This is a genomic window from Gordonia ajococcus (assembly GCF_012974285.1).
GTDB classification, from domain to species: domain Bacteria; phylum Actinomycetota; class Actinomycetes; order Mycobacteriales; family Mycobacteriaceae; genus Gordonia; species Gordonia amicalis.
On record NZ_CP052884.1, the window covers coordinates 288358 to 403064 of the forward strand.

The following is a 114707-nucleotide window of genomic DNA, read 5'->3' on the forward strand; positions in this document are numbered from 1 at the left end:
CGTCAACTCCTCGGGCTACGTCCGGCGCGCGGGTACTGCGGCCATCGACCGCATCGCCGGCGTCGTCGGGCAGGTCGCCGCGAAGTCGGGCAATCCGCAGGCCGGGCAGTGGGCCGATCAGCTGTTCGCGACCGGACGCGACGTGCCGGGCGGGGCCCCGCGGGCGGCGAACTTCGTCGACGGCTACGAGACCCTCCTGTTCATCGCGGGGCACTACTACGACCGCATCGTCGGCAACCCCGCATGGCGCTCCGACCACTTCGAGGTACAGCGCACCCAGGTCAACCTGCACGCCGAGCTCGCCGAGATCGCCGCCGACGTGATCGCCCTGCGAGCCGTCCGCATCGACCTCGACCGCGCGAAACGCAACGGCGGTTTCGATCGCACCTTCGCGGCCCAGATCGACCAGCGCGAGACCACGCTCCGGCCGGTGTGGACCGAACTCATCGATCGTGTGCAGGCGCTCGGCGAGGTCGCCCACGTCGTCGAGTCGGCGGCCGACGAACTCCAGGTGCTCGCCGAATACAACAAGGCGATGACCCTGGACGACCGCATCGACGCGCTGATCGCGCGGTCGGGTGATCGGGAGATCTCGGTCGACAACGCCAAGCGTCTCACCGAACAGGTGCGCAGCGGCGAAGAGCAGCTTCGGATCTACCGAGATGTGTTACAGGGCAACATCGCCCGGATATCCCCGGCCGTGCCGCGGGAGCTACCGGCCCGCTACGAGCCGTCGTGACCAGGCCTTGAGGTAGTCCTTCTCCTCGGAGCTGAGGCGTCGAAGCGTGTGTTTCTCGACGTCGACGACCGCCATCTGCGTGCTCGCCACGCACGCCGGCCGGCTGTCCGGGTCGGCGGTCGCGCCCCGGATCTCATAGCCGATGGTGAAGTCGACCGACCGAAAGTTCTTGATCCACATACCGATTAGCAGCGGCGAGTCGTCGTGTCGGAGTTGGGCCTGATATCGGATGTCGACGTGGACTATCATCGCGCTGGTGATCAGAGGGGCGTACTCCTCGCCGGCGCTGAGAAGCCATGCGATGCGGGCCTCCTCCATGAGAGTCACCATGCGCGCGTGATTGATGTGTCCGAAGGCGTCCATGTCCGACCACCGGACCGGGATGTCGGCGACGAACGCGTACCCGTTGTCGTTCAGATCCCCGTCGTCGGGCTTGTCTTTCGGTGAGTTCTGCCCGCTCGGAGGTTTGTGCATCGTCGACTTTCGCTCGGGGACACCGTTTGTGTGGTGGTTGGTATCGGATCGGCCACTTTCGCGACGTCTCGACCTGCCGACCGGCAGGTAGTCTGACAGTCTAGATGTCGCCACGCGTCCAGATCGGTCGGCGCGGAGCACATGCATGGCGAACGAGGACTTCCGGTGCGGTCGGGGTTTGCCGGGTAGGGAGTTTGACATGAGATCGAGGCGCTTGATCGCGGGTCTTGCCAGTCTGGTGATGACGGCTGCGTTGACCCCCGTGGTGGCCCATGCAGCACCGCGGGCAGTCGAACCGAAACCTGTCGCCCGCATCGCCAAGGCCGTGAAGATGAGTGCCCTGCGCACCGACATCTGGGTGTTCTCGCCGGCCATGAACGACCGCATACGCGTGTCCGTGCTGACTCCCGCGGGTGCCACCTCTCCGCGGTCGACGGTGTACATGCTCGACGGCGCCGGTAACTACAAGGACGTCAGCGACTGGATCACCAAGGGACGTGCCGGCCGGTTCTTCGCCGACAAGAACGTCAACGTGGTGCTCCCCGCCGGGGCATCGGGGACCTTCTACACCGACTGGAAGCAGCGGGACGCGAAGCTCGGCAAACCGATGTGGGAGACGTTCCTGACCAAGGAGCTGCCACCGCTCGTCGACGAGAGGTTCAACGGCAACGGGCGTAACGCGATCATCGGCCTGTCCATGGGCGGGCAGGCAGCGTTCGCGCTCACCGTGCGGAACCCGGCGATGTACACCGGTGTCGCATCCCTCAGTGGTTGTCCGCCTGTGTCGGGCCCGTTCAACGAGGCGTATGTGCGCTCGACGGTCGGCCGGGACGGCGGCGACGCGACCAACATGTGGGGGCCCTTCGGCTCCGCCGGGTGGCGTGCGCACGATCCGAACCACCATCTGGACAAACTCCGCGGGAAGAACATCTTCATCGCCGCGGGTTCCGGTGCGGTCGGTCCGCTCGACCTGCAGCGCCGGATCGAACCCGAAGAAGGGTCTCGCGACGTCGTGACGGCGTCGTCGTCGGCTCTCGAGCTCGGCGCCTACCGTTGTTCGCTGGAGTTCGCGGTGACCCTGCGCGCCGCGGGCATCCCGTACACCGACGGCTTCCGCCTCATCGGCACCCACACCTGGGGTTACTGGGAACGCGACCTGGCCGTGGCGTGGCCGACGATCGCACGCGGTCTCTAGGCCCGCGGGCCGTCCCAGTTCTCGGCGAACCGCAGGAAGACGTCGTCCTCCTCGGCGTTGGTGACCGTCACCCGAACGCCGTCACCGTCGAACGGTCGGATCACCACACCGGCGTCGATGCCGGCACGCGCGAAGTCCATCGCCGCGGCACCCAGATCGAGCCAGACGAAGTTGGCCTGTGAGTCGGGTACCCGGTAGCCGGCGGCACGCAGACGTTCGGTGACGCGAGCACGTTCGGCGACCACGGCGTCGGTGCGGGCGAGGAGTTCGTCCCCGGCCTCGAGGCTCGCGATCGCGGCGGTCTGGGCGAGGCTGTTCACCGAGAACGGCACGTGGACCTTTCCCAGCGCGGTGATGACCTCGGGGTCGGCGATCGCGTAACCGATGCGGAGGCCGGCGAGGCCGTACGCCTTGGAGAAGGTGCGCAGGATCACCAGGTTGGGGAACTCCCGACGGAGTTCGAGTGCGTCGTAGGCCTGGTTCTCCGGCAGGCGCAGGTACTCGAAGTACGCCTCGTCGAGCACGACGAGGACATCCGACGGCACGTTCTGCAGGAACGTGCGGAGGTCGGCCTCCCCGACGACCGTGCCGGTGGGGTTGTTGGGGTTGCACACGAAGATGAGGCGGGTGCGTTCGGTGACAGCTGCGGCCATCGCCTCGAGGTCGTAGGTCAGGTCGTCGGTGAGCGGCACCTGAACCGGCGTCGCACCCGCGACGCGAGTGGCGAGGGGATATGTCTCGAACGAGCGCCACCCGAACACCACCTCGTCGCCGGGTCCGCTGGTGATGAGGATCAGGTTCTGGCAGAGGATGACCGATCCGCAGCCCACCCGGACCTCGTCCTCGGTGACGCCCAGCTTCTTGGACAGCGCGGCGGTGAGTTCGACGATCCCGTTGTCGGGATAGCGGTTGACTCCCGCCACCGCCGCGGCGATGGCCTCGATGACGCTGGGCAGAGGACCCTCGGGGACCTCGTTGCTCGCGAGCTTGACGGACCCGGGAAACGTCTTGCCCGGTACGTACACAGGAAGGTCGTCGAGATCGGGTCGGATTCGCAGGCTCACCAGACCAATGTAGGCCGCACCGCGGAACGGGCAAAAACCGGCTCTGACCAAACGGTTTGCTTGTGGACGCGAAGGGTGTGTAACCTTTCGTCCGGCAGTTCGAAAGGACTCCGCCAAGGAGGCGTGCCAGAGCGGCCGAATGGGACTCACTGCTAATGAGTTGTCTCGCTAAAACGGGACCGGAGGTTCAAATCCTCTCGCCTCCGCCACCGCAGTCGGCCGACGGCGGTACAACTGAATAACACGCGCCCGTAGCTCAACGGATAGAGCATCTGACTACGGATCAGAAGGTTTGGGGTTCGAATCCCTACGGGCGCACAGAGAATCCCCAGGTCGATATGGCCTGGGGATTTCTACATGTGGGCGATGGTAGGTGTCCACTCCGCTGACCCGACCGCCCATGGGCTAGGCACCTCACCCCGGCTGGGACTGCCTATCGTGCGGGCCGAACACCTTCGATGACATCGATGAAGACCGGCAACGGCATTCCCGCCAGCAGCGGGGTGCCGTTGATCCAGAACGCCGGCGTCGGGGGTATGAACAGACTCTTCGCGAGGCGGAGGTCGGACTCGATGTCGAGGTCGAAAGTGCCACCGCGCATATCGCTTCCGAACCGTTCGAGATCGGTGACCCCCGCTCGCCGGGCGAACGCCGTGAGTGACTCTTCGGTGAATTCGGGTTGCCGGTCTGCCGGGGCGCCCTCCATCACCACCCGTACGAATTCCCAGAACCGGTCCTGAGCGGCGGCCGCTCGGCCGGCACGCGCCGCGAGCCAGGATTGCGGCCCCGCCATCGGGGCGTCGCGCCACTCGACGCGGAGTATCCCGGTATCGACGTAGCGGTCGACCAGTGCCGGCTGGATCTCCCGGGTGAACACGATGCAGTACTCGCAGCGGAAGTCCTCGAAGACCACCATGGTGACGGGAGCGTCGGCGGCCCCGAAGACGAGCGGGTCGTCGTCGGTACGTCGGGGGACATCCCCGGCCGGACCCAGGTTGGTGTTCATCATCATCGTCGCCGCCGGTGCGGTGACCTCAGGGGCCGACGGTTCCTCCCAGGGTCGCGTCAGCGCCGCGGTGACCAGCGTTGCCACGAGCACGGCACCCAGCGCCACGGCCCATCGCGAGCGTCGGGTCGTGCGTCGTCGTGGTCGCCCACCGTCGGGGCCCGGGGTTCGGGTCGAATCGCCAGAAGAACTCACGTGCCCACTATGCCCGACAATCAACTAAGTTCCATAGTCGATTACTATCTGGCTTAGTAATCGACTCGAAGCGGAGGCATTGTTGACCGAGAAGCGTTCACCCGTGACGTTCTGGCTGGTGGCGGGCGTCATCGTCGCAACAGCCATCGCCCTGATCGCCTTTGTGGTGGTCATAGACTCCGACGACCCGCAACCTCCTGCGCGGGCCGGTACCGACAGCACCGGTGACTACCTCTACGACATCGGCCTCGAACGACGCGACCCACAGGATCCGCTGGCGTTGGGTCGGGTGGATGCTCCGGTCACCTTGATCGTGTTCACCGACTACCAGTGTCCGTTCTGCGCCAAGTGGTCGCACGACACGCTGCCCACGATGATCGAGCGTGCCGAGGCAGGAGAGCTGCGCATCGAGTTCCGTGACGTCAACGTCTTCGGCGAGGCGTCCACACGGGCCGCCCGGGCCGCGTATGCGGCTGCGCTGCAAGGGCGTTTCCTCGACTATCACCACGCCTTGTATCCGGAGGGTCGGCCGCGGAAGGGTGACGGGCTGTCCACGGAGGGCTTGATCGCGACGTCGGCGGAGCTGGGACTCGACGTCGACCGCTTCCGGTCGGACATGGAGTCTGCGGCGACCCGGAAGGCAATCGCGGAGAACGAAGAACTGGGGGCCGCCGCCGGCGCCTACTCGACCCCGTCGTTCATTCTCGGCGGACAGCCCATCGCGGGTGCCCAGCCGACCCAGGTGTTCGTCGACGCGCTCGACGAACTGACCACCGCGGAAGGCAACTAGCGTGGATGTGGGCTTGATCGCCGCCTTCGCCGGCGGCGTGCTCGCATTGCTGAGCCCCTGTGGCGCACTGCTGCTCCCGGCGTTCTTCGCATCCTCGGTGGGCGCGCGCGGGCGACTGGTCGTGCATGCCGCGATCTTCTACGCCGGACTCCTGATCACACTGTTGCCGGTGGGGATGGGTGTCGGAGCGCTGGCGTCGAGACTCACCGAGCACCGATCGACGATCATCGCCGTCGCCGCACTTCTCATCGTGATGCTGGGTGTGCTGCAGCTCTTCGGTCGAGGCTTCGACCTGGGCCGGTTGGTTCCGGGTATGTCCCGGGTACAGCAGCAGTCGATGGCACGCACCGGGCTGGTGAAGACGTTGTTGCTCGGTGCGGTCAGCGGGGTCACCGGGTTCTGCACCGGACCGATCCTCGGTGCCGTGATCACGATGGCCGCGTCCCGCGGAATCGGCGGGGCCGCACTGCTGCTCGCGGTGTACGCACTGGGGATGGTGGTGCCGCTGTTGATCCTCGCCGTGCTGTGGACACGAATCGGGGAGGCGGGGCGCGCACGACTTCGTGGACGCGAGGTGTCGCTCGGACGTCTGCGGTTGCACACCACCCACCTGATCGCCGGTGGCCTGCTGATCGCCGTCGGCGTCGTGTTCTGGCTCACCAATGGGTTCGTCGGGGCCCCGGAGCCGATCGGGATCGACGCCCAGGGCTGGCTACAGAACGCGGCGGGCATGCTGGCCACACCGATCGTCGACATCATCGCGATCGCGGTGCTGGCCACGGTGGTGCTCACCTGGTGGTGGCGTCGATCGAGTAGGGCGCGCGTGGTCGGTCGGCCCGACGCAACGGGCCTCGACGACGAACATCCGTCCGCACGATCAGTCGCGGCTGAGGAGGCCTGACCGACGACGGCCCGCACGCAGGTGGCTCACCGGATGCAGGCGTTGGCGGCCATCAGGTAGGAGGCGTAGATGCTTGCGGTGACCAGTGCCGAGAACACCATGAACGCGACGATCGCCGCAGTAGGGACCGCGCCCCGACGTGATCCGTCGGCGACCGCCACGAGCTGTCCGATCCGGTCGGGTCCACCGGCGTGCAGTGCACCCGGGACGTGGGTGCGGTGCCCGCCGAGTTTCAGGAGCGCAGTGGCGAGCGCCGGGGTGCTGACGGCGTGGCGGGCCGCGTTGTCGGCCGCGATCTCGAGATAGTGGGGCACCGCCTCGACGATCGAGTCGAGCAACGGCGACCATCGCAGTGGGGCACCGAGTGCGCCGACGACGAGTGCGATCAGGTGATGTCGCTGGCGCAGATGGGCGCTTTCGTGTTCCAGCACCGCCCTCAGCTCCACGCCGTCGAGGAGCTGGACGGCACCGCGAGAGATGATGATCCCGCCACGGCGACGGGGTAGCGCGAACACGACGGGCGTGGCGTCGTCGAGGACCCGGACGCGATGGCCGGCGATCTCCCCGGGGGTGGTCACGGCGGCGAAAGCGGCTGCGGTGGCGCGCGTGCTCATGGTCGAGCGGTACACATACCGGGCGCCCACCCAGCTTGCGGTGAGAACGATGACCACCGGTGCGAGGAGAAACAAGACGGTCGGTAGCGCCGTCTCGACGGTGCCGGTCGACCACGGGCTCGCGCTGGCAAGGCAGCGCTGGCACACCTCGGCCGCTCCGGACGGCAGGATCTGGGGGCCGCGGAGCACCCAGGCGAACATCGGTCCGATCGCGAGTAACGCGCCGGCCCACAGCGCGGCGCAGGCCATCAGCAGGCCGGTTGCCACACGCGGCGCCCGGGACAACGCGGGCGCGGCGCGACGTAGAGCGCGCGGACCCAGCCAACCTGCAGCGACGAACGCGGCCACCACCACCGCCACGGTGACCAGCATCAGCTCTGCTCCGGGGGGTCGTCGGCATGTTCGGTGACGTATCTGCGCAGCACCTCGATGTCGGTCGGCGAGAGCGCCTCGACGAAGTGCAGCATCGACGACGCGCGGTCTCCGCTGGTGGTCAGCGCATGCTGCATCAGCTGAGCCGCGTACTGGTCGCGGTCGTGCACCGCCCGGTGGCGCACCGATCCGCGCCGACGGCTGGCGGAGGTCATCCGCTTGCGCTCGAGATTACGCAGCACCGTCGCGATCGTGGTGTACGCGGGCTCACCGGGCAGCTTCTCGATGATCTCGCGAATGGATTGCGGGCCATCGGCCCAGAGGATGTTCATGACCTGCTGTTCGAGCGCACCCAGACGCGCGGGTTCGGGCGCCGGACGGTCGGCGGCACCGGAGCGTTTCGTGCTCATCGCGGCACGGCCGCAACCGGGTCGGACCCAGGAGCGTCGAACCTGATCCGGCACCCCTTCTGTTGCGCACGGAGTCGCTCGGTCAGCGCCACCGCCGACAATCCCACTGCCGCGACCGCCATCACGGGTTGCATGGGCGCGAACCAGGTCATCGCCCCCGAGGAGCCCAACGTCAGCACGACGAGTTTGTTGCAGACCGGACAGCCCACGGCGAACCAGGTCAAGAAGCCACCGGCCATCCCGAGACGCCCGGGACGGTCCGCGTCGGTCGCCGTTCCTGGGCTGCGAACGTAACTGGCCACCAGCAGTCCACCGAGGACCGCGCTGAGAACGAGCACCGGCGCGTTCCACCACTCGGGACCGATCGACCGGACGAAGACGGGGTTGGGGATGAGCGCTGTGGCGAGGGCGATGACCACGCCGATCACCGCGCCGGCGATCACCGCCACCACCATGTGCCGCACCGACCAGGCGGAGAGGCCCTGCTTCAGGATCGACGGCGCCTCGCGCAGGTAGCGCTGCATCGGCATCAGGAATCGCACATCGGCCAGTATGCCTCATCCTCGACTAGGCGTCGTAGTAGCCGACTAGACCCGATAGTCGACGGATCTGCCAGGTCGGACCGGCCCGGCTAACTCAGCACCACCAACTGCTGCGTCGCCCGCGTCATCGCCACATACCGGTCCACGGCGCCTTCGATCCCCTCGCCGAAGGACTCCGGATCGACGAGCACGACGAGATCGAACTCGAGCCCTTTGGCAAGGGTCGGGGTCAGCGACCGAACCCGGTCGGCATCGGCGACATCCGGAGCGCCGATGACGCAGACCAGTCCTTCGTCGTGCGCGGACAACCATTCGTCGACGATTCCGGCGAGTTCCGAGCGATCGCCGTGCCGGACGGGAATCCCCGTGCGGCGCACCGAGGTCGGGACGTTGGCGTCGGGCAGCGCGGTGCGGATGACCGGTTCCGCCTCGGTCATGATCTCCTCGGGGGTGCGGTAATTGATCGTCAACCCCGACATGGTGACGCCGTCGAAGCCGACCCGCTGCAATCTCTCCGACCACGACTCGGTGAATCCGTGGCGGGCCTGGGCGCGATCGCCGACCACCGTGAAGCTCTTCGACGGGCACCGGTGCAGGAGCATCTGCCACTGGGCATCGGTCAGTTCCTGCGCCTCGTCGACGACGATGTGCGCGAACGGACCGGCCAACCGGTCCGGGGTGTCGGTGTCGGCGACGACCCCGTCGTCGAGCGCGTTGCGCAGGTCCTCACCCCGGAGCATGGTCATGAGTCCCTCGCCGTCGTCGTGCACCTGCGCCGCGATGAGGTCCTCGACCACCTGGCTCATCCGCTCGTGCTCGGCGTCGACCGTCGCCCGCCGACGGCGTCTCCGCATGGCGGCTTCGGGGTCGCCGATCCGGCGTCGCGCCGCGTCGAGCAGCGGGAGGTCGGCGTCGGTCCACGCGTCCGGGCGATCGCGCTGCAGGGCACTCACCTGCTCGGGCGTCAGCCACGGCGCGCACCGGCGCAGGTACGCCGGCACCGACCAGAGGTCGCCGACGATTTCCGCCGGCCGCAGAACCGGCCATGCGCGGTTGAACGCGGACGTGAGCTCCGGGTTGGACGCGAGAGCACAACGCAGTGCTCCGAACGGGACGTCATCGTCATGCCGGGCAGCGATGATCGACACGAGTTCCTCCCACACCTCGTCGCGACCGTCGTTGTGCGGCGTCCCCGGCTCGGGCACATCGAATGCCTCCGCCCAGTCCGCTGCGGTGAGAGTGACCTCAGCCCAGGGGGTTTCGACGACGAGCGGCGTCGTCGGTGGTTGTTCGTAGAACGCCACGGCCGGCTCGATCGCCCCGACCATGCCCGCCGACGACTTCAGCCGTGCGACGTGAGCATCGGATTCCGTTGTCGCCGAAGCTCCTTCGACGACCAGATCGGACAGCGTGCACGTCTGTACGCTGCCCTCCCCGAGACTCGGCAACACGTCGGCGACGTAGGCGAGGTACGGGCGGTGCGGACCGACGACGAGGAGTCCGCCGCGATTCCCGGCGAGTCGGGGATCGGCGTACACGAGATACGCGGCCCGATGCAGCGCCACCACCGTCTTGCCCGTTCCGGGACCACCGTCGACGACCAGGGCCCCATGGGAACCGGCGCGGATGATCTCGTCCTGATCGGCAGCGATCGTACCCAGCACATCCCGCATCCGCGGCGAACGGACGGCCGCGAGATCGGCGATGAACGCCGACTGGTCGTCGAGTGCGGCGTGCCGGTCGAGGACCGCCGGGTCGTCGACGAACACCTCATCCCAGTAGTCGGTGATGCGGCCTCGGGTCCATCGGTAGCGGCGTCGGCTCACCAGGCCCGCGGGCTCACGCAGCGTGGCGGCGAAGAACGGAGCTGCCAGCGGGGTACGCCAGTCGACGAGCAACGTCGCACCGTCGGACCCCGTCAGGCCGAGGCGACCGATGTAGAGGACCTCGCCGTCGGTGCCGACGATACGACCCAGGCATGCCTCGAGGCTGAAGCGTTGCAGAGCGCGTACGCGGGAGAGCGTCTGGTGGATCTCCAGATCGCGATCCAGTGCTCGTCGTCCACCACCGCCTTCGGACCGTCGGAGGGCCTCGATCCGGGCGGTGGCGTCGTCGATGCTCTCGGTGAGACTCGCGGCGAGCATGGCCAGGTGGCGCTCGTCGTCCGCGATGAGTACGGGGTCGGCTTTGGCGGACAGCCTCCTCGGGAGGTCGAAGACGCTGCTGGGTTCGGGGACGAGCGGGGCGGGCGACACGGACAAAGCGGCTCCGATTGGGCGATGCGGGTGAGACTCTCGGCAGGTGGGAAGGCGATTCTGCACCCGGTGAGGGGGCTTGCCGCAAGGCCCCCTCCAGCGCTTATGGTGAAGAGGGCAGAACGATCGGCCCAGGCCCGGCTGTCACATGCCCATCTGCTGCACGCCTCCCATCTGTTGCACACCGTTGTCAGATATGTGAGAGTGTCTTCAGTTCACCTGGTGAACGATTTCGGTGGGGTCTGTCAGGGGGCTGCCGCCCCCGTGAACTGGGGGTAGGGGCGGCAGCACGGCCGGACCGGGACCCCATTCGTTCAATCGATTCCACAACGGGTTGCCCACCGCGCGACCAGCATTTCCGGACCGCGCGGGCTCACCGGCACAGAGACCCGCCGTAAGGTCGAAGACAGACAACACTTCGACCGGAGGCCGACGATGGGACAGCCGTACGGCGGACCGAACCGCGACGCCCGCGACCCGCGGGATCGTGGCAGCGATCCGTATGGGCACACACCCGGGCCGCAGCTGTACCCGCCGCTCGGATACGCCCCGGACGGCACCGCCCTGTTCCGGCCCGGCCAGCCCACCAACACCGAGCTGCGCATCGCCGAGCAGGCCGAGCGGGAAGAGGCGCGTGCCGCCGCCCGATCCGCGGCCGTATCGGACGACGAGTCACGCATCACGAAGGTCTCCACCTCGACGCTCATCGTGTGTCTCGGACTCGTCGTGCTGGTGGCCGTCGCGATAGTCGGGTTCAGCGGGATTTTTCGGAACGAACCCACCGAACTGCCCCTCGCCGACCCGCCGACCACCATCGACGTTCCGCTTCCGCGCACATTCGAACCACCGCAACTGACTCCCGACGATCCCGGCCGGCCCGTGCCCGGCGGACCCGACGAACGCGTCAATCCCCTGGACAAACCGGTGACCTACGACGTCGCCATCGACGGTCAGGCCACCATCCTCTACGTCGACGCGATGGGTCTGAGGTCGGAGTTCGCGCCATCCAATCCTTGGAGTGTCCAGTTCACCGGTGGGGACAATCCGTTGCGTCTCCTGGTGATCGCCGGGACCGGGAGCGGCGCCAAGTGTTCGATCAACGTCGACGGCAAAGTGGTGGTGGAGGACACGGTGACGGCGTCGTCGGCCCGACGCACCGCCTCGTGTATCGCGTGACCGGCGGAGATTCGCGCCGCCACGTCGTCCATCTGGTCGAGTGACCAGCACGTCCGATGTGTGATCGGCGGGTCGGCTCGCTACCGTAGTCGTGTGAGTTCTCCGCAGACAGCCCCCGAGGGTGAGCAGTCGTCCGCCGCCACGGACGAGTTCAAGACCGTGCTGACGTGGCGTGGCGAGGACACCGACCGACTCGAACAGGTCCGCCTGGTCGTCTCCGGCGCACGCGTGAAGGCCTATGGCCGGATCATCGCCGCCGCGACCGACGACCACGAGCCGTTCTCCGCGTCGTACGAGTTACAGACCACCGACACCGGCATCACCAGACGTCTCACGGTGCACCTCATCTGCGGCGACACGGGGGAGACCCAGTTCGGAATCACCCGCGACAACGAGGGCACCTGGCTCATCCGTCGCCCTGACGGAGAGATCATCCAATCGGACTTCGAGGGTGCCAAGGACGTCGACCTCGCGCTGTCGCCCATGTTCAACGCGCTCCCGTTGCGCCGCATGGGGATCACGCCGGCCGACGGCACCGTCGAGGTACCCGTCATGTACATGTACCTGCCCAGCGGTGAGGTGAAGCCGGCCACGATGTCCTACACCGCCACCGCGGACGGCGTCGACCTGGTGTCGCCGCTGGCCACCACGACCATCACCCTCGACGACAACGGCTTCGTCGCCGACTACCCGGGACTCGCCCGCCGGGTCTAGCCCACTCAGACCTTGCGGTAGGCCTAGCTGTACTGACCCGGGACGTTAGGTACGGGGTTCGGCGAGTCGGCGTGACATAGGGAAGACCTCCGAGTGAGGTGTGGAGCTGTCTAAGAACCGCTCCTCAACCCGGAGGTCTTCATGTCTCACCGTAATTCACCGTTGTCCCCGACTGGCCGGCTGCGTCTGGCTCGGTGTGTTGTCGAGGATGGGTGGCCGCTGCGGCGTGCCGCGGACCGTTTCAATGTCTCGGTGACCACGGCCAAACGGTGGGCCGACCGCTACCGCGACCACGGGCCCGCAGGGATGGTTGACCGCTCAAGCCGGCCCCGCTCATGCCCGCATCGCACCACCCGTCGCCGGGAACGCCGGGTGGTGGGGTTACGCGTGTCGCGCCGTTGGGGACCAGCTCGGATCGGGTTCCACCTGGGGTTGAACGTGTCCACAGTCCACCGCATCCTCACCCGGTACCAGTGTGTGCGGTTGTCGTGGACCGACCCGGCCACCGGAGCACCGGTGCGTGCACGACGACGTGAGGTTCGCCGGTATGAACGCGAAGCTGCCGGGGACTTGATCCACGTCGACATCAAGAAGCTGGGCAGGATCCCGACGGTGGTGGGCACCGCGTGCACGGCCGCGCCCGAGGCGGCCGCAATTCCAGTGCCCATCGCGATCCGTCCCGGCCCCGCACCGTGCATGGCCGCCCCAACCTGGGATACGCCTACCTGCACCACGCCGTCGATGATCACTCCCGATACGCCTATTCGGAGATCCTCGCTGATGAGAAGAAGGAAACCGCGACCGCGTTCATGACCCGTGCCTTGGCCCACTTTGCCTCGATCGGCGTCACGACCACACGGGTGATGACCGACAACGGGTCCTGTTACCGGTCCAGAATGTTCCGGAAACGATTGGCCGACAACGGGATCAAACACAAATGGACACGACCGTACCGGCCGCAAACCAACGGCAAGGTGGAACGATTCAACCGCACACTGCAAGAGGAATGGGCCTACGCCCGCCCCTACAACAGCGAGACCGAACGCGTGGCCGCCTTCGACGAGTTCCTGCGCATCTACAATCACGAACGCGGCCACACCGCACTCAGAGGCGACTCACCCGCCGACCGCGTACCCAACCTGGCGGGTCAGTACACCTAGCCCACCCACACCCGGCCCTGATGCGCCTGGCGGCGGAGTTCCTCCTGCCAACCCGGCTCGCCGATCGTCACTCCACTGATGGGCTCCGGGCTACCGTCGTGCAGTCGTTCGTACGCGGTGCGTGCTCGATGTCCGTCGTCGACCAGGACCTCGGCCGTCCCGTGATCACGCAACTCGTCGCGCGCGGCGATCAGACGGTCGATGGTCTCGCTGAGAACGTTGAGGACGGCGATGCTGTTGGCCTCGATCATCGCCCGCTGCAGCGCGGGTGCCGTTCCGGCGACCCGGGTGCCGTCGCGGAAGCTGCCGGCGGCCAGGCGTAGGGCGAGGTCGCTCTCGCCGGCGCCCACCGCGGCGGTCGCGGCCGCCGTCAGATGCGGCATGTGGGAGATCGCGGCGACGGCACGGTCGTGCGCATCGGGAGCCACGGGCACCACCAGCGACCCCGCCAGCCGTGCGATCGACGCAACGGCCAGCCAGTCGTCGGCGACGGTGTGATCGGTCGTGGTGACCGCCCACATCGCATCCCGGAACAGTGTCGGATCGGTTGCCGGCCACCCGGACCGACTGGTCCCCGCCATCGGATGCCCGCCGACGTAGCGCGCGCCGGGGTGTGCCCGCGCGATCACCTTCTCCACTTCCTGCTTGACGCTGATCACGTCGGTCAGCAGAGCGCCGGGTGCGTGTTCGGCGATGTCCGACACGATGGGTTCGATGGTCGTCACCGGGGTCGCCAGGACGATGACGGCTTCCGTCTCGGCCGCACGGCGCAAGGTGGCGACGAGATCCGTCGACGCCTGGTATCCGTCGGAGGTTGCTGCGTCGACGGTCGCCGACGACCGGTTGTAACCGAACGTCTCGTGCCCGGCGTCGTGCAGAACCCGCAACAGCGAGCCGCCGATCAGACCCAGGCCAAGCACGCACACCGGCGTCGAGGGCGCAGAACGCGAGGACGACGAGTCAGCAGTCACGCTGACAACGTTCCCATACCTCGATCTCCGCTCGTTCCGGGACTTGGGACTGCAGCTGATAGAGGCTACGGTTTGCTGCATGGCCGGTGCCGGATATGGGAAGTCGGGTTCGAACACGCAGGACGTGGAAGAGGACATCGACGGTTTCGCTGTTGCGGTGGTGCGCGACGAGAGCGGATGGAAAGTCACTGCGCTCAAGCCGTCGGCGCTCTCTGATCTCGAGGACGCCGAGCGACAACTTCGCGAGCTCCGTTCGGCCGGCGCCGTGTTCGGGCTGCTCGACGTCGACGACGAGTTCTTCGTCATCGTCCGGCCCGCGCCGTCGGGTGCGCGGCTGCTGCTCTCCGACGCGACCGCGGCGGTCGACTACGACGTCGCGGCCGACGTCCTCGACGCCCTGAACCTCGACGTGCCCGACATCGACCCGGACGAGCTCGACACCGTCGAACCGTGGGAAGAGGGCGACCTGGCGGTCCTGGCCGACCTGGGCCTGCCCGACGCGGTCATGAGCGTCATCGTCGGCGACACCGACCTCTACGCGGATGAACAGCTCGGCATGATCGCCGCCCGGCTCGGCTTCGCCGATGAACTGGGCAAGGTTCTCGACTCACTCGGCCACTGACCGGCGCCGGCGCACGATGAGTGCCCCCGCCTGGGAGAACATGGTGCGCGCGGCACTCGACGCCGCCTCGTCGTCGGGAACCGACGACGTCCCGATCGGTGCCGTGGTCTTCGACCCCGAGGGCGTCGAACTGGCGCGCGCGGCCAATCGTCGGGAAGCAGACGGCGATCCGACGGCGCACGCCGAGGTGCTCGCCCTGCGTGCCGCAGCCCGCGCCTTCGGTGACGGTTGGCGACTCCCCGGCTGCACGATCGCGGTGACGGTCGAACCGTGCACGATGTGTGCCGGCGCCATCACGCTGTCCCGCGTCGACGCGCTGGTGTTCGGCGCGTGGGAACCCAAGACCGGGGCCGTCGGGTCCCTGTGGGACGTCGTGCGAGACCCGCGACTCACCCACCGCCCCCAGGTGAAAGGCGGCGTCCTCGAGGCCGAGTGCCGCGCGCTGATGGTCGATTTCTTCGCGACACGGAGAGCGCGCTGAACACCACTCTCAGGGATGTGAGACGAAAAGATCGGTGAGATCGCAGGGTCGCGACCGGTGGTCGGTACCGCGCTGCTCTGGCAGATTGGAGATCGAGTCCCGACCCGATCCTCGAGGAGTAGCCATGTCCGACCCGGCCGACAAGGTCACCGCAGCATTCGACACCGCCAAGGCCAAGATCAACGAACTGGCCGAGAGTGGCAAGGTGCAGGAGGCACTGGGCACCGCCCGCGACAAGATCGACGAACTGGTCGAGAGCAAGCAGGTCCAGGATGCGCTGGGCACCGCGAAGGACAAGCTGGGCGAGCTCGCCGAGAACGAGAAGGTCCAGGAGGTCGTCACCACCGCCAAGGACAAGATCACCGAGGTGGCCCAGAAGTTCAACAGTCGTTGATCTGACGTCTGACCTGGAGTTCTGCACGGAGTCGCCGGTCTGTGGCACCGTGGAACGCAGGAGTCAGCTCCTGCATGGCGACGCTCGCGTCGAGCCACCGGCGCGGGTAGATCGCCGAGTTCTTCCACCTCGGCCGGCATCCGGCCGTGCCGAACCTCATCGAGGAGGCTTCATGGGAACCACTGACGACGCCAAGAACAAAGCCGAAGAGTTGAAGGGCCGCGGCAAGGAAGCCGCCGGCAGCCTCACCGACGATCAGGATCTGAAGAACGAGGGCAAGGGCGATCAGGCCCAGGCCCAGGGGAAGCAGAAGATCACCGAGGCCGCCGACGCCGTGAAGGGCAAGGTCGACGACGTCAAGGACAAGCTGACCGGCCACTGATTGCCCGCTGTACCCGGTTTGATCGCTCTGACCAGCTGATTTAAGACTCGCCGCCCCGCTGCGGTACAGTCTTTCGCGGTGGCGTGTCCGAGCGGCCGAAGGTGCAGCACTCGAAATGCTGTGTGCGGTAACCCCGTACCGAGGGTTCAAATCCCTCCGCCACCGCCAGAGATGGCCCCCGTCGTGTAGACGGGGGCCATCTTGCTTCTCGGATGCTGCTTCGTCAGCTGCCGGCGATGTCGTCCCGCAGCGTACGGAGGGCCTCTTCGGTCTCGGCGGCACGGTCGGCGCCGACTGCGGATTCCCACCGGACCCGGATCCGTTCGAACGCCGAGCTCCCGATCGCGATCGCCTCCCGGCCCCGGGTGGTGATCCTCAGGCTCTTGCGGCGCGCGTCGTCTGTGTCGGCAGCACGTTCGACGTAACCCAGGCCTTCGAGGGTCGTGATGGTCTTGGCGGCGGCCTGACGGGAGACGCCGAGGCGACGGGCCAGGGAGGCGGCGGTGCCCGCCCCGTCGTCGATGGCCTCCATGGCGAGCTCATTCGAGACCGTGAGCCCGGCGTGGCCGGCCGCGGTCAGCTCCTCGATGACCTCGCGCGTCATCGCATCGAAGGTCTCGACCAGCATTCGCGCGAACTGCGCACCATGGGAAACGTCCACGTCGGGAGATTACTGCTCACCCACCCTATTGACAACCCGGTTGTCAGGTTCTAGGTTATTGACAACCCGGTTGCCAATAAAACGGCTTGTCATGAGTGTGAATACCCGAAGTGTGGCCAGGGCCACGATCCCCGGCGTGGAACACCACGTAGCGCACGTGAACGGAACGACGCTGCACCATGTTTCGGCGGGAAGCGGTGGCTCGCCCATCCTCCTGGTTCATGGCTTCCCGGAATCATGGTGGACGTTCCACCGACTGATTCCGTTGCTGGCGAGGCGTCACCGGGTGTTCGCCGTCGATCTCCGTGGCTTCGGCGACTCCGCGGTCGCGGATGACGACCACGACAGCGCGACGGCGTCGGATGATCTGCGCCAACTCATCCGGCACCTCGATGTGGGCCCGATGCATGTTCTGGGACAGGATATTTCGGGTGGAGCGGTCTACCGGTTGGCAACGGAACATCCCGGTCTCGTGCGCAGTCTGATCGCGGTCGAGATGGGTCTGGCCGGGTTCGGCCTGGAGGGGCTCGGGGACGTGACCCGAGGCGGTTCGTGGCACATCGGTACGTTGGCCGCGCCGGGCATCGCCGACGTGCTCTTCGGCGGGCGCGAACGGGAAGTGCTGGAGCAGTGGGCGTTCCCGACGATGACAACCGTGCCGGGGGCGGTTGACGAAACGGACATCGCCGAGTTCGTGCGGGTCTTCGCCCGAGACGGGGGCTGGCGCGGGGCGGCGGGCCTGTATCGGTCCATGCTCGCCGAGGGAGAAGAGTTCCGCGACCGGGCCTCGGTGCCGTTGACCATGCCGATGCTCGCTGTCGGGACCTCCGGCGGAGCTTTCACCGCTCAGACGCTCGCTCAGATTTCGGGCGGACCTCTGTCCACGATCGAGTTCGAGGCGGTCGGACGTCACGTCGCGCTCGAGGCTCCGGATCGCCTCGCTGCAGCGATCGTCGACTTCCTGGACGGCGTCGACCGGAGTCTCGACGTTGACGCCCGTCATCGGGTCACCGATTCTGAGGTGGTGAGTGAATGGCGGATGCGACCCGACGACTGTGGCGCGTCGCCGGTCCCGGAGAGAGGTCAGGGGAGTCGGTGACCACTGCAGTCGTGGTCGGCGGTGGTCCCAACGGGCTCGCCGCCGCCCTTCACCTCGCCCGGTCCGGAGTGCAGGTTCAGGTGCTGGAGGCCGCGGACACGGTCGGGGGTGGCGCACGGTCCGGGGAGCTGACGGTGCCCGGCCTCATCCACGATCATTGTTCGGCGTTCCATCCTCTCGGGGTGGGGTCGCCGTTCTGGGCCGAGGTCGGACTCGAGAAGTACGGGCTGGTGTGGAAGTGGCCGGAGATCGACTGTGCCCACCCGCTCGACTCCGGTGAAGCCGGACTCCTGTACCAGTCGATCACCGAGACCGCCGCTGGTCTCGGCGTCGACGGGGCCCGCTGGCGGTCGATGTTCGGCGATCTGGCCGAACACTTCGACGACCTGGGTGAAGATCTCCTCGGGCCGATCGTCGGCATCCCCGGACACCCGATCCGGTTGGCCGCCTTCGGTCCTCGAGCCGTACTTCCGGCCACCGTGCTGGCCCGCTGGTTTCGCACCGAACGCGCACGGGCCCTCTACGGGGGGATCGCCGCGCACCTGTTCTCCCGCCTCGACCGGCCGCTGACCGCATCGCTCGGCCTGATGATCGCCGCGAGCGGGCACCGATACGGATGGCCGGTGGCAGAGGGCGGTTCCGGCGCCATCACCGCCGCGGTGTCGGCTGCGCTGCTCGAGGCCGGCGGCAAGATCGAGACCGGAGTCCGGGTCAGCTCCCGCGCCGACATCCCGCCCGCCGACCTCGTCCTCCTGGATCTGTCACCGTCACAGGTGCTTTCGATATACGGCGACGCCATGCCTGCGCGGATTCGCCGCTCCTACCGGAGATACCGCGTCGGCTCGTCCGCATTCAAGGTCGACTTCGCCGTCGACGGTGACATCCCGTGGACCAATCCGGAGTGTGTGCGGGCCGGAACCGTTCACCTCGGCGGCGGCTTCGGCGAGATCGCGTATACGGAGAAGCAACGTGCCGCCGGGGTCATGCCGTCGCGGCCGTTCGTCCTGCTCGGTCAGCAGTACGTCGCCGATCCCACCCGCAGTGCGGGCGGAATCAACCCGATCTATGCCTACGCCCACGTCCCCGGCGGTTTCGACGGCGACGCCACCGACCAGATCGTCTCGCAGATCGAGAGATTCGCGCCGGGCTTTCGTGATCGGATCGTCGCCACGGCGAGTACGGGGACCGAAGCCCTGCACCAGAAGAACGCCAACTTCGGGGCCGGTGACATCATCGGTGGCGCCAACGACGGCCTGCAGATGGTCCTGCGGCCTCGCCTCGCGATCGACCCGTACGCGATCGGTGTTCCGGGCGTGCACATCTGCTCGCAGGCCAGCCCGCCGGGCGCCGGTATCCACGGGCTGTGCGGGTATCACGCCGCCGAGTCGGCGCTGCGCTCACTCCGGTGACGGCCGAATCGCCACCTCCGTGGGAATCCCGCTGGGCAGCTGCGATTCTGGACGTGAGGTGGCGATTCCGGGTGCCGGTCAGTCACACGCGGTGGCAGCGGATGCCGCACGCAACGGAGCGATCTCCTTCTCGATGCGTTCGGTGATCGCCACCCGTCGGTCGAGTGCGTCCTGGCCCACCGGAAGATGCAGGGGCAGTGGATCGTCCGACGACACGATCCGGTGGATGAACGCGGCACCCTTGACCGGGTCGCCGAGCTGGGAATGGTTGGTCTCCTCGGCCCACTCGAGAGTCGCGTGTGCGGGCGTACCGTCGTATGCGGCAACCTGATTCGCCGGCAACTGTAGCGAGCTGGCATCGAGGAAATCGGTGCGGAACACGCCGGGTTCGACGACCGTGCTCTGGATTCCGAACGGCGCTAGTTCACCGGCGAGGGATTCGCTGATACCCGCGACCGCGAACTTGGTCGCCGAATAGAGTGCGACGCCGGGCTCGCCCTCGAAGCCGCCGCGCGACCCGATGTGGACGAGCTTGCCCCGGCCGGCCGCGCGCATCAGTGGTACGACCGCACGGGTGACGTTGAGGAGCCCGAAGACGTTGACGTCGAACACCGACCGCGCCTCGGCATCGGTGATCTCCTCCACGGCGCCGAGGAGGCCGCGTCCGGCATTGTTGACGAGGACGTCGACGGTTCCGAACCGCTCCATCACGGACGCGACTGCGGTCGCGACCTGGCCGATGTCGGTGACGTCGAGAGGTACCGGCAACACATCGGGGTGGTTGCGGACGTCGTCGGGGATGGAGTCGGTGCGTCGTGCGCAGACCGCGACGTGGTCGCCGGCCTGCAGGGCGGCTCGTGTGATCTCGAGGCCCAGTCCGCGGCCCGCTCCGGTGATCATCTAGACAGACATGTTCGTCTACTCACTTCCTGTTGGGGTGGTGGTGAATCGCCGTCGAGGCGATGACATCCATCGTCACGACCCGGCAGCCATCGGTGAAGAGAGAGTTCTTCCTGGGACAAACTGGGCCACCCTCACCCTTTGACGCAGGTCAGACGAGTCCGCAGGATGGGAACATGGCCGATCAACTCGAACCGTCACTCGCCGATTTCCTTCGCGCGGCCCGCGGTCGGCTGTCACCGGACGCCGCCGGGATAGCCGAGGTGGGACGTCGCAGGGTCAACGGCCTGCGTCGTGAGGAACTGGCGATGCTCGCCGGAGTGAGCGTCGACTACTACACGCGGCTGGAACAGGGGCGGAGCAAGAGTGCGTCGCTGGAGGTCCTCGACGCACTCGCCGACGCACTGCAACTCGACGACAGTGAACGCAACCACCTGCACACGATCGCCCGTCGCGAACCGACTCGCCGACGCCGTGCCGACAAGCCGCAGCGTCTCCACGCGTCGACGCTCGAACTGCTCGAGACCTTCGACGCCGCACTGCAACCAGCGTTCGTACTCGGGCGCCGCCTGGATGTGCTGGGCCACAACCGACTCGCCGGACTCCTGGTCGCCGATTTCGAGAACCGGCCTGCGGCAGAACGCAATCAGGCCCGATTCGTCTTTCTCGACCCCCACGCGCGCGACCTGTACGTCGACTGGGACGGCGTCGCCGCGGACACCGCTGCCATGTTGCGCATGGATGCGGGCAAGCATCCCGACGATCCGCGGCTCGGCGCTCTGGTGGGTGAACTGTCCATCCACAGCCCGGAATTCGTCAAGCTGTGGTCGCGCAACCGCGTGCATGAGCGGAGCGTCGGCACCAAGCGGTACCACCATCCGGTGGTGGGTGATCTGACGGTCTCCTACCAAGCCCTGAGCCCGGGCGACGATCCCGAGCAGACGATCTTCGTCTACCGGACCGAGCCGGAGTCCGCGTCCCGGCATGCGCTGCAGCTGTTGTCCCGGATCGCCGACGAACCGTCGGCGGCGACTGCGTCGGAGTCGACGGTCCCGCAGATCCCCGATGGGAACGCCTGAGCGGGCGCCGGGGGCGAGGTCAGCCGATCCCGATCGTGCGTCCCGATGGCGCGGTGCGCAGCGCCGACCCGACGGGAGAGAGTGCCACGGCGATGGTGCCGGTCACCACCAGATGTGACGGGACCTCGGCGTGCAGGGTACGGCGGTGCCGGGACAGGTCGACGATGGTGATGTCCATCATCGAGCCACCAGAACCTGCTCCGGGGAAAGCGATGTCGAGAATCGACGAGTGCAACGGGAGAGCCGCATCGATGGAGACGACGGCGCGCCCATGGGAGACGACCACCGAGGTCATCCGGGTCACCAGCGTCGGATGCCACTGCGACGGGTCGCACGAGGACTGGCACAAGGGGAGTCCCTCGGCGTCGAGGTAGAACGCGACCTTGCGCCTCAGGGATTCCTCACGCAGTGAGACCTCGCCGGCGAGGACGTCGTCGCCGGCGGCACAGAGCTCGGCTCCCCAAGTGGTTGCATCGAAGATCCTGGTCACAACTGACCCCTCTCGGCGAAGGCTGGTGTGCTCACAGTGTGACCGATTTCGGATCGTTCTGCATCGCGACGCGTCGGAAAGATATTGGACAGCAGTCGATTTGAGCATCCGAAGGCGGGGGAAGGCGCGCGCGGGACCCGGCGTCGATTCGACGCGCACGACGATCGGGCACGGGGGCCGCTGATCTCGGCGTGTGCATCCGATCATGACGTACGACTCCCGGTTGCGCACCTCGGACACGCCGCGGCCTGATCGCCCGCGTTCTCCCGTACACGAGGCGCGGCGATGCGCGGTGCGCCAACCGTTACATCGTTCAATGTTACGATCGGCGTCGACGGTCCCGCGACGAAAGGCTGACCCCTGTGACTGAACGTTCCCCCTGGGAGGACGACGACATCAGCGCTTTGCGTGAACTGGCGCGAAGCTTCTGCGAGAAAGAGATCAAGCCGAACACCGAGAAGTTCATCGAGCAGCACCATGTCGATCGCGACCTGTGGCTCAAGGCCGGTGAACTGGGGCTTCTGTGTATGTCCATCCCCGAGCAGTACGGCGGCGGCGGGGGCACGTTCGCGCACGAGGCGGTGCTCATCGAGGAGCAGGCCGGCGTGGCCGACAGCTCATGGGGCGTCAGCCTCCACAACGGCATCGTTGCGCATTACCTCCTCGCGTACGGATCCGAGGAGCAGAAGTCGACGTGGCTCCCCAAGATGGCCAGCGGGGAGGTCGTGGGCGCCATCGCCATGACGGAACCGGGTACCGGCTCCGACCTACAGAACGTCAAGACCAGGGCGATCCGCGACGGTGACGACTACGTCATCGACGGCTCGAAGACCTTCATCACCAACGGCGGCCAGGCCGACCTCATCATCGTCGTCGCCAAGACGGACTCGTCCGAGGGTGCCAAGGGCATCTCCCTGATCCTCGTCGAATCCAGCCGGCAGGGGTTCCGTCGCGGACGGGTCCTCGACAAGATCGGGCAGCGCGGACAGGACACATCGGAGCTGTTCTTCGACGGCGTCCGGGTGCCGACGTCGAACCTGCTCGGTGAGCAGGAAGGTCAGGGGTTCATCCAGCTGATGCAGCAGTTGCCACAGGAGCGGCTGATCATCGCGGTCGCCTCGGTGGCCGGCATGGAGAAGGCCGTCTCCGAGACGATCGCCTACACCAAGGAGCGCGAGGCATTCGGCCGGCCTGTCTTCAGTTTCCAGAACACCAAGTTCAAACTCGCCGAAGCGGCCACCGAGGCACGGATAGCGCGTGTCTTCGTCGACGACTGCATCGTGAAGCACATCGACGGAAAGCTCGACATCCCCACGGTCGCAATGGCGAAATGGTGGACGAGCGACCGGGCGATGGCGGTCGCCGACGAATGCCTCCAGCTGTTCGGCGGCTACGGATACATGAACGAGTACCCGATCGCCCGCCTGTGGGCGGACAACCGCGTGCAGAAGATCTACGCGGGAACCAACGAGATCATGAAGGAGATCATCGCCCGCACCCTGTGAGTCCGGGACCGGTCGCGCCGACGGCAGGCGGCCTCAGGCAGGATCAGTGCGGCCACCATCGGCGCGCCATGTCACTGTCGTCGGGACCTCGTCGTCCCACGGCTGGCGGGTGACGAGATCGGCGACCCGGACGTAGCCCTTCTCGAAGACGCCGATCGCCGGGTCGATCAGGCGGTACTCCTGCGTCTGACGATGAATCGGCTGGGCGTCGAGCAGGACGATCCGCACCTCGCCCGGCTCGAATCGGCAACGGCGCTGGAGTGATTCGATGAGCTGCTCGTTGGAGAGGTGGCCGTCGCCGAAGTTCCAGCCCATCGCGGTGCTGCAGATCCGTTCGCCGTCGGTGAGTACGTACTGTTCCTCGGGGGTTCCACTCATGGCGCGATGTGCGAGCGTGAAGAGTGCGCGGCCGTGACTGTTGGAGGAGCGGAACGCATATCCCATGTAGAGGGGGATCTGGGCGGCTTCGGGACTGCCGTAGAACCGTTCGAGTTGGGCCGCCGGCATCGACGCGATGGCCACGATGCCCGCTTCGATCTTCGCCGACGCCGACGGCTTGATGCACCACAGTCCGGTGTCCCAGTTGCCCGCGTAGTACCGCATGCCGGGCAGGAAGGACACCTTGCGCGGCATCAGGTTCCCGACGACCACCGTCGTCGCCGACACCGCGAACAGTAGTAGCGGCCACGGGGATTCGAGGTCGGTGAGCCCGATGCCCGGGTGGCCGACGAAGATCGCGAGGATGCCGAACATCATGAAGACGTTCCACTCCAGCGGGACTCCCATCGGGATCGACGACAGGATGCCGAAGTGGAAGACGAGCATGATCGCGGCGGCGATCCCGCCGACCCACCCGCCGTGCGAGAAGAACAGCACGATCGGGACGAGTCCTTCGACGGCCGTGGAGAAGTGGGCGATCCAACGGGACCGGCGTCCGGGTCGGAGGTCTTCGGGGAAGTCCTCGAAGAACTTGCGTTTGATCTTCGGCGACCGCCAGATCGGGTTGTTGGACATCATCGTCGCGATGACGAAGGGGAAATGCTTGTTCAGTTTCGACGTCGCCGCGCCGAGCCAGATGCACAGGAACAAGAGTTGGGCGCCGATGATCATGTCGACGCCGCCGAACAGGAACGTCACCGTCAGCGCGCCGTACACCTCGCCGCGTGCGGCCAGGAAGACCGTCTTGTCCCGGAGTCCGATCGCGGCGAGGAGTCCGAGGATCGTCCAGATCTGCCACGCGGGAAGGACGCCGACGGTGGTGTCGAGTTCGGGGACGGCGCCCGAACCGGGGCTGAACAGGGCGATCAGCACGACGACGATCAGCGCGCCGTAGAGCAGGACGTCGACGGGGGTCCTGGCGTCACCCGCGGTCAGTGGGATCCGGGGCCACGGGGGCTGACGGATCGTCCCGGGGCGCAACCAGTAGAGGATCGAGCCGAAGGGCGGGAAGAAGCGGTTGTTCAGCGGGCCGAACCCGCAGCCGAAACCCACCACCTCGAAGAGCGTCGTGTAGAGCACGACCTTCTGGAAGACGATCGGCTCGTTGTACCAGGCGGTGACGTCGAGGAAGCCGTCGATGCCCGGCGTCGTGATGACGATCGCCCAGCCGATCAGGATGAAGGCGAGGATCTTGCCGACATAGAACAGGTGCAGTGCCACCGGGGTCCCGAACCCGACCTCGGCCCAGTGCCGCGCCATCGGTCGGATCTTCTCCGCGCGCGTGCCCTGGCTCCAGGTCGGGAAGTCGATGTCGGGAGTGGTCTGTTTCAGGAATCCCATCGTTGCCGAACGTAACAAACCAAGCGATTGCTTGGGGCGAGATCGGTGGTGTGGCCTGGCTGTGGCCGACATCCTCGCGTGGTAGATGCCAGTCGCGAACAGGCCACGTAAGCGTCGCCGAGTGGTTCACTGGAAGCATGATGTTCGTCGCCGGGGCCGTCTTCGTGGTGGTGGTCGTGGTGGCTCTCGTCCTGCTGATGTCGTTGGCCGTCGGCGCGTTCTCGGCGATGTTCACCGGGATGAGAGACGACCGCGCGCGGCGTCGAGCCGAGCGGAACGACTCCCCGGTCGAGGCGTCGCACGTCGCTGTTCGACCGTCGACCGATGCACTGGGCGAACTCGCCGACGAGCTGCGGTTGGCCCAGGCCACGCGGTGGGCGTCGTGTCAGTCGGTACAGCGCCGAATCGAGGGGCAGTGGACCCGCAGCCCGGCGGGTGGCGCGAACGACTACCTCGTCCTTGCTCTCGATCTCTGGCACAACCGGAGTCCGGGCAACTCCGATCCGGACGAGGCGGGCCAGGCGGAACCTCGCGACCGGCTCGGGGACTGGACCGAACTCGCACAACTCAACAAGGATCGCATCGGGAAGATCGTCTGGACCACGGCGCTCGTCGCCGACAGCGTCAGCCGTTATCCGGCGTGGAAGCTGGACTTCTTCGACCGGCATTCCGTGCGCGTCGACCTGGTCGGAGAGGCCACCGCGATCACGACCGCAGCGGCCGGGCTGCGCGACCAGCTGGCCATCCTCGGTGACGCGCCCGCGGGACATCTCGGCGTCGACGACGAGGTGATCGCGACGTTCGCGGAGAAGTCGAGGCTGCTGTCCGGTCGGCTTGACGGCCTCGTCGCGCGGGTCGAGGCATTCGCCGAGTACGAGCAGATCGTCGCCCGCATCCAACAGCGTCAGGACAAGCAGTCCTGGCTCGAGCGGGTCAGTGCCATAGACGAATTCGAGCACGTGGTCGACGCGGAACGGGACCGCGCGGAGAGTGACCGCGTGCGCAACCTCGCCGACGAGTCCGGTGTTCTGGCCGCGATCTACCTGGACGAGATCGCGCCGCTGGCGAAGTCGCTGAAACAAAGTGATGCCGCGTAGCGCGTCACCTGCTCCCTGAGGAGTGCCCGGAGCTTGCGGAGCGCACGTCACGAAGGGGCCAGCATCACCTGGAACAGCACTTCCGCGCGGATCTCGAAACCCAGTTGCTCGTACAGGCGGATGGCGTTCACGTTGGTCGCGTCCGCGTGAAGTATCGGGGTGGCGCCACGCTGTCGAATGCCGTGGGCGAGGGCGAGAACCAGTCGTGACGCAAGTCCTTCGCCGCGGTGCGCGGGATCGGTGCAGACCGCGCTGATCTCGGTGTAACCCGGTAGGGCGAGTCGTTCGCCACCCATCGCGACGAGCCGCCCACCGCGCCGGATGCCGAGGTAGGTGCCCATCTCAATGGTGCGCGGACGGAACGGTCCGGGACGTGTGCGCCGGACGAGGTCGATCATCTCCGGTACGTCGCCCGCGGCCAGGGGGACCGCCTCGGCGTCGGGTTCCGCGGACACGCCTGCGTCGATCATCTGCACCCCGGGTCGACGCATGGTCGTCTGCCATTCCGCCGGTGGGGCGTCGGCGACGACGGGGATGAAGAGAGAACCGCCGGGGCCGACCAGTCGGGCGGCGTCGGCCCAGTCGCCGGGGGTCGGGTCGTCCGGCAGGGCCGCCATCGGGCAGACATCGGGGTGGTACCGCAGCGCGGTGCCGACACGTTCGGCGAACCGCGCATGGGGGCCGGTGAGGGCAGCACGTGCCGGGTTGCCGAGCTGCCGGTGGCCGGAACGCTCTGTACCGCTCATGGATTCGTCGACGCTTCCGACCACACGACGACGATACCCGGCCGTGCGCCGACCACGATGACCGCGAGCGCTCGGGATGTAAACGCACACGCGGGAACCGGACTCGCCGGACATCCGGCTGCTCGCCGCCTTACGATCGGAGCGACCGAACAGTGCTGGTCACGACGATCTGCCGTGCGTCGACGGCGAGATCCAGGGCCGAAGGAGCCGCGCTTGACCACGAGTGACAGTTCCCCCGGCGCTGACCGGGAAGCGGCCCGAGACCTCGCGTTGATGCTCGTGCTGACGTTCGCGACCGGCGTCGTCGACGCCGGCGGTTTCCTCGGTCTCGACACCGTGTTCCTGGGGAACATGACCGGGAACGTCCTGATCCTCGGGATGGGTGCTGCCGGCGCCGACGGACTGCCGGTGTTCTCCGTGGCGCTCGCCCTCGTCGCGTTCATCCTCGGCGCCGGGTTGGCGAGCCTGTTCCTACGGTCGGATCGGCGTGGGTGGAGTCCGCGGTTGACCGCTGTGCTTGCGGTGTCGGCGTCGCTGGTCGCCGGTACCGCGGTCATCATCTGGGCACAGTCGACGGAGCATGTGGCAGCGATGTTCGCCGTCGGGATGACCGCGTGCGCGATGGGCATGCAGGCTGCGGCCGCACGCAGTATCGGTGTCGCTGACGTGACGACCGTCGTCGTGACGTCGACGATCACCGCATGGGCGATCGACATGTTCGCACGGCCCGGTCGCGCGACGATCGTGAACCGTCGATCCGCGGCCATCGTGTCAATCCTGTTGGGCGCCTTGGTCGGAGCGCTGCTGGTCAAGGTCGCGCTGTGGTCGGTGTTCGCGGTCGCCGCGGTCATCAGCGCGGTCGTCGTGGTGTGCGGATACGTGCTTGCGTCGGCAGGTGCTGGTGAGCAGGCGGGCGTCTGATCAGGTTGCGTTCTGTCCCGGGTCGCGGGCATAAACGCAACCTGATCCCGGCGGAGTGCCTCCGCAGGTGGGCTGATCCGAACTCTCGGAAGTCAGGACGCGGAGTGATCGACCACCGCGATCGGGTGTCGCGCCGCGTGATGGGCGGCGCGGGTCACCGAGGTGGTCCAGACCGGGAAGGCGGTACCGGCGCGCGGTCGGGTGATCACCAAAAGTGACGCCTGCGGCACGGCTTCGGCGAGCGAGCGATGGGGATCGCCGTTGACGAGCTGAACGTTGACGGGGCAGTCCGGGTACTGCCGCCGCCACGGGTCCAGGAGGGTGTCGGCGCGCGCGTACGCATCGGAGATCTGTTCTGGCGCAGCGTCGTCGGGTATCGCGCAGATGATGGTCACCCGCTGGCCGATGTCGCGTGCCCGCTCGAAGGCGGTCTTGATGGCCTGATCCGACGGCGCGTCGACGTCGACCGCCACGACGACCGGGCCGTCGAAGCACACATTGCCGAAAGGCACGGTGACGACGGGGCATTTCGACCGTGCGGTGAGAATCGCACTGACGCTTCCGGAGGTGAGTCGTTCCAGCCAGTTCGCGCGGTGGTGCCCCAGGACCAGCAGGTCCACGTGCTCCGACACCTGCAGCAGCAACGGGACCGGGAGCTCTGGCCTGACGAGCGTGTCCACCCGTAGCTGCAAATGGTCGGCGCGAAGGGAATTCGCGACCGCGTCCGCCCGGGCGAGCGCGGCATCGCGAATGTTCTCGATGTCGAACTCGGCCAGGCCCTGTGCGGCGCCCGCAGGAGCGTATCCGTGGACGAGCAGCAGCCGCCCGCCGCGACGGACGGCAGCCGCCGCACCCCATCGTGCGGCGGCTTCCGACTCCTGGCTGTGGTCGAGCCCGACCGCGATCGTCTTCATCGCGGACTGGTGTCCTCTGTGGTCAGTGCGGCCGCGGCGGCCTCGGCCCGGCGCTCCTCATCGCTGCTCATCGTCTTGAGGGCGACCTCCTTGATGAAACAGATGGCGACGAGGCTGAGCGCCGCCATGATTCCGGCGACCAGGAAGATGCGGGCCGTGCCATCACCGTACGCGCCGCGGACGATATCGGCGATCGGGCCGGGCAACTCGTTCAGGTTCGACAAGCCGGCCTGCGAGCCGCCGGTCTGCCCGGCGTTGATGCCGACTGCACTCAGCCCCTGCGCGATGAGGTCGGAGACATGGCTGGACAGGACCGCACCCAGCACCGACACACCCGACGCGCCGCCGAGCGAACGGAAGAACGTGACGGTCGAGGTGGCCGCACCCAGGTTCGCGGGGCTGACGTTGTTCTGGACCGCCAGCACCAGGTTCTGCATCGTCATACCCATACCGATACCGAGGACGAACAGGTACACACCCAGAATCCTCATGTCGGTGTGCGCGTCGATCGTGGCCAGCAGTCCGAAGCCGACCGTCATCAGCGCCGCACCGGCGACGAGGTAGACCTTCCAGCGTCCGAAGCGGGTGATCATCTGTCCGGAGATGGTCGCCGAGACCATCGAGCCGATGATCATCGGGAGTGTGAGCAGGCCCGCCGCGGTCGGCGAGTAGCCGCGGGCGACCTGGAAGTACTGACCCAGGAACACCGCACCACCGAAGAGGGCGACACCGACGGCGACGCTTGCCAGCGTGGCCAGCGTCGTCGTGCGATCGCGGAACAGATGCAACGGGATGATGGGGCTGCTCACCCGCGACTCGACGAACACCGCGGCCGCCAGCAGCACCAGCCCCAGCGCGACGAGTGCGTAGGACGCCGCCGACGCCCAGTCGAAGCTCTTCCCGGCGAGGGTCACCCAGATCAGCAGAATGCTGACACCCGCGGCGATGAGGACAGCGCCGCCGTAGTCGATGCTGACCTTCTTGCGGATCACGGGGAGGTTCAGCGTGCGCTGGATGACCAGCAGTGCCGCGACGGCGAGCGGCACGCAGACGTAGAAGGTCCAGCGCCAGCCGAGCCAACTGGTGTCGACTATCAGCCCGCCGATCAGCGGACCTGCAACCGTGGCGACCGACATCACCGCGGCCATCGAACCCTGGTAGCGACCGCGCTCACGCGGGCTGAACATGGTTGCCACCACGATGACGACCAACGCCTGCAAACCGCCCAGACCCAGACCCTGGATCACACGGAACCCGATGAGCATGTCGACGGACTGCGAGGTCCCGGCGAGGACGGATCCGATGGTGAACAGGGCCAGTGACATCTGCACCAGCAGCTTCTTGCTCACCAGATCCGCGAACTTGCCCCAGATCGGGGTGGTGGCGGTCGACGCCAGGAGGGTCGCGACGACCACCCAGGTGTACTGGTTCTGTGTGCCGTGCAGATCGGTGATGATCGTCGGCAGTGCATTGGAGACGATGGTCGAGGACAGGAAGGCGACGAACATCCCCAGCAGGAGGCCGACCAGTGCCTCGATTCGCTGGCGATGGGTCATCGGGATGTCCTCGACCTCCACCGGCCCGGCGGCGGGTGCGCTCATACTCTGATACCTCCGCGGTACGCGTCCGCGTGCTGCCGGCGATGTTCGCGCACGTGGACGGCAAATTGTTGAAAGCTGCAACTAAAGGCAGACGTGAAGGTTGTAACACGCAACTAAGCGGGATTGTTCCTGCTGTGTTCGACGCCTCAGTCGCGGGGCATTTGTTCTGACGACGAGGATCGCCGACTCCGAGCGGGTCGGTTCGACGCTCCTCGACGCGAGCGCGCAGGTCGACGATTACGCGTTGGGCGGCGCGGTGTGGGTACTGGCGTCGTCGAGCCGATCGGCGAGAGGCATCACCGAGGACTGGACCGAATCCGACCGGGCATCGGCGGTCGGGAGCGGGGCTACCAGGAGATCTCGATCTCGATCTCGGATTCCTTCTCGCCGCGCTCGAACTCGACCTTGAGCTTGACCTGCGGGGGGACGTCGATTCGCACGGTCTTGTTGTTGGCGACGAACGACACCTCATTGTGCCGGGCGATCGCATCGGCGAGGTCGCGAAGCCGCTGGGCCGCTTCTTCGCGGGTCAGCGTGGTCTTGGTCTTGTGCTCGAACAGTTCGTCGCCCATGCGTTTCATCTGAGCCGATGACACGCCGGCGGTCAAGGTTCAGAGGTTCAAAAGACGGGAATCTCCAGCGGTCGCGGCGATCTCCCGACCACTGGCGGCGTCGGTGCGTTCGTACTGTGCGGCTGCAGCCCGGGTGCTCTGCTCGAGGTCCGCGAGCTTCTGCAACAGGTCTCTGGTGAATCGGTCCGAGCGGTCCACGAACTCGTCGAAGCCCGCGGACGCCATGGTCGACCAGCCGCGACCGCACGAGGCCACCGCCGCATCGCTGCTCTTGAGATGGGTCTCCGCAAGGTCGGCGGTCGTCGTGATGGTTCGGGCGGAGTGCCACAGAACTTCGGGATCGACCTCTGACTCGTGAGCAGACATACCGGCACCCCCGTGCGTTGAAGTATGTTTCTGGTGCAGGTAGCAGGCTACCCGCAGAGCCGGTCGGGGGTTACGTGATGCGTGCGGGATGGGTTGCGGTGGTACTCGCGGCCGTTCTGTGTGGAGGGGGGTGCTCCGCGGTGGACGAAGCGACGTTCGGACCGTCGGACGACGTGTCCGCGGCGAGAGTGGCGGAGTTGAACGGGCAGCTTCGCGGGCTACCGAGCCTGGAAGCGACCCTGGATGATTTCCGCGCCATGCGGGAGGCGATCGTCGAGCAGGTCGAGGTGATCGCGCCCGGCGTGAGGTTCGAATCGACCAATCCGCCGGACAACCTGTTCCCGGACTACCGGAACCCCTGCTCGGGCGAGTGGCTGGAGACCGACGGCAGGACCGTCCAGCTCGACCGTCGGACATCCCCGGTGCCGATCAGCGAAGAGCAGTGGCCCCGAGCCGTGGAGATCGTGCGTTCTGCCGCTGCCGCGGCGGGGTTGACGAACGAGACGTGGACACGAAATCAGCCGGGTGACCGAGAGGTCCGGTTCTCCGACGACGAGAACGGTTCCGTCAAGTTCGGCACCTTCGAGGCAGCGCTACTGTCGATCCGGACGCCGTGCAGGCTCCCCGCCGGCCCCGCGGAAGCGGTGACTCCGCCGGCCGCGGACGGATCGAACGCCTCGTCGCCGGGCTGACTCCACGGATCTTGCCCGAATCGACGCCTGGGACACCGGCGCGCTCGACACGATGGCCGACTCCCTCGCGAAACGCGTGACGACCGTCGGCGAGATCGAGGGTGCGCTACGGACAGCCGGCGAGCTGCCGGGCTGGTTCGGCGATGCGGCCGACGCCGCCCGACAGCTGTACGCGGTCACGGTCGATGACCTCCGCGACGAAGCCGCAGTCCTCGGTGCGGCCCGGCAGCTCGCCGTCGAGACCTCCTCGGCGGTCAAACACCTCCAAGGCCGACTCGCCGGTCTACGGGTGCAGGCCGCGGATGCGTCGATGACCATCCACGACGACGGGTCCGTGACCGCCGCACCGACACCCGACCCGGAGGACGACGAAGCGCGGGAGGACCTGCGGAAGGCACTGGAGACCGCGGTGAAGGCACTCATCACCCAGGCAACCGATGTCGACGCCGATGCCGCGCGGGTGTTCGACGCCATCCGCGACGGCAAGATCACCGCGAACGATGCCGGGAGCATGGAAGAGGCGACGAAGGCGGGGGCTGGACAGGGCGGGCTCACCCCTCTCGAACCGCCGGCGGGCAAGTCGCCCGACGAGGTGAATGCCTACTGGGACGCGCTGGCTCCCGAGCAACAGCAGGAGCTGTTACGCGACCGACCGGATCTGCTGGGCAACGTCGACGGCATCCCGTCGCCGATCAGACATGCTGCGAACGTCGCCCGGCTCGACGACGTGCTGAGACAGCTCGAGGATCGTCGGGATCAGCTCACGAGGCAGATCAGGTTCGGCGGCCTCTTCACCAACGAGGACGCCGAACTCGAACAGGTCGGGAAGAAGATCCGGGATGTGCAGACGCTGCAGGAGTTGATGGCCGACAACGAGTGGAGCCCGTCGAATCTGAATGGTCGGATGCTGCTGGTGATGGACATGTTCTCCGGGGAGCAGGGCAAGGCGGCGATCTCCATCGGCAATCCCGATGATGCCGACCATGTCTCGGTCACGACGCCGGGACTGAACACGAACATCCGGAACAGCTTCGGATCCATGCTGGGTGAGTCGGCAGCTCTGCGCGACGAAACGCTCGACGAGCTCCAGCGCGCCGGACGCGGACACGAGAGGGTCGCCACCGTCTCGTGGCTCGATTTCGAACCGCCGGACTCCGACGGCAGCCGTCCGTCCGGATGGTCGTGGCTGGAAGTGGCGCAACAGGATCGGGCGAGCGACGGTGCGCCGGAACTGGCGAACTTCTACCGTGCGATCGATGCGACGTCGAACAAGGCGGACCCGCACATCGTCGCACTCGGGCACTCCTACGGGTCGCTGACGCAAGGACTGGCGCTGCAGACCCCCGGCGGACATCCGGTCGACGATGCCGTTTTCTACGGCTCTCCGGGATTCGAGGCGAACGACGAACCCGAGCTGGGGCTCGAGGACGGTCACGGGTTCGTCATGCAGGGCGAGAGCGACAGCATCTCGTACGGTCAGTCCCTCGGGCCCGTCGGCCCCAACGGTCCGCGGCCAACCTCGACCGACCTCGTGCAACTCGAAGTCGACGATCGAACCACCGCCGACGGTGTGGAGCGGCAAGGCGCGTTCGGGCATGCCGACTATCCCCGCGACGGGAACAACGGTGAGCTACGCGTGTCCGGCTATCTGATGGCCCGGATACTGGCCGGCCTATCCGCCGAATGACCGCAGCGGACGCAGGAACTCGCCGCTGACCTGCACGGCGGGCGCCGACGACCCGCCGCCGACGACGAGCGTCGCGAAGGCGAGGTCGCCGACGATACCGGCGAACCACCCGTGTGGGTTCTTGTTGTCACCGTACTCGGCGGTGCCGGTCTTGCCGCCCAGGTCGGGGATGTCCTGCAACGCGGTGGCGGTACCGCGGGTCACGGTGTCGCGCATCATGCTTCGCAGTGCACGGACCACGTCGTCGGGAATCTGTTCGGGTTCGGTGTCGCCGGTGGTGCGCTGTCCCTCGACCAGCGTGGGCGTGACGGTCTCACCCCGCGCGAGACTCGCTTCGGCCAGCGCCAGACCGAACGGGCTGACGGTCACCGTGCCCTGACCGATTCCGTTCTCCACGCGCAGGGCAGGGGTGTCGGCCACGGGCACTCGTCCGGTGACGGTGGTCAGGCCCGGGACCGTGTAGTCGGGGCCGATGCCGAATCGGCGGGCCATCGTGGTCAACCCGTCGGCGGGGAGTCTGTTCGCGAGAGCTCCCATGGTCGTGTTGCACGAGCGGGAGAAAGCTGTTGGCAGCGCGACGGTTCCGAGGTCGAAGTCGTCCTCGTTGGGGATGGTTCGTCCCTCGATCGTCGTGCGCCCGGGACAGGGAACCTGCGACGTCGGCTGCACCACCCCGGCGGCCAATGCCGCTGCGGTGGTGATGGTCTTGAAGGTCGATCCCGGCGGGTACAAGCCGGTGAGGGAGACCGCGCCGGACCTGTCGGCGGCGTCGTTCTGGGCGACGGCGACGATCCCGCCGGTCGACGGGGAGATGGCGACGATCATCGCGGGACGTCGTTCACCGTCGACGGCGCGTTGTGCCCGGGTCTGGATGTCTCGGTCGATGGAGGTGCGTATCGGCGGCGTGGTGCCCGGTTGCGCGGAGTCCACGAGATGCGTTGGAGTGCCGTCGTTGTCGACGATCTGGATCGACCAGCCGGCCGTGGCGTCGATCGCGCCACGCCAGATGTCCTCGAGTCCCGACATCGCGGGCGAATGGAGGTCCCTGGTGGCACTGAGGAGCGCACCCTGCTCGGTGTTCGTCACGCCGGCGGTCGACTCGACGCTGCGCCGGACACGTTCGAGATCTGCTTCACGCAGCCTGATCACGGTCTGACGCGGGGCGTTGTTGCCGTCGAAGAGCTTGCGGATCCCGGCCGCCGTCATCGACGGTTCGACCGGTCGCAGCGCACGGGCCAACGTCTCGGCCGAAGCGAGTTGTGCCCGTTCGAGACTGATCAACGTCACCGGCTGCCACGTCATCAGCGGGCGCGCATTGGTATCGAGAACCGGTGTGCGGTAGGCGCGGTCGTCGCTGTACGAGAAGGACTGTCCCGCGCGGAGTTGCCGGTGCATGACCGATGGTTGCCACCGGACGCGCCAGCCCGAATCCGTCTCGGCGAGAACGACCGACGTCTGGTAGGCCGTATTGGTGTTTCGGATCTGCCACTGATGGTCGAGCGTTCCGGTGACCTTCTTGTCGTCGACGAGGTCGGCGGCGACCGACAGTTTCGGGGTGGAGCCCATACCGTCGAAGATCGACCGGATCGTCGTGCGAGCCGTCGTCGGGTCGTCGGTGAGCCCGGCGGCCGCGTCGACATCTCCTCGCTGCAGTGCGTCCGCGAACGACTGCAACGTGTCCTCCGGCGAGTCCTTCGACAGGAAACACCCCGACAACGTGCCGACCAGCACCGCGAGAACACTCAGGATCACCAACAACCGACGCATGTGGCCAGACAACCGACCCGAGCCTCCCCACGCAAGGTCACGACGCGCGATGACGCCATAGCGAAACGCTATCGGGGCAGGTTGCCGCGCTACTCAGCGGGAGTGCGGAGCTCCGTGACGACCGTCCGGGCGACCTCACCGATGGCCCGGTCCACGTGCGGCAGTGCGGGCTCAGACCGTGCACTCGACGTGAAGACCGCGACGGCGACCGGCAACTCACCGGGGAACTCGACGACGCCGATCTCGTTGCGGATCGCGACCAGGGTGCCCGTCTTGCCCGCAACGGTGACCCGTCGGAACGGAAATCCAGACGCGAGGCGCGAGGTGAACACTTGACGACGCATGGTGTCCCTGATGAACGCACACATCTCGTTCGACGCCGCGTGGTCGGTCCAGACCGCGGACAGCAGCGTCGTGCAGTCCCGAGGCGTGGACGAACTGGAGTACGCGGCGTCGTAGGCGCTGACCGACGTGTCGTCATCCGGGTCTGCGAGCGCGGCGAAAGCCTCTGCCACCGTGCTTGTCCCGGTTTCCCGCTGGAGACGCTGGTGTAGCTCTGCGACTCCGCCGACGATCCGGGTGTTCGCGACACCGAGCGTTGCAAGGTCCTCGCGTACGCGGTCGAGTCCGATCTCGTCGAGGATGACGTCGGCGGCGACGTTGTCGGAGACGGTCATCATCGAGGTGGCGAGGTCTCGCCGGCTCAGTGTGATCGGATCGCGCAACGCGGCCAGTCCGGTCGGACCCTGTGCCCATTGTGTCGGGTCGACCGTCACCGACGAGGTCAGGTCGATGTCACCGCGATCTGCGCTGCGGCACAACGAGATCAGTAGAGCGAGCTTGTACACCGAGGCCAGGACGACCGGAGCGTCGGCGTCGAAGGAGTATCCGATCCGTGGGGAGCCGATCGTCGTCGCATGTATCCAGCCGGAACAGCCGGCGTCGGCGAGGGTCTCCGTGACGTCGCGGTCGACCCGCTTCCGCACGTGTAGGGGCAGCTCAGCTGGTTCTGGGTTCACCCGGCGGCCTTGCTGATCTTCCACAGTGCTGCCGTTGACACGTCCGCGACCTCGGCGAGTGCGGATTCCCGGTAGACGACCCGGAGTCGCAGCGCCGTGGCGTCGCGCCCGATGGGGAGACACCGAACGCCGTCGAGCGACGCGAGACGTTCCGGGTCAACGGTCAGGCCGACGGCTCCGCCACCGGCGACCGCGGCCACCAGGTGCTCGGAGGACGAGACGGCCAGGATTCTTGGATCGAGTCCGGACTCGCGGAGGCGGTCGATCAGCTGGTCATGAGCCGGCGGATTCGCGGCGCGCGGCGGGTGGCAGAAGTCCAGGCCCGCAAGGTGGCGCAACCGGGGACGTGCTGCGGTGGTGACCGGATGACGGGCCGGCACGACGACGTGGCGTCGGAACACGACGACCGGGCCGGTGGTGAGAGTGCCGGTGACGCAGGGCGCGTCGACGATGGCCAGGTCGAGCGTGCCCGCCGACACCTGCTCGATCAGACTCACCGCCGCGGCACTCACCATCTCCTGACCGGACGACACGTCGCCGAGGCGTTGTGCGACAGCGGCGACGGCCGCGCTCCCCGCGAGAGGTACTGCACCCCAACGCAGTACCTCAGAACCCTCGTGAAGGCGTCGGGCTTCGCCCAGGAACCGCGCCGCGTCGTCGATGAGGAGTCGTGCCCGGGGTAACAGGTCGCGACCGGCGTCGGTGAGTTCCGCACCGCGGGAGGTGCGCCGGATGAGCTGAACCCCGAGTTCCCTCTCCAGGCGGCGCAGCCCCTGCGACACCGGTGGCTGCGTCATCTCCAACCGGGCGGCCGCGTCCCCGAAGTGGCCCTCCTCGGCGACGGCGACGAAGAACCGCAGGTGCCTGACGAGATCCACGGCTTCCAGGATGGCACGGCATCGTCGACCTGCTCCACAAACCCACCACGGATGGAGATTTCCACCCCCTCGCAGGGGGGTGGAAATGCTGAAAAGGGGTGGGTTTGCGGGTCAGCGCAGGAACGTCGCGGCCGTGTCGGCGAGGTCGAGCAGCGGTTGCGGGAAGATGCCGAGCACGACGGTGGCCAGCGTGCAGACCGCGATGCCTGTGGTGGTGAGGATGCTGGGCTTCACGACGTGCGGTGCCTCGCCGGCGGGGACGTCGTCGAAGAACATGGCGACGATGATGCGGATGTAGACGTAGGCGGCGATCGCGCTGCTGATCACACCGATCACCACCAGAACGCCGCTACCGCTGCCGGCGGCCGCGGCGAAGACGTCGAACTTGGCGATGAAGCCGCTCGTCAGCGGGATGCCGGCGAAGGACAGCAGGTAGACCGCGAACATGGCGCCGACCAAGGGATACCGTCGGCCCAGACCCGACCACTGGGTGAGATCGGTCGCCTCACGCCCGGACAGATGAGGATTGCGGACGGTCGCGGCGGTGCCGTGGACCGCGGCCGTGCGCGCCGACGTGCTCGTGTCCGCGTCGGGTTCGCGGATCACCGCCACGGTCGCGAAGGCGCCGAGGGTCGTGAAGGCGTAGGCGGCCAGATAGAAGAGCGTCGCGCCGAGCCCGGCATCGTCGAAGGCGATCAGGCCGAGCAAGATGAACCCGGTGTGTGCGATCGACGAGTAGGCGAGCATCCGCTTGATGTCGTTCTGGGTCACGGCCATCACCGAGGCGATGACCATCGACGCGATCGCCACCGCCCACAGTGCGGGCTCCCACTGATCGCGTAGCGCCCCGAAACCGACGTAGAAGACACGGAGGAGCGCACCGAACGCGGCGACCTTGGTGGCCGATGCCATGAATGCGGTGACCGGGGTCGGGGCTCCCTGATACACATCTGGAATCCACGAATGGAACGGCACCGCACCGACTTTGAACAACAACCCGACCGCGAGCATCGCCAGACCGATCAGCGCCAGCGTCGTGTCGCCACCGGTACCGGCGACGTCGGTGATCGACGCACCGATCGTCGACAGGTTCAACGAGCCGGTCGCCCCGTAGACGAATGCTGCACCGAACAGGAAGAAGGCCGACGAGAAGGCGCCCAGCAGGAAGTACTTCAGAGATGCTTCCTGCGAGATCAGCCGACGACGCCGAGCCAGCCCGCACAACAGGTAGAGCGGCAGCGAGAAGACCTCCAGCGCGATGAACATGGTGAGCAGATCACCGCACGCCGGGAACAGCATCATGCCGCCGACCGCCAGCAGTGCCAGCGGGAACACCTCGGTCGTCACCGCCCCGGCACGAGTCGCCTCGAACTCGGCGTCGGTGTTCGGGACCGAGGCGCCGGACGGGGTGAACATGTCCGCGTCGACGCCCCCGCCGTTGAATCCTGCTCTGCCGGACTGATCGTCGGTGACCGCGGCGCCGGCCAGGGTACGCATGGTGACCGGCGCGACGACCCGCTCGAGCCGACGTTCGGCGATGAACCCGACCGCGATGATCGCGATGATCAGCAGGAGTCCCTGCAGATACAGGGTCGGGCGGTCCAGAACGACGGCCCCCGACATCGCGAACTGTCCGTTCGAGCCGTCCGCTGTCTGTGCGGCCGTCACGGTGGCGAGCGCAGCGAGCGCGACGACGAGTCCGCCCAGCGAAAGCCCGAGTTGCAGTGGGTACCTCAGCCTGCGCGGAGCGAAGGCCTCTACCAGGACCCCGATGACACCTGCGCCGAACACGATCAACATGGGCGACAGGGCCGCGTACTCGACGCTCGGGGTCTCGATCGCGGCCAGCGGCGTCGAACTCAGCGCAACGACGGACGGACTCATCGGTGGGCCTCCGCATCGGTGGTGGGGCCCTCAGGCCGGTCGCGGGCCGGGATCGGGACCGGGTCCGCCACCGCGGGTGCGGGATCGGTGACCCCGACCGTGGTGAGCGTGCTCTGCACCGCGGGATCGATCAGGTCGATCATCGGCTTGGGATAGACCCCCAGGGCGATGAGCAGCGCGAGGAGCGGTACGACGACGGCCAGCTCGCGGCCGGCGAGGTCGCGTATCGACGACACCCGCACGTCGTCGGGCTTCGGGGGGCCGCCCATCATGCGCTGATAGGTCCACAGGATGTAGATCGCGGAGAGCACCAGCGCGGATGATGCGAGGACCGCCGCCACCGGGTAGCGCGTGAATGTGCCGATGAGGACCAGGAACTCGCTGATGAACGGGGCGAGGCCGGGTAGCGACAGGGTTGCCAGGCCCGCGACGAGGAAGGTGCCGGCGAGGACGGGGGCGACCTTCTGGACCCCGCCGTAGTCGGCGATCAGCCGACTGCCGCGGCGCGACACCAGGAACCCGGCGATGAGGAACAGGGCGGCGGTGGAGAGTCCGTGGTTGACCATGTACAGCGCCGAACCGGTCTGTCCCTGATCGGTCATCACGAAGATGCCCAGGATGATGAAACCGAAGTGCGAGATGGAGGTGTAGGCGATCAGGCGCATGACGTCGGTCTGGCCGATGGCCAGGATCGCACCGTAGACGATGCTGACGACCGCGAGTCCGCAGATCAGCGGCGCGAAGTACCGGCTCGCATCCGGGAACAGTTGCAGGCAGAACCGCAGCATCGCGAAGGTCCCGACCTTGTCGATGACGGCCATCATGAGCACCGCCGACGTCGGGGTGGCCGCGACCGCAGCATCGGGAAGCCACGAATGCAGAGGCCACAGCGGGGCCTTCACCGCGAACGCGAACATGAAACCGAGGAACAGCAACTTCGCGAGGCCGGTGGTGTCGTCGATCTGGCCGCTCGACACCGCGGCCACGATGTCGCCGAGCGCGAAAGTCCCGCCGCCATCAGCCCCGACGCTGTTCTGTGCGGAGACGACGTACACGCCGATCACGGCGGCGAGCAGGAGCAGACCGCCGAACAGGTTGTACAACAGGAACTTCACCGCCGCGCCGGAGCGGTTGGGTCCGGTGCCGAAGCCGCCGATGAGGAAGTACATCGGGATGAGCATGGCCTCGAAGAAGATGTAGAAGAGCAGGATGTCCAGCGCGACAAAGCTCATCAGCACCATCGCCTCGGTGGCGAGGAACAGTGCGAGGTAGATGTGCGGACCCTTCTGGGCGCGTCCGCCCGAATGGTCCAGCGACCCGGCGGATTCGGCGTCGTGCCAGCCGGCGAGCAGGAGCAGGGGCAGGAGTGCGGCCGTCAACAGGATCAGGACCAGGCCGATCCCGTCGAGCCCCAACGCGTATCGGGTTCCCAGCGCCGGAATCCAGCTCACGTCTTCGGTGAACTGGTATCGCTCACCGGCCGGATCGAATCCGATCGCGAGGCCGACGGCCACGACGAGGACTCCGAGCGTGATGGCGAAGGCGAACCATCGAGCCGCCGCGGGACGGCTAGCGGGTATCGCGAGAACGAGGGCCGCGCCCACCGCGGGTGCGAACCAGAGGATCGTCAGCCAGGGGATGTTCACAGCACGTTCACCGCCATCACGAGCGCGACGATCAGGGTCGTCCCGGCGAACATCGACAGCGCGTAGGACCGCACATAACCGTTCTGCCACCTGCGTATTCGACGCGACGTGCGGGTCACGGCAACGCCGACGCCACTCGTCAGACCGTCGACGCCGTCGGACTCCACGGCGACCAGGCCGGCGGTGACGCGCTGTCCGGGACGCATCAGCAGCTCTTCGTTGATCGTGTCGCCGTACAGATCATGCCGTGCCGCGACCGTCAGCACCGACACGTCCTCGGGTGCGAGGACGAGCACCGGCCGGGTGGCGTACTGCCGGTAGGCGATCGCGACGCCGACCGCGACGACGACGAGGATGATCGCGGTCATCGCCCACACCGGGATCAGATGATGGGCCGTGTGTTCGCCGACGACCGGTTCCAGCCAGTGCTCGAGCGACCCGCCGATCGCGAGCAGCCCGCCGGAGGCCACCGAACCCAGTGCGATCAGAACCATCGGTCCGGTCATCACCCTGGGCGACTCGTGCGGATGCGGGACAGCGGCATCCGTGCCGTCGTGCCACCGCTTCTCCCCGAAGAACGTCAGGAGCATCACGCGGGTCATGTAGAACGCGGTGATACCCGCCCCGAGAAGCGCTGCACCACCGAGGATCAGCCCCTTCGCGCCGCCTTCCCCGAACGCGGCCTCGATGATGTGGTCCTTGGAGTAGAAGCCCGCGAACGGCGGGACTCCGATGATCGCGAGATAGCCGACGCCGAAGGTGACGAAGGTGATCGGCATGAGCTTGCGGAGTCCGCCGTAGCGTCGCATGTCGGTCTCGTCGTTCATCCCGTGCATCACCGATCCGGCACCGAGGAACAGGCCGGCCTTGAAGAAGCCGTGCGTGAGAAGGTGCAGGATGGCGAACGCATAGCCGGCCGGACCGAGTCCGGCGGCCAGGACCATGTACCCGATCTGGCTCATCGTCGACGCCGCGAGCGCCTTCTTGATGTCGTCCTTGGCGCAGCCGATGATCGCACCGAACAACAGCGTCACCGATCCGACCACCACGACACCGACCTGTGCGACGGGTGCCAGGTCGAAGATCGGACCCGAGCGCACGATCAGATACACGCCGGCGGTCACCATCGTCGCCGCGTGGATCAGCGCGGACACCGGGGTCGGACCTTCCATCGCGTCGCCGAGCCACGACTGCAGCGGTACCTGAGCAGACTTGCCGCACGCCGCGAGCAGGAGCACGAAACCCAGTGCGGTGAGGGTTCCTTCGCCGGCCTGGGGAGCGCCGTCGAAGACCGCGGTGAACGCGACCGATCCGAAGGTGGCGAACATGATCATCAGTGCGACGGCGAGTCCGATGTCGCCGACGCGGTTGACCACGAAGGCCTTCTTCGCCGCGGTCGCCGCGGTCGGCTTGTACTGCCAGAAGCCGATCAGCAGATACGACGCCAGGCCCACACCCTCCCAGCCGAGATACAGGCCGAGATAGTTGTCGGCGAGGACGAGGACGAGCATCGCCGCGAGAAACAGGTTGAGGTAGCCGAAGAATCGTCGGCGGTCGGGGTCGTCGGACATGTAGCCGATCGAGTAGACGTGGATCAGCGACCCGACACCGGTGATCAGGAGGACGAAGCACATGGACAGCTGATCGAGGCGGAAACCGAAGTCCACCTGTAAGTCTCCGACCGGCACCCAGCGGAACAGTGTGTCGGTCACCCCGCGGTCGTCGGCCGGGCGGGACACCATCCCGGCGAACATCACCAGTCCGACCACGAACGACGCGATCGCCGCGGCGGTACCGAGCAGATGACCCCAGCGATCGGTGGCACGACCGCCGAGGAGAAGGATCACCGCACCGGCGAGCGGGAGCGCGGGGACCAACCAGAGCAGTGACGCGGTCAGTTCGGCGTTCACCAATCCTCCTCTACCGCTTGAGCAGATCCGCGTCGTCGACCGACGCCGAGCGGCGCGATCGGAAGATGGTCATGATGATGGCGAGCCCGACGACCACCTCGGCTGCGGCGACCACCATCGTGAAGAAGGCGATCACCTGCCCGTCGAAGGACTGGTTCATCCGAGCGAACGTGACGAAGGCGAGATTGGCGGCGTTGAGCATCAGCTCGATGCACATGAACACGACGATCGCGTTGCGTCGCAGCAGGACCCCGGCAGCGCCGATGGTGAACAGCAGTGCCGAGAGGTAGAGGTAGTTCTCCGGGTTCATGCGCGCCCCCGGGGATTCTGGCCCTCGGGATTCTTCGGACCCTTCGAGTTCTTCTGCCGCAACGTGCGTGCGGCCAGGATGGCGTTCACCGAGAGGTCGGAGGGACTCCCGTCGGGGAGTCGCGCCGGGACGTCGACCGCGTTGTGGCGGGCGTAGACACCGGGACTCGGCAGGGGCGTGAGGTTGACGCCGCTACGGAACCGGGCCTGCGACAGCTCTTTCTGGGTCAGGCGCGGACCGAACCGCTCCCGGTGGGCCAAGACCATCGCGCCGAGGGTGGCGGCGATGAGCAGGGCGCCGGTCAGTTCGAAGGCCCACAGATAACGGACGAAGATCAGTTCGGCGATCGCCTCGATGCCGTAGTTGCTGTCAGTATCAAGTGCGCCGGGCGCGGTCGCGCCGGTGGTGACCGCGATGGTTGCGTTGCCGATCCCCGCGATCAGGAGCACACCGAAGCCGAGTCCGACGAGGGACGCGGCCACGCGCTGCCCTCGCAGGGTCTCTTTGAGTGAGTCCGATGAATCGACGCCGATGAGCATGAGCACGAACAGGAACAGCATCATCACCGCGCCGGTGTAGACGACCACCTGCACGACCCCGAGCAACAGTGCGCCCTGGGCCACGTAGAAGACCGCGAGAACGATCATCGTGGTGGCCAGGAAGATCGCCGAATACACGGCCTTGGTGGCGAACACGACACCCAGTGCGCCGACCACCGCGACGACGCCGAGTACCCAGAACTGCACGGCCTCCGCGGTCGAGGTGCGGACCAGTTCGTCGGCGAGAAGCGTCGTCATCGATCCGGGCGTCATGGCCGCGGCTCCCGTGCACCCTCGCGCACAGTCGGAGTCGGCAACGGGGTCAGCCGGCCGTCGGAGGTGATCTCACCCCGGTAGTAGTTCTCCTCGGTCGATCCCGGTGCCATGGCGTGCGGCGGCGGTTCGACGCCCGGTTGCAGCGGCGCCAGCAGCCGGTCCTTCTCGTAGATGAGGTCGGCGCGGTTGTCGTCGGCGAGTTCGTAGTCGTTGGTCATCGTGAGCGCACGCGTCGGACACGCCTCGATGCAGAGTCCGCAGCCGATACACCGCAGATAGTTGATCTGGTAGACCCGCCCGTATCGCTCACCGGGCGAATACCGCTCGTCTGGTGTGTTGTCGGCCCCCTCGACATAGATGGCGTCGGCCGGACACGCCCAGGCGCACAACTCACACCCGATGCACTTCTCCAGTCCGTCGGGGTGCCGATTGAGTTGGTGCCGACCGTGATAGCGAGGTGCGGTCGGTCGTTTCTCCTCGGGATACTGTTCGGTGATGCTCGGCTGGAACATGCCACCGAAGGTGACGCGTAATCCACTGACGGGCTTGAGGAAATCAGGCATCGGTGGTCTCCCTGCTCGGCGTCTGATCGGCGGGAAGGGGCAGATCGGGATCGGTGCGGACCGGCTGCGATCTCGAGTCCGGTGCGGGCATCGGCGGGATCGGGAACCCGCCGGCCATGGCGTCGAATGCTGCCGGACGTTCGGGTTCGGCGGCCGTCTCCGGCACCTCCGGTACCCGCATCATCCGCCAGATCGCATAGGCGATGAGGCCGGTCACCACGAGACCGGCGCCCGCCGAGATGAGGGCCCGGATGAGTTCGGCGTTGTCGCCGCCGACGAAGGCGCGGATGATCGCCACGACCATCACCCAGGCGAGCGAGATCGGGATGAGCACCTTCCAGCCCAGGTTCATGAACTGGTCGTACCGCAACCGCGGCAGGCTGGTTCGGAGCCAGATGAACACGAACAGGAACGCCCAGACCTTGATGGTGAACCAGAGGACGGGCCACCATCCGGAGTTCGCCCAGTCGAAGGCACTCAGCGGCCACGGGGCCTGCCAGCCGCCCAGGAACATCGTGGTGGCGAGGGCCGAGACCGTCACCATGTTGATGTACTCGGCAAGCATGAACATGGCGAACTTCAGCGACGAGTACTCGGTGTGGAAGCCGCCCACCAGCTCGCCCTCGGCCTCGGGCAGGTCGAACGGGGCGCGGTTGGTCTCGCCGACCATCGAGATCGCGTAGATCACGAAGGACGGGAGCAGCAGCAGGAAGTACCAGTGGTGTTCCTGCGCCGCGACGATCCCGGACGTCGACATCGTCCCGGCGTCGAGGAACACCGCCGCGAACGTGAGTCCCATCGCGATCTCGTAGGAGATCACCTGGGCGGTGGACCGCAGCCCGCCGAGCAGTGGATAGGTGGAGCCCGACGACCAGCCGGCTAGCACGATGCCGTAGACGCCGACCGATGTGACGGCGAGGACATAGAGCACCCCGACGGGCAGATCGGTGAGCTGCAAGGGGGTTTCGTGGCCGAACACCGAGACCATCGGTCCGAACGGGATCACCGCGAACGCCATGACCGCCGGTACGACCGCGATGATCGGTGCGAGGAGGTAGATCACCTTGTCCACGCCGGTCGGGATGATGCCCTCCTTCAGCGCGAGTTTCACGCCGTCGGCCAGGCTCTGGAGAATCCCGCGGGGTCCGACGCGGTTGGGTCCGATCCGGGTTTGCATGCGCGCCATGATCTTGCGTTCGAGCAGGATCGCGACCAGCGGGTTGACGACCAGGAAGGCGAACACGGCGACGGCCTTGACGACGATGAGCCAGATGGGGTCGTGGCCGAAATCGGTGAGGTCGGGGTAGTCGATGGCGAGCGTGAGCGTGTTCATCGGACGCCTCCGGCTGTGTTCATCGGGACGCCTCCGGCGACGTCGGCCGCCGAGGCAGGCGACAAGGCGACGAGATCGCCCGCCTGTGCCCGCAGGTCCGCGTGGACACGCGATCCGGGCGAGTAGAGCGGGACCCAGACCACCCGGTCGGGCATGTCGGCGTATTCGACGGGCAGCGCGATCTCCCCGTCGGCGGTGCTGACCCGGACCCGCCCGCCGACCGCGACACCGGCTTCGGCGGCGGTCCTCGCCGACATGCGCGCGACCGGTGGACGCGCGGTCCCGGCGAGGTGCGGTTCACCGTCCTGCAGACGACCGAGATCGAGCAGCATGTGCCAGGTCGCCAGCACGGCCTGACCGGATTCGGGTGCGCGCAGCGGACGTTCATGAGCGACGACGGGCGAGCGGTCACCCGACCACGCCCCGATCCGGCGCAGGTCCAGGTGGATGGTCTGAGGCCCGTCGCAGCGCAGTTCGACGCCGAGACGCCGGGCCAGGGCGTCCAGGACCCGGTGTTCGGGGATGTGCCCCGACTCGGTGAGCGCGGCGGTGAAGCTGCGCGGCCTGCCTTCCCAGTCGACGAAGGTACCTTCCTTCTCGGCCACCGCCGCGACCGGGAACACCACATCGGCGTGCGGCGTCACCGTCGAAAGTCGCTGTTCGAGACTCACGACGAACGGTGCGGCGGTGAGGGCTTCGTTCGCGGCCGCCGGGTCGGGGAGATCCTCGAGGTCGACACCGGCGACGACCAGTGACAGTCCGTGATACCGGGCCGCGTCGAGGATGCCGGTGGTGTCCCGACCGGGATGCGTCGGGATGCCGGGCCCCCAGACAGCCGACACCGATTCGCGTGCACTGCGGTCCGTGATCGGTCGACCGCCCGGCAGCAGCCCGGCCATGGCGCCGACCTCGAGTGCACCGCGTTCGCCGGCCCGTCGGGGAATCCAGGCGATGCGGGCGCCGGTGCGGTCCGCGAGATCGGCAGCCGCCCGCAACCCACCCGGAGCGGCGGCGAGCCGCTCACCGGCGACGATCACCGATCCGGGCTCGCGGAGATGGTCGGCGACCTCGGCCGAGGTGAGGATCTCCGCCTCGGCACCGGGCTTCGTGGCGAACAGTCGCGCGTCGAGCTTCTGTGCTCCGCGGCTCGCGTACGGCGCCACGGTGGCCACCCGCAGCCGGTCGGTCCGCACCGCCCGGCGCAGCCGGAGGAAGACGATCGGGGATTCCTCCTCGGGTTCGACACCGACGAGGAGTACCGCCGGGGCGGCGGACAGGTCGTCGTAGGTGGTCTCGAGCCCGCGCCCCGCGACCCGGCTCGCGAGGAAGGACGCCTCCTCGGTGCTGTGGACGCGTGCACGGAAGTCGATGTCGTCGGACTTCAGGACCGTGCGGGCGAAACGTGAGTAGGCGTAGGCGTCCTCGACGGTGAGACGTCCGCCGGTCAGGACACCCACGTTTCCGATGGTCGCCGAGAGCCCCTCCGCAGCAACACGGATCGCGTCGGCCCACGACGCCTCCCGAAGTTCGCCGTGCCGGTCGCGGATCAGGGGAGAGGTCAGACGGTCGGCCGCGGTCGCATACGCGAACGCCCATCGCCCCTTGTCGCAGTTCCACTCGGAATTGACCTCGGGGTCGTCGCCGGCGAGGCGGCGGAGCACCTGGCCGCGCCGGTGATCGGTGCGCTGGGCGCATCCGCTCGCACAGTGCTCGCAGACGCTCGGTGTCGAGACCAGGTCGAAAGGCCTTGCACGGAACCGGTACTGCGCACCGGTCAGCGCGCCGACCGGGCAGATCTGCACGGTGTTGCCGGAGAAGTACGAGTCGAACGGTTGGTCCTCGTAGATGCTGACCTGTTGCAGCGCACCGCGATCCGCCAGCTCGATGAGCGGGTCGCCCGCGATCTGTATCGAGAACCGCGTGCACCGGGCGCACAGCACACATCGTTCGCGGTCGAGCAGGACCTCGGACGACAGCGGGACCGGCTTGGTGAACGTGCGCTTGACGCCGTCGAACCGGGACTCGCTGCGGCCGGCCGACATGGCCTGGTTCTGCAGTGGGCACTCGCCGCCCTTGTCGCACACCGGGCAGTCGAGCGGATGGTTGATCAGCAGCAGTTCCATCACGCCCCGCTGGGCATCGGCGGCGATCTGGGAACTGAGCTGCGTCCGGACGACCATCCCGTCGGTGGCCGTTGTCGTGCACGACGCCAGCGGCTTTCGCTGACCCTCGACCTCGACGAGGCACTGGCGGCAGGCGCCGACCGGGTCGAGCAGCGGGTGGTCGCAGAAGCGGGGGATGGTGATGCCGATCTGTTCGGCGGCGCGGATCAGCAAGGTGCCCTTCGGAACCCGGACCTCGTGCCCGTCGATGGTGATCCCGACGAGGTCTGCCCCGGTCGTCGGATCGCTACCGTGTGTGAGGGTCATCGGACACCTCCCGTCGGGTTGCCACCCGGCGAGTCGAAGACGGTCGACAGCGAGTGGTCGAATGGACAACCGTGGTCGAGATGAGCGAGGTACTCCTCACGGAAGTACTTCAGCGAGGACACGATCGGGCTGCCCGCGCCGTCGCCGAGCGCGCAGAACGACTTTCCGACGACGCTGTTGGTGACGTCGGCGAGGGTGTCGAGATCGGCGGTGGTGCCGCCCTCGTGCTCGAGCCGGTGAAGTAGTTGCACCAGCCAGTACGTGCCCTCGCGGCACGGTGTGCACTTTCCGCACGACTCGTGCGCGTAGAACTCGGTCCAGCGCAGGACCGCGCCGACGACACATGTCGTCTCGTCGAAGATCTGAAGAGCCTTGGTGCCCAGCATGGAGCCCGCGGCACCGACTCCCTCGTAGTCGAGGGGGACGTCGAGGTGCTCCGGCGTGAGGAGCGGCGTCGACGACCCGCCCGGGGTCCAGAACTTGAGTTCGTGTCCGGCGCGTACGCCGCCGGCGCGTTCGAGGAGCTGCCGCAGGGTGATACCGAGCGGTGCCTCGTACTGGCCCGGATGCGTGACATGGCCGGACAGCGAGTACAGGGTGAAACCGGGGGACTTCTCGGTACCCATCGAGCGGAACCAGTCGACGCCGTTACGCATGATGGACGGCACGCTCGCAATGGATTCCACGTTGTTGACCACGGTCGGACTGGCGTACAGACCGGCGACCGCCGGGAACGGCGGGCGCAGGCGTGGTTGGCCGCGACGGCCTTCGAGCGAGTCGAGGAGAGCCGTCTCCTCACCGCAGATGTAGGCGCCGGCGCCGGCGTGCACGACGAGCTCCAGGTCGAAGCCCGATCCCAGGATGTCGGTGCCGAGATAGCCGGCGGCGTATGCCTCGTCGACCGCGGTGCGAAGCCGCCGCAGAACCGAGGCGACCTCCCCGCGGACGTAGATGAACGCATGATGCGCGCGGATGGCATACGCCGCGATGATCACCCCCTCGATCAGGGTGTGCGGCGTCGCGAGCATGAGCGGCATGTCCTTGCAGGTGCCGGGTTCGGATTCGTCGGCGTTGACCACGAGGTAGTGCGGAATCGACGGTTCGGCGTCGGGAGATTCTTCTTGGGGGATGAACGACCACTTCATCCCGACCGGGAATCCGGCACCCCCGCGTCCCCGGAGGCCGGAGGCCTTGACCATCTCGATGACGTCGGCGGGCGGGGTGTCGAGCGCGGTACGCAGGCCGCGGTAGCCGTTGTGGCGCAGATGATTCGCCAGGGACCAGGACTCGGGCTCGTCCCAGTGGCGGGACAGGACCGGGGTTTCCGGCGGATCGGGTTCGGGTGGTTCGGGGGTTTCGACGCGGCTCCTCGCTGCGCTCGGTGCCGGCTCAACCGGCGGGGGTGGCTTCGTTGCGCTCGGTGCCGGCTCAACCGGCGGGGGTGGCGTTGCGGGCCCGGCGCCGGCGAGCTCGAGTTCGGTCTGGCGGAACGAGCGCACCCTCCCGGTGCCGCGGGCGGGTTCGACGCCGACACCGGCACGGAGGTCCTCGACGAGTTCGATCGTCGACTCCGGTGTCTGGTTGTCGAAGAACTCCCAGTTCACCATCACCACGGGCGCGAAGTCGCAGGCGGCGTTGCATTCGACGTGTTCGACCGTGATGCGGGCGTCCGAGGTGGTGTCCCCGGGCTGGACACCGAGGTGGTCGCAGACCGCGCGGAGGATCTCGTCGCCGCCGAGGGTGGCGCACAACGTGTTGGTGCACACGCCGACGAGGTATTCGCCGGTCGGCGAACGGCGGTACATCGAGTAGAAGGTCGCGACCGAGGCCACCTGTGCCGCAGTCAGATCGAGCTGACCCGCACAGAATTCGATCCCCGCCCGGGTGATGTGACCGTCCTCGGACTGCACCAGGTGGAGCAGGGGCAGAAGCGCCGACCGCGCCTGCGGGTAGCGCGCGATGATCGGCGCCGCCTGCTCGGCGAGGCGTTCGGCGACCTCGGTCGGGTATGCCGACGGGCCATCGAAGGTGATGGTCGGCGCCGGGGTGCACTGTGCGGGCGCGCCGTCTTCGGTCGGCGGGGAGGTGGACAGGTCCACGAATACGGGATCGGTCATCGGTCCACGCCTCCCATCACCGGGTCGATACTGGCCACCGCGGTGATCACGTCGGCGACCATGCCGCCTTCGCACATCGCCGCCACCGCTTGCAGATTCGTGAACGACGGATCGCGGAAGTGGACGCGATAGGGTCGGGTGCCGCCATCGCTGACCAGGTGGACACCGAGTTCACCGCGGGGGGACTCGACCGCGATGTAGCACTGCCCGGCCGGCACCCGCATACCCTCGGTGACCAACTTGAAGTGATGGATCAGCGCCTCCATCGAGGTACCCATGATCCGGGCGATGTGCTCGGGTGAGTTGCCGAGACCGTCGGGGCCGAGCGCGAGATCCGCCGGCCAGGCCAACTTCCGGTCGGCGACCATCACCGGGCCGGGACGGAGCCGCTCGAGACACTGCTCGACGATGCGGATCGACTCGCGCATCTCCTTGACGCGGATGAGATAGCGTCCGTACGAGTCACACGTGTCGGCGGTGATGACGTCGAAGTCGTAGGTCTCGTAGCCGCAGTACGGCTGCGACCTTCGCAGATCGTGTGGATAGCCGGTCGACCGCAAGACCGGTCCGGTGATGCCGAGCGCCATGCAGCCGGTCAGATCCAGGTATCCGACGTTCTGCGTCCGTGCCTTCCAGATGTAGTTGTCGTTCAGCAGATCTCCGAGCTCGTCCAGGCGTCCCGGAAGTTCTGCGAGGACCTTGGCGACCTGTTCGGGTCCATCATGCGGCAGGTCCTGGGCCACCCCGCCGGGGCGGATGTAGGCATGGTTCATGCGCAGACCGGTGATGAGTTCGAAGAGGTCTAGGATCAGTTCGCGCTCCCGGAACCCGAGGAACATGGCGGTGACGGCGCCGAGTTCCATACCCCCGGTCGCCAGTGCCACGAGGTGGCTGCTGATTCGGTTCAATTCCATCAGCATGACGCGGATGACGGTGGCACGCTCCGGGATGTCGTCGGTGATCCCGAGGAGCTTCTCGACGCCGAGGCAGTATGCGGTCTCGTTGAAGAACGGCGACAAGTAGTCCATCCGGGTGACGAACGTGACGCCCTGCATCCAGTTCCGGTACTCGAGATTCTTCTCGATCCCGGTGTGCAGGTACCCGATTCCGCAGCGTGCCTCGGTGACCGTCTCGCCCTCGATCTCCAGGATGAGGCGCAGGACGCCGTGCGTCGACGGGTGCTGGGGTCCCATGTTGACGACGATGCGTTCGTCGCCGGGTTGCTGTTCGGCGCGAGTGCGGACGTCGGAGACGATGGAATCCCAGTCCTGCCCCGAGACGGTGTAGGTGCGCGGCGGTGTCTCCCCGCGTGCGGAGGAGGATCGGGGTTTCGACGATCCGGTGGCTGTGTCGGGCATCAGCTGTACGACCTCCTCCGGTCTGGTGGGTCGACGCGGGTTCCCTTGTACTCGATGGGTACTCCGCCGAGCGGGTAGTCCTTGCGCTGTGGATGTCCCTCCCAGTCATCGGGCATCTCGATGCGCGTCAGCGATCGGTGGCCGTCGAAGACGATGCCGAAGAAGTCGTAGGTCTCGCGTTCGTGCCAGTCGTTGGTGGGGTAGATGTCGCAGAGGCTCGGGATGTGTGGATCGGCGTCGGGCGCCGACACCTCGAGACGCACGCGGCGGTTGTGGGTCAGCGAGGCCAGGGGATAGACGGCGTGCAGTTCACGGTCGGTGTCACCGGGGTAGTGGACTCCGTTGACCCCCAGGCACAGCTCGAACCGCAGCCCGGGTGCGTTGCGGAGGGTGAGTGCGACCGAGGGCAGATGTTCCCGCGCGACGTGGACGGTCATCTCGTCGCGGAAGACGACCACCTTCTCGACGGCGGCGTCGTAGGTGTCGCCGAGTTCGGCTGCCAGGACGTCGGCGATCTCGTCGAAGTAGCTGCCGTAGGGGCGAGTCGAACCGGGCGGCAGGGTGATCGGATCGATCAGTCCTCCGTATCCGGAGGTGTCGCCCGTGCCGGGTGCGCCGAACAGTCCATGGCGGACGCCGATGACCTCGGGGTCGGGTGGCTTGAGGTCTCGGGGATGGGGGTCGGGCATGCCGAGTTCGGTCATCGCAGCAACCCCTTCATCTCGATGGTCGGAGTCGACTGCAACGCAGCACGTTCCGCGGCCCAGATGGCCTCCTCGCGGTTCACCCCGAGCGGCATCTCCTGGATCTTCTCGTGCAGCTTGAGGATTGCGTTCAGCAGCATCTCGGGACGGGGCGGACAACCGGGGAGGTAGATGTCCACGGGTACGACGTGGTCGACACCCTGGACGATCGCGTAGTTGTTGAACATCCCGCCGGACGATGCACAGACCCCCATCGCCAGAACCCATTTCGGTTCGACCATCTGGTCGTAGATCTGCCGGAGGACCGGCGCCATCTTCTGACTCACGCGACCGGCGACGATCATCAGGTCCGCCTGCCGCGGCGATGCGCGGAAGGCCTCCATGCCGAACCGTGCGAGGTCGTACCGGCCCGACGTGGTGGACATCATCTCGATTGCGCAGCAGGCGAGCCCGAAGGTGGCCGGCCACAGCGACCCCTTGCGCATGAAGCCGGCGAGATCCTCGACGGTGCTCAGCAGGAAACCGCTGGGGAGTCGTTCCTCGAGTCCCATGACTGACCTCCTTGCAGACGCTTGACCGGGTGAAAAGTCCTCAGTCCCAGCTCAGTCCGCCGCGGCGCCATTCATAGGCGTAGGCGACCGAGACGTTGACGATGAACAAGAGCATGGCCGCGAGGCCGAACCAGCCGAAGGAGTCGAAGGCGACGGCCCAGGGGTAGAGGAAGACGATCTCGATGTCGAAGATGATGAACAGCATCGCGGTGAGGTAGTACTTGACCGGCACTCGCTGGATCGGGCCGGTGAAGGTGGGGCCGGCGCCTCCGCGACGGGAGGCGGGAGTCAGGAGACTCTGTCCCACCGGTTCGATGCCGCACTCGTACGCCTCGAGTTTGGCGCGGTTGTACCGTTTCGGACCGATCGCGACGCCGATGAAGACGCTGAAAACGGCAAACGCCACGCCGATTGCCCCGAGGATCATGATCGGGACGTAGGCGTTCAAAGCGTGGACTCCTCCTCGCTCCGGTCGGCCGGAAACACCTGGTGGGCGGCTCCGGCTCGGCGATTGTCCTGCCCGTGTCAGGGGTTCGGTCGGAACCTCCGGACGCGGTTGTGAGCTACACCACAAGCCTAGGTGTTCGTCCCGCGGGAGTCACCTGTTTCAGACGTTTCGGCGTTTCTCGACCATCTGGACGAAGGCCTGTGGAAGCCCCAGAGGGTCGACCGGAAGTGGCGCGACGGCATCGGCCCGCGACCATTCGGCGAGCCAGCGGTCGTCGGCGCGGCCGAGCAGCACCAGGACGGGAGGGCTCGGGTCGAGTTCGTCCTTCATCTGCTTGGCGATCCCCATCCCGCCTGCCGGGGAAGCCTCGCCGTCGGCGATCACCGCGTCGACCACGCCGGCGTCGAGCTGGGCGAACACCATTGGAGCCGTGGCGACTTCGATGAAGCTGAGTTCGGGGATGCTCTGGGACGGCCGGGTGCCGAGTGCACCGATGACCTGGGCCCGGGTCTCGCAATCGTCGGAATAGACCAGCACGCGCAGCGACCGGGCAGCCTGGGTGGGGGTCACGCGTGCGATGCTACCGCCGTTCGACGCCGGGTTCGGGTGACTTGGCCCGCGCGTCGGCCGTCGGTGCCGTGCGGGCGGGGGTCCGGAACGGCCGGAGGGGCAGCTCAGTGTTCGGTCGAGAACCCGACGCGCCGCCGGTGGACCTCGAGCGCGAAGGTGACGAGCTGGTCGATGAGGTCGGGGTAGGACACTCCGGTGGCCTCCCACAGCTTCGGGTACATCGAGCCGGGCGTGAACCCCGGGATGGTGTTGACCTCGTTGAGCAGCCACCCTCGCCCGGCTGCCTCGTAGAAGAAGTCCACCCGCGCCATGCCGGTGCATCGCATCGCCGTGAACGTCCGGGCGGCGAGCTCCCTGACCTCGGCGATCGCGTCGTCCGGCAGTACCGCGGGGATGACGAGCCGGGCGGCGCCGGTGACGTACTTGTCCTCGTAGTCGTAGAACTCGCTGCCGGGTTCGATCTCACCGGGCACCGAGGTCTCGGGGGCCGTGTCGCCGAGGACGGCGACCTCGATCTCGCGACCGGTGATGTTCTCCTCGATGATCACCACGTCGTCGTAGCGAAGGGCCAGGTTGATGGCGGAGTCCAACTCGCGCTCGTCGTGCGCCTTGGTGATGCCGACCGACGACCCGAGGTTCGCAGGCTTCACGAACACCGGGAGTCCGAGCTCGTCGACGGCCCGCGAGACGATGGTGTCCGGGTCGTCGACGCCGTCGCGGAACTCGACCCAGCGGCACTGCGGGATGCCGGCCTGCGCAGCGACGATCTTCGCCATCGCCTTGTCCATGCACAGCGCAGACGAGAGCACCCCGGCGCCGACGTACGGCAGCTTGAACAGCTCGAGCATCCCCTGGATGGTGCCGTCCTCGCCGTGCGGACCATGCAGCAGCGGCAGCACGACGGTGATCGCCTCGTCGGCGTGGCCGCGGAGTTCGGCCAGCGGCTCGACGACGGTGCCCGCCACCTCCAGGACGTCGGGGAGCTCGGTGCCGTCGGCGATCGCGGCGATCGCCTTGTCGTTCCGCAGCCAGGTGCCGTCCTTGGCGATGCCGATGGGGACCAGGTCGTATTTCGCCCGGTCGGCGGCGGCGAGCACGTGCGCGGCCGTGACCCGTGACACATCGTGTTCGGCGGAGACCCCGCCGTAGAGGACGACCAGACGCAGGAGCCGCGAAGACATGCATGTCACGATACGGCCCCGGGCCACCGAGTTCTCGGGGTGGAGTGGCCGGTTGTGGATTTCGACACGGCTCCTCGCTCCGCTCGGTGCCGGCTCAACCGGCGGAGGTACGCGCCTGCTCCGCTCGGTGCCGGCTCAACCGGCGGAGGTACGCGCCTGCTCCGCTCGGTGCCGGCTCAACCGGCGGAGGTACGCGCCTGCTCCGCTCGGTGCCGGCTCAACCGGCGGAGGTACGCGCCTGCTCCGCTCGGTGCCGGCTCAACCCCTCTGCCGGCCGAGCCGCGACGACCGAGCGCAGCGAGGACGCCGCGTGTCGAGGTCAGCACCGAGGCGGCTCGGGGAATCGGACACCGCCCGTCGGCTAGCGTGAGGTCGTGCATTTCTTGGCGAGTGAGATCGCGGCTTCGGTCGGTGGCGAGTTGATCGGTGCCGACGTGCAGATCGACGGGGCGAGCATCGACTCGCGCAGCGTCCGGCCGGGGCAGCTGTTCGTGCCGATCGTCGCCGAACGCGACGGCCACGACTTCATCCCGGCGGCCCTCGAAAGCGGCGCGGCGGCCTACTTCACCTCGCAGGACGAGGCCACCCGCGGCACCGCCATCAGGGTCCCGGACACCGCGCTCGCGCTCGCCGACCTCGGTCGCGCGGTCCGCCGCCGCATTCCCGACCGCGTCGTCGGGATCACCGGGTCGGTCGGCAAGACCTCGACCAAGGACCTCCTCGCCGGCGTGCTGCAGACCACCTATCGGACCGCGGCGAGTGAGAAATCCTTCAACAACGAGCTGGGACTCCCGCTGACGCTCGCCGGCGCCGCCGACGACGTCGAGGCCGTCGTCCTCGAGATGGGTGCCCGCGGGATCGGCCACATCGACCTGCTGTGCTCCATCGCGAGGCCGACCGTCGGCGTCATCACCCGCGTGGAAGGCGTGCATCTGGAACTCTTCGGGGACATCGAGTCGGTGGCCCGCGCGAAGGGGGAGCTGGTCGAGTCCCTTCCGGCCGACGGGATCGCCGTTCTGAACGCCGACCACCGTTATGTGGCGGCGATGGCGGACCGCACCTCGGCCCGGGTGTTGCGGTACGGCCTGTCGCCCGATGCCGACGTATACGCCTCGGACATCGTCGTCGACGACGAGCTGCGGGCATCCTTCCGTCTGCACACGCCGTGGGGTTCCACCGACGTGCGACTGGGGGCGCGGGGTGAGCACCAGGTTCCCAATGCGCTCGCGGCGGCCGCCGCCGGGGGCGGCCTCGGAGTGGCGATCGAGGACATCGCGAGTGGTCTGTCGGCAGCTGGATTGTCCGGTCTGCGAATGGAACTCGCCAGGACCTCGGACGGCGCGACGGTGCTGAACGACGCCTACAACGCGAACCCGACGTCGATGTCGGCGGCGCTGAAGTCGCTCGCCGCGCTACCGGCGGGACGACGCGTCGCGGTCCTCGGCACGATGGCCGAACTCGGTGCGGATTCGCCCGGGCAGCACCTCGCGATCGCGCTGGAGGCACGCGAGCTCGGCATCGAGGTCATCGCGGTCGACGAACCGAACTACGGCGACACCGCGCGCCACACCTCCGGCGTCGACGAGGCGGTTGCCGCGCTCGGCGACCTCGCCGGGGGAGATGCGGTGCTGGTCAAGGGGAGTCGCGTCGCCGCTCTGGAGCGGGTGGCCCAAGCACTGCTGCGCTGAGAGCCGCCTCAGCCGTCGCTCACACGTGGTCCCAGGATCCCGACGCCTCGTTCTCGGCGGCGGCACGGGCGCGATACTCGCTCGGGCCGAGCCCGAGTTCGGCTCGGAAGCGGTTGCGCATAGTGGGACTCGACGGGAAGCCGGAGATCCGCGCCACCTCGGAAACCGCCAAGTCGGGACGTGTTCGGAGGAGCTCGCAGGCGGTCTTCAGCCTACGGTCGGCGATGCGCGCGGCCAGCGAGTCCTCGGTGTCCTCGTAGTGCCGGTACAGCTGACGACGGCTGATGTGCAGGTAGCGGGCGATCGTGTTCGGCGTGAACGACGGGTCGCGGTGATGACGCTCGATGAGGTCGGAGACCGCTTCCCGCACGAAGAGCGCGTTGTCGGTGATCTGCCGATTGTCGTAGTCGAGCTGTCCGAGCGCAGCGCGTACCAGTTCGATGGCGGCCATCTCGGTGTCCGGATCTGGCTCGGAGACGCCGACCGCGGTGTCCGACGCGAACTGCAGGATGAACGACGCGGTGGCGCGTGCCAACAGTGTGTGAGAGGCCACCGGCCGGCGTGCTCGTTCGGCGATACGGCGCTGGTTCCCCAGGAGTTCGAGCGGGATCACCAGCCCGGCCGGGTCATTGATCTCGAAGGTCCGCTCGAGATACGGCGACGCGTTGCTGACGAAGGCCAGTTGACCAGGCCCGTACGCGAAGTCGCGCGACCCCTGCCGGATGATGTGCCGGCCCTCCAGGGTGTGCACCCCGATCACGAGGTCCTCGGAGGGCTGCTCGTCGATGAGGCGCGGGTTCCGAGAAACCTGCAGCGGGGTGTGGAGGCTGCAGAATGTGCCGATCATCGACAGCTGACGAACGTACATCAGCGAGTCGAAGGAGTCGGGGTCGTCGGTGTGCACCTCGACGTGCTGCCCGTAGTGGCGCATACCCTCGGGGCCGCTGAGCCGGATCGGTTCGGGTTGGATGATGCTGCGGTGGATGCCGACTCGGCGCTCCCACGTTTCGATCATCTGCGGCGGCAGTGGAGGAGGCGAGCCGTTGTCGCGGAACAACTCGGTCATCGCCGGCTCCCCGGTGCGGGATCGCCCTGGCCGGGACGGGGCGATCGCCGGTGTGTGTGCGTCCGGGTCATACCGACCCACCCGAAGTGCTGCGGTCCCACGCCGGCAGGACCAGCAAGGACGTCAGGAAGAAGCAGATCGCACCGATGAACGTCCCGACATTCGCCAGGATTGCGTCGACGGTCACGCCGGCCTCGGAGATGTAGGAGCCGACGGCCGCTACCCTGAACGCGATGCAGCCCAGGAGATTGATCTGGACCGACCACCAGGAACGAGCTCCGGGATCGAAGAAGCGGTGTGCATGCCGGTATCCGCGGACCGCGAGGAAGCCGCTGAGGAGGAAGGCGATGGACCCGCCCGCATCGGGCGCCCAGACCAGATCGCGTTGTGACACAACGGCGTGTGCGGTCAAGGCGGCGGTGGTGCTCACGTTGAACAGTACCGTGCCGAGCGATTGGGTTGCCGCCGAGAGCCAGTCGGCCCGCACCATGACGCCGTTTCCGTAGTCGACGCGCGTGGTCACGGGGCCGCTCAGCAAGAGCTGCATGAGGCCTGCGGCGGTGAAGAACCAGGCACCGACGAAGTAGCAGACGTTGACGGTCGCCGCCCCTGCCCAGGAGCCGAAACCGGGTGCGGAGCCCAGCGCGAACAACGCCGAACCGATCATGAAGCCCCAGCACTGTTTGTTCAGTGTCGGGATGAAGATCTCGCTGCGCCTGGGGGATGACGCGGCAATGCTCATTTTCTACCTGTCTGTGTATGCGACGATGCGTCCCCGGCCTGGAAGGGGATGCCAGGCCGGGGACAGGAGATCCGAATCGCCGAGGGGCTCGGCGATCAGTGGTGGAAGTGCGACCGATCGCCCTCGACAGGCATCGGGCCCTCGAGACGATCGAGGAACTCGACCTCGGTCTGGATGTCCGCGATCAGGGCGCGGGCGAGGTCGTGGCTGAGGCCGGCACGGACCACGATGCGCTGGACGGTCAGGTCGGCGAGATCGTCGGCCATCGGGTAGGCGGGGACCAGCCAACCCTTCATGCGCAGGCGATCCGACAGGTCGTACAGGTTCCAGTTGTCGGTGTGACCGGACTTCAGGCGCCACGCGAACACCGGGATGGTGTCACCTTTGCTGACGAGTTCGAAGGCGTCGATCTCGGCGATCTGCGACGACAGCCACTGCGCGACGTCGAGCGAACCCTGCTGCACCTGGCGGTAGCCCTCACGGCCGAGACGCAGGAACTGGTAGTACTGCAGCAGCACCTGGGCGCCGGGACGAGAGAAGTTCAGCGCCAGGGTGGGCATGTCGCCACCGAGGTAGCTGCAGTGGAAGACCATGCTCTCCGGCAGTGCCTCGGTGTCGCGCCACACGATCCAGCCGACGCCGGGATAGACGAGACCGAACTTGTGGCCGGAGGTGTTGATCGAGACGACGCGCTCGACGCGGAAGTCCCACTCGAGGTCGGGCTGGCAGAACGGTGCGATCATCGCACCCGACGCGCCGTCGACGTGGATCTTCACGTCCAGGCCGGTGTCGGCCTGGATCTGGTCGAGCTTGGCGGCGATCTGCTTCACCGGCTCGTACATGCCGGTGTAGGTCTGACCCATGATCGCGACGACACCGATGGTGTTCTCGTCGACGTACTTCTCGAGCTCGTGGCCGTCGAGGACCATGTGCTCCGGGCTGATCGGCACCCAGCGCGGCTCGACCTCGAAGTAGTTGCAGAACTTCTCCCAGCACACCTGGACAGCGGTGGAGAGCACCAGGTTCGGCTTCTCGATCGACTTGCCCTCGGCCTTGCGGCGGGCCTGCCAGTGGCGCTTGAGAGCCAGGCCGCCGAGCATGCAGGCCTCCGACGAACCGATGGTCGAGGTGCCGATGGCCTGGTCGACGTCCGGGTTGTGCCACAGGTCGGCGAGGATCTTCCAGCAGCGGTCCTCGATGGCCGCCGTCTGCGGGTACTCGTCCTTGTCGATCATGTTCTTGTCGACGGTCTCGGAGTACAGCTTCTTCGCCTCGCCGTCCATCCAGGTCGAGACGAAGGTCGCGAGGTTCAGGCGGGCGTTGCCGTCGAGCATCGCCTCGTCGTGGACGATCTGGTAGGCGGTCTCCGGCAGCAGCATGTCGTCGGCCAGTGAGAACTTCGGCAGATCGGTGGCCTCACCCGGGCGGGTGAAGACGGTACGCAGATTGAGGTTGTCGCCGATGTTCGTGTTCGTGCGGGCATGTGAAGTCGATTTGCGTGTCATGTATTCCTCCTGGTGTTCAGATGCTAAGGCGCTCAATACCGGAAATGGGGCGGTTGAAGCGATCTACTCGAGGTAGACGACAGTCACGGGGGCTTGCCTGTCACGACCTCCCTAGACTTCCACCGGCGGATACAGACGGTCCATCGTGTACTGGCGGTTTCGGCGGGCGGCCCACGACGAGATGAGCAGGCAGGCCACCGTGATACCGCTGAGGACGCCGATGGCGAGCCACAATCGGTAGTCGATGCCGCCGACCGTGAGTTGTCGGAGGCCCTCCACGGTGTAGGTCATCGGGTCCACGTAGTGGATGTACTGGAACGGTGTGGCCGTGGTCGGCACAGGGTAGATACCGCCCGCGGAGACCAGCTGGATCATCAGGAATGCCAGTGTCACAACACGTCCGACTGCCACGTCGAACACGGCGTTGAACATCTGGATCATCGCCATGAAGGTGGCGACGACGAGCAACAGGTACAAGAATATGGATATCGGGTACTCGGCTCGCAGTCCGACGGCGAAGGTGACCACCGAGTACAGGATGGTCGCCTGGATGAAGCCGATGGCGAACGCGGGTGCGTACGAGGCCAATACGACGCGCAGAGACGAGAAGCCCTGCACGATCGGGCGGGACTGCAAGGGCGTCAACAACATCCACGTGATGATGCCGCCGACGAACAATGCCAGGGACATGAAGAAGGGGGCGAAACCCGTTCCGAAGGTCGGTGCCTCGTGTGTGTAGTCCTCCTGCAACTCGACGGGCTGCGCCAGCGTCGAGGCGATCTCCTTCTTCTGCTCGCTGCTCCAGGACGGGATGGCCTTGACGCCCTCGTCCAGACCCGATGCCAGTTCGGCCGAGCCCGCGGCCAACTGCTCGGTGCCGGCGGCGAGTTGGTCGGCGCCCGCGCTCAGCTCACCGAGACCGGTGCTGAGTTCGGCGGAACCGCTCTTCAATTCGTCGGCGGCGCCGCGTGCGGCGATGATGTCGTTGCGCAAGCCGCCGTCCTCGACCAGGGTGAGACCGAGTCGGAGGGGGCTGTTCGGGTTGCCGAGCTGCTGAGAGAGCAGAGTGGCATCGCTGTTCAGCTGGGTGAGCTGGTTGTTCGCATCCGGTCCGAGACCGTTGGTGCGCAGGAACTGCCGCGCCGGGTTGAGGGCTTCGGCGAGACCACGCATCGCAGGGTCCGAGGAGGCGCCGAGCCGGGCGATGACCGACTCCAGTCCCTTGCTGGCCTGCGATTGCTGATTCGCCGCGGTGGTGAGTTCGTTCGACGCGGCTCCGGCGTTGCGGGCCAGGCGATCTGCGGCCGCGTTCACCTCCGCGGCGGTGAGGCCGGTCTGATCTCCGTTGCCGATCGCCGCGAGCAGCGGGTCGGTCGCGCGGAGCAGTGCGGAGTCGAGTTCGCCGAGACCGCCGGCGAGTTCGGCGGCGCCGTTCTTCGCGGTCACCAGGTTGGTGGCGATCTCCTGAGCACCCGTGTTGGCGGTCTTCAGGCCGGCGGCCAGTTCGTTCGCGCCGTCCGCCGCGGTGGTCAGCTTGCCCGCGACGGTTCCCACGTCGTTGAGGACGATGTCGAAGGTCTGGGCCCCGACCTGTGCACTGACCTTGTTGACGACCTGCTGCGCGGCGTCCTGGCCGATGATCGTCGCCAGGTAGTTGTTGGCGTCGTTGTAGGTGAACACCAGCGGCGCCGAGCGCGGCTTGTCGCTCGTGGGTGACGCGATCGCCGAACTGAAGTCGGCGGGCAGGGTGATCGAGAAGTAGTACTTGCCGTGCGCGACACCGTCGGCCGCCTCGGCAGCGGACACCTCGTGCAGATCGAGCTGCTTGGACTCGATCAGCCCCGCGGCGACCTGGGCGCCGGCGTCGAGCTTCTGTCCCTCGACGACCGCGCCGGTGTCCTCGTTCACGAGGGCGACCGGGATCTTGTCGGCGGCGGCGAACGGATTCCAGAACGCCCACAGGTACATCGCGCCGTACAGGAGCGGCATGAGCATGATGACCACGAGCGCCAGCCGGGGCATCCGTCCCCGGTAGTAGCGCTTGATGTCGCTGCCCGGCGAGAATGCGGCAAACATGTTCTCTACGTCCGATCTTCGTGCTCGAGGCCGACGAACTGGCCATCTGTGAGGTTGTGGACACCGATGACGTCACGGACACCGCCGGCCGGGGACACGGCGTTGATGTCGGCGGTGATCACGGTCTGGGTGCGGCCCAGGTCCACGAGACGGTCCATCAGGTGAAGCTGGTTCTGGCTTCGCGTCAGGTTGTCCACCCCGCCGACGACCAGCAGCGGCGGACGTCGCAGGTTGCCCACCGCGATACGGAAGAGGGCAGCGGTCAGTTCGGGGAGTTCTTCGACGAACGACTCCATCGCCGGCAGGGGGTACGGGCCGAAGACGGGTCGGCAGATGCGCTCGAGGTCTTCCTCGAGCGCGGGCGTGACCCACTTGTACCAAGGTGCCGACCACCGGATCTGCTCGGTGATGACGTCGCTGACGCGAATGGTCTGTTCGATGTCGTCGACCTCGTCGATCCATGCCACGGCAGCGTTCTTGAACAGATGGTGGGCGTCGTTCGAGCGGTCGAAGGCGACCAACTCGCCTTTCGTCGGGCGCATGCGACCCGCCAGCGTGAGCAACAGTGCGGTTCGGCCGCGGCCCTCCGGCCCGGCGAGGACGGTGACTCCGCCGGTGCGGACCCGGAGGTCGACCGGACCGCAGATGTGGCCCCAGGAAGCATCCACGGAGAGTTCGCGGGCTTCGATCAGGGTTGCGTCCGAGGGGGTGCCGCCAGGCTCCGGGGCGTCACGCATCGCTGCCGCCCGATCCGAAGACCACATCGTCCAACTTTCTCTTGGGGGTCGGTACAACCGACTTGCCTGCCGTACCGCCGGAAGGCAGTACGACAGGCAGGGGTTGAATCAGAGGTTCTTGAAGATCCGCTCGGCGTCGCCCTCGGTCAGTGGGTCCGTGCCGTTGATCAGTCCTTCGGACGGCCGGTCGAATACCCGCACATTTTGGATGATTGTGCGACCGTGAACCGCCACTTTGCTGGACATGAAAGGGAACTTAGCCCAGGGATATCCGGCATTTTCAATGCGACTGCGCAGGCTGTCGTGGAGGATCATGGCACGAAATTCACCTGGCGCCCTGTAACGCCGCCGAGGTTCGGATATCACTGCCCCGCCACCTCCTGCGAACAGCACGTTTGGGGTGATCGGGGGAATCCTCATGATGTGACCGGAATCGTATGGGTTGCGCTTTTGTTGCTCACTTTCCCCGGGAAGAGAAAGGCCATCTGTGAGTCATCTCCCAAGACGGCACGATATTAATGTTACTCGCGGGTATCGGTAAACCGGCGGCCAACTTCTCGTCGACTCAACGTCATCAGAGTGCCTCATGGGATCATCGGACGGATATTTATGGCACATATTGAGCACTCGGGAGATTCGTCGCCGAAGGCCGATCGGATTGGGCTGTCAGAATCTCTTTTCATGACAGATCTCACCCATGGGCATGCCGTGGCGCTCGCCACTGTGCCGAATCTCCGGGACCTCGGTGGTTGGTCGGCTGCCGACGGACGCCGGGTGCGCGCCGGCCTGGTGTTCCGGTCCACCGAGCTGCACCGTCTGGCCGGGGATGACCTGGCGAAGTTCGACGAGTTGGGGATCACAGCCGTCTACGACTTCCGTACCGCTGCAGAGCGGGACGCTGCACCCGACCCGGACCTGCCGGGCGTCACCGACACCCACCTCGACGTCCTGGCCGACTCGTCGACCGCCATGCCGGCCCGTCTCAACGAAGTGTTCGCCGACCCGGCGATGGTCGCCCAGGCCAACAAAGCCCTCGGCGGTGGGCAGGCCGAAGCGATGATGGCGGGTACCTATCGGCAGATCGTGAACCTACCGAGTGCCCGTACGTCCTACCGGAAGTTCTTCGAGGCCCTGGCCGAGCCGGCCGGACCCGGGGCGGCACTGTTCCACTGCACGACCGGCAAGGACCGCACCGGCTGGGGCGCCGCGACGTTCCTCACGGTGCTCGGCGTCGGTCGCGACGAGGTGTTCGAGGACTACCTGCTCACCAACGACGAACTGATCCCGGCACTGCATCCGGTCTTCGCGTCATTCGAGAAGGCCGGCGGTGATCCGGACATCCTGTCGGCGATTCTCGGCGTCCGGCGGCAGTACCTCGAGGATGCGTTCGACGAGATGACCGCCGAGTACGGCGACGTCGAGGGCTACTTCCGCGACGGGCTGGGCCTGGATCCCGCTGTCCCGGAGACACTTCGGACGCGTTATCTGGACCAGTGACACCGATGCCGGGCCGGCGCCGCGATCAGATGTGTTTCGCGGCGTTGGTCCGGATGACCTCACGCAGATAGACGGCCAGCCCGGGTGCCTGTTCGTCGTAGTGCGCGGTGAAGCGCGGGTCGGCGACGTACATGTCGGCGAGTCCGACGTGCATCTCGTGCGAGCAGTCGTAGAACCGCCCGATCTGGGCACGGTGTTCCTCGGCGAGCGCGTCGGCTTCGGCAGATCCGAGTGTCAGTCCCTGGAGCATCGCGTCGGCAAGGCGCCGTTCGAGGTCATCGGTCTCGGCCTTGATGTTGCGCCAGTCCTCCTTCGAGAACCGGGCGACGCGTTTCCGGCTCTCCTGCCACGCATCGGTCTCGCCCCACCGTTGTTCGGCCTCCGCGCTGTACTCTTCGCCGCGCCAGTCGTCGCCGAAGATCTCTCGCTGCTCGGCCGCGGACAGTTGGATTCCGCGTTTCTTCGTGGTCATCATCTCCTCCACCGCTACGACCATCCGGTGCAAGCGATCGATCCGGTCGGTGAGCAGCGCGTGCTGCGTCCGGAGCTGATGCAGTTCGTCCGCATCGGGATCGTCGAGCAGGGTCGCTATCCGCTCGAGTGAGAAGCCCAGTTCGCGGTAGGTCAGGACACGGTAGAGCCGTTCGACGTCGACGTCGGCGTCGTCGTAGACGCGGTATCCGGCCGTCGTGCGGCGCGACGGTGTCACCAGCCCGATCTGGTCGTAGTGGTGCAGCGTGCGCACGCTGACCCCGACCATCCCCGCGACGGCGCCCACGGTCAGGCCCGGGGAATCATCGCGCTGCGGGTGACGCTTCTCTTCACTCACATGGGCAACCTTGGGGTCTGACGTCGCGTGAGGGTCAAGCCGTCCGGCGAGTGGGGCGGGTCAGGGCGCGAAACCGATGACGGTGGTGTCCTTCTGACAGGCGGCGAGCACGCCCTGCAACTGCGACGGTCCGCATGTCCAGCCGGAGACCGACTGCTGAGTGCCGCTGACGATCTTGGGGCCGTACTCGCCGCCGATCGACTTCGCCTGGCCGCAATCGACGTCGCCGGCGAGGATCAGAACACGTAGTGCGCCGTCCGGCCCGGGGATGGTGCCGCAGGTGGCGCCGGGGCCGCTGCGGGTGGAGTCGTCCGCGTCGGCGCGCGGTGTGACGGATTCGGCACGGGTCGATGCGGGCTTGCGGCCGGCGACGACGGGGGCCGAGGTCGACGGAGCGTCGGCTGGTTGTTCCGCTGACGCCTGCGCACCGGTCCCGGCGGTGTCGGTGACGTCCTGCTCCTCGCCGCACGCGGACAGCGTGAACAGGGCCAATGACAGGCCGAGAGCGGTGGTGGCGAGCCTGGTCCCGGAGGAGATGGCGCGGCGCGTTCTGCACGACATGGTCCCCACCGTATCGAATCGGCGGAACATCGAACCGCGGCGTCCTCGTGGCGTCCGACGGGCCCGACGATCGCGCCGCCGGTTTGGGCGGAGGGCGCCGACCTGGGAGGATGCACCGGTGAGCAGTACCGGAACCGAAGTCACCGACCCCGCCTACACCGTCGGAACCACCCTCCCCGGCACCCGGGGCCGTACCGGGGTGATCGCCACCGCGCACGGCGAGATCCAGACCCCCGCCTTCATCCCGGTGGGTACCAAGGCGACCGTGAAGACCGTCCTGCCCGAGTCGGTCGCCGCGCTGGGCGCGCAGGCGGTCCTCGCGAATGCCTACCACCTCTACCTGCAGCCGGGTCCCGAGATCATCGATCAGTCCGGCGGGCTCGGTGCCTTCATGAACTGGCGGGGTCCGACCTACACCGACAGCGGCGGATTTCAGGTCATGTCGCTCGGCGCCGGCTTCAAGAAGGTCATCGCCATGGAGGTCAGCAACCCCGACGACGAGCTGACCGCCAACGGCAAGGAACGGCTCTCGCGCGTCGATGACGACGGCGTGACGTTCAAGTCGCACCTCGACGGCTCGGCCCATCGCTTCACTCCCGAGGTGTCGATGCAGATCCAGCACCAGCTCGGTGCAGACATCATCTTCGCCTTCGATGAGCTCACCACCCTGATGAACACCCGTGCGTACCAGGAGAGCTCGCTCGAGCGCACCCGACTCTGGGCCCTCCGCTGCCTGGTCGAGCACAACCGCCTGAGCGTCGAACGCGCGCACCGTCCCCAGCAGTCGTTGTGGGGCGTGATCCAGGGAGCCCAGTACGAGGACCTGCGGCGCAAGGCTTCACGCGATCTCGTCGCCCTGAGTGAGGCCGATCGTGACGCGGGCGGAAAGGGATTCGGCGGCTACGGCATCGGCGGCGCGCTCGAGAAGCACAACCTCGGCACGATCGTCGGCTGGGTCAACGACGAACTGCCGGAGGATGCGCCGAAGCATCTGCTGGGCATCAGCGAGCCCGACGACATCTTCACCGCGATCGAGAACGGCGTCGACACCTTCGACTGCGTGTCGCCCACGCGCGTCGCCCGAAACGGCGCGATCTACTCGCTCGACGGCCGGTACAACGTGACGAATGCCAAGTATCGCAATGACTTCCGGCAGCTCGACCCCGAGATCGACAACTACACTTCGCAGTACAGCCGGGCCTACCTCCACCACCTGTTCAAGGCGAAGGAGGGGCTTGGTCCGACGCTCGCGACCCTGCACAACGTGTCGTTCATCGTCACACTCGTCGACCGTGCACGTCAGGCGATCGAGAACGGCACCTACGTCGAGTACCGGGACGAATTCCTGCGTCGCTACTACGGGTCGATGCGAGATTGACCCTGTCCGCGGGAGCGCGGTGGGTCACGTCGGGGAACCGTGCGTGACAGTTGTTCGTTGTGTTCCCATCGCAAGCAGTTGCGAACCACCCCGAAGACTCGGCACCCTGTAGGGGTATTCGAGTACCAGCGAGAGAGACGATGAGACGCGCAAAGCGCCGAAAACGCCGACGACACCCGTCCGCACCCAGTTCCGAACCGAGTTCGGAACGAGCAGCCCCCTGCGAGATCTTCCCCGACGCCCCGGGCGTCGATCCTGATCGGATGGCGACATGCTGACCGTTCTCGGAATCCTCCTGGGAATCCTGGTGGTCCTCGCGATCACGGCCGTGACCGGCTACTTCGTGGCCCAGGAATTCGGCTTCATGGCGGTCGACCGCTCCCGCCTGAAAGCCCGTGCCGAATCCGGTGACGCCGCCGCGAAACGCGCACTCTCCGTCACCCGGCGCACGTCGTTCATGCTGTCCGGAGCCCAGCTCGGCATCACCGTCACCGGCCTGCTCGTCGGTTACGTCGCCGAACCCCTGATCGGTTCCGGGGTCGGTGACCTGCTGAACAACGTCGGCATCCCGGTGGGTGTCGGTGTCGCGATCGGCACGGTCATCGCGATCCTGTTCTCCACGGTCGTGCAGATGGTGTTCGGCGAGCTGTTTCCCAAGAACCTGGCGATCGCCCGGCCGGAACCGGTCGCGCTGTGGCTCGCCCGGTCGACCACGATCTATCTGACCGTCTTCGGCTGGTTGATCGCGTTGTTCGACAAGGCCTCGAATCTGCTGCTGCGCGCCCTGCGGATCGAGCCGGTCCACGACGTCGAGCACTCGGCGTCGGTCCGCGACCTCGAACACATCGTCGCCGAGTCGCGTGATGCCGGCGAGCTGCCCGAGGACCTGTCCGTGCTGCTCGACCGCGTTCTCGAGTTTCCCACGCGCACAGCCGAACATGCGATGATCCCGCGGCCGCACACCGACCTGGTCGATGCCGGGCTGCCCGCGTCGGAGGTGCTCGATCGGATGAGTACCGGACACACGCGGTACCCGGTGACCGCCGGTACCGACGACGAGGTGCGCGGAGTGGTTCATCTCCACGATCTGCTTGAGTGGTCGTACGCGCTGAAGAAGGAACCCGCCCGGGCCGACCCGTCGGCCACCGCAGGTGATCTGTGCCGCCGGGCCGTCGTGGTCCCGTCGACGCTGCCGCTGCCGGAGGTGCTGGAGAACCTCTCCACCGCAGACGAGGAGATGGCCATCGTCATCGACGAGTACGGCGGTTTCGCCGGCGTGGTGACCGCCGAGGACATCGCCGAGGAACTGGTCGGCGAGATCGACGACGAACACGATCCCGAGAGCATCGCAACGATCGAGGAGACCGCCGACGGCTGGCGCGTCCGGGGCGACGCCCACGTCGACGAGGTCTCCCGCGCGATCGGTTGGGAACTGCCCGAGGGCGATTACGAGACGATCGCCGGACTGGTGATCGCGGAGTTCGTGGGTCTCCCCGCGGTCGGGGAGACGGTGGCGATCAGCATCGACCCCGATCCGGCCGCGCTGTTCGACGACGGTGACGCGCCGCCTCGTGTGGTGCGCGTGCAGGTCCTCGAGGTGGAGAAGCATGTGCCGGCCCTGGTGTCGGTGTCGCGCGGGGCCGAAGTGGGCTCCGACGCAGCAGGATCGGATGCCGGACGGGAGGCCGACAATGGATAACCCGTGGATCGTCGCGGTGATCACCGTCGTGCTCATCGCGGCCAGCGCCTTCTTCGTCGCCGTCGAGTTCGCGTTGATCGCTGCCCGACGCCACCGGCTGGAGGACGAGGCCGCGACGAGCGGCAGCGCCCGGGCGGCCCTCCGCAGCGCGTCGGAGCTGTCCGTGTTGCTCGCGGGTTCGCAGCTCGGCATCACCGTCTGCACACTCGCGTTGGGCTCGGTCACGAAACCTGCTGTGCACCATTGGCTCACGCCGCTGTTCGAGAGCTGGGGCCTGCCCTACTGGTCCGCCGACGTCGTCGGCTTCGTGGTGGCGCTCATCTTCGTGACCTTCCTGCACCTGGTGGTCGGCGAGATGGCGCCGAAGTCGTGGGCGATCGCGCACCCGGAGCGGTCGGCGATCGTGCTGGCCCTGCCGATGCGTGCGTTCATGTGGGTGACGCGGCCGGTCATCGTGCAGCTCAACCATCTCGCGAACTGGTGCCTGCGGCGCGTGGGTGTCGAACCCGTGGATCAGGTCGCCACCGGCCAGGACAGTGACGCGTTGCGCCATCTGGTCGAGCACTCGGCGACGGTCGGGACACTCGACGAGCGCTATCACGCGCACCTGACCAGCGCGCTTGAACTCGAGTCGCTGTCCCTCGCGGACGTCGTCACGCCCAATGACATCCTGGCGGCGGTGCCGCCGACCGCGAGCGCTGACGAGATCCAGACGGTCGGACGGGTTTCCGGCCACCTGCGTCTGCTGGTTCGTGACGCCGACGGTGGCCCGGTGCACGGCGTCGTGCATGTGCGCGACAGCCTGCGCGCCGAGCCGGGTGCCACGGCCGCCGACCTCATGCGCCCGGTGTTGCGGATCGAATCCGCACAACCGGTCTACGAGGCTCTCGCCGCCATGCGTGAGAGGCGGGCCCACCTCGCCCTGGTGACGGACTCGGGGCGGGCCATCGGACTGATCACCCTCAACGACCTGCTGCAGAGGTTGCTGGCGACGACGGCGTAGCACTCAGGCAGTGGAGGCCCACTCTGTCGGGCCCAGCAGCCAGGGTTCGCGGGGGAGAGCCTCGGGGACGAAGCGGGCCGCCAGCGTCGGGAGGTCGACGGCTTCGCCGCGTCCGGCGAGACCCAGCGACTGCGCGAGGTGCGAGAGCACGGTGGCTGCCGAGACTCCGGCCGCCGCCAGGTCGGTGAGGGTGACCGCGCCGTCTCGCTTGGAGAGTCGGACGCCGGCGGGGTTGAGCACCATCGGCACGTGTGCGTAGGTCGGTGGCGTCTCGCCGAGCAGTGTCGCGAGGTAGGCCTGACGCGGAGCCGACGACAGCAGGTCGTCGCCGCGGACCACCTGGTCGACACCCTGCGCGGCGTCGTCGACCACGACGGCCAGGTTGTAGGCTGGAGTGCCGTCGTTGCGCTGGATCACGAAGTCGTCGACCATGCCGGTGAAGGTGCCGTGGAGCAGGTCGGTGACCGTGAACTCGGTGGTGTCGGCCAGGATGCGGATCGCGGGCGGCCGTCCGGCGGCGATCTTCTCGGCGCGCTCGGCGTCGGTCAGATGGCGGCAGGTACCGGGGTAGGCGCCGTGCGGCGCGTGGGGAGCGGACGGCGCCTCGAGGATCTCGCGACGCGTGCAGAAGCATTCGAAGGTTCGACCGGCGTCGCGGAGCCGGGCGATGATGTCGCGGTAGATGTCGCGTCGCGCGGTCTGGTAGACGACCGGGATCTCCCAGTCGATACCGAGCGAGGCGAGGTCGGCGAGTTGCCGGGCGTCGGCGCCGGCGACGGCGCGGTCGAGATCTTCCATGCGGATGAGGAAACGGCGACCCGTCGTATGGGCGAACAACCAGGCCAGCATGGCCGTTCGGAGGTTGCCGACGTGGAGGTCGCCCGACGGGGACGGTGCGTACCGGCCCGCTGCGTGCTGTGTCGACATCGCGTCGAGGTTACCGCCTCGGCTCGACGAGCCGCGATGAGAACCGGCGCCGCCGACGGTCTGCCCCTGCGGTGCGTCCCGACGGGCGCGCCGGACCCGACGGTTGTCCCGGAGTTCCGGGCGGATCGTTGCCAGCGCCCGGAGGTGTGAGGAACAGTGAAGCCATGGATCTTCCGGTCATGCCGCCCGTAGCCCCGATGCTGGCCAAGGCGGTCACCGCCGTACCGCCACAGCCCGACGGCGAGACGGTCTGGTCGTATGAACCCAAGTGGGATGGTTTCCGCGCCCTGATCTTCCGCGACGGCGACGAGGTGGCGATCGGTTCTCGCGGCGGGAAGGACCTCGCCCGCTACTTTCCGGAGATCGTGGCGGCGGCGAAGGCGGAGTTGCCCGACCGGGTCGTCCTGGACGGCGAGATCGGGGTACCCGCACTGATCGGTGACACGCACCGTCTCGACTGGGATTCCCTCGCGCAGCGCATTCATCCCGCCGAGTCGCGGGTCAGCATGCTCGCCGAGAAGACGCCCGCCATCTTCATCGGTTTCGACGCACTCGCCCTGGAGTCGACCGCGGTGAACGGGGAACCGTTCGCGGTCCGTCGAGAGGCGTTGTTGCGCGCGGTCGGGCCCGGTGGACGGGACCGGCGGATGCACGTCAGCCGGGTCACCGCCGATCCCGCCGTTGCCGAGGACTGGTTCTCCGCTTTCGAGGGGGCCGGCCTGGACGGGGTCGTGGCCAAACGGCTCGACGGGGTGTACGTCGAGAACAAACGCGAGATGCTGAAGGTCAAACACAAGCGGACCGCGGACTGCGTGATCTTCGGCTATCGGATTCACAAGTCGGGCAGGGGGATCGGCTCGATGCTTCTCGGGCTCTACGGCGACGACGGCGAGTTGCGCATGGTCGGCGGTGCGGGGGCGTTCTCCGATGCCAAACGTGTTGAGCTGCAGGAGATGTTCGAGCCGATGCGGCTCGACCCGGGGAAGCCGGCGCCGGGTGAACTCACCCGGTGGCGGTCGGAGAAGTCGGGGGAGTGGATCCCTATCCGCCCCGAACTGGTCGCGGAGTTCGCCTACGACCAGATGGAGAACCAGCGCTTCCGGCACACCGTGAAGTTCCTGCGCTGGCGGCCGGACCGAGACCCCCAGAGCTGCGGCTATGACCAGCTCGAGGTTCCGCTCACCTACGACCTGCACGACGTCCTGGAAGGGGAATGACCATGGCATCACGTTCTCCCGCTGAAGAACTCGACGTCGCCGGAGTCGCTGTGCGGCTCAGCAACCCGGACAAGATCTATTTCCCCGAACTCGGCGAGAACGGTGGCCGCAAGCGGGATCTCGTGGGGTACTACCGGACCGTCGCACTCGGCGTCGACGACAGCGGCGACGGACCGCTCATGCGCGCGACCCGAGACCGGCCGACGTTCCTGCAACGATTCCCCGACGGCGTCGAGGGGGAGGAGATCTATCAGAAGCACATCGCCAAGAAGCGTCCGGAACACGTGCAGTCCACGCCGATCGTGTTCCCGTCCAAGCGGACCGGGGACGCCATCCGTCCCACGGTGCCCGCGGATCTGGTGTGGGCGGCCAATCTCGGCACCGTCACCTTCCACACCTGGCCGACCCTGCATCCGGACAACGACCATCCCGATCAGCTCCGCATCGACCTCGACCCGCAACCCGGCACGACGTTCGACGATGTGCGGCGCGTGGCGATCGACGGCTTGCGGCCGCTGCTCGACGAACTCGGCTTCACCGGCTTCGTGAAGACCTCCGGTGGCCGGGGAATTCACGTGTACGTCCCCATCGAACCCCGGTGGGACTTCATCGCCACCAGGCGCTGTGTCATCGCGCTCGCACGTGAACTCGAACGCCGGGACGCGGACCACGTCACCACGTCATGGTGGAAAGAGGAACGGGGGGAACGGATCTTCATCGACTTCAACCAGAACGCCCGTGACCGCACGATGGCCTCGCCCTACTCGGTACGACGCAGTGCGACCGGACGCGTGTCGACGCCGGTGACGTGGGCCGAACTCGAAGACGTCGATCCCGACGACTGCACCATGGCGACGGTCCCGAACCTGCTCGAGGACCGCGGTGATCCGTGGGTCGACATCGCCGATCACCGCCGTGGCATCGAGAAGTTGCTCGAGATGGTGCAGACGGATGACGCAAACGGCCTCGGTGACATGCCTTATCCGCCCAGCTACCCGAAGATGCCGGGCGAGCCGCCACGCGTGCAGCCCAGCAAGAAGGTCGCGGAGCACTGGGACGAGAAGGGCAACCGACGCTCCGACGCGTGAGTCGCTGCAGACGCGTATGACGTTGTGCCCGGTTTCCGGGTTCAACGTCATACGGAAGGTTCTCCGGTCAGCGGCGCAGCGCCTCCGCCGCCCACTCGGCGAAGGTCTGCCACTCGATTTCGGGGAACCGGCGATGCAGCCCGGGGATGTCCACCTCGTACCTGCGGTCACCGAGGAAGGCGAACATCGCGCTCAGGTCGGCTGACGGGATGCGTTCGGGGTCATAGGATTCCGCACTCACGGTGGTGCCCAGCACGTCGCCTACGGCCCGCGCCATCTCGGCGGGCGTCAGCTCGTCGGAGGCGATGTCGATGCGTTCACCGGCATGCGCACCCGGGTCCTGGAACAGCGTCGCCACGAAACGACCGAGGTCGCGACGTGAGAGTTGTTGCAGCGGTTTGTCGGCGGGCATCGCGATCGGCATGACCCCGGCGGCGAGGGCGTCGGCACCGGCGAGCAGGTTGTCGTAGAAGTAGGCCGGCCCCACGATCGTGTGCGGGATGCCGGTGCCGGCGAGCATTTTCTCCACCTCGAACTTGGAGTCGAAGTGAGGGACACCGGTGTCGCGGTCGGCGGAGGCCACCGACGAGAAGACGAGATAGGGGAGCGAGGCCGCGGTCGCCGCCTCGATCAGCGCGGTGCCCTGGGCGACCTCGGCGTCGACGCCGGACTCGAAGGGCGTCGTCAGCGCGAAGGCGCCCGCCGCGCCGGTGAACGCATCGGTGAGGCCTACGCCGCTGACGATGTCACCGACGGCGAGTTCCACGCCGCGATCGGCGAGCACCGCCGCTTTCGACGACACGGCGTCGCGGACGAGTGCGCGCACTGCGACACCGGCCTCGAGCAGCGCGTCGAGCACCGCGCCGCCCTGACCGCCGGTGGCTCCGATGACGACGACGGGAGAGGAATCGGACATGCCCCCGACCCTAGTGCGGTTCGCGTGACCGGCAAGCGGGTTTGGGTGTGGGCGTGCCCGGCGGCTATCATCTCGTCGTTGGAGGATTCGCCTAGTGGCCTATGGCGCTCGCCTGGAACGCGGGTTGGGTTAACAGCCCTCAGGGGTTCGAATCCCCTATCCTCCGCCACCGAAGGTCCGTGGTGCACTCCCGCAAGGGGGTCGCACCGCGGACCTTCGTCGTATCTCCGGTTCGTAACCCGCCAGGACCTGCGCGGATGTGCCCGCCGCGACGTCGCGAAGACCCGGTGTCGCCCAGCCGTGAACCCTCGCTACACTGGACGACGGATCCCGCGCGGCGTGCATCCTGTGAACTCCCCCAGGGCCGGAAGGCAGCAAGGGTCAACGGGCTCTCTCGGGTGCGCGGGGTCCCCTATATCCCCGATTCATTTTTCCAGGTCTGTGTCGTCGGACACCCGCGCCGGCGTCCAGCGCGAGAGGTCCAACGTTGAATTTCCACTCGATGAGTGCCGACCAACTACGTGACACCCAGGCGGACCTGAAGAAGCGCTACGACGAGCTGGCCGCCCTGGGTCTCGAGCTCGATCTCACGCGCGGCAAGCCGGCTCCCGAACAGCTGGATCTGTCCAACGCGCTGCTGTCCCTGCCCGGCGACGACTACCGCGACGGCAACGGCACCGACACCCGCAACTACGGCGGCCTCGTCGGATTGCCCGAGCTGCGCGAGATCTTCGGTGAGCTGCTCGCCGTCGACCCGAAGAACCTGATCGCGTTCGGCAACTCCAGCCTCGAACTCATGCACGACCTCACGGTCTTCGGCCTGCTGCACGGCACCGTCGATTCCGACGAGCCGTGGGGCCGCCAGAAGATCAAGTTCCTGTGCCCGGCCCCCGGATACGACCGGCACTTCGCGATCACCGAGAGCTTCGGCATCGAGATGATCCCGGTGCCGATGCTCCCGGACGGTCCAGATGTCCGGCTCTGCGCCGAGCTCGTCGCCAACGACCCGAGCATCAAGGGTCTGTGGGCGGTGCCCACCTACTCCAACCCGACCGGCGTCACGTTCTCCGAAGAGGTGACACGCGGCCTGCTCGCGATGCCGGCCGCCCCCGACTTCCGTATCTACTGGGACAACGCCTACGCGGTTCACACCCTGGTCGATGCCGCGCCGACGCAGCTGCCTGTCCTCGAGATGGCCGCCGAGGCCGGGCACCCCAATCGCGTGTACGTCCTCGGCTCGACGTCGAAGATCACGTTCGCGGGTGGCGGCGTGTCGTTCTTCGGGTCGTCGGACGAGAACATCGCCTGGTTCAGCAAGTACCTCGGCTTCAAGACCATCGGTCCGGACAAGGTCAACCAGCTGCGTCACCTCAAGTTCTTCGGTGACGCCGACGGCGTGCGCGCCCACATGGCCCGCCACCGCGAGATCCTGGCGCCGAAGTTCAAGCTGGTGCTCGACATCCTCGAGGATCGGCTGGCCGAGTCGAAGGTCGCTTCGTGGTCGGAGCCCGAGGGCGGCTACTTCATCAGCCTCGACGTCGTCGACGGCGCGGCCCGACGCACCATCGAACTGGCGAAACAAGCCGGGATCGCCCTGACCGGTGCCGGATCCGCGTTCCCCTACAAGACCGATCCGCACGACCGGAACATCCGTCTGGCGCCGACCTTCCCGAACACCGACGACCTGCGGGCCGCGATGGACGGGGTCGCGACGTGCGTGCTCCTCGCGTCGGCCGAGACCCTGCTGGCGGAGCGCAACTGAGCCACTCGTCTCGCCGACACGCCGCATCGAAACGCCCACGCAGCGTTAGATAGCTCTCATTCGGCGGTGAGTGAACCGGTATGCGCCGATCCATATGCCACTCTTGTAAATCGTGAATCTGCCCAGGCCGGTTCTTCTCGCATCCGGTTTCGCCATCGTCGGGGTCATCGCTCTGGCACTCCAGGATGTCGTCGTGCCCTGGGGAGCCCAGTTCTGGGGTCTGCTCAACAATCAGATCGACCTGGCCGTGTATCGGCAGGGAGCTCAAGCCGTCACCGAGGGTGCCAGCCTCTACGACGTCAAGATGATCGGCGACCTCGACTACACGTACTCGCCGTTCTCGGCGTTGCTCTTCACACCTCTCGCGTGGATCTCGTTCGACGTGGCGCGATGGCTGTGGACCGCGGGCATCGTGGTCGCCCTCTACCTCGTCGTCATGCTGAGCTTCCGCAGCCTGGGCCGGCCGGTCACGTGGCCGCTGCGCGTGATCGCGATGGCGCTGGTCGCGGTGGCGATGCTGCTCGAACCCGTCCGGACGACCATCTGGTACGGCCAGATCAACGTCTTCCTGATGCTGCTGATCCTGGCGGACCTCACCCGTCCCGACACCAGCAAGACGAAGGGCATCGGCACCGGTATCGCCGCGGGTATCAAACTGACGCCGCTGATCTTCGCCGGTTACTACGCGGTGCAACGCAATTGGCGAGCGTTCTTCGGGGTCATCGGCGGATTCGCCATGACGGTGGCGATCGGCTTCATCGCGCTTCCGCGTGACTCGTGGGCCTACTGGACCGGCAAGCTGTTCCAGTCCGACCGTGTCGGCTCGGCGCAGCTGCGCGGCAATCAGTCGATCCGCGGGATGCTCGCGAACCACCTCGACACCGACGATCCGTCGACTCTCCTGTGGGCCGCACTGGTCGTGATCGCCCTCGTCGCCGGTTTCGCGGTCGCCGCCTACGCTCATCGCCGAGGGCAGGAACTGGTGGCGATCAGCATCGTCGGCATGACCGCATGTGTGGTCTCGCCGATGTCGTGGGGTCACCACTGGGTCTGGTTCGTGCCGATCGTGGTGGCCGGCGTCCACCTGGCTCTCGACACACGACGCACCCAGGTCGAACGTGGCCTGGCGGCGGCGTCCGCCACGGCCGTCGTGCTGCTGGCGTTCGCGTGGCCGACGCATGTTCCGGGGCTCCTGCCCGACGCCTACTACACGGGTCTCTACGTGAAGACGCGGGTCACCTGGCTCAACTGGTTCACCGTCAGCCCGTATCTGTGGGCTTATCTCGGGATTCTGATCGCGACGGTCGTCGCCCTCCGGTTCTTCGGTTCCCGTTCGGCCACCGAGTCCGACCCGGCTGCAGTCATCGCTCCCGGGGTCGCGGTAGCGGTCATCGCCGATGGCGGATTGCCCACCGATCAGGCCGACGGTGGCAGCTCCCGGGCCGTCGAACCGTCCGTGCGAACCCACGCCGACCACGTGGATCTGTCCGACGAGATGGTCGATGACCTGGTCGGAACCGCCGGTGAGCTGATGGGTGATGCACCCGAGACAGGGGCATCGCCCGCAGTGTGAGGCAGGCGCATCCGATGTCACGGGTCGCCGGTACTCTCGACGCGTGGCTCTGTATCGCACCTATCGCCCGGCTACCTTCGCCGACGTCGTGGGGCAGGAGCACGTCACCGATCCGTTGAGCCGTGCCCTCGACTCCGGACGCATCAACCACGCGTACCTCTTCTCTGGTCCGCGCGGCTGTGGCAAGACGTCGTCGGCGCGAATCCTGGCGCGGTCGTTGAACTGTGCCGAAGGCCCTACCTCGCGGCCCTGCGGCACGTGCTCGTCGTGCGTGGCGCTCGCTCCCGGTGGACCAGGCAACCTCGACGTCATCGAACTCGACGCGGCCAGCCACGGCGGCGTCGACGACACCCGCGAGTTGCGTGACCGCGCGTTCTACGCGCCGGCCGAGTCGCGTTATCGCGTGTTCATCGTCGACGAGGCACACATGGTGACCAACGCCGGCTTCAACGCACTGCTCAAGATCGTCGAGGAGCCGCCGGAGCATCTCATCTTCGTGTTCGCGACGACCGAGCCGGAGAAGGTGCTGCCGACGATCCGCTCGCGCACGCACCACTACCCGTTCCGTCTGCTCGCCCCGCCGGTCATGCGCGGTCTGCTGGAGAAGATCTGCGAGCGCGAGGGTGTGACGGTCGCACCCGAGGTCTACCCACTGGTCATCCGTGCCGGTGGGGGTTCGCCGCGTGACTCGCTGTCGATCCTCGATCAGCTCCTCGCCGGCGCCGACGACCAGGGCGTCGCCTACGAGCGTGCACTCGCGCTGCTCGGTGTCACCGACATCGCCCTCATCGACACCGCCGTCGACGCATTGGCGTCGGCCGACGGCGCGGCGTTGTTCGGGGCCGTCGAGAAGGTCGTCGACGCGGGTCACGATCCCCGCCGTTTCGCGGTCGACCTCCTCGAACGACTCCGCGACCTGATCCTGCTGCAGGCCGTTCCCGATGCTGCCGACCGTGGGCTCGTCGAGGCGCCGGGCGATCAGCTCGCACGCATGCAGAGTCAGATCGAGACGCTCGGTCCCGCCTCGTTGACGCGCTTCGCCGAGATCGTGCACGACGCCCTCGGCGAGATGCGCGGCACCACGTCGCCGCGCCTCCTCCTCGAGGTGATGTGCGCGCGCATGTTGCTGCCCGCGGTGTCGAACGACGACGCCGCTCTGCTGCAGCGGCTCGAGCGTCTGGAATCGGGGATCGGTTCGACGTCGATCCCGGTGCCGGCGAAACCCGCTGAGCCAGAACCGGAACCGAAGTTCGTGCGCCCGTCGCAGCGTAAGGCGATGGAAGAGGCGAAGGCGGCCGAAGAGGCCCGTCGCGCCGCGGCGGAGGAAGCCGAGGCCGATGTCGCCGTCGTGGCACCGACACCCTCGCCCCCGGCGCCGATGCCGACACCGCCGACACCAACCGCGCCGGAGCCTGTCGCGCCGGCGCCCGAGCCCGTGGCCGCTGAGCCCGTCGCCGCTGAAACCGCGGCCGCTGACCAGGTTTCCGAGACACCTGTGGTCGAGGAGTCGGTCGTTGCGGATCCAGTCGCGCTGATGGCCGACGTCGAGGACACCACCGACGACGCGGACATGCTCGAGGAGCTGAGTGTCGAGGAGCCTGCGCTCGACGCCCTCCCCGACCCGGATGCGCTCGATCTCGGGGACCTCGAATCCGCAGACACCGAAGCTTTAGACACCGAAGCTCCGGACACCGACGCTCCGGACACCGAAGCCGTAGACACCGAAGCTTTAGACACCGAAGCTCCGGACACCGAAGCTCCGGACGTCCAGGCGCCGACGCTCGATCTCCCCGTCGCCGCAGTCGAGTCGCCGGTCGAGGCAGAGGCAACAGCGCCGCCGGCGCCGGAACCCGTGCGGACCGACGTCACCCCCTCAGTCCGGAACGGCGGCACCCCGACGGCGCCGGAGCCACCGTCGCGCGCACGGGGGGCCGAACCGGCCACGGAACCCGCCCCCGAGCCGGGGCAGTCGGCCCCCTTCGACGACATCCCGTTGCCGGACGAGCCGGTCGACGAGTACTCGGTCCCGCCGCCCGACGCGATGCCGGTGCGGGCGAAGGCGCCTGAACCGAAACCGGAACCGGAGCCCGAACCTGCTCCCTCCGGTGGACTCGACGCCGACGCCGTCCGCACGCGGTACCCGGAGATCCGGGCAGCGGTCCGCGAGCGTTCCAAGAGTCTCGAGCCGATGTTGTCGGCGGCAGTCATCGCCGATCTCGAGGGCGCCACGGTGGTCCTGGCGCATCCGGTGGAGGTGCTCGTCGGCCGACTCTCGGCACCCCATGCGGTGACGATCATCCGCGAGGCGCTTTCCGAGGTCTTCGGCACACCGCTCGACGTGCGCACCGTGCATCAGGCCCCGGGCACTGCAGTCGCGCCGTCGGTGGCCGGCGGCGGGCAGCCGACGAAACCGCAGGCCAAGCCCCGGCAGTCGTACTCGCGGCCGAGTCGTGCCCGGGACCAGTTCGTGGCCACGGCCCCCGCGCCCGAGCCGGTGGCCGAACCGGAGGAGCCCGAGCCGCCACGCGCGGACGAGGACATCCCCGACGAGGAGCGGGCCGAGATGGTCGCCGATGCGAGGACGGGAGCGCCCGAACAGCGCCTGGATCCCGACCTGGTGGCCCTCGAGCTGCTCAAGTCGGAACTCGGGGCACGGCCGATCGAGTGACCGTCGTGATCACGGGCTGGTAGAACGCAGACATGCGATTGCGATCGGTTCTACGTCTGGTCATGACGCCGGCTGCGGCGACGGTGGCTCTCATGCTGTCGATGGCCGGTGCCGAAGCGGCACCCAACGGATCGCCGTCGACGCCACGGCAGACCGTCGACCAACAGGCGCGTTCCCTCGGACTGGTGGACGTGAAGACCGTCGTCGCGGACGCGGTGCTGGATCTGCGGTACGCGACCACCGACAACTTCGTCGGTGAGCAGCTGTACCCGCGCAACGCCCGCTGTCTGGTCCATGAGTCGATGGCTCCGGGCCTGCGGACCGCGGCCCAGAGGCTGCGGGCCCGTGGCGAGACCCTGGTGTTCTGGGACTGCTATCGGCCGCATTCGGTGCAGCAGCGCATGTTCCGGAAAGTGCCCGATCCGGCGTGGGTCGCGGCACCCGGCCCCTATTCGACCAGCCACGAATCCGGGCGCTCGGTCGACGTCACGCTGGCGGTCCGCAACCCGAGCTGTCCGGCTCCGCGTAAGGTCGGCGACCTCTGCCGTATCGACATGGGCACCGACTTCGACTCGTTCACTCCACGCGCGACCGCATTTGCGACGCAAGGGGTTTCGGTGTCTGCGCAGGCCGCGCGGGCTGGGCTGCGCCGGGCGATGGCCGCCGGGGGACTGAGCGTCTACTCCGGCGAATGGTGGCACTTCGACGGACCGGGCGCGGACGTCCGCCGGCCGATCATCGACGTCCCCCTCACCTGAGACCTTCGAACGACGAAACCCCGCCGGTGGTCCGACGGGGTTTCGTTTGGTCGAAGGGACTCAGGCGTCCCACCACGGCCGCAGCGGGACCTGGTGTCCACCGTGGTCGTCGAGCTTGGTCGCCAGCACGTGGTGGAGCTGGATGATGTTGCGGTTGAAGCCGATCCGGCAGCCCGCCATGTACAGGCCCCACAGGCGGGCGGTGCCCTCACCGACCTCGGCGACAGCCTCGTCCCAGTGCTCGACGAGGTTGGCGTTCCAGTCCCGGAGGGTCATCGCGTAGTGCTCGCGGAAGTTCTCCTCGTGGATGACCTCCATGCCGCCGATGTCCTGGAGCTTGGAGATGATCTTGCCCGACCCGGTGAGTTCGCCGTCGGGGAACACATAGCGGTCGATGAACGAACCCGCCCTGCTGCGGCTGGCGTTGTCGGGCCGGGTGATGCAGTGGTTCAACAGCATTCCGCCCGGACGCAGCTTGTCACGCATGAAACCGAAGTAGGCCGGGTAGTTGCTGACACCGATGTGCTCGGTCAGACCGATCGACGACACCGCGTCGAAGCCGGACTCGGTGACGTCGCGGTAATCGCTGTGGCGCACCTCGGCCAGGTCGGTGAGGCCCTCGTCGACGATGGCCTTCTGCGCCCACTCGGCCTGCTCGGCCGACAGCGTGGCGCCGATGGCGTGAACGCCGCGCTTGGCGGCGTAGCGGACCATTCCGCCCCAGCCGCACCCGATGTCGAGCAGCCGGTCGCCCGGCTTGAGGCGCAGCTTCTCGAAGATGAGGCGATACTTGTTGTCCTGCGCAATCTCCAGCGACGCGTCGTGGTCGGGGTAGACCGCACACGTGTAGGTCATCGAGGGGCCGAGGACCCACTCGTAGAAGGCGTTCGACACGTCGTAGTGGTAGTGGATGACCTCGGCGTCACGAGCCTTGCTGTGCCGCAGGCCTTCGGCGAAGCGACGCCAGCGCGGCACGGCCTCCTGCGGGGGCGGGGCGATCGGCTTGAAGTGCTCGATACCGAGCGATCGTGCGATCTGCGCCAGGACCAGCGGCGAGGGGCGGTGGAAGTCCAGGTCGCTCGCGAGAGCCTTGAGTGCGGGGTAGGGGTCGCCGGGATGCGCGCCGACGAGTTCGAGGTCGCCGGCGATGTAGGCGCGGGCCAGGCCGAGGTCACCGGGTGCGGTGACGAGGTAGGTGGTGCCGCGCGGCGTCTTCAGGTTGAGGCCGTACTGGGCGTCTGCCGGGCCGGCGCTGCTGCCGTCGTATGCCGAGATCCGAATCGACAGGTTGCCGCCGAGGAGGGTCTCGAAGATCTCGGACAAGGACATTTTCCAGGTGTGGGGATCCGCACCGGCGGGTGCGCTGTCTTTGAATGTCGTCATTGGCGTTTCACCGCTTTCGAATAGAGGTCCAGAAGACGGCCGCGGGGGTCGTACCGCTTCTTCAGGAGCCGATAACTCTCACCGCCGTAGAGTTCGTCGAACTCGTCCGGCTCGTAGAAACTTTCCGAGTACAGCGATTTGTGGCCGTCGAGTTCGGCGACCTTGCGTTCGATGATCTTGTTGGTGTGCCCGGGATCGCCCGGGGTGACCGGCACGGCCGACCAGAAGCCGACGTTGACGTAGGTGCGTTGCGGTTCGAGCGGGTACAGCGGCCACGGGCGGACCGGGTCCGAGCCGGGCAGGGCGGGTTCGCGGAGACGCAGCGGGCACAACCAGATCGGCTCGATCGGGATGTTGTCCAGGAACCACTCGACGTACTCGGTGGTGCGCTCGATCGGCACCTCGATGTCCTGCACGACGCGTTCACCCGGCGGAAGTCCCTTGCGCGCGTTGAGCCGGTCGCCGATGTCGTAGCGCTGGTCGAGCGCGATCAGCTTCCAGTAGAAGCTGCTGCGCAGGTAGCGCTTCGGCCACCAGCGGCGGATCTTCGGGTTCTGCGCACCGAAAGCGCGCGAGCACCAGAACCAGTCGGTGTCCCAGCGCCACAGGTAGTCGTGGATGGTGAGACGGTCGGTGGTCTTGCTCTGGACGGAGCGGTAGTAGATGTCCATCCCGGTGTAGTCGCTGACCGCGCCCTCCTCGTCGGTCTGGCGTCCGACTGTGAGGTAGGACTCGTTGGCGGAGAACACGACTCCGTCGAGGTAGTCGACGTGCTCGCCGTCGTATGTCTTGTCGGTGACGATCGTCTCCATCGTCGACTGCAGCTCGGCGACGGAGGTGAACCGCACGTGGCGCAGCGCGACGTAGGGCTTCACCGGTTCCAGCTCGATGCGCAGTTGGACCGAATAGCCCAGCGTGCCATAGGAGTTCGGGAAGCCGAAGAACAGATCGGCATGTTCGTTGGTGGGTGTGGCGGTGATGATCTCACCGTCACCGGTCAGGATGTCGATCTCCGACACCGACTCGTGCGGGAGTCCGGAACGGAAGGAGGTGCTCTCGATGCCGAGGCCGGTCACCGCGCCGCCGAGGGTGATCGTCTTGAGTTGGGGGACCACCAGGGGCGCCAGACCATAGGGCAGGGTCGCCGCGACGAGGTTTTCGTAGGTGCACATCCCGGCGACGTCGGCGGTTCGGGCGTCGGGGTCGACCGAGATCACCCGGTCGAGTCCGGAGACGTCCAGTCCGGGATGTGGATTGGCTGCGCGTTTGCGGAAGAGGTTGGACGTCTTCTTCGCAAGGCGCACGGTCGCGTTCGGAGGAATGGCACGATAGCTGGCCAGTAGGGTGGACACCCCCTGGTCAAATGCCTGTCCCCCCATCTCCAGCCCAGAGCTCACCCGGTTAGCCTAGGACTTGATCAGTTCGCCCGCCAATCGTTTCGTCCTGAGGAGTGTCCATCGTGGGTCAGGTTTCCGCATCACAATCGATCGACATCACCGCCGCTCCGGACGCCGTCATCGGGGCGCTCGCCGATTACGACGACGTGCGTCCGGCGATCCTCCCGGCGCAGTACCGCGACTACAAGGTCATCAGCGGCGGTAACGGCGACGGCACCGTCGTGCACTGGATTCTCCAGGCCACCTCGAAGCGGCAGCGCGACGTGCAGGCGACCGTCAGCGTCACCCCGGACACCGTCACCGAGCGCGACGCCAACTCCACCATGGTGACGACCTACAAGGTCGCCCCGTCGGGCAGCGGTTCGCGCGTCACGACCACCACCACCTGGAACGGTGCCGGCGGCATCGGCGGCTTCTTCGAGAAGACCTTCGCGCCCAAGGGACTCAACCGCATTCAGGCCGAGGTGCTCGGCAACCTCAAGAAGCGCCTCGAGAACTGACAGCGCAGAGAACTGACAGGCGCAGAGAACTGACCCCGCGCAGGAGGGGCCGGGCCCGACCCTCGCCGCTTCCGATCAGGGACGGCGTCGACTCGACGCGGGTGGTCTTGCGGTCGGGGCCCGAATCCACCGTCGGCGAAGCGCTCCTCGCGTCCCCGAGTCTCGCGGGCCTCGGCGCCGCGGAACTGCGGGCGCGCGCCGCCGCGGGTGAGATCGTCGACGCCGGCGGCCAACCCGTCGACCTCGACGCGCCGTCGCGGGTGAACGTCTCGCTCTACCTGTACCGCGATCTCCCCGACGAGGTCCCGATCCCCTTCGACGTCCCGGTGCTCTACCGCGACGACAACATCGTCGTCGTGGACAAGCCGCACTTCCTGGCGACCATGCCGCGGGGTCGTCACGTGACGCAGACCGCTCTGGTGCGACTCCGGCGCGAGTTGGACAGCGACACGATCTCGCCGGCCCACCGTCTCGACCGCCTCACCGCCGGCATCCTGCTCTTCACCTTGCGACCAGAGGTCCGGGCTGCTTACCAGGACCTCTTCGCGTCGAGGCAGGCGCGCAAGGAGTATCGCGCGCTCGCGCCGGTCGACGAGGCGCTCTCCGGCACCGTCACCGTGCGCGACCGTATCGAGAAAACGGCCGGTGACCTGCGGGCGCGCGTCGTCGACGGTCCGGTCAACGCCATCAGCGACATCACCCTCGTCGAACAGACCGACCGGGGTGGCGTGTACCGGTTGGTGCCGCACACGGGACGTACCCATCAGCTGCGGCTGCACATGTCCTCGCTGGGCGTCCCCATCGTCGACGATCCGCTGTATCCCGATGTCCGCCCGGAGCTGGCGGAACGACCCGACCACGGGGACTTCACGTCCCCGCTGCGGCTGGTCGCGCACGTCCTGGAGTTCACCGATCCGCTCGACGGCACGCCGCGCCGGTTCGAGAGCCGACGCTCGGTGTGGTCGGACTGACCTCGATACCCCCGAAATCCGGCCCCGAAATCCGCGCCCGAAATCCGCCCTTCAGCAGGACGCCGGCGACATATCGTCCGTGCCGGACTTCCAGAGGGCGCATCTCGGGGGGCGCTTTCGGTGGATGGCTACGGGTGCACGTGAGCATCTACCCTGGCCACCGTGACGATTCGAGCGTCGTATGAGCGACACCCCGACCTGGGATGTGAAGCCGTCGTCTTCATCGACGACGAGTCGCTGGCCTGTTTCCAGATCCAGCGCGATCTCACCGGCGGACCGCGCGCCGACGAACACTGCGTCACGACCGGGGCGAGCGCGCCCGTCTACGGCGGCATCGTCGAGTGGCGGCGCGTGGACGACCGTTTCGAGTTCTCGCTGACCCGCCGGGCAAGCCGACTGTTCGGGGACGAGGTGCTGTCCTTCGAGATCAGCCCGGTCGACGAGGTGACCGTCGACGACATCGCCGCGCATGTCGATCGATTGTTGCGCTGACCCGGGGGCTACCCTGGACGGCGTGACGCAACCATTCGATCCCAGCGCATTGTTCGGCGGCGGCCAGGGCGGCGAGAACCCGATGGCGGGACTGCTGGCCCAGGCGCAGCAGATGCAGGAGAAGCTCCTGTCCGCACAGAACGAGATCGCCGCGGCGGAGATCGTCGGAAGCGCGGGCAACGGCCTGGTCACCGTGACCGGCAACGGCACCGGTGAGGTGACCGCGGTGTCCATCGACCCCAAGGTCGTCGACCCCGAAGACGTGGAGACCCTGCAGGATCTGTTGCTGGGCGCGCTCGCCGACCTGTCGCAGAAGCGTGAGCAGCTCACCACGGAGAAGATGGGTCCGCTGGCCGGAGGCCTCGGCGGCGGTATCCCCGGGCTCGGCGGCTGATCGCGCCCGCCGCGCGATCCTCCCCACGACACCAGAGAACCCGGGCACACGATGTATGAAGGACCGATCCAGGATCTGATCGACGAACTGGCCAAGCAGCCGGGTCTCGGTCCGAAAGGTGCGCAGCGGATCGCCTTCCACCTGCTCGCCGGGGAGAAGTCCGACATCGACCGACTGATCGCCGCACTCGGACGCGTCCGCGACGACGTCGTCTTCTGCGCCGAATGCGGCAACGTGTCGGCGAATCGCCTGTGCCGGATCTGCTCGGATTCCCGACGCGACGCCACCAAGATCTGTGTCGTCGAAGAACCCAAGGACGTCCACGCGATCGAGCGGACCAAGGAGTTCACCGGTCGCTACCACGTGCTCGGCGGTGCGCTCGACCCGTTGTCCGGGATCGGACCCGACCAGCTGCGCATTCGTGAGCTGCTGCGGCGGCTCGCCAATCAGGAGGACGGAGTCGACGTCAGCGAGGTGATCGTCGCGACCGACCCCAACACCGAGGGCGAGGCGACCGCCACCTACCTGCAGCGCATGCTCAAAGACTTCCCCGGGCTGTCGGTGACACGGCTGGCGTCGGGTCTGCCGATGGGCGGCGATCTCGAGTTCGCCGACGAACTGACGCTCGGCCGGGCGCTGTCCGGTCGCCGGATTCTGGCCTGAGGACCGCCGCCGGATTCTGGCCTGAGGACCGCACGCGGGGCGTGTTGCGTGACCCCGGCTAAGGTCGGGAGGTGATATCGCTGAAGCGGGGGCGTCAACGAATCCGGGTGATCGCGGCGGGGATGGCCGCGATCGCCGCCATCGGCCTGCTGGACACGGCACGGGCCGTGCCTTCCGCCGGGGCTGCGGTACCCGAGCTGGAATGGACCTCATGTCCCGCCGTTCACGGTGTTCCGTCGAGCGTCCGGTGTGCCGCGGTCGAGGTCCCGCTGGATCACGCCCAGCCGAACGGGCCCACGATCGAGCTCCTGGTGAGTCGCGTCCCAGCCCGCGATCCGGCGCAACGCCGCGGTGTCCTGATGGGGAATCCGGGAGGCCCCGGCGGCGACGGGATCGCGATGTTCAGCCAGTTGCATCCGCCGGCCGAGGTGCGCGACCAATGGGATCTCGTCGCCGTGCAACCGCGCGGCCTGGTGTCGGGCACGCCGCTGAAGTGCGCTCCGCTCACCGGCGCGGAATCCGAAATCCTCACCGCCGCAGGAAAACTCAATCGCGAGCGGTGTGCGCGGCGGACGCCCGGTCTGGGGGCGACCCTGACGACGGAGAACACCGCGCGTGACATCGAGGTGGTTCGCCGCCGGCTGGGCGAGACCAAGATCAGTCTGTACGGGGTCTCGTACGGGACATTGCTCTTCGCGACCTACGCCACGCTGTTCCCCCAGCGGGTGGACCGCATGGTCCTCGATTCCGGATTCGATCCGGGCGTCGTGTGGAACAGCCTGCTCGATGTACAGACCCCCGGCTACAAGGCCCGTGTCCACGCCATGATGGCGTGGATCGCCCGCCACGACCACGTCTACCATCTGGGAACCACTCCGCTCGCCGTGTACCGGAAGTGGAGCAATCGCGTCAGCGCCGAGGCGGGTGTCCCGCCGTCGCTGGTCGCGCCGCCGGCGCAGGTCGGGGACGTTCCGCCGGGGCTCCGCGCCATCGCCGAACAGTACATCGCCGGAACCGACCTGACCGCGGATGCGCGTGCACGGTTCGAGAACTTCGTCGCGACGCTGCTGACACCTGGTTCGGTGCAAGCGAATTCGGGACTTCTGGTCTTGACGCGGGCGTTCGCGCCCGATCGGAACTTCTGGCCGGTCATCGCGATGTTGACGGCCGGCGCCCCCGGGGAGTTCGCCAAGCCCTCGCCCGCGGTCCTCGAAGCGGCGACGGTCTCACAGGACATGCAGGCGGCCGTCCTGTGCAACGAGAACCAGGTGCCCGCGGATCCGTCGATGAGCCTTTCGGCGTTCATCACCGGCTACGTCACCGCCGACCCGTTCGAGGCGCCGGGACTCGTCTACCGTTCGGGGATGGCCTGTGCCGGAGCACCCCCGGTCGCCCGTCCGATCCGGATCAGGGATCGGGGACTCGCCGTACGGCCGTTGCAGATCCAGAGCGTCGGGGACCCGCAGACGCCGTACCGCGGAAGTCTGGTCATGCAACGCCGGATGGGCAGCCACCTGATCACCGTCGGCGGAGGCGACCACGCCCAGCTCGGCCGCGGGAATCGGCCACTCGACGCCGCGATCGCCGGATACCTGAGGACCGGACGGACGGCGGTGACCCGGGTTCCGGAGGCGCCGATCACGGCGTCGCTGACCCGGTTCCCGCCGAGCCTGACCGTGGGCGCGACGGCTTGGTGACGGTACCCGACCGCGTCGCGCCCGAGGTCGGCGCGCGTCTCGCCGAGCTCGCTGCGGGTCTCGACTCGGGGATCGTCGCGATAGACGGGCCGTCGGGCGCCGGGAAGTCGACGGTCGCGGATCTGCTGGTCGCCCGGTTGCGCGACCGCGGGGTCGGCGTGACGCTGGTGCGCACCGACGACTTCGCGACCTGGGACGACCCGGTCGCGTGGTGGCCCGAGCTGGAGGCCGATGTCCTGCATTCCTTCGTCCGACGCCGCGACTACCGCTACCGTCCTCGGGTCTGGCGCGACGGCCGTGCGACGCCGGGCCCGCAGGTGTGGATCGAATGGCAGCCACTACTGATCATCGAAGGCGTCTCGTCGGCGCGGCGTCGCATCGCCGACCGACTGACTCGTGCCCTGTGGCTCGACGGCGGAACCGAGGCGGAGCGCCTGGAGCGGGCCGTCGCGCGGGACGGCGAGGAGTCGCGGGCACACCTGCGGCAGTGGCAGGAGTTCGAACGAGGCTGGTTCGCCGTCGACCGCACCCGCGAACGGTGCGTCGTACTGGACTGACCGGCCGGTCGCGGCTCGCGGTTACTGTCGGATATGGACACTCGACGGCGGTTCCGCGATCTCGCGGAACTCGATGCGCACCTGATCGACTGTCGCGCATGCCCGCGGCTCGTCGAGTGGCGTGAACAGGTGGCCCGGGAGAAGCGTCGCGCGTTCTCCGACCAGGAGTACTGGGGACGTCCGGTGCCCGGCCTCGGACCGGCCGACGCGCGGTTGCTGATCGTCGGACTCGCACCTGCCGCACACGGCGGCAACCGCACCGGCCGGATGTTCACCGGCGACCAGAGCGGCGATTTCCTGTTCTCCGCAATGTATCTCGCCGGCCTGGTGAGTCAACCGCATTCGGCGGCGATGGATGACGGGCTGGAGCTGTTCGGTACGCGGATCACCGCACCCGTGCATTGCGCTCCGCCGCAGAACAAACCGACCGTAGAGGAACGGGACCGGTGTTCGTACTGGTTGCACGGCGAGCTCGAACTGCTCTCTCCGACAGTGCGTTCGGTGATCACGCTCGGCGTTTTCGGTTGGCAGTCGGCACTGCGCACATTCGGTGCGCTCGGCTGGACGGTGCCACGTCCGGCACCGAAGTTCGGGCACGGGGCGTCGACGATCCTGACCCGCGGCGACGCGACACTCGAGGTGTTCGGGTGCTACCACGTGAGCCAGCACAACACCTTCACCGGGCGGCTGACCGTCGACATGCTCGTCGAGGTGTTGCAGCGGGCGGCAAAGTCGGCGGGGATCGCTCTGGGGCAGTGAGCTTGTTCTCCTACCGTCGCCGCCCGGCGGCGAGGCGCTCCTTGCGCAGCCGGCTGACCTCGGGGAGGTCTAGCGGCGCAAGCGATTCGACGCCCATCGCGGTTGCGAGGAGGTAATCGGCGAGCTCCGGGTTGCGGGCCAGCGCCGGACCGTGCATGTAGGTGCCGATCACGCTGCCCTGCACGACGCCCTCGGTGCCGTCGCCGACGCCGTTGCCGACGCCGTGTTTGACCCGACCGAGAGGTGCGGCGTCTGAGCCCAGTGTGCTTCCGCCGCGGTGGTTCTCGAATCCGGTGAGCGGCTGGGTGAGCGCAGCCAGAGTCGGTTCGGTGATCAGCTCACCGATGCTGCGTTTCGCCTGCGGCGCCGTCGTCAGGTCGAACAGCGAGATGCCGTCGACGCGTTCGCCCGCCGAGGTCTCGTACCAGTGGCCGAGTACCTGGATGGCGGCACAGATCGCCAGGACCGGGCGGCCCGCCGCGGCGGCCTGCTGCAGGCCGGGATAGCGGGCCAGGTGCCGGGTCGCCAGGCGCTGGGCGTAATCCTCGGCGCCACCGAGGGTGTAGATGTCCAGCGAATCGGGAACCGGGTCGTCGAGCGTGATGTGCACGACTTCGGCGTCGATGCCGCGCATGATCGCGCGGCGCTTGAGGACGAGGGCGTTGCCGCTGTCGCCGTAGGTGCCCATGACGTCGGGCAGGACCAGCCCGATGCGCAGCGTCGACTCGCTCACTGTTCGGCCCTCCGTGCACGTTCCGCACGTTCCATGGCGATCCCCAGATCGCGGAACGCGGTGTAGTTGGCGAGCACTTCGACCCGCCCCGGTGGGCACGAGGCGATCGCGGCCATCGGATCGGGGATCGTGGTGTGCTCGGCGCCCGCGTAGAGCAGACGCACCGACAGGTCGGCGGCCCGCTCGCCGGCGGCCACCACCTGCATCGTCTCGAACGTCTCGAACCGCACGTCCCACAGCCAGGAGAGATCCTCGCCGTCGGGAACCTGGCCGTTCACCGCGATCACCAGGCCGTCGGCGTCCTGGTCGATCATCGACAAGGCCTCCTGCCAGCCCGCCGGGTTCTTCGCGAGAAGTGTTCGGACGGAATGGTTTCCGATCTGGTGGATGCCGTAGCGCCCGGCGACCTCGCCGACGGTTCCGACCGCGGCGGCGGCCTTGCCCGGGTCGGCTCCCATCGCGACGGCGGCCGCCACCGCCTGCGTCGCGTTGCCACGATTGGCCCGGCCGGGGACGGCGAGGGTCATGGGGGCGGAGAAACCGTCGGGCCCGTAGATGTTCTCGTCGTCGAACCACCAGTCGGGCGTGGGCCGACGGAAGTTCTCGTCGCCGGTCGACTGCCAGCCCTCACCGGACCGCACGATCGGTTCGCCGGTGCGGGGACAGCTCACCGAGTCGCCGACCCAGCCGGCGCCGGCGGCCACCCACACCACGTCGGGGGCGTCGAAGGCAGCGGAGGTCACCAGCACGTCGTCGCAGTTGGCGATGACCGTGGTCGAGGGATGGCGGGCGATGCCCTCGCGGAGCCGTCGTTCGATCATGTTGATCTCGCCGACCCGGTCGAGCTGGTCGCGCGACAGGTTCAGCAGGACCAGCACCTCGGGGTCCACCGCATCGCTGACGTGGGGCACGTGGAGTTCGTCGACCTCGAGTGCACACAGCGGCGCGGTGCGGCTGAGCGTGAGGGTGGCGATGATGCCGGCGTCCATGTTGGCGCCGTCGGCCTGAGTGGCGACCTCGCCGAGTTCGGCCATCGCCGCGGCGGTCATCCGCGTGGTCGTCGACTTGCCGTTGGTGCCGGTGATGATCGCGGTGTGCTTGCCGGCCGCGAGACGACGCATGATGTCGGGATCGATCTTGGCGGCGACGAGTCCGCCGATCATCGAACCCTTGCCGCGTCCCGCGGTACGCGATGCCCAGCGGGCGGCCGCAGCCGCGACCAGCGCGACCGAGGTGCGGGCGGGCACGCGGTTGCTCCGGGGAGATACGGATCCGGCGGACGATGGACGGTCGGGCATGGTCACGAGTGTTCCACAGGGTCGATCTTCGGGTTGCTCGTGCCGACCGGCGACCAGCAAGTAGGCTCTGCGACTGTGAGCCGCGACACTTATCTGCGTTTGTCCCTGCCCGCACGAATCCAGCGTGGCGTGCTGCTGGCCGCGGGGAGGATTCCCGGCGCCGCACTGTCGGCGCTCGGGCGGCGGGCGTCGGTCAACTCCGATGGCGAGCGGGTTGCGCCCGAGCTCGCCGCGATCGGCTGGGCGAATCAACACGTTCCCGGCTTGGATCCGTTCCAGGGTGAGGTCGCCCGGTCGCGTTCGGCGACCGACGAGAGTGGTGCGTCGATGGCCGAGAACCTGCCGCCCATGGCGGTGGAGGAAGACCTCGTCATCGACGGTCCCGCCGGTCCGATCCCGGCCACGCGGTACCGGTCGTCGACCGAGTCGGGCGGGCTGCTCGTCTACTTCCACGGCGGCGGATTCGTCACCGGCAGCCGCATCAGCCACGACACCTTCGTGCGCCGTCTCGCCCACGGCACGGGACTCGACGTCCTGTCGGTCGAGTACCGGCTCGCGCCGGAGCATCCGTTTCCCGGTGGGGTGGAGGACGCGGTGGCGGCCTGGCACTTCGCCGTCGACGTTGCTCCCCGGTGGGGGCTCGATCCGCGGCGCATCGTCGTCGCCGGTGACAGTGCGGGCGGGAACCTGGCCACCGTGGTGGCCCGGCTGGTCCGGGACGAACCGGTGACGCCGGTCTTCCAGCTGCTCATCTACCCCGTCACCGATCTCTCCGCGCAGACCCCGTCGCGACGTGAGTTCGCGACCGGGTTCTTCCTGACCACGGACGGTATCGAGTGGTTCAACGACCACTACGTCCCCGACCTCGAACAGCGCAGCGACCCGCGCTGTTCGCCACTGCTCGCCGACGACCTCGGCGGACTGCCGCCGGCACATGTCATCGTCGCCGGCTTCGACCCGTTGCGCGACGAGGGCCTCGCCTACGCGAAACGGCTCGAGGAAGCAGGGGTCCCCGTCACGCTGCGGCGGGAGGGTTCGATGATCCACGGGTTCGTCAACATGACCCTGATCAGCCCGGGCGCCCGCGCGGCGGTGGACCGGATGTGTGCGGAGGTCCGGCGAGCACTCGACGGGGCTCCGCCGGCGGATCAGCAGTCGATCGCCGGCTGACGTCCGGGCGCGATCGCCCCGACGCACGCGTGGTCGGCATCGCCTTCCGATGCAGTGCGCGTGACCGTGGCCACGGCTGGTGCTCGGTGACGCCTGCGCGACCGCGGGCGCGCCATCACGCCGACCGCGCAACCGCTGACGACGATCACCGCTCCGACGATCTCGCCGACCGTCGGAACCTCGCCGAGGAAGGCGAAGGATGCGCTGATGCCGACGACGGGCACGAGCAGCGACATCGGCGACACCCTGCTGGCGTCGTTGCGGCTCAGGAGCATGGTCCACAGGCCGGCGCCGACGAGGGTGCCGAAGACGGCCAGGTAGACGAGTCCGCCGAGCGCACGTAGCCCTGTCTCGGTGCCGATCGCCATCAGTGAGTCGAAGCCCGCGGCCGGGCCTTCGATGATCAGGCTCGCCAGGTACAGCGGCGGGGTCGCGACGACGGCCATCCACAGTGTCATGCGGAACGAGTCGTCGGGCTGGGCCAGGCGCCCGCCGATGTTGCCGATCGCCCAGCTGAGGCCACCCAGGATGGTGAGACCGATGGGGAGGAGGGCGGCCACACCGATATCGCTGCCGGTGGCGCGGTCGACGGCGATCAGGCCCATGCCGCCGACGGCGACCAGAAGGCCCACGACCTGGGCGAACGTCATCCGCTCACGCAGGAACAGCACCCCCAGGATCACCGTGAAGGGCGCCGATGTCTGCAGCACCAGCGAGGCGAGCCCGGCCGGCATACCCAGGGTCATCGCCAGGAACAGGAACATGAACTGCACGGTTCCGAAGCCCGCCACGTAGACCAGGAACCACTTGAGGCGGACCTTCGGGAACCGGACGAACAGGGCGACCGGGATCGCCATGACCGCGAAACGGAGCGCAGCCAGGAAGAACGGCGGAAAGTGCTCGAGACTGAGGTGGATCGCGACGAAATTTAGTCCCCACAAGAACACGACGCCGAGGGCGAGCAACCGGTCACGAGTGGACATGCACACCATCGTCCGAGGCGTGGTGATGAAGGACAATCGAATTTAAACGGATGGATTGTTCAGATCTACTGAACAATCCATCCGGGGGTCGAGCTCAGCCCGTCACTTCTGAGCGGCTGCGACCTTCGCCCGGACGTCGTCCATGTCGAGCGCCTCGACCGCGCCGATCAGTTCCTCGAGCTGTGCAGCGGGCAGCGCGCCCGGCTGGTTGAACACGAGGATGCCGTCGCGGAACGCCATCAGCGTCGGAATCGATTGAATGCCAAGGCTTCCGGCGAGCTGCTGCTGTGCCTCGGTGTCGATCTTGCCGAAGAAGATGTCGGAATGGGCTTCCGACGCCTTCTCGAAGACCGGGGCGAACATGCGGCACGGTCCACACCAGCTCGCCCAGAAGTCGAGCAGGACGATGCCGTCCTTGGAGATGGTGTCTTCGAAGGTTTCGATGGTTACGTCTTGTGATGCCATGGTCACAACAACCGTTTCGGTGGTGGAGACATTCCACAGGGTGGTTCGGTCGAGTATCGGTACCTTTGGCGCATGGAGGTCCGCCGGCTGCGGTTGCTGCGTGAGTTTGCCGATCGTGAGTCGATCGGTGCGGTCGCCGACGCGATGCACATGACGCCGTCGGCGGTCTCGCAGCAACTCAAGGTCCTCGCCGACGAGGCCGGCGTGCCGCTGTTCGAACCCGACGGGCGGCGCATCCGGCTGACCGAGGCGGGCCGCGCGCTGGTGCTGCGGGCCGACGAGGTGATCGCCGCCGTCGAGCGGGCCCAGGAAGAGATGGCGTCGTATCGGTCGGGCCGGGCTCGCGTGCGGCTGGCGATGTTCCCGTCGGGCTCGACGCTGCTGTTGCCGACCGTCCTCGATCGCGCCACCGAGTCCGGGATCGAGGTGCACGCCTTTCACCTCGACGTCGGATACCCGGGTGCAGCTCCGGCTCTTGCGGACTTCGACATCGTCGTGACCCACCGGGACGAACGGGCACCCGCCGTCAACCGGTCTCGGGTGCGGGTCGCCGAGCTGATGCGTGAACCGGTCGACGTCATCGTCCCCGTCGACAGTCCGCTCGCCGAGGATAGCGCCCCTTGGGGTGGTGGACTTCGGACCGGCGTGAGCCACGCGTTGTGATCAACGAGTCGTGGTGAATGTTAGGCGATTTGGCGTGTTTCGTCGACTGTTTCGGTGGCTTGATGTTTGGCGGCGATGACTTTGCGAAGTTCGGCCATGCTGATGTCGGAGAGGTAGCGGCGGGTGACTTGCCACTCGTCGTGGGCCTCGATCACGACCGCGGTCGCCAACCGCAGGAACGCGGCGGGGTTGGGGAAGATCTCGACGACATCGGCACGGCGTTTGATCTCCTTGTTGAGCCGTTCGATGGGGTTGTTGGACCAGATCTTCTGCCAGTGCGCGCGTGGGAACGCGGTGAACGCGAGCACGTCGGGTTTGGCATCGGCCATCATCGCCGCCACCTTCGGGAACGACGATTCCAGGGTGTCGGCGACCTGGTCCCACTGCGCGGCGACCTCGGCGGGCTCGGTGTGAGCGAAGATGGTCTTGACCGCCGCGGTCACCACGGGTGCCTGTTTTGCTGACACCGCACCGTGCAGGTTCCGCATGAAGTGAACCCGGCATCGCTGCCACGATGAGCCGGTGAACTGTTGGGCCACAGCGGCTTTCAATCCGGCGTGGGCATCGGAGATGACCAGATGCACCCCAGACAGACCCCGCGCTTTGAGGGAGGCGAGGAATTCACGCCAGAACTCGAAGGACTCCGAGTCGCCGACTGCGGTACCCAACACTTCACGGGTGCCGTCGATCGACACTCCCGTCGCCACGACCAACGCTTGCGACACCACGTGGGCACCGACGCGAACCTTGCAGAAAGTGGCATCGGCGAACACGTACGGGAACTCGGTGTGGGTCAGCGAGCGCTCGCGGAACGCGGCCACTTCCTGGTCGAGGCCGGCGCAGATGCGGGAGACTTCGGACTTGGAGATGCCCGAGGACACGCCGAGGGCGTTGACGAGGTCATCGACCGAGCGCGTGGACACGCCGTGGACGTAGGCCTCCATCACCACTGCGTGCAGTGCTTTGTCGATGCGTCTGCGTCGTTCGAGCAGGCTCGGGAAGAACGACCCGGATCGTAGCTTGGGGATCTTGACCTCGACATCACCCGAGGTCGTTGACACGGTCTTGGTGCGGTGGCCGTTACGGTGAGTCGAGCGTTCCGCGGAACGCTCATAGCGGCCGGCACCGATTTTCTCGCTGGCCTCGGCCTCGATCAGGGCTTGTAGGCCCGCTCGGATCAACTCGGCGAACACCGCGCCGGAATCAGCGGCCGTAAGTGCATCGAGCTGGGCGAGCAAGGCAGAATGATCGTGGGTCATCGCGTCGTGTGTCCTTCTGTTGAGTCACTGGGTAGGTAACTCACTGACCACTACGCGATGGCCCGCCTCAACAGGGGCACCGACACGCAACGTGACGGCCTCACCCCAGCCCCGAAACCCCACCACACCAGGGGACTCACCCTCGCCGAGGCCGACGAGGTGGCGGTGTCCGAGCTCGCCGAACACGATTGGATCAGCGTCGAGGGTTTCCCGGTCGACGATGTGCTGCAGTCGATCTCGGCGGTGACCGGTGTCGCGCCCCGGGTGACGCAACGCATGCTGGACTTCACCACCATCGAGGCGCTCGTCGCCGGAGGTCATGGGATCGCGTTGATGCCGCGGTTCGCGGTTCGTCACCCGGGCGTGAAGCGGCTGGAACTCAAGGGAGTTCGGGCGGCACGGGTGTACGAGGCCTTGGTGCGGCCGCGCGCCCGAACCGCGGTCGCGCAGGTCGTCGAACTTCTGATGGCCGCGGGCGCCGAACACGGTCAGTGATCGACAAAGGCCGGTGGCCCACGCTTCTCGCGTGAGCCACCGGCCTTCGTCCGTGCTCTCGGGGTCAGACGCCCAGGCTCTTGCCGACGATGTCCTTCATGATCTCGGTGGTGCCACCGAAGATCGTCTGGATGCGGGCATCGGTGTAGGCGCGGGCCACGCGGTACTCGTTCATGTAGCCGTAGCCGCCGTGCAGCTGGAGGCAGCTGTCGATGACGCGCTTGGCGAGCTCGGTGCACCACCACTTGTTCTTGGAGGCGTCGACGGCGTTCAGCTCACCGTCGAGCACGCCCTGCAGGCAGCGGTCGATGTAGACCTCGGCGATGTCCAGCTCGGTGGCCATCTCGGCGAGCGTGAAGCGGTTCGCCTGGAAGGTGCCGATGGGACGGCCGAATGCCTTGCGGTCCTTGGTGTACTGCAGGGTCTCGTCGAAGATGGCGCGGGCGCCGGCGATCGCACCGATGCCGATCGACAGACGCTCGGAGGGCAGGTTCTGCATGAGGTGGTAGAAGCCCATGCCTTCCTGGCCGAGTAGGTTCTCGACCGGGACGCGCACGTTGTTGAAGTGCAGCTCGGCGGTGTCCTGCGCCTTGAGGCCCATCTTGTCGAGCTTGCGACCGCGCTCGAAGCCTTCCATGCCGCGCTCGACGACGAGGAGCGAGAACGCCTTGTGGCCGGCCTCGGGGTCCGGGTTGGTGCGGCACACCACGACCACGAGGTCGGAGTTGATGCCCGACGAGATGAAGGTCTTGTTGCCGTTGAGGACGTAGTGGTCGCCGTCCAGCTTCGCCGAGGTCTTGATGCCGGCGAGGTCGGAACCGGCGCCCGGCTCGGTCATCGCGACGGCGAGAATCGTCTCACCGGTGGCGATACCCGGCATCCAGCGCTTCTTCTGCTCGTCGTTGGCCAGGTGGACGAAGTACGGTGCGACGACGTCGTTCTGGAGGCTGAGGCCGGGAGCTGCGCCGTCGAACTTGGCGAACTCCTCGACGACGACCGCATTGAAGCGGAAGTCGTCCATCGCGCCACCGCCGCCGTACTCCTCCGGGATGTTGAAGCCCAGGAGGCCTGCGTCGCCGGCCTTCTTGAAGATCTCACGGTCGACCTGACCGGCCTTGGTCCATTCGTCGTTGTAGGGGAGGCACTCGCGGATCAGGAACTGACGCGCGGTTTCCCGCAGGGCCTCGTGTTCGGCTTCGAAGATGGTGCGTTTCATGGCTTTTCTCCCTTTCGTGAGTCTGCGATGGATGTGTCAGTCGTCGTTCGTGCCCTGCGCGCCGACGACCCGCAGCGCGATCAGGGCGTAGGACGCCGCGACCTCGGCGGGTGTCCGCGCACCGGACGGGCGGTACCAGGTGGTCACCGCCTGGCAGGCGCCGAACAGGTAGCGCAGGACGTCCTTGACGTCCTGGTCGAACCGGAACTCGCCCGATTCCAGGCCCGCCTGGATGACGTCGGCGAGCATGGTCTCGGTCTCGGTCCGCATCGCGATGTAGGGCTCGCGGCGCGGGTCCTCCGGGTCGAGATGACGGAACTCGCTTGCGACACTGGCCAGCTCGAGGTCGCTGGTCATGTGCAGGACGATGGACTCGATCGCGTTCGACAGCTTCTCGCTCGGCGTACGTCCCTCCTCGATGGCTGCTCCGACCCAGGCGAGGACCGAGGTCATCGCCGCTTCGAGCAACTCCACGAGGATGCCGAGTTTGTTGTCGTGGTGGTAGTAGAGCGTCGGCAGGGAGACCCCGGCCCGCGAGGCGATGTCGCGGATCGAGGTCCCGTGAAACCCGCGCTCGTAGAACGCGTGCTTCGCCGCGACGAGGGTCGACGGCAGCGGCACGGGTTCGCGCCGCCGCCAGTCGTGTCCCTCGGTGTCGATCGTGAACCGTTTGGCAGCAGCGGTTTTGGCTGCCTCAGACACGTTCGATGATGGTGGCGTTGGCCATGCCGGCGCCTTCGCACATGGTCTGCAGGCCGTAGCGGCCGCCGGTTGCCTCCAGGTGGTTGACCAGGGTGCCCAGCAGGCGGGTGCCCGACGAACCGAGTGCGTGACCCAGGGCGATGGCACCGCCGCGCGGGTTCAGCTTGGCGGGATCGGCGCCGAACTCCTGGGCCCAGGCCATCGGGACCGACGCGAACGCCTCGTTGACCTCGTAGGCGTCGATGTCCTCGATGGACAGCCCCGAACGCTGGAGGATCTTGTGGGTGGCCGGGATGGGTGCGGTCAGCATGAAGATCGGGTCGTCGCCGGCGACCGAGAACGAGTGGAAACGGGCGCGCGGGGTCAGGCCCAGCTTCGACGCCATCGTGTCGCTCATGATGAGGGCACCGGATGCGCCGTCGGTGAGCGGCGAGGAGTTGCCCGGGGTGATGTGCCAGTTGATCTCCGGGAACCGCTTGGCCAGATCCTCGTTGTAGAACGACGACTTGAGCCCGGTCAGTCCCTCGGCGGTGGTGGAGGCGCGCACGGTCTCGTCGACCTTGTGCGTGAACGTCTCACCCGCGGCGTTGACCACGTCGATGGGCAGGATCTCGCGATCGAAGAAGCCATCGGCAGCGGCGGCAGCGGCGCGCTGGTGGGACTGCGCGGCGAAGGTGTCGAGTGCCTCGCGGTCGAACTTCCACTTCGCGGCCACCAGTTCGGCCGAAATACCCTGGTTGACAAGGCCTTCCGGGTAACGGGCCTCGATGCTCGGACCGTACGGGCTGCGGCCGGCGGTGGAGAAGCCCATGGGCACGCGGCTCATCGACTCGACGCCGGCGGCGATGACGACGTCGTAGGCGCCGGCGATGATGCCCTGTGCGGCGAAGTGGGCGGCCTGCTGGCTCGATCCGCACTGGCGGTCGACGGTGGTCGCCGGGACGGACTCCGGGAAACCGGCCGACAGCAGTGCGGTACGCGAGATGTTGAGCGCCTGCTCGCCCGCCTGGCCGACGCAGCCGCCGATCACGTCGTCGACGATGGCCGGGTCGATGTCGTTGCGCTCGACGAGCGAGCGCAGCACGTGGGCGAGCAGTTCGACCGGCTTGGTCTCCGACAGGGCGCCACCGGGCTTGCCCTTTCCGGATGCGAGGCGGACTACGTCGACGATGACGGCTTCGGGCATGAAGGTTTCCTCTCGAGCATGTGGTGTCGCGGACGTGACCGAGCACCGCATGGCGCCGGTTACTTTATCTAACGATCGTTATACCGGTCTAGCACGTGCCTGTCCGCTGAATCAACAAGGCGCCGGGGATTCGAGAGGTTCAGGCGCCCTCGCCCGAGTGGATTCGGGCGAGGGCGTTGTCGCGTCAGGGTGTCAGATGGCGCCCTTGTCCGCGTCACCAGCGGGAACGGCGCTGAACGTCTTCACGTCGAGCGGGCCGGCCAGCAGCGGGCCGATCTTCTTGCCGAGTTCGGTCAGCGCCGGTGCGCTGCCGTGCGTCGACAGTGCCTCGAACGACTCCCAGCGTTCGATCATCACGAGATCGGTCGAGTCGCCCGTCGCCTCGTGCAGTGCGTACTTCCCGCAGCCGGGTTCGCCGTGCACCTGGGGGATGGCGGCCAGAACAGCATCGCGGACGGCCTGCTCCTCGCCGGCCTTGGGCGAGATGGTGGCGACGACGATCACTTCGGACATGGGTGAGTCTCCTATGGATGGGGGTGGGGATGGGGGTAGGTCGTGACGTTAGGGGAGTGTCGCAGGTTCGCGTGGCGGTTTCGCCGAGCTCGCATTCGATGCCCCATGTCGCGTCGCCGGACCGCACGACGGCACTCCCGGGACCTGCCGAGGTGAGCCGAACGGGCCGCCGTCGGGAAATGAGACCGAGAACACAGTCGAGGGTTCGATGTGACTACGCGTGATGTCGGATTTGGACGGCGGCGAGAGTCTGGGGTCGGAGTGAACCCGCAGGCCAGGTGCTGCGGCCGCTGAAAAACCGTGCGGCCAAGGCGGTTCGAACGTGTGCGCGGTCCTATCTACTCGACGGTCAGTTTCGGGGCCCGAATCTTGTGGCACGTGACTTATCAGGCTTGCCCGGCAGGATCCCGGCTCCCTATGCTTCGTGCGTTCGGTCACATTTCGTGGCCGGGGGGAGTGTCGGAGCGCAGTTGACGGGGGTGTCGTGAGCACTGCGAGCATCGGGGTCGCGCGTTCGGGTCCCGTCACCTATGTGCTCGGATCGGTCCGCACGTTCGGCCGACTGATCCGGATGACGACGCGGTCGTCGGCGATTGCCGTTGCCGAGATCGATGACCGGCCGATTCCCCCTGCGCGAGAGTCTCGTTCAGGGCTGGTTCTTCGTGTCGGTCTCACTCTGGCCGGCGATCCTCATCTCCATCCCGATGGGGGTCGTGATCGCGGTCCAGATCGGCAGCGTCGCGTCCAACGTCGGCGCCAATTCGATGGCCGGCGCCGTCGGCGGTATGGGGGTCATGCAGCAGATCGCGCCGCTGGCCACGGCACTGCTCGTCGGCGGAGCCGGCGGTTCCGCCATCGCCTCGGACCTGGGCGCCAGGACGATTCGCGACGAGATCGACGCCCTGCGCACCATGGGCATCGACCCTCACCAGCGTCTCGTCGCACCACGCCTCGTGGCGATGTCGGTGGTGGCGCCGGCGCTCTCGGTGCTCGTGATCTTGATGAGCATTCTCTCCAGCTTTGCCGTTGCCGCCCTGGGTCAGGGCGTCGCACCCGGCTCGTACCGGTTGTCGTTCGGCAGCTTCGCGTCGATCACTGACCTGCTGATCTGCCTCGGCAAGGCGGTGGTCTTCGGTTTCGTCGTGGCGGCCATCGCCTGCCACCGCGGGCTGGAGGCGAAGGGCGGGCCCAAGGGTGTCGCCGACAGCGTGAATGCCGCAGTCGTGCTGGGCATCCTGGCCTGCGTCGTCATCAACCTCGCGCTGACCCAGCTGACCATGATGTTCGTTCCCATTCGATTCCTCTGACGGGTACAAGTGATGCCGCGAAGAAGTGTTGGGTCGAGGTGACTGATAGTCGCTGAGCACCGAGATCAACGAACCCGCCGTGTACCGGCGTCGCGGGTTCGGCTGGACGCGCTCGATCGAGCGCGCGTGGGAACCGGTCGACGCTCTGGGACGCCAGTTCCATTTCGTGTGGATGGCGCTGCGCGGTGTCGGGCATGCGCTGGCCAAACACCGTCGTCAGACCACCGAGATCTTCACCGGCCTCGCCTGGGGCAACGGACGCGCGGTCATCGTCGGTGGCGGTGTGGCACCGGTTCTCGCGCTCATGGGTGTCGTCTCCGGCGCGATGATCGGCAATCATCGGCTTCGAGGTTCTCGACATGCTCGGTGTCGGTCCGCTCGCCGGGGCCATGTCGGCGCTGGCCAACCCCCGTGAGCTCGCGCCGTTGATCGCCGCGGTCGGATTCGCCGCACAGGCCGGGTGCCGGATCACCGCAGAGGTCGGCGCGATGCGGATCTCCGAGGAGATCGATGCCCTCGAGGCGCAGGCGATCGATCCGGTGCCGTATGTGGTGTCGACGCGCGTGATCGCCTCGGTGCTGACCGTGATCCCCGCGTACCTGATCGCGCTCGCGCTCGGCTTCGCGACCACCAAACTCACGGTCACCGCGGTGCAAGGTCAGGCGACCGGCGCCTATCAGCACTACTTCGACATGTTCGTGCAGCCTGTCGACCTCGTGTACTCGCTGATCAAGGTTGCGGTGTTCGTCGTGGTGGTCACCCTCGTGCACGCGTACCAGGGCTTCTACGCGTCGGGCGGGCCCGAGGGCGTCGGCGTGGCATCGGGCCGGGCGATCCGCGCCAGCCTCGTCGCGATCACCGTCTGCGACATGGTCCTCACCCTGCTGATGTGGGGTCTCGAATCGTCAATCGATTTCGCGGGGTGAGGAGCATGAGCTCGCATCGTGAACCCAGCATCCGCGGATACCGCATCCGTGGTCTCGTCGTCCTCGCGCTTGTTGCGGTCCTCGCGGTCGTGGTGTGGCAGAAGGTCACGCCGGCTCCCGCCGACGGCGTGCGATTCGCCCTGGTGGTCTCCGACCTCGGCGACGGTGTGGGAGAAGCGACACCCGTCCGGCTGCACGGGCTCACGGTCGGCGAGGTCGTCGACCATCGTCCGCACGGGCCGGGTCGTCAGCTGATCACCCTCTCGGTCGATGACGAGCGGTTCGGCGAACTGTCCGACGAGCTCGACGTCCGGTTCATCTCGGGCACCGTGTTCGGTTCGACGGCAGTCGAACTGGTTCCCACCGGGTCCGGTGACCCGTTGCGTCCCGCGGAGGTTCTCGATCTCGGCAACGGGGCGTCCGACGACACCATCACGACGATCATGCGGGACTCGGGACGACTGATGATCGACGTCGTCAATCGTGACCTCGCGACCTCACTCGACGCCGGTGCCGAGCTCACCGCCGCGTCGGCGCCGCTGATGGCATCCGGATTGGTGATGCTGCGGACCATGCAGCGCAAGATGAACCTGTCGATGGGTGAGTTGCTGCCCAAGATCGCCAATGCCTCCGAGGGAGCCGCGGTGTTCACCCCGTCGGCCATCGGCATCCTGAACTCGCTGGCCTCGGTCGAGGATCTCGACGATCCGGCTCAGGTCGAACTGGCCAACGGCACGGTCGTCGAGGTCTCGAACCTGGTCTTCTCGTTCGCCGGGCGTCTCGTGGGCGCGCTCGCCCCGATGGCCGGTCTCATGGACGTGATGCTCGGCCTGATCGTCCCGCTCAACCAAGGGCTGCAAGGCATCACGCCGGCCAAGGTCGAGCGCCTGCTCGACGGCGCCGACGGGGCACTGCATCGTCGTGGCGACCGCGTCGACCTCGACACCGAGATCCTCCTGCAGGGATTCCCGGCATTCGGACAACCCCTGGCCGCACTGGCGAAGACCACGGAAGCACCGACGGAGAGGGAACAGCGGTGAAGAGTCCACGCCAAGCCGCCATCCGGCTCGCCATCCTCGGTGTTGCCGCCGCGCTCATCATCACCCTGATCGTGCAGGCCATCCAGCGTCCCGTGGCCGGCCAGACCGTGGACTACCGTGCCACGTTCGGCGACGTCTTCGGTCTGACCCAGAACGCCGACGTCCGTCTGCGCGGTGTCCAGATCGGCAAGGTGACCGGGATCGACCTGACCGACGACGCCCGTGCGGAGGTCTCCTTCCACATCCAGGACGAACACCGACTGCGTACCTCGGACAAGCTGTCCATCCGATTCCAGAACCTGACCGGGCAGCGCTACATCGAGCTCATCCGGGGCGAGGAGGCCGCGCCGGCGGTAGCCGACGGCGCACTCGTCACCAACACCGCGGACTCCTTCGACATCACCACGGTGTTCAACGGCCTGCGCCCGCTGCTCAGCGCGGCCGATCCCGAGGTCTACAACCGTCTCGCGACCAACCTGGTCGCACTCATCGACGGTGGGAGCAGCGACATGACGCCGGTGCTCAAGGACGTCTCGCTGCTCACCTCCTACGCCAGTGACCGGACCGCGGTGATGGAGACGATCGTCGGGAACCTGGAACGGATCTCGAAGGAGATCAACGGCCGCTCGGCGAATCTCGCCGCGATCCTCAAGGTCTTCCACTCGATCTTCATCCCCATCGCCACCCGTATGGAGGAGTTCCTGTCCCTGATGGGCAAGGGCTCGATCGAACTCTCCGAGATCCTGCGGGTCACCGATGCCCTCTCGCTGATGGGCCTCGGGGCGACCGGCACCACCGATGATGTGACGCAGAAGATCTCCGAGGTCATCCCGGACACCACCGCGGCGGTGAAGTCGCTGTCGATGTTGCCGGGCGTGCTCGAGGGGCTGAATCAGCTCATCCCGAAGGCGAATCCGGCGTCGTCGTGCAGCAACGGGACCTTCTCGATGCCCGTTGCCGCGACGGTGCTCATGAACGGCCGAGCCCTCACGGTGTGCAAGGGGGACCGATGAGCGACACCAGGAGCAAGACCCTGATCGGCTCGGAGTATGCGTCGAGCAGATCCCAGATGTGGTGGGCGGCCATCAGTATCGCCGTCGTCGCGATCGTCATCGCGACGACGGGCATCCTGTACCTCAAGCCACCGGGCAACCAGACCTTCCATCTGCAGCTCAGCGAGTCGGGTAACCTCCGCGCGGGTGACACCGTTCGCGTGGCCGGCATCCCGGTCGGCAAGGTCCTCGGGCTCACTCTCGAAGACGACCACGTCGACGTCGAGTTCACCGTGAAGAACGATGTCTTCGTGGGGGATACGACGTCGGTGAGCGTGCGGATGCTGACCCCGGTCGGCGGTCTGTACCTCGCGATGATGCCCTCGGGTACCAACCCACTGCGTGAACCGATCCCACAGTCGCGGGCGGCGGTGCCGTTCCTCGTCAACGACCTCGTCAAGAGCGCGGTCGAGGTGACCGACGAGATCGACACCAGGGCACTACGAGATGCGATGTCCGCGTCGTCGGATGCCCTCGCCGGCGCACCCGGATCGGTGCGCAGCACGGTGACCAACATGCAGCGCATCATCGAACTGTTCGCGGAGCAGAAGAACCAGATCACCGACCTGCTGTCGCTGTCCAACGAATACGTGGGCGCGGTGCTCGACAACAAGGCGCTGATCACCGAAGTGATCCGGGCGTATGCGGTCCTCGGGCCGTCGACGATGGCGTCGGCGACCGAGACCAAGATCTTCGCGGACTCGACCTCGGTCCTCGTCGGCGTCGTCTTCGACTTCCTCTCGGGTCCCTACCAGCAGAAGATCGAGCCGCTGCTCGGGCCGGTGGTCGAGGCCAGGAACCTGAGCAAGGAGATGGAGGACTGGTCCACACAGGTCGTCGACCAGTTGCGCGCCACGCTGCTCAGCCTCGGCGAGCTCGCCGGTCCGGAGGGCAAGGCCCTCGTCGACCAGAGCGGCCTCACCACCGAACTCCCCGACGTCTGCCTGCCCGTTCCCGGACGGATCTGCTGATGACCACACCGCAACAGCCGCAGAAGATCTCGCCGGCCAGACGTCGCACGCTGGCCGTCTTCACGATCGTCGTCACCGTCGTCGCCGTCTGCAGTGTCGCCTTCACCCGCACCGACAGCGGTTCGGACAACGGCATCTGCGCGGCCTTCCAGAATTCATTCGGTCTGTACCCGGGTGCGGCAGTGACCATTCGCGGTATCCAGATCGGAACCGTCGAATCGGTGACCCCGCGCGGCACGCAGGTGCAGGTCGACATGACGATCGACGACCGTACCCTCGGCCGTGACGTCGGTGCGGCGATCGTGAACTCCTCGATCCTCACCGATCGTCGCGTCGAGCTCGTCAACACCGAAGTCCCCGATGGCGGAACCGAATTCGACGGCACCTGCATCCCGGAGTCACGTACCGCCGAGCCCACCAGCGTGCCGGACGCGTTGAACTCGTTCTCTCCCGGTTCTTCAAGGACATCACCACGGCCGACGAGTCGGGCCGCCTCCCACTCCAGGCGCTGCTCGAGGGCGCCGACCGTGAGATGGGCGGACTCGGACCGACGATCAACCGGCAGCTGCGTGAACTCGGCAACCTGATGGAGTCCCCGGACACCTTCATGAGGGAGTTCGGCACCCTGATCGAGAACAGCGCGGAGCTCACCGAGTTCGTCGATGCCGACTGGGACAACGTGTCCACCACCATCAAGACGCTGGGTCCCGGCCTGGCACTGATCGAGTACATGCTGGGTCTGGTGAAGACCATCGTCGAGAAGCTCGCCGATGCACTGGATCCGCTGGATCGGCTCTTCAACGAGAACTTCCCGTTGATCATGGATGTGCTCAACGCGTCGGTGCCGATCGTCAGCATGGTGCGTACCCAGGCGGAGGAATCGCCGGAGATCCTCGGGAAGATCCCGGGAATCCTCACGATGCTCCACCGCATGATCGAAAGTCCGGGGCGTGGTGTCGGCGTCGACTACCGCGCACCCAAGGCCGCGGTGAAGAGCGCCGACGCGGGAGCGTTGTGTGCAGCGCTCAAGAAGATCCCCGGTAGCCGGTGCGAGGTGACGTCGAAGACGATCACCGTCCCGTTGCCGCAGTTGTTGCTGAACGACCTGGGAGGCCACCGATGACCCACGGCTTCGCCTCGTCGCGTCGTCGCCTGACCTCATGGGTCGGCGTTCTCCTCGCCGCGGTGATCGTCTGTGCCGGTTGCTCGTTCAACCCCAGCAACTACGTCATGCCGGGAACCGGTGTGGGCGGTCCGACCTACCGGCTCCACCTCGAGTTCAGTTCGCTGCTGAGTCTTCCCGCCGGTGCCGAGGTACGAAGCAACGGCGCGAAGGTCGGTTCGATGAGGTCGATCACGCTCACCGACGAGGCTGCGGTCGCGCACATCGACGTCAGCGAGGATGTCGAGCTGCCGCGCGGTACGCGCGCCGAGCTGCGGCAGACGTCGATGCTCGGCGACATCTACATCGCTCTCATCCCGCCGGTCGAGATGGGGCCGGAGCTCCTCGGTGACGGTGACGTGGTCGCCCTCGACGACACCGATCCGGGTCCGCAGATCGAGGACGTGCTGGCGCGCATGGCCGACTTCGTCAACGCCGGGAGCGTCACCCGTCTCCAGGACGCCATCGCCGAGCTGAACAAGACCCTGCCCTCGGATGTCGCGGAGCTGCGTGGTCTGTCCGAATTCGGTTCTGCGGCAGTACGTGAGTCGGCAGACAACCTGGACTCTCTCGGACGGAGCATCGAGGCGGCCGACGAGCTGAGCAGTCGACTGGATGCGATGCGCGACGACCTGGGATTCATCTTCTCCGATCATGCCCGCACCCGGCTGGAGCGCGTCCCGCAGTTCATGAGCGCGGTTCTCAACGTGGTGATCGACGTGAACACCCTGACGACCGGTCTCGAATGGCTGATCCCGCGGTTGCCTCACGTCCGGGAGAATCTCGAACTGATCGCCCCGCTCATCCGGGAACCCTCGGCGAGCCCGCATCAGCTGAACGGCAATGCGGCCACCGTGACGTCGTTCACGAAGAACAAACTGGTTCCGTTCCTGTTGGGGCCCAACGTCAACGTGAAGCAGGTCAGCATGGCCGAGCAGGATGTGAGCGCGAACGCCTTCCTGCTGTTGAAGATGGTGGGGGCGGTCCGATGAGTCGAATCCCCGGATGGCTCTCGGCGGGCGCCCTGATCATGACGACGGTCCTCGGCGTCGGATACCTCCTCATCGGGGTGCTGGCCGTCGATCCGATCGAGAAGCGCACGAGCATCACCGTCGACCTGACCGACTCGTCCGGACTGAAGAGTGGTTCCGACGTGGTGTACCGCGGCGTGAACATCGGCACGGTCGACGAGGTGACCGGTCGGACCGGCGGGGTTCGTGTTGCGCTGACCTACGCTGCCGACCAACGGGTTCCGGTCGCGACGGACCTGAAGATCGAGCAGCTGTCGTCGCTGGGTGAGCCCGTCTTCGCCTTCATGCCCAACACGGACAGTGGACCGTGGCTGGAGGACGGCGCGCACCTGACGCAGACTGTCGAGGTGCCGACGTCGGTGGCGCAGCTCCTCGGTGACACCTCGGCGATGCTCGAACAAGTCGAACCCGAGCGGGTGACGAGCCTGCTCGACACGCTCTCGCAATCGGTCACCGGAGTGGAGTCCGCGGTCACCCCGGCGGTGCGTCGCGGTGCCGACCTCCTGTTGATGACGCTGCCGTCGCGGCAGGGGCATCTCGATGCGCTGATCGATCACATGACCGAGATCCTCTCCAAGACAGACGAACTGAAGCCGGCGATGATGGCTGCTCCGCCTCAGCTCGATGCGTTCGGCGAGTCCCTCGGCGTGTCCTTTGCGGACATGGGTGTGCCGGGGTCGGGAAGGGGGCACAGAACCGGCGTCTGGGCGTCAGGCGCGGGTGAAGCCGGGCACGAGGTGGGCTTCGAGCATCCGGCGGAGTTGCGGCACGGTCACGTCCGCCAGTTCGAGGCGCCCCACCAGGATCATCTCGGTGTAGGACAACCAGGCGCAGGCCTGCGTGATGTCCAGGTCTTCGCGGAACTCACCCTTCGCCACGCCCTCCTCGAGGACGGATTGCCAGAGTTCCTCGGTCAAATCGGTTGCGAGATGCGAGGAGTCGAGCAGGCGCGTACCCAGCAGAGCGGTGTCGCTGGAGATCAAGGAACGCAGGATCGGGTCACGCCGTCCCCGGTCCACCAGTTCGATCATCCCGACCGTCAGCTTGCCGGCGTAGGAGGGCTCGTCGCGGATGATCTCGCGGATCTTCTCGATCAGGGTTCGCGCACGTTTCCCGATGAGGGACAGCACGATCTCGTAGCGGTCCTCGAAGTAGCGGTAGATCGTCGCCCGTGACACCCCGGTCTCACGCGCGATGTCGTCGATCGTCGTTCGGTCCAGCCCATAGTGCTCGATGTGTCGGGCGGCGGCGTCGAGGATCTGATCGCGTGCTTCGGCCCTGTCGGTGCTCAACCGTCGCTGTCGTCTGGCTCTCGGCAAGATCCCTCGCATACTCGAATGACGTTCTTGCACACTAACCGGTGGTCACGGTGGGTCCGACAGGAGGCAGGGTGCGAGACGTGGCACGCATACCTTTACGGCTCGAGGAGCTCCTCAGAGACGGACGTCGGCGCTCGGTTGCCCGTCGACCGTCGTGCGTTCCGCGCGGGACCGGCGAGCTTCGCGCTCGAGCGCCGCGGTGAACTGGTCGGCGGCCCACTTCAGCGCCTCTTTGTCCTGGGGGAGCGTGGTCTGCTCGTAACCGGTCAGCAGGTAGAGCGCCCAGTTCGCGTATCGGTGGGCGGCGACGCGGTCGTCGAGGAGTTCGAGGGCCGCGTCGTAGCGAGCTCTGTCGGCGGCTTCCTGGACCTTGCAGACCTCCGGATCCATCGCGGCCCACGTTCGGATCGCGGACTCCGCGTCGTGAGGGAGGCCGAGGGCACTCTGGACGAGATCGTCGACGCGGCGTGACATGTCCGGTTCGGTCCGGGCGGCCGCCAACTCGGCCTCGGTGCGCGAGTCGTACCAGTGCGTGATGACCTGGCTGGTGTAGTCCGACCAGTTCTTGAAGAAGTGGTAGAAGGAACCGCTGGTGACCCCGAGCCGCTTGCAGACCTCGGCGAGCTTGAGTGCGCTGTAGCCCGAATCCGCGAGAACGGCGAGGCCCGTCTCCAGATACAACTCTCGCGTCGTGGTGGCTGCCATGTCGCTACCGTATTCCACGCCGAGCTGATCGGTCGTATGGGTCAGATGTCCGGTTTCGTCGATCCGACGCCGAGCGGATACGCCGATGGGCCGGGACCGGAGACGAAACGCTTGCCTCGGGTCCCGGCCCATCAGCCGGATTCTGTCTTCGACGAGGGTCTGCGACCTACGGTGCCCAGGTCCGCGGCGCTGCCTCGTCCTCGGCCGGCGGCGTCGAGGTGACGCGGTACGCGCGGTTGACCGCGGACACCACGGCACGCAGGCTGGCGGTGGTGATCGACGATGCCACGCCGACACCCCAGACGGTTTCGCCGTTGACCTCGGTCTCGACGTACGCGGCGGCGCTGGCGTCGCCGCCGGCGGTCAGGGCGTGCTCGCTGTAGTCCAGGACCCGGACCTCATAGCCGACGGTGCCCAGGGCATCGACGAAGGCGGCCAGCGGCCCGTTGCCCGCACCGGTGATCTCGCGCTCGTTGCCCTCGACCTTCACGACCGCGGTGATGTGGTCCTCGCCGCCGTCGACCTCGGCCGCGTCGACCTTCTGCCGGATGCGCTCCAGCGGCCAGACCGGGTGCAGGTAGTTCTGCGCGAAGACGTCCCACATCTCCTTGGGATTGACCTCGCCGCCCTCGCCGTCGGTGATCTTCTGGATCTCGCGGCTGAACTCGATCTGCAGGCGACGCGGCAGGTTCATGCCGTGGTCGGCCTTCATGATGTAGGCGACGCCGCCCTTGCCGGACTGGCTGTTCACGCGGATGACGGCCTCGTAGCTGCGGCCGACGTCCTTGGGGTCGATCGGCAGATACGGTACGGCCCAGACGATGTCGTCGACGTCGGAGTCGGCGTCGTCGGCGTCGAACTTCATCTGGTCGAGGCCCTTGTTGATGGCGTCCTGGTGGCTTCCGGAGAAGGCGGTGAACACCAGATCACCACCGTAGGGGTGGCGCTCGGGGACGTTGAGCTGGTTGCAGTACTCGACGGTGCGACGGATCTCGTCGATGTCGGAGAAGCTGATCTGCGGGTCGACGCCCCGGCTGAACATGTTCATGCCCAGGGTCACCAGGCACACGTTCCCGGTGCGCTCACCGTTGCCGAACAGGCAGCCCTCGATGCGGTCGGCGCCGGCCTGGTAGCCCAGTTCGGCTGCGGCGACACCGGTTCCGCGGTCGTTGTGGGGGTGCAGGCTCAGGATGATCGAGTCGCGGCGAGCCAGGTTGCGGTGCATCCACTCGATCGAGTCGGCGTAGACGTTCGGCGTGGCCATCTCGACGGTCGCCGGCAGGTTGATGATCATCGGCCGCTCGGGGGTGGGGGCGATGACCTCGGTGACCGCGTCGACGACCTCTTTGGCGAAGCTCAGCTCGGTGCCCGTGTAGGACTCCGGCGAGTACTCGTAACGCCAGTTGGTGTCGGGATACTGCTTCTCGACCTCCAGCACCTTGTGGGCGGCGTCGGTGGCGATCTTGATGATCGCGGGCTTGTCGGCGCGGAAGACCACACGACGCTGCAGCACCGAGGTGGAGTTGTAGAAGTGCACGATGACGTTCGCCGCACCGCGGCAGGCCTCGAAGGTGCGCTCGATCAGTTCCTCGCGGCACTGGGTCAGCACCTGGATGCTGACGTCGTCGGGGATCGCGTTGTCCTCGATGATCTCGCGGACGAAGTCGTAATCGGTCTGGCTGGCCGACGGGAACCCGACCTCGATCTCCTTGTAGCCCATCCGGACCAGGAGGTCGAACATGCGACGCTTGCGCGCCGGGCTCATTGGATCGATCAGGGCCTGGTTTCCGTCACGCAGGTCGACCGCGCACCACAGCGGCGCCTTGGTGATGACCTTGTCGGGCCAGGTACGGTCCGGCAGCGAGATCGTCTCGACCTCGTCGGCGAACTGACGATAGCGATGAACCGGCATCGCGGAGTTGCGCTGCGGATTCCATACGGGCTGGTCGGCGGGAATCGGGCCGGACGGCTCGACGATTCGGCTCGCGCCGGAGGTGAAGGTGTCTGCTGGTGCCATGGTTGGTCATTCTCCGTGTCTGGAAGGAAAGTGACCGGCGCGTGATTGGGCCCCGCGACGGAGGGCCGGTCGTGTCAGACCCCGCCGCGGCAACCGAGAAGGAGTGCACGCTGCATGCGCACGACTGTACTCCTCGGCGTTGACGAGACCAAAGCCGCAGGTGTGGGCGTTTTTCGTGTCCCCCTCTTCGGGGGTGCCGCGGGTCCGACACACCCGTCAGGCTATGATATGCATCACGCACGGCGCTGAGAGTGACGGAAATCATTCCAGCGGCCGAAGGGTGTACGGGCTCCGTGCCCGGTCTTCGACAGAGCCGCTCGACCGCGACTCTGCCGCCTGCACAGAAGGACGACGTCAAGTGACCACGATCCCCGCCGATCCACCACGCGCAGACCTACCGCCCGAACCCCACACCCCGCCTGCGTCGAAGCCCACCAGTCTTCGACGTGTCGCCGCCGCCAGCTCGATCGGCACGACCATCGAGTTCTACGACTTCTTCATCTACGGGACCGCGGCAGCGCTGGTCTTCCCGACGGTGTTCTTCCCGGCGGCCGACGAGGTCACGGGCACGATCGCGTCCTTCGCGACCTTCGCCGTGGCGTTCTTCGCCCGGCCGGTCGGGGCGATGCTCTTCGGGCACTTCGGTGACCGGATCGGCCGCAAGCGCACGCTGGTGTGGACCCTGCTCATCATGGGCCTCGCGACCGTGGCGATGGGACTCCTCCCGGGGTACGAGTCCGGCGTCTTCGGGTTCGCCGAATCGGGGATCGGCATCGGAGCACCCATCGCTCTGGTCGTCCTGCGATTCCTCCAGGGCTTCGCCGTCGGTGGTGAATGGGCCGGCGCGACGCTGCTGACGGCCGAATACGCACCGGCGGGCAAGCGTGGGCTGTACGCGATGTTCCCGCAGCTCGGCCCGGCGTTCGCGTTCTTCCTGTCGAGCCTGACCTTCTTGATCGCCTCGCTGACCCTCGGCGAGACCAGCTCGGCCTTCCTCGACTACGGCTGGCGGATCCCGTTCATCCTGTCGTTCGCCCTCGTCGCCGTCGGCCTCTGGGTTCGGCTCGCGGTCGCGGAGACACCCGTGTTCCGAGATGTGCAGCGTCGCAAGGCACTCGAGGCCGCGGCGTCGGATGGCCCGGCGTCGAACGAACCCGCTCTGCCGTTCCTCGATGCCTTTCGTCACCAGTGGAAAGAGATCCTCATCGCCGGCGGTGCGCTGGCGAGCCTGTTCTCGCTCTTCTACATGGGCACCGCATTCCTCACGAACTACGGCACCAAGAGCCTCGACCTGTCACGCACCTTCGTGTTGAGTGCGGGAATGATCGCCGCGATCGTGTTCGGATTGTCCACCGCCGCGTCGGCCATGTGGTCCGATCGGGTGGGTCGTCGCCGGGTCATCCTGACCTCGTGCGCCATCGCCGTCCCGTGGGCGCTGGTCCTGTTCCCGATCCTCGAGATCGGCGGCGGATTCGCCTTCGTCATCGGCCTGACCGGCACCCTGCTCATCTTCGGAATCGCCTACGGCCCTGCGGGTGCGCTGCTTCCCGAACTGTTCGAGGCGCGCTACCGCTACACCGGTGCGGGGATGGGTTACAACCTCGCCGGCATCTTCGGCGGAGCCATCCCGCCGCTGATCGCCGCGCCACTGATCGCCGGCCCCGGGGCGATCTGGGTGGGTGTCCTGCTCGCCGGCCTGTCGGCGATCAGCGTGGTCTGCACGATCCTGATCGTGGAGACCAAGGACAAGGCCATGCGAGCCGCGACGGAATCGCCCGAGGAGGAACCCTCGCTGGTCGGCTGAACGTGTTCGGGCCGAGACTGATTCGCGGTCCGCAGAACGACGACGTCCCCGTCACGATCACCGATCGCGGCGGGGACGTCGCCGTGAGGGGGCAGATGCCTCACTGGTCACATCTCGAGACCGGTGAATGCCGGGTGGCCCCACCGGCCGGCGAACGCGACCTCGTCGAGCGGGAGTCGGGTCCGGGGACGTTCGTCGCGCTCGCGGATGTCCTCGGGCAACGATGCGGGGTCCTCGACGAGGGCGCCGATCCCCAGCAGGACGAGGGCCCGTATGCCGGCCGGGATGTCGAAGGCGGTGGTCGCGGCCGCGGCGTCGAAGCCGGCCATCGGATGACCGTTGAAGCCGAGCGCCTCGGCCTGCAGGATCATCTGCGACACCGCGAGGCCGACGTCGACGGCCGCATACGTATGTTCCTTCGGATCGTCGGGGCGGTCCGTTGTGCACACCAGGACCAGGGCCGCCGACCGCGGCGCCCATCCGGCGTTGCCGCGGATCAGCACACCGCTGAGGGCCTCGAAGGTCTCGTCACCGCGGCGGCCGACGAGAAACCGGACCGGCTGCATGCGACCCCAGGTGGGTGCCCACCGCCCGGCGTCGACGATGGTCGTGAGGTCCGCCACGGAAATGGTGGCGGCGGGGTCGTAACCTCGCGCGCTCCACCGCCCGTCGATCAGTTCGTGCACTCGGTCGAGGGTAGCGGCGCGGCGACCGCGTCTTCGTCGGTGC

The 114707-nt window shown here is 67.2% G+C and carries 106 protein-coding genes, 4 tRNA genes, 1 other RNA gene and 6 pseudogenes (2 of these 117 only partly in view); 56 read left to right on the top strand and 61 right to left on the bottom strand.

Going from position 1 to position 114707, the window contains the following annotated elements; translation table 11 throughout:
* Positions 1-739, top strand: partial view of a hypothetical protein gene (locus GAA2_RS01175; protein WP_024498768.1) — the 3' portion only. 509 nt of this gene lie to the left of the window's left edge; the window shows 739 of its 1248 coding nt (coding positions 510-1248); its start codon lies beyond the left edge, outside the window; it ends in the stop codon at positions 737-739.
* On the opposite strand, the gene GAA2_RS01180 is transcribed toward GAA2_RS01175, so the two are convergent.
* Complete coding sequence (locus tag GAA2_RS01180; RefSeq protein ID WP_006438754.1) at positions 713-1213, bottom strand: acyl-CoA thioesterase; 501 nt, start codon at positions 1211-1213, stop codon at positions 713-715. The genes GAA2_RS01175 and GAA2_RS01180 overlap by 27 nt on opposite strands.
* A gap of 199 nt (positions 1214-1412) precedes the next feature.
* On the opposite strand from GAA2_RS01180, the gene GAA2_RS01185 reads away from it, so the two are divergent.
* On the top strand, positions 1413-2408 hold the full coding sequence (locus GAA2_RS01185; protein ID WP_035760424.1) for an alpha/beta hydrolase: 996 nt from the start codon (positions 1413-1415) through the stop codon (positions 2406-2408).
* On the opposite strand, the gene hisC is transcribed toward GAA2_RS01185, so the two are convergent.
* Complete coding sequence (hisC, locus tag GAA2_RS01190; RefSeq protein ID WP_191834664.1) at positions 2405-3472, bottom strand: histidinol-phosphate transaminase; 1068 nt, start codon at positions 3470-3472, stop codon at positions 2405-2407. The two genes, GAA2_RS01185 and hisC, sit on opposite strands and share 4 nt — an antisense overlap.
* 117 nt (positions 3473-3589) lie before the next feature.
* Here hisC and GAA2_RS01195 point away from each other — a divergent pair.
* Positions 3590-3681: transfer RNA gene (locus tag GAA2_RS01195), tRNA-Ser, on the top strand.
* Between the two features lie 36 nt (positions 3682-3717).
* Positions 3718-3790 (top strand) — tRNA-Arg (locus GAA2_RS01200).
* 115 nt (positions 3791-3905) lie between these two features.
* Here the strand turns inward: GAA2_RS01200 and GAA2_RS01205 are convergent.
* Entirely contained in the window at positions 3906-4673 is a 768-nt protein-coding gene (locus GAA2_RS01205; RefSeq protein ID WP_081598287.1) for a DsbA family protein, read from the bottom strand.
* Between the two features lie 103 nt (positions 4674-4776).
* Between GAA2_RS01205 and GAA2_RS01210 the strand changes: the two genes are divergently transcribed.
* Both GAA2_RS01210 and GAA2_RS01215 read left to right on the top strand, forming a co-directional pair.
* Positions 4777-5463 carry a DsbA family protein gene (locus tag GAA2_RS01210; RefSeq protein WP_006438758.1) on the top strand — a complete coding sequence of 229 codons (687 nt, stop codon included), beginning with the start codon at positions 4777-4779 and terminating at the stop codon, positions 5461-5463.
* Between the two features lies 1 nt (position 5464).
* Positions 5465-6364, top strand: a complete 900-nt coding sequence (locus tag GAA2_RS01215; RefSeq protein ID WP_006438759.1) for a cytochrome c biogenesis CcdA family protein — start codon at positions 5465-5467, stop codon at positions 6362-6364.
* 26 nt (positions 6365-6390) lie between these two features.
* On the opposite strand, the gene GAA2_RS01220 is transcribed toward GAA2_RS01215, so the two are convergent.
* The 4 genes from GAA2_RS01220 to helR form a co-directional block, all read right to left on the bottom strand.
* Positions 6391-7350, bottom strand: coding sequence for a M56 family metallopeptidase (locus GAA2_RS01220; RefSeq protein WP_006438760.1), 960 nt, complete (start codon positions 7348-7350; stop codon positions 6391-6393).
* Positions 7350-7760 (bottom strand): BlaI/MecI/CopY family transcriptional regulator, encoded by a 411-nt coding sequence (locus GAA2_RS01225; protein WP_006438761.1) that lies wholly within the window; start codon positions 7758-7760, stop codon positions 7350-7352. The genes GAA2_RS01220 and GAA2_RS01225 overlap by 1 nt, the downstream gene beginning before the upstream one ends.
* Positions 7757-8302, bottom strand: a complete 546-nt coding sequence (locus GAA2_RS01230) for a hypothetical protein (protein WP_006438762.1) — start codon at positions 8300-8302, stop codon at positions 7757-7759. The genes GAA2_RS01225 and GAA2_RS01230 overlap by 4 nt, the downstream gene beginning before the upstream one ends.
* A gap of 89 nt (positions 8303-8391) precedes the next feature.
* On the bottom strand, positions 8392-10563 hold the full coding sequence (gene helR, locus GAA2_RS01235) for an RNA polymerase recycling motor ATPase HelR (RefSeq protein WP_096272787.1): 2172 nt from the start codon (positions 10561-10563) through the stop codon (positions 8392-8394).
* Positions 10564-10992: 429 nt separating this feature from the next.
* On the opposite strand from helR, the gene GAA2_RS01240 reads away from it, so the two are divergent.
* The 3 genes and pseudogenes from GAA2_RS01240 (at position 10993) to GAA2_RS01250 (ending at position 13607) form a co-directional block, all read left to right on the top strand.
* Complete coding sequence (locus GAA2_RS01240; RefSeq protein ID WP_191834665.1) at positions 10993-11733, top strand: hypothetical protein; 741 nt, start codon at positions 10993-10995, stop codon at positions 11731-11733.
* Positions 11734-11793: 60 nt separating this feature from the next.
* A complete protein-coding gene (locus tag GAA2_RS01245; RefSeq protein WP_191834666.1) occupies positions 11794-12447 on the top strand; it encodes a putative glycolipid-binding domain-containing protein in 654 nt (217 codons plus the stop codon).
* A gap of 141 nt (positions 12448-12588) precedes the next feature.
* Positions 12589-13607, top strand: a pseudogene (locus GAA2_RS01250) (IS481 family transposase).
* Here the strand turns inward: GAA2_RS01250 and GAA2_RS01255 are convergent.
* Positions 13604-14578 carry a prephenate dehydrogenase gene (locus tag GAA2_RS01255; protein WP_006435227.1) on the bottom strand — a complete coding sequence of 325 codons (975 nt, stop codon included), beginning with the start codon at positions 14576-14578 and terminating at the stop codon, positions 13604-13606. The pseudogene GAA2_RS01250 and the gene GAA2_RS01255 sit on opposite strands and share 4 nt — an antisense overlap.
* A 79-nt stretch (positions 14579-14657) precedes the next feature.
* On the opposite strand from GAA2_RS01255, the gene GAA2_RS01260 reads away from it, so the two are divergent.
* The 5 genes from GAA2_RS01260 (at position 14658) to GAA2_RS01280 (ending at position 16625) form a co-directional block, all read left to right on the top strand.
* On the top strand, positions 14658-15200 hold the full coding sequence (locus GAA2_RS01260; RefSeq protein ID WP_006435226.1) for a tRNA adenosine deaminase-associated protein: 543 nt from the start codon (positions 14658-14660) through the stop codon (positions 15198-15200).
* 16 nt (positions 15201-15216) lie between these two features.
* Positions 15217-15681 carry a nucleoside deaminase gene (locus tag GAA2_RS01265; protein WP_006435225.1) on the top strand — a complete coding sequence of 155 codons (465 nt, stop codon included), beginning with the start codon at positions 15217-15219 and terminating at the stop codon, positions 15679-15681.
* 124 nt (positions 15682-15805) lie between these two features.
* The gene (locus GAA2_RS01270; protein WP_006435224.1) at positions 15806-16075 is read left to right on the top strand and encodes a hypothetical protein; all 270 of its coding nucleotides are present in this window, start codon (positions 15806-15808) and stop codon (positions 16073-16075) included.
* Positions 16076-16247: 172 nt separating this feature from the next.
* A complete protein-coding gene (locus GAA2_RS01275; RefSeq protein ID WP_006435223.1) occupies positions 16248-16457 on the top strand; it encodes a CsbD family protein in 210 nt (69 codons plus the stop codon).
* A 77-nt stretch (positions 16458-16534) separates the two neighbouring features.
* A tRNA-Ser gene (locus GAA2_RS01280) sits at positions 16535-16625 on the top strand.
* Positions 16626-16680: 55 nt separating this feature from the next.
* Here GAA2_RS01280 and GAA2_RS01285 read toward each other — a convergent pair.
* Positions 16681-17118 (bottom strand): MarR family winged helix-turn-helix transcriptional regulator, encoded by a 438-nt coding sequence (locus tag GAA2_RS01285; protein WP_024498764.1) that lies wholly within the window; start codon positions 17116-17118, stop codon positions 16681-16683.
* 91 nt (positions 17119-17209) lie between these two features.
* Here GAA2_RS01285 and GAA2_RS01290 point away from each other — a divergent pair, with 91 nt between their 5' ends.
* Complete coding sequence (locus tag GAA2_RS01290) at positions 17210-18217, top strand: alpha/beta fold hydrolase (RefSeq protein ID WP_096272798.1); 1008 nt, start codon at positions 17210-17212, stop codon at positions 18215-18217.
* On the top strand, positions 18214-19626 hold the full coding sequence (locus GAA2_RS01295) for a phytoene desaturase family protein (protein WP_024498762.1): 1413 nt from the start codon (positions 18214-18216) through the stop codon (positions 19624-19626). Before GAA2_RS01290 ends, GAA2_RS01295 begins: the two co-directional genes overlap by 4 nt.
* 78 nt (positions 19627-19704) lie before the next feature.
* On the opposite strand, the gene GAA2_RS01300 is transcribed toward GAA2_RS01295, so the two are convergent.
* Positions 19705-20526, bottom strand: a complete 822-nt coding sequence (locus tag GAA2_RS01300; RefSeq protein ID WP_006435217.1) for an SDR family oxidoreductase — start codon at positions 20524-20526, stop codon at positions 19705-19707.
* Positions 20527-20702: 176 nt separating this feature from the next.
* On the opposite strand from GAA2_RS01300, the gene GAA2_RS01305 reads away from it, so the two are divergent.
* Entirely contained in the window at positions 20703-21605 is a 903-nt protein-coding gene (locus GAA2_RS01305) for a helix-turn-helix transcriptional regulator (RefSeq protein WP_006435216.1), read from the top strand.
* 19 nt (positions 21606-21624) lie between these two features.
* Here GAA2_RS01305 and GAA2_RS01310 read toward each other — a convergent pair whose 3' ends face one another.
* Complete coding sequence (locus tag GAA2_RS01310; RefSeq protein WP_006435215.1) at positions 21625-22095, bottom strand: hypothetical protein; 471 nt, start codon at positions 22093-22095, stop codon at positions 21625-21627.
* Between the two features lie 362 nt (positions 22096-22457).
* Here GAA2_RS01310 and GAA2_RS01315 point away from each other — a divergent pair, with 362 nt between their 5' ends.
* Positions 22458-23600, top strand: coding sequence for an acyl-CoA dehydrogenase family protein (locus tag GAA2_RS01315; RefSeq protein ID WP_006435214.1), 1143 nt, complete (start codon positions 22458-22460; stop codon positions 23598-23600).
* 33 nt (positions 23601-23633) lie between these two features.
* On the opposite strand, the gene GAA2_RS01320 is transcribed toward GAA2_RS01315, so the two are convergent.
* Positions 23634-25379, bottom strand: coding sequence for a DUF3556 domain-containing protein (locus GAA2_RS01320; protein ID WP_096272796.1), 1746 nt, complete (start codon positions 25377-25379; stop codon positions 23634-23636).
* Positions 25380-25516: 137 nt separating this feature from the next.
* On the opposite strand from GAA2_RS01320, the gene GAA2_RS01325 reads away from it, so the two are divergent.
* Positions 25517-26476, top strand: a complete 960-nt coding sequence (locus GAA2_RS01325) for a hypothetical protein (RefSeq protein ID WP_024498759.1) — start codon at positions 25517-25519, stop codon at positions 26474-26476.
* Between the two features lie 47 nt (positions 26477-26523).
* Here GAA2_RS01325 and GAA2_RS01330 read toward each other — a convergent pair whose 3' ends face one another.
* Positions 26524-27222, bottom strand: coding sequence for a GNAT family N-acetyltransferase (locus GAA2_RS01330; protein WP_006435211.1), 699 nt, complete (start codon positions 27220-27222; stop codon positions 26524-26526).
* Between the two features lie 213 nt (positions 27223-27435).
* Here GAA2_RS01330 and GAA2_RS01335 point away from each other — a divergent pair, with 213 nt between their 5' ends.
* On the top strand, positions 27436-28143 hold the full coding sequence (locus GAA2_RS01335) for a YoaK family protein (protein ID WP_191834667.1): 708 nt from the start codon (positions 27436-27438) through the stop codon (positions 28141-28143).
* Positions 28144-28235: 92 nt separating this feature from the next.
* On the opposite strand, the gene GAA2_RS01340 is transcribed toward GAA2_RS01335, so the two are convergent.
* From GAA2_RS01340 to GAA2_RS01355, 4 genes are all read right to left on the bottom strand, one after another.
* Positions 28236-29057, bottom strand: coding sequence for a universal stress protein (locus GAA2_RS01340; RefSeq protein WP_006435209.1), 822 nt, complete (start codon positions 29055-29057; stop codon positions 28236-28238).
* Positions 29054-30658, bottom strand: a complete 1605-nt coding sequence (locus tag GAA2_RS01345) for an MFS transporter (protein ID WP_096272791.1) — start codon at positions 30656-30658, stop codon at positions 29054-29056. The genes GAA2_RS01340 and GAA2_RS01345 overlap by 4 nt, the downstream gene beginning before the upstream one ends.
* A gap of 347 nt (positions 30659-31005) precedes the next feature.
* Positions 31006-31230: an amphi-Trp domain-containing protein gene (locus GAA2_RS01350; RefSeq protein WP_006435207.1), complete on the bottom strand. Its 225-nt coding sequence runs from the start codon at positions 31228-31230 to the stop codon at positions 31006-31008.
* 39 nt (positions 31231-31269) lie between these two features.
* Positions 31270-31596, bottom strand: a complete 327-nt coding sequence (locus GAA2_RS01355; protein WP_006435206.1) for a WXG100 family type VII secretion target — start codon at positions 31594-31596, stop codon at positions 31270-31272.
* A 140-nt stretch (positions 31597-31736) separates the two neighbouring features.
* Between GAA2_RS01355 and GAA2_RS01360 the strand changes: the two genes are divergently transcribed.
* On the top strand, positions 31737-32288 hold the full coding sequence (locus tag GAA2_RS01360) for an LppA family lipoprotein (protein ID WP_232513049.1): 552 nt from the start codon (positions 31737-31739) through the stop codon (positions 32286-32288).
* 52 nt (positions 32289-32340) lie between these two features.
* Complete coding sequence (locus GAA2_RS01365; RefSeq protein WP_024498755.1) at positions 32341-33975, top strand: alpha/beta hydrolase; 1635 nt, start codon at positions 32341-32343, stop codon at positions 33973-33975.
* Here the strand turns inward: GAA2_RS01365 and GAA2_RS01370 are convergent.
* The 18 genes from GAA2_RS01370 to GAA2_RS01455 all read right to left on the bottom strand — a co-directional run bounded on the left by GAA2_RS01370 (position 33961) and on the right by GAA2_RS01455 (position 55458).
* On the bottom strand, positions 33961-35742 hold the full coding sequence (locus GAA2_RS01370; protein WP_191834668.1) for a penicillin-binding transpeptidase domain-containing protein: 1782 nt from the start codon (positions 35740-35742) through the stop codon (positions 33961-33963). The two genes, GAA2_RS01365 and GAA2_RS01370, sit on opposite strands and share 15 nt — an antisense overlap.
* 89 nt (positions 35743-35831) lie before the next feature.
* Positions 35832-36761 carry a serine hydrolase gene (locus tag GAA2_RS01375; protein WP_006435202.1) on the bottom strand — a complete coding sequence of 310 codons (930 nt, stop codon included), beginning with the start codon at positions 36759-36761 and terminating at the stop codon, positions 35832-35834.
* Complete coding sequence (locus GAA2_RS01380) at positions 36758-37639, bottom strand: LysR family transcriptional regulator (RefSeq protein ID WP_006435201.1); 882 nt, start codon at positions 37637-37639, stop codon at positions 36758-36760. The genes GAA2_RS01375 and GAA2_RS01380 overlap by 4 nt, the downstream gene beginning before the upstream one ends.
* A gap of 111 nt (positions 37640-37750) precedes the next feature.
* Positions 37751-39523, bottom strand: a complete 1773-nt coding sequence (gene nuoN, locus GAA2_RS01385; RefSeq protein ID WP_006435200.1) for an NADH-quinone oxidoreductase subunit NuoN — start codon at positions 39521-39523, stop codon at positions 37751-37753.
* A complete protein-coding gene (locus GAA2_RS01390; protein ID WP_191834669.1) occupies positions 39520-41169 on the bottom strand; it encodes an NADH-quinone oxidoreductase subunit M in 1650 nt (549 codons plus the stop codon). The genes nuoN and GAA2_RS01390 overlap by 4 nt, the downstream gene beginning before the upstream one ends.
* Positions 41166-43079, bottom strand: a complete 1914-nt coding sequence (gene nuoL / locus GAA2_RS01395; RefSeq protein ID WP_006435198.1) for an NADH-quinone oxidoreductase subunit L — start codon at positions 43077-43079, stop codon at positions 41166-41168. Before nuoL ends, GAA2_RS01390 begins: the two co-directional genes overlap by 4 nt.
* Positions 43080-43089: 10 nt before the next feature.
* Positions 43090-43389 (bottom strand): NADH-quinone oxidoreductase subunit NuoK, encoded by a 300-nt coding sequence (gene nuoK / locus GAA2_RS01400; RefSeq protein ID WP_005200546.1) that lies wholly within the window; start codon positions 43387-43389, stop codon positions 43090-43092.
* On the bottom strand, positions 43386-44201 hold the full coding sequence (locus tag GAA2_RS01405) for an NADH-quinone oxidoreductase subunit J (RefSeq protein ID WP_006435197.1): 816 nt from the start codon (positions 44199-44201) through the stop codon (positions 43386-43388). The genes nuoK and GAA2_RS01405 overlap by 4 nt, the downstream gene beginning before the upstream one ends.
* Complete coding sequence (gene nuoI, locus GAA2_RS01410) at positions 44198-44767, bottom strand: NADH-quinone oxidoreductase subunit NuoI (RefSeq protein WP_006435196.1); 570 nt, start codon at positions 44765-44767, stop codon at positions 44198-44200. The genes GAA2_RS01405 and nuoI overlap by 4 nt, the downstream gene beginning before the upstream one ends.
* The gene (gene nuoH / locus GAA2_RS01415; protein WP_006435195.1) at positions 44760-46100 is read right to left on the bottom strand and encodes an NADH-quinone oxidoreductase subunit NuoH; all 1341 of its coding nucleotides are present in this window, start codon (positions 46098-46100) and stop codon (positions 44760-44762) included. The genes nuoI and nuoH overlap by 8 nt, the downstream gene beginning before the upstream one ends.
* A complete protein-coding gene (locus GAA2_RS01420) occupies positions 46097-48529 on the bottom strand; it encodes an NADH-quinone oxidoreductase subunit G (protein WP_191834670.1) in 2433 nt (810 codons plus the stop codon). The genes nuoH and GAA2_RS01420 overlap by 4 nt, the downstream gene beginning before the upstream one ends.
* Complete coding sequence (nuoF, locus tag GAA2_RS01425; protein WP_191834671.1) at positions 48526-50646, bottom strand: NADH-quinone oxidoreductase subunit NuoF; 2121 nt, start codon at positions 50644-50646, stop codon at positions 48526-48528. The genes GAA2_RS01420 and nuoF overlap by 4 nt, the downstream gene beginning before the upstream one ends.
* Complete coding sequence (gene nuoD / locus GAA2_RS01430; protein WP_006435192.1) at positions 50643-52004, bottom strand: NADH dehydrogenase (quinone) subunit D; 1362 nt, start codon at positions 52002-52004, stop codon at positions 50643-50645. Before nuoD ends, nuoF begins: the two co-directional genes overlap by 4 nt.
* Positions 52004-52708 carry an NADH-quinone oxidoreductase subunit C gene (locus GAA2_RS01435; protein WP_024498748.1) on the bottom strand — a complete coding sequence of 235 codons (705 nt, stop codon included), beginning with the start codon at positions 52706-52708 and terminating at the stop codon, positions 52004-52006. The genes nuoD and GAA2_RS01435 overlap by 1 nt, the downstream gene beginning before the upstream one ends.
* Entirely contained in the window at positions 52705-53259 is a 555-nt protein-coding gene (locus tag GAA2_RS01440) for a NuoB/complex I 20 kDa subunit family protein (protein ID WP_006358935.1), read from the bottom strand. Before GAA2_RS01440 ends, GAA2_RS01435 begins: the two co-directional genes overlap by 4 nt.
* Positions 53260-53299: 40 nt before the next feature.
* Positions 53300-53707 (bottom strand): NADH-quinone oxidoreductase subunit A, encoded by a 408-nt coding sequence (locus GAA2_RS01445; protein ID WP_006435190.1) that lies wholly within the window; start codon positions 53705-53707, stop codon positions 53300-53302.
* Between the two features lie 159 nt (positions 53708-53866).
* A complete protein-coding gene (locus tag GAA2_RS01450; RefSeq protein WP_006435189.1) occupies positions 53867-54277 on the bottom strand; it encodes a hypothetical protein in 411 nt (136 codons plus the stop codon).
* Positions 54278-54381: 104 nt separating this feature from the next.
* Complete coding sequence (locus tag GAA2_RS01455) at positions 54382-55458, bottom strand: D-alanine--D-alanine ligase family protein (protein WP_006435188.1); 1077 nt, start codon at positions 55456-55458, stop codon at positions 54382-54384.
* A 374-nt stretch (positions 55459-55832) separates the two neighbouring features.
* On the opposite strand from GAA2_RS01455, the gene GAA2_RS01460 reads away from it, so the two are divergent.
* On the top strand, positions 55833-57146 hold the full coding sequence (locus GAA2_RS01460; RefSeq protein ID WP_159405443.1) for a UDP-N-acetylmuramoyl-tripeptide--D-alanyl-D-alanine ligase: 1314 nt from the start codon (positions 55833-55835) through the stop codon (positions 57144-57146).
* 19 nt (positions 57147-57165) lie between these two features.
* Here GAA2_RS01460 and GAA2_RS01465 read toward each other — a convergent pair whose 3' ends face one another.
* The 6 genes from GAA2_RS01465 to GAA2_RS01490 form a co-directional block, all read right to left on the bottom strand.
* Positions 57166-58212 carry a helix-turn-helix domain-containing protein gene (locus GAA2_RS01465; protein ID WP_159405442.1) on the bottom strand — a complete coding sequence of 349 codons (1047 nt, stop codon included), beginning with the start codon at positions 58210-58212 and terminating at the stop codon, positions 57166-57168.
* A 67-nt stretch (positions 58213-58279) separates the two neighbouring features.
* Positions 58280-58954, bottom strand: coding sequence for a hypothetical protein (locus GAA2_RS01470; protein WP_006435185.1), 675 nt, complete (start codon positions 58952-58954; stop codon positions 58280-58282).
* A gap of 95 nt (positions 58955-59049) precedes the next feature.
* Entirely contained in the window at positions 59050-60459 is a 1410-nt protein-coding gene (locus GAA2_RS01475) for a glutamate decarboxylase (RefSeq protein ID WP_006435184.1), read from the bottom strand.
* Between the two features lie 111 nt (positions 60460-60570).
* Positions 60571-62535 carry a YhgE/Pip domain-containing protein gene (locus tag GAA2_RS01480; RefSeq protein WP_159405441.1) on the bottom strand — a complete coding sequence of 655 codons (1965 nt, stop codon included), beginning with the start codon at positions 62533-62535 and terminating at the stop codon, positions 60571-60573.
* A 5-nt stretch (positions 62536-62540) separates the two neighbouring features.
* Complete coding sequence (locus GAA2_RS01485) at positions 62541-63272, bottom strand: ATP-binding cassette domain-containing protein (RefSeq protein ID WP_006435182.1); 732 nt, start codon at positions 63270-63272, stop codon at positions 62541-62543.
* 108 nt (positions 63273-63380) lie between these two features.
* Positions 63381-63587 carry a hypothetical protein gene (locus GAA2_RS01490; protein ID WP_159405440.1) on the bottom strand — a complete coding sequence of 69 codons (207 nt, stop codon included), beginning with the start codon at positions 63585-63587 and terminating at the stop codon, positions 63381-63383.
* 366 nt (positions 63588-63953) lie between these two features.
* On the opposite strand from GAA2_RS01490, the gene GAA2_RS01495 reads away from it, so the two are divergent.
* On the top strand, positions 63954-64769 hold the full coding sequence (locus GAA2_RS01495; protein ID WP_096272811.1) for a tyrosine-protein phosphatase: 816 nt from the start codon (positions 63954-63956) through the stop codon (positions 64767-64769).
* Between the two features lie 25 nt (positions 64770-64794).
* On the opposite strand, the gene GAA2_RS01500 is transcribed toward GAA2_RS01495, so the two are convergent.
* On the bottom strand, positions 64795-65598 hold the full coding sequence (locus GAA2_RS01500) for a MerR family transcriptional regulator (RefSeq protein ID WP_159405439.1): 804 nt from the start codon (positions 65596-65598) through the stop codon (positions 64795-64797).
* Positions 65599-65658: 60 nt separating this feature from the next.
* On the bottom strand, positions 65659-66159 hold the full coding sequence (locus GAA2_RS01505) for a hypothetical protein (protein ID WP_096272815.1): 501 nt from the start codon (positions 66157-66159) through the stop codon (positions 65659-65661).
* A 118-nt stretch (positions 66160-66277) separates the two neighbouring features.
* Here GAA2_RS01505 and tgt point away from each other — a divergent pair, with 118 nt between their 5' ends.
* From tgt to GAA2_RS01520, 3 genes are all read left to right on the top strand, one after another.
* Entirely contained in the window at positions 66278-67537 is a 1260-nt protein-coding gene (tgt, locus tag GAA2_RS01510) for a tRNA guanosine(34) transglycosylase Tgt (protein ID WP_159405438.1), read from the top strand.
* 271 nt (positions 67538-67808) lie between these two features.
* Positions 67809-69236 carry a hemolysin family protein gene (locus GAA2_RS01515; protein WP_159405437.1) on the top strand — a complete coding sequence of 476 codons (1428 nt, stop codon included), beginning with the start codon at positions 67809-67811 and terminating at the stop codon, positions 69234-69236.
* Entirely contained in the window at positions 69229-70239 is a 1011-nt protein-coding gene (locus GAA2_RS01520; RefSeq protein ID WP_159405436.1) for a hemolysin family protein, read from the top strand. Before GAA2_RS01515 ends, GAA2_RS01520 begins: the two co-directional genes overlap by 8 nt.
* Positions 70240-70242: 3 nt before the next feature.
* Here GAA2_RS01520 and gluQRS read toward each other — a convergent pair whose 3' ends face one another.
* A complete protein-coding gene (gluQRS, locus tag GAA2_RS01525; RefSeq protein WP_024499602.1) occupies positions 70243-71166 on the bottom strand; it encodes a tRNA glutamyl-Q(34) synthetase GluQRS in 924 nt (307 codons plus the stop codon).
* A 164-nt stretch (positions 71167-71330) separates the two neighbouring features.
* Here gluQRS and GAA2_RS01530 point away from each other — a divergent pair, with 164 nt between their 5' ends.
* Together GAA2_RS01530 and GAA2_RS01535 are read left to right on the top strand one after the other, a co-directional pair.
* Positions 71331-72383, top strand: coding sequence for an ATP-dependent DNA ligase (locus tag GAA2_RS01530; RefSeq protein ID WP_159405435.1), 1053 nt, complete (start codon positions 71331-71333; stop codon positions 72381-72383).
* A gap of 2 nt (positions 72384-72385) precedes the next feature.
* Positions 72386-73471 (top strand): DNA polymerase domain-containing protein, encoded by a 1086-nt coding sequence (locus GAA2_RS01535; RefSeq protein ID WP_024499601.1) that lies wholly within the window; start codon positions 72386-72388, stop codon positions 73469-73471.
* A 67-nt stretch (positions 73472-73538) separates the two neighbouring features.
* On the opposite strand, the gene GAA2_RS01540 is transcribed toward GAA2_RS01535, so the two are convergent.
* Positions 73539-74387: an NmrA/HSCARG family protein gene (locus GAA2_RS01540; RefSeq protein WP_159405434.1), complete on the bottom strand. Its 849-nt coding sequence runs from the start codon at positions 74385-74387 to the stop codon at positions 73539-73541.
* Between the two features lie 80 nt (positions 74388-74467).
* Here GAA2_RS01540 and GAA2_RS01545 point away from each other — a divergent pair.
* The 6 genes from GAA2_RS01545 (at position 74468) to GAA2_RS01570 (ending at position 81148) form a co-directional block, all read left to right on the top strand.
* A tRNA-Ser gene (locus GAA2_RS01545) sits at positions 74468-74556 on the top strand.
* A gap of 153 nt (positions 74557-74709) precedes the next feature.
* Positions 74710-74804: signal recognition particle sRNA small type (gene ffs / locus GAA2_RS01550), an RNA gene on the top strand.
* Positions 74805-74874: 70 nt separating this feature from the next.
* Complete coding sequence (locus GAA2_RS01555) at positions 74875-76149, top strand: aminotransferase class I/II-fold pyridoxal phosphate-dependent enzyme (RefSeq protein WP_006435169.1); 1275 nt, start codon at positions 74875-74877, stop codon at positions 76147-76149.
* Between the two features lie 112 nt (positions 76150-76261).
* Positions 76262-77722 (top strand): glycosyltransferase 87 family protein, encoded by a 1461-nt coding sequence (locus GAA2_RS01560; protein ID WP_159405433.1) that lies wholly within the window; start codon positions 76262-76264, stop codon positions 77720-77722.
* Between the two features lie 43 nt (positions 77723-77765).
* Positions 77766-80390 carry a DNA polymerase III subunit gamma and tau gene (locus GAA2_RS01565; protein ID WP_159405432.1) on the top strand — a complete coding sequence of 875 codons (2625 nt, stop codon included), beginning with the start codon at positions 77766-77768 and terminating at the stop codon, positions 80388-80390.
* 32 nt (positions 80391-80422) lie between these two features.
* Positions 80423-81148 (top strand): M15 family metallopeptidase, encoded by a 726-nt coding sequence (locus GAA2_RS01570; protein WP_159405431.1) that lies wholly within the window; start codon positions 80423-80425, stop codon positions 81146-81148.
* A gap of 60 nt (positions 81149-81208) precedes the next feature.
* Here GAA2_RS01570 and GAA2_RS01575 read toward each other — a convergent pair whose 3' ends face one another.
* The gene (locus tag GAA2_RS01575; RefSeq protein WP_159405430.1) at positions 81209-82531 is read right to left on the bottom strand and encodes a class I SAM-dependent methyltransferase; all 1323 of its coding nucleotides are present in this window, start codon (positions 82529-82531) and stop codon (positions 81209-81211) included.
* The gene (locus tag GAA2_RS01580; protein ID WP_159405449.1) at positions 82528-83910 is read right to left on the bottom strand and encodes an FAD-binding oxidoreductase; all 1383 of its coding nucleotides are present in this window, start codon (positions 83908-83910) and stop codon (positions 82528-82530) included. The genes GAA2_RS01575 and GAA2_RS01580 overlap by 4 nt, the downstream gene beginning before the upstream one ends.
* Positions 83911-83990: 80 nt before the next feature.
* Between GAA2_RS01580 and GAA2_RS01585 the strand changes: the two genes are divergently transcribed.
* The 8 genes from GAA2_RS01585 to GAA2_RS01620 all read left to right on the top strand — a co-directional run bounded on the left by GAA2_RS01585 (position 83991) and on the right by GAA2_RS01620 (position 89961).
* The gene (locus GAA2_RS01585; protein ID WP_006435163.1) at positions 83991-84428 is read left to right on the top strand and encodes an SRPBCC family protein; all 438 of its coding nucleotides are present in this window, start codon (positions 83991-83993) and stop codon (positions 84426-84428) included.
* 74 nt (positions 84429-84502) lie between these two features.
* Positions 84503-85399, top strand: a complete 897-nt coding sequence (locus GAA2_RS01590; RefSeq protein ID WP_191834966.1) for a pseudouridine synthase — start codon at positions 84503-84505, stop codon at positions 85397-85399.
* 162 nt (positions 85400-85561) lie between these two features.
* A complete protein-coding gene (locus tag GAA2_RS01595; protein WP_006435161.1) occupies positions 85562-85891 on the top strand; it encodes a hypothetical protein in 330 nt (109 codons plus the stop codon).
* Positions 85869-86285, top strand: a complete 417-nt coding sequence (locus GAA2_RS01600) for a YbaB/EbfC family nucleoid-associated protein (protein ID WP_174324705.1) — start codon at positions 85869-85871, stop codon at positions 86283-86285. Before GAA2_RS01595 ends, GAA2_RS01600 begins: the two co-directional genes overlap by 23 nt.
* A 51-nt stretch (positions 86286-86336) precedes the next feature.
* Positions 86337-86948 (top strand): recombination mediator RecR, encoded by a 612-nt coding sequence (recR, locus tag GAA2_RS01605; protein ID WP_006435159.1) that lies wholly within the window; start codon positions 86337-86339, stop codon positions 86946-86948.
* Positions 86949-87070: 122 nt separating this feature from the next.
* Positions 87071-88645 (top strand): alpha/beta fold hydrolase, encoded by a 1575-nt coding sequence (locus tag GAA2_RS01610; protein ID WP_236577671.1) that lies wholly within the window; start codon positions 87071-87073, stop codon positions 88643-88645.
* Positions 88642-89202, top strand: a complete 561-nt coding sequence (locus GAA2_RS01615; protein ID WP_096272846.1) for a uridine kinase — start codon at positions 88642-88644, stop codon at positions 89200-89202. The genes GAA2_RS01610 and GAA2_RS01615 overlap by 4 nt, the downstream gene beginning before the upstream one ends.
* A gap of 33 nt (positions 89203-89235) precedes the next feature.
* Positions 89236-89961, top strand: coding sequence for a uracil-DNA glycosylase (locus GAA2_RS01620; protein WP_006435156.1), 726 nt, complete (start codon positions 89236-89238; stop codon positions 89959-89961).
* 10 nt (positions 89962-89971) lie between these two features.
* On the opposite strand, the gene GAA2_RS01625 is transcribed toward GAA2_RS01620, so the two are convergent.
* Positions 89972-90694: a type 1 glutamine amidotransferase gene (locus GAA2_RS01625; protein ID WP_159405428.1), complete on the bottom strand. Its 723-nt coding sequence runs from the start codon at positions 90692-90694 to the stop codon at positions 89972-89974.
* Entirely contained in the window at positions 90691-91992 is a 1302-nt protein-coding gene (locus tag GAA2_RS01630) for a MurT ligase domain-containing protein (RefSeq protein ID WP_159405427.1), read from the bottom strand. The genes GAA2_RS01625 and GAA2_RS01630 overlap by 4 nt, the downstream gene beginning before the upstream one ends.
* A 75-nt stretch (positions 91993-92067) precedes the next feature.
* On the opposite strand from GAA2_RS01630, the gene GAA2_RS01635 reads away from it, so the two are divergent.
* Entirely contained in the window at positions 92068-93162 is a 1095-nt protein-coding gene (locus GAA2_RS01635; RefSeq protein WP_159405426.1) for an alpha/beta hydrolase, read from the top strand.
* Here GAA2_RS01635 and GAA2_RS01640 read toward each other — a convergent pair.
* Both GAA2_RS01640 and trxA read right to left on the bottom strand, forming a co-directional pair.
* On the bottom strand, positions 93141-94145 hold the full coding sequence (locus GAA2_RS01640; RefSeq protein ID WP_236577665.1) for an EamA family transporter: 1005 nt from the start codon (positions 94143-94145) through the stop codon (positions 93141-93143). The genes GAA2_RS01635 and GAA2_RS01640 overlap by 22 nt on opposite strands.
* Positions 94146-94247: 102 nt before the next feature.
* Positions 94248-94610, bottom strand: coding sequence for a thioredoxin (gene trxA / locus GAA2_RS01645; protein ID WP_159405425.1), 363 nt, complete (start codon positions 94608-94610; stop codon positions 94248-94250).
* 72 nt (positions 94611-94682) lie between these two features.
* On the opposite strand from trxA, the pseudogene GAA2_RS01650 reads away from it, so the two are divergent.
* A pseudogene (locus GAA2_RS01650) lies at positions 94683-95216 on the top strand (LysR family transcriptional regulator); the annotation flags it as partial.
* Between the two features lie 77 nt (positions 95217-95293).
* On the opposite strand, the gene GAA2_RS01655 reads toward GAA2_RS01650, so the two are convergent.
* Complete coding sequence (locus tag GAA2_RS01655) at positions 95294-96532, bottom strand: IS256 family transposase (RefSeq protein ID WP_191834672.1); 1239 nt, start codon at positions 96530-96532, stop codon at positions 95294-95296.
* A 141-nt stretch (positions 96533-96673) separates the two neighbouring features.
* Between GAA2_RS01655 and GAA2_RS01660 the strand changes: the two are divergent.
* Positions 96674-97027: pseudogene (locus GAA2_RS01660) on the top strand (LysR substrate-binding domain-containing protein); the annotation flags it as partial.
* Positions 97028-97091: 64 nt separating this feature from the next.
* Here GAA2_RS01660 and GAA2_RS01665 read toward each other — a convergent pair.
* From GAA2_RS01665 to GAA2_RS01680, 4 genes are all read right to left on the bottom strand, one after another.
* Positions 97092-98243: an acyl-CoA dehydrogenase family protein gene (locus tag GAA2_RS01665; RefSeq protein WP_024499595.1), complete on the bottom strand. Its 1152-nt coding sequence runs from the start codon at positions 98241-98243 to the stop codon at positions 97092-97094.
* Between the two features lie 36 nt (positions 98244-98279).
* Positions 98280-98945, bottom strand: coding sequence for a TetR/AcrR family transcriptional regulator (locus tag GAA2_RS01670; RefSeq protein ID WP_006435148.1), 666 nt, complete (start codon positions 98943-98945; stop codon positions 98280-98282).
* Positions 98938-100131, bottom strand: coding sequence for a thiolase family protein (locus tag GAA2_RS01675; protein WP_159405423.1), 1194 nt, complete (start codon positions 100129-100131; stop codon positions 98938-98940). The genes GAA2_RS01670 and GAA2_RS01675 overlap by 8 nt, the downstream gene beginning before the upstream one ends.
* A gap of 192 nt (positions 100132-100323) precedes the next feature.
* Positions 100324-100644, bottom strand: coding sequence for a putative quinol monooxygenase (locus tag GAA2_RS01680; RefSeq protein WP_006435146.1), 321 nt, complete (start codon positions 100642-100644; stop codon positions 100324-100326).
* A gap of 484 nt (positions 100645-101128) precedes the next feature.
* Here GAA2_RS01680 and GAA2_RS01685 point away from each other — a divergent pair.
* The 9 genes and pseudogenes from GAA2_RS01685 (at position 101129) to GAA2_RS23005 (ending at position 109308) form a co-directional block, all read left to right on the top strand.
* Positions 101129-101951 (top strand): annotated as a pseudogene (locus tag GAA2_RS01685) (MlaE family ABC transporter permease).
* A 52-nt stretch (positions 101952-102003) separates the two neighbouring features.
* A pseudogene (locus GAA2_RS23400) lies at positions 102004-102877 on the top strand (ABC transporter permease).
* A 5-nt stretch (positions 102878-102882) separates the two neighbouring features.
* A complete protein-coding gene (locus GAA2_RS01695) occupies positions 102883-103917 on the top strand; it encodes a hypothetical protein (RefSeq protein ID WP_006435143.1) in 1035 nt (344 codons plus the stop codon).
* The gene (locus tag GAA2_RS01700) at positions 103914-104930 is read left to right on the top strand and encodes an MlaD family protein (RefSeq protein ID WP_006435142.1); all 1017 of its coding nucleotides are present in this window, start codon (positions 103914-103916) and stop codon (positions 104928-104930) included. The genes GAA2_RS01695 and GAA2_RS01700 overlap by 4 nt, the downstream gene beginning before the upstream one ends.
* The gene (locus GAA2_RS01705) at positions 104927-105940 is read left to right on the top strand and encodes an MlaD family protein (RefSeq protein WP_006435141.1); all 1014 of its coding nucleotides are present in this window, start codon (positions 104927-104929) and stop codon (positions 105938-105940) included. Before GAA2_RS01700 ends, GAA2_RS01705 begins: the two co-directional genes overlap by 4 nt.
* On the top strand, positions 105940-106527 hold the full coding sequence (locus tag GAA2_RS01710; RefSeq protein WP_006435140.1) for an MlaD family protein: 588 nt from the start codon (positions 105940-105942) through the stop codon (positions 106525-106527). Before GAA2_RS01705 ends, GAA2_RS01710 begins: the two co-directional genes overlap by 1 nt.
* Positions 106473-107063 (top strand): hypothetical protein, encoded by a 591-nt coding sequence (locus tag GAA2_RS01715; protein ID WP_006435139.1) that lies wholly within the window; start codon positions 106473-106475, stop codon positions 107061-107063. Before GAA2_RS01710 ends, GAA2_RS01715 begins: the two co-directional genes overlap by 55 nt.
* Positions 107060-108094 carry an MlaD family protein gene (locus tag GAA2_RS01720; protein ID WP_006435138.1) on the top strand — a complete coding sequence of 345 codons (1035 nt, stop codon included), beginning with the start codon at positions 107060-107062 and terminating at the stop codon, positions 108092-108094. The genes GAA2_RS01715 and GAA2_RS01720 overlap by 4 nt, the downstream gene beginning before the upstream one ends.
* A 38-nt stretch (positions 108095-108132) precedes the next feature.
* Positions 108133-109308, top strand: coding sequence for an MlaD family protein (locus tag GAA2_RS23005; protein ID WP_394855160.1), 1176 nt, complete (start codon positions 108133-108135; stop codon positions 109306-109308).
* Here the strand turns inward: GAA2_RS23005 and GAA2_RS23405 are convergent.
* The 3 genes and pseudogenes from GAA2_RS23405 to leuA all read right to left on the bottom strand — a co-directional run.
* Positions 109306-109464: pseudogene (locus GAA2_RS23405) on the bottom strand (TetR family transcriptional regulator); the annotation flags it as partial. The gene GAA2_RS23005 and the pseudogene GAA2_RS23405 overlap by 3 nt on opposite strands.
* 102 nt (positions 109465-109566) lie before the next feature.
* Positions 109567-110157 carry a TetR/AcrR family transcriptional regulator gene (locus GAA2_RS01735; RefSeq protein ID WP_006435132.1) on the bottom strand — a complete coding sequence of 197 codons (591 nt, stop codon included), beginning with the start codon at positions 110155-110157 and terminating at the stop codon, positions 109567-109569.
* 166 nt (positions 110158-110323) lie between these two features.
* A complete protein-coding gene (leuA, locus tag GAA2_RS01740) occupies positions 110324-112174 on the bottom strand; it encodes a 2-isopropylmalate synthase (RefSeq protein ID WP_006435131.1) in 1851 nt (616 codons plus the stop codon).
* A 358-nt stretch (positions 112175-112532) separates the two neighbouring features.
* On the opposite strand from leuA, the gene GAA2_RS01745 reads away from it, so the two are divergent.
* Entirely contained in the window at positions 112533-113978 is a 1446-nt protein-coding gene (locus GAA2_RS01745) for an MFS transporter (protein ID WP_159405422.1), read from the top strand.
* Positions 113979-114085: 107 nt separating this feature from the next.
* On the opposite strand, the gene GAA2_RS01750 is transcribed toward GAA2_RS01745, so the two are convergent.
* A complete protein-coding gene (locus tag GAA2_RS01750; RefSeq protein WP_159405421.1) occupies positions 114086-114664 on the bottom strand; it encodes a nitroreductase family protein in 579 nt (192 codons plus the stop codon).
* Positions 114652-114707, bottom strand: the 3' end of a protein-coding gene (locus GAA2_RS01755) for an MFS transporter (protein ID WP_159405420.1). The gene runs 1525 nt beyond the window's last position; the window shows 56 of its 1581 coding nt (coding positions 1526-1581); its start codon lies beyond the right edge, outside the window — the gene reads right to left on this strand; the stop codon is at positions 114652-114654. Before GAA2_RS01755 ends, GAA2_RS01750 begins: the two co-directional genes overlap by 13 nt.

Coding starts and splice junctions, on each gene's coding strand:
- GAA2_RS01180 (WP_006438754.1), bottom strand. CDS start 1,213: ATGCACAAACCTCCGAGCGGGCAGAACTCACCGAAAGACAAGCCCGAC.
- GAA2_RS01185 (WP_035760424.1), top strand. CDS start 1,413: ATGAGATCGAGGCGCTTGATCGCGGGTCTTGCCAGTCTGGTGATGACG.
- GAA2_RS01220 (WP_006438760.1), bottom strand. CDS start 7,350: ATGCTGGTCACCGTGGCGGTGGTGGTGGCCGCGTTCGTCGCTGCAGGT.
- GAA2_RS01225 (WP_006438761.1), bottom strand. CDS start 7,760: ATGAGCACGAAACGCTCCGGTGCCGCCGACCGTCCGGCGCCCGAACCC.
- GAA2_RS01240 (WP_191834665.1), top strand. CDS start 10,993: ATGGGACAGCCGTACGGCGGACCGAACCGCGACGCCCGCGACCCGCGG.
- GAA2_RS01260 (WP_006435226.1), top strand. CDS start 14,658: ATGGCCGGTGCCGGATATGGGAAGTCGGGTTCGAACACGCAGGACGTG.
- GAA2_RS01265 (WP_006435225.1), top strand. CDS start 15,217: ATGAGTGCCCCCGCCTGGGAGAACATGGTGCGCGCGGCACTCGACGCC.
- GAA2_RS01270 (WP_006435224.1), top strand. CDS start 15,806: ATGTCCGACCCGGCCGACAAGGTCACCGCAGCATTCGACACCGCCAAG.
- GAA2_RS01275 (WP_006435223.1), top strand. CDS start 16,248: ATGGGAACCACTGACGACGCCAAGAACAAAGCCGAAGAGTTGAAGGGC.
- GAA2_RS01290 (WP_096272798.1), top strand. CDS start 17,210: ATGAGTGTGAATACCCGAAGTGTGGCCAGGGCCACGATCCCCGGCGTG.
- GAA2_RS01300 (WP_006435217.1), bottom strand. CDS start 20,526: ATGATCACCGGAGCGGGCCGCGGACTGGGCCTCGAGATCACACGAGCC.
- GAA2_RS01305 (WP_006435216.1), top strand. CDS start 20,703: ATGGCCGATCAACTCGAACCGTCACTCGCCGATTTCCTTCGCGCGGCC.
- GAA2_RS01320 (WP_096272796.1), bottom strand. CDS start 25,379: ATGGGATTCCTGAAACAGACCACTCCCGACATCGACTTCCCGACCTGG.
- GAA2_RS01325 (WP_024498759.1), top strand. CDS start 25,517: ATGATGTTCGTCGCCGGGGCCGTCTTCGTGGTGGTGGTCGTGGTGGCT.
- GAA2_RS01330 (WP_006435211.1), bottom strand. CDS start 27,222: ATGAGCGGTACAGAGCGTTCCGGCCACCGGCAGCTCGGCAACCCGGCA.
- GAA2_RS01340 (WP_006435209.1), bottom strand. CDS start 29,057: ATGAAGACGATCGCGGTCGGGCTCGACCACAGCCAGGAGTCGGAAGCC.
- GAA2_RS01345 (WP_096272791.1), bottom strand. CDS start 30,658: ATGAGCGCACCCGCCGCCGGGCCGGTGGAGGTCGAGGACATCCCGATG.
- GAA2_RS01350 (WP_006435207.1), bottom strand. CDS start 31,230: ATGGGCGACGAACTGTTCGAGCACAAGACCAAGACCACGCTGACCCGC.
- GAA2_RS01355 (WP_006435206.1), bottom strand. CDS start 31,596: ATGTCTGCTCACGAGTCAGAGGTCGATCCCGAAGTTCTGTGGCACTCC.
- GAA2_RS01365 (WP_024498755.1), top strand. CDS start 32,341: ATGGCCGACTCCCTCGCGAAACGCGTGACGACCGTCGGCGAGATCGAG.
- GAA2_RS01370 (WP_191834668.1), bottom strand. CDS start 35,742: ATGCGTCGGTTGTTGGTGATCCTGAGTGTTCTCGCGGTGCTGGTCGGC.
- nuoN (WP_006435200.1), bottom strand. CDS start 39,523: ATGAGTCCGTCCGTCGTTGCGCTGAGTTCGACGCCGCTGGCCGCGATC.
- nuoK (WP_005200546.1), bottom strand. CDS start 43,389: ATGAACCCGGAGAACTACCTCTACCTCTCGGCACTGCTGTTCACCATC.
- GAA2_RS01405 (WP_006435197.1), bottom strand. CDS start 44,201: ATGACGCCCGGATCGATGACGACGCTTCTCGCCGACGAACTGGTCCGC.
- nuoI (WP_006435196.1), bottom strand. CDS start 44,767: ATGCCTGATTTCCTCAAGCCCGTCAGTGGATTACGCGTCACCTTCGGT.
- nuoH (WP_006435195.1), bottom strand. CDS start 46,100: ATGAACACGCTCACGCTCGCCATCGACTACCCCGACCTCACCGATTTC.
- GAA2_RS01420 (WP_191834670.1), bottom strand. CDS start 48,529: ATGACCCTCACACACGGTAGCGATCCGACGACCGGGGCAGACCTCGTC.
- nuoF (WP_191834671.1), bottom strand. CDS start 50,646: ATGACCGATCCCGTATTCGTGGACCTGTCCACCTCCCCGCCGACCGAA.
- nuoD (WP_006435192.1), bottom strand. CDS start 52,004: ATGCCCGACACAGCCACCGGATCGTCGAAACCCCGATCCTCCTCCGCA.
- GAA2_RS01435 (WP_024498748.1), bottom strand. CDS start 52,708: ATGACCGAACTCGGCATGCCCGACCCCCATCCCCGAGACCTCAAGCCA.
- GAA2_RS01440 (WP_006358935.1), bottom strand. CDS start 53,259: ATGGGACTCGAGGAACGACTCCCCAGCGGTTTCCTGCTGAGCACCGTC.
- GAA2_RS01455 (WP_006435188.1), bottom strand. CDS start 55,458: ATGTCTTCGCGGCTCCTGCGTCTGGTCGTCCTCTACGGCGGGGTCTCC.
- GAA2_RS01465 (WP_159405442.1), bottom strand. CDS start 58,212: ATGACCGAGTTGTTCCGCGACAACGGCTCGCCTCCTCCACTGCCGCCG.
- GAA2_RS01470 (WP_006435185.1), bottom strand. CDS start 58,954: ATGAGCATTGCCGCGTCATCCCCCAGGCGCAGCGAGATCTTCATCCCG.
- GAA2_RS01475 (WP_006435184.1), bottom strand. CDS start 60,459: ATGACACGCAAATCGACTTCACATGCCCGCACGAACACGAACATCGGC.
- GAA2_RS01480 (WP_159405441.1), bottom strand. CDS start 62,535: ATGTTTGCCGCATTCTCGCCGGGCAGCGACATCAAGCGCTACTACCGG.
- GAA2_RS01485 (WP_006435182.1), bottom strand. CDS start 63,272: ATGCGTGACGCCCCGGAGCCTGGCGGCACCCCCTCGGACGCAACCCTG.
- GAA2_RS01490 (WP_159405440.1), bottom strand. CDS start 63,587: ATGATCCTCCACGACAGCCTGCGCAGTCGCATTGAAAATGCCGGATAT.
- GAA2_RS01495 (WP_096272811.1), top strand. CDS start 63,954: ATGACAGATCTCACCCATGGGCATGCCGTGGCGCTCGCCACTGTGCCG.
- GAA2_RS01505 (WP_096272815.1), bottom strand. CDS start 66,159: ATGTCGTGCAGAACGCGCCGCGCCATCTCCTCCGGGACCAGGCTCGCC.
- GAA2_RS01515 (WP_159405437.1), top strand. CDS start 67,809: ATGCTGACCGTTCTCGGAATCCTCCTGGGAATCCTGGTGGTCCTCGCG.
- GAA2_RS01520 (WP_159405436.1), top strand. CDS start 69,229: ATGGATAACCCGTGGATCGTCGCGGTGATCACCGTCGTGCTCATCGCG.
- gluQRS (WP_024499602.1), bottom strand. CDS start 71,166: ATGTCGACACAGCACGCAGCGGGCCGGTACGCACCGTCCCCGTCGGGC.
- GAA2_RS01530 (WP_159405435.1), top strand. CDS start 71,331: ATGGATCTTCCGGTCATGCCGCCCGTAGCCCCGATGCTGGCCAAGGCG.
- GAA2_RS01535 (WP_024499601.1), top strand. CDS start 72,386: ATGGCATCACGTTCTCCCGCTGAAGAACTCGACGTCGCCGGAGTCGCT.
- GAA2_RS01540 (WP_159405434.1), bottom strand. CDS start 74,387: ATGTCCGATTCCTCTCCCGTCGTCGTCATCGGAGCCACCGGCGGTCAG.
- GAA2_RS01570 (WP_159405431.1), top strand. CDS start 80,423: ATGCGATTGCGATCGGTTCTACGTCTGGTCATGACGCCGGCTGCGGCG.
- GAA2_RS01575 (WP_159405430.1), bottom strand. CDS start 82,531: ATGACGACATTCAAAGACAGCGCACCCGCCGGTGCGGATCCCCACACC.
- GAA2_RS01580 (WP_159405449.1), bottom strand. CDS start 83,910: ATGGGGGGACAGGCATTTGACCAGGGGGTGTCCACCCTACTGGCCAGC.
- GAA2_RS01600 (WP_174324705.1), top strand. CDS start 85,869: ATGTCGATCGATTGTTGCGCTGACCCGGGGGCTACCCTGGACGGCGTG.
- recR (WP_006435159.1), top strand. CDS start 86,337: ATGTATGAAGGACCGATCCAGGATCTGATCGACGAACTGGCCAAGCAG.
- GAA2_RS01610 (WP_236577671.1), top strand. CDS start 87,071: ATGGCCGCGATCGCCGCCATCGGCCTGCTGGACACGGCACGGGCCGTG.
- GAA2_RS01620 (WP_006435156.1), top strand. CDS start 89,236: ATGGACACTCGACGGCGGTTCCGCGATCTCGCGGAACTCGATGCGCAC.
- GAA2_RS01630 (WP_159405427.1), bottom strand. CDS start 91,992: ATGCCCGACCGTCCATCGTCCGCCGGATCCGTATCTCCCCGGAGCAAC.
- GAA2_RS01640 (WP_236577665.1), bottom strand. CDS start 94,145: ATGTCCACTCGTGACCGGTTGCTCGCCCTCGGCGTCGTGTTCTTGTGG.
- trxA (WP_159405425.1), bottom strand. CDS start 94,610: ATGGCATCACAAGACGTAACCATCGAAACCTTCGAAGACACCATCTCC.
- GAA2_RS01655 (WP_191834672.1), bottom strand. CDS start 96,532: ATGACCCACGATCATTCTGCCTTGCTCGCCCAGCTCGATGCACTTACG.
- GAA2_RS01665 (WP_024499595.1), bottom strand. CDS start 98,243: ATGAAACGCACCATCTTCGAAGCCGAACACGAGGCCCTGCGGGAAACC.
- GAA2_RS01675 (WP_159405423.1), bottom strand. CDS start 100,131: ATGCCCGAAGCCGTCATCGTCGACGTAGTCCGCCTCGCATCCGGAAAG.
- GAA2_RS01680 (WP_006435146.1), bottom strand. CDS start 100,644: ATGTCCGAAGTGATCGTCGTCGCCACCATCTCGCCCAAGGCCGGCGAG.
- GAA2_RS01695 (WP_006435143.1), top strand. CDS start 102,883: ATGAGCTCGCATCGTGAACCCAGCATCCGCGGATACCGCATCCGTGGT.
- GAA2_RS01705 (WP_006435141.1), top strand. CDS start 104,927: ATGAGCGACACCAGGAGCAAGACCCTGATCGGCTCGGAGTATGCGTCG.
- GAA2_RS01710 (WP_006435140.1), top strand. CDS start 105,940: ATGACCACACCGCAACAGCCGCAGAAGATCTCGCCGGCCAGACGTCGC.
- GAA2_RS01715 (WP_006435139.1), top strand. CDS start 106,473: ATGGGCGGACTCGGACCGACGATCAACCGGCAGCTGCGTGAACTCGGC.
- GAA2_RS01720 (WP_006435138.1), top strand. CDS start 107,060: ATGACCCACGGCTTCGCCTCGTCGCGTCGTCGCCTGACCTCATGGGTC.
- GAA2_RS23005 (WP_394855160.1), top strand. CDS start 108,133: ATGACGACGGTCCTCGGCGTCGGATACCTCCTCATCGGGGTGCTGGCC.
- GAA2_RS01735 (WP_006435132.1), bottom strand. CDS start 110,157: ATGGCAGCCACCACGACGCGAGAGTTGTATCTGGAGACGGGCCTCGCC.
- leuA (WP_006435131.1), bottom strand. CDS start 112,174: ATGGCACCAGCAGACACCTTCACCTCCGGCGCGAGCCGAATCGTCGAG.